The following is a 101,892-nucleotide window of genomic DNA, read 5'->3' on the forward strand; positions in this document are numbered from 1 at the left end:
GGTGATGCCCTCCGCCGGCTCGATGACGACCGGGTGCGAGAAGCCCAGGGCGAACTCGAGGTTCTGCCCCTTCAGCTGCACGCGGTAACCCACGCCGTGGATCTCCAGCTTCTTCTCGTAGCCGGCGCTGACGCCGACCACGATGTTGTTGACGAGGGAGCGGGTCAGGCCGTGGTAGGCCCGCACCTCACGCTCCTCGTTCGGGCGCTTCACCAGCACCGTGCCGTCGTCGTCACGCTCGATCGTGATCGGCTCGACAGCGGTGTGCGACAGGGTGCCCTTGGGGCCCTTCGCGGTGACCGTGCGGCCGTCGATGGTGATCTCCACGCCCGACGGGACGGTGATGGGCAGCTTTCCGATGCGCGACATCGTTCGTTACCCCTCTCTCACCAGACGTAGGCGAGGACTTCCCCGCCCACGCCGCTCCGGTAGGCCTGCTGGTCGGTCATCAGACCCTGAGAGGTCGAGATGATCGCGATGCCGAGGCCACCCAGGACCCGCGGCAGGTTCGTCGACTTCGCGTACACACGCAGACCGGGCTTGGACACCCGGCGCAGACCGGCGACGCTGCGCTCGCGGTTGCGGCCGTACTTCAGCTCGACGACCAGGGACTTGCCGACCTCGGCGTCCTCGGTGTGGTGTGCCGCGATGTAGCCCTCCTTCTGAAGGATCTCCGCAATGGCGACCTTCAGCTTCGAGTGGGGCATCGCGACGCGGTCGTGGTAGGCCGAGTTCGCGTTCCGCAGACGGGTCAACATGTCTGCGATCGGATCGGTCATCGTCATGGTGTCTGTCTCTTTCCCGCCGTGGTTCCTCGTACCGGCGCGGCGCCCCTGTGCGGGGCACCGCACCGGTGCGGGCCTGCGGCGATCGGATCCGCTGCCCCGCGGACGCGGGGCGGTCGGATCACCAGCTGGACTTGCTCACACCCGGCAGCTCGCCGGCGTGCGCCATGTCTCGCAGGCACACGCGGCAGAGGCCGAACTTGCGGAACACGGCACGCGGCCGGCCGCACTTGTTGCAGCGGGTGTAACCCCGCACGGCGAACTTCGGCTTCGCGTTCGCCTTGTTGATGAGCGCCTTCTTCGCCATTCGCTCAGCTCTCCTTGAACGGGAAGCCCAGGTGGCGCAGCAGCGCCCGGCCCTCGGCGTTCGTGGTCGCGGTGGTCACGACCGTGATGTCCATGCCCCGCGGCCGGTCGATGGAGTCCGGGTCGATCTCGTGGAACATCGACTGCTCGTTCAGGCCGAACGTGTAGTTGCCACGCCCGTCGAACTGGTTGCCCTCGAGGCCGCGGAAGTCGCGGATACGGGGCAGCGCGATGGTCAGGAGACGGTCGAGGAACTCCCACATCCGGTCGTTGCGGAGGGTCACCTTCGCACCGATCGGCATGCCCTCGCGCAGCTTGAACTGCGCGATGGACTTGGTGGCGCGACGCAGCTGCGGCTTCTGGCCGGTGATGGTGGCCAGGTCCCGCAGCGCACCGTCGATCAGCTTCGAGTCGCGGGCGGCGTCACCGACACCCATGTTCACCACGACCTTGGTCAGGCCGGGGATCTGCATGACGTTGGTGTAGCCGAACTCCTCGCGGAGCTTGTCGAGCATCTCGTCGCGGTACCGCTGCTTGAGCCTCGGCAGGGTCTTCTCAGCCGTGGTCATCTCAGATCTCCTTCCCGTTGCGCCTGGAGATCCGGACGCGGCGGGTGGTGCCGTCCTCGCCCTCGACGGCCTTCTTGCCGATACGGGTCGGCTTGCCGTCGGAGTCGCACACCATCACGTTCGAGACGTGGATGGCGGCCTCCTGGGTGACGATCCCGCCGCTCTCGGCCCCGCGCTGGTTCTGGCTGATCCGGGTGTGCTTCTTGATCCGGTTCACGCCCTCGACCAGCACGCGCTGGCGCTCCGGGTAGGCCGCGATGACCTTGCCCCGTGCACCCTTGTCCTTGCCGGCGATCACCAGAACGGTGTCGCCCTTCTTGACCTTCATCTTCGCCTTCATGTCAGAGCACCTCCGGGGCCAGGGAGATGATCCTCATGAACTTGCGGTCGCGCAGCTCGCGCCCGACCGGGCCGAAGATACGGGTCCCCCGAGGTCCGTTGTCCGCCTTGATCAGCACGGCGGCGTTCTCGTCGAAACGGATGTAGCTGCCGTCGGGACGGCGCTTCTCCTTCTTGGTGCGCACGATGACCGCCTTGACGACGTCACCACGCTTCACGCCGGCGCCGGGGATGGCCTCCTTGACCGTGGCGACGATGACGTCGCCGATCCCGGCGTAGCGCCGCGCGGAGCCGCCCAGCACCCGGATGCACAGGATCTCCTTGGCACCGGTGTTGTCGGCGACGCGCAGCCGCGACTCCTGCTGGATCACTTCGACTCCTACTTGGCCTTCTCGAGGATCTCCACCAGCCGCCAGCGCTTGGTCGCCGACAGCGGACGGGTCTCCATGAGGCGGACACGGTCGCCGATACCGGCGGTGTTCCCCTCGTCGTGCGCCTTGACCTTGCTGGTCCGGCGGATGACCTTGCCGTACAGGGGGTGCTTCACCCGGTCCTCGAGGGAGACGACGATCGTCTTCTCCATCTTGTCGGACACGACCAGGCCCTCGCGGACCTTGCGCTCCCCGCGCTCGTCGTTCTTCTGCTCGTCGCTCACGCCGCGCCCTCGCTCTCGGTCGGTGCGGCGGAAAGGCCGAGCTCACGCTCGCGCATCACGGTGTAGCACCGCGCGATGTCGTGACGGACGGCCCGCAGCCGCCGGTTGTTGTCCAGCTGCCCGGTGGCCATCTGGAAGCGGAGGTTGAACAGCTCCTCCTTGGCCTCCCGGACACGCACGACCAGCTCCTCGTCGGAGAGCTCGCGCAGCTCGGCGGCCTTCGTGTTGCCACTGCTCGCCATCAGATGTCACCACCCTCACGGGACACGATCCGGCACTTCATGGGCAGCTTGTGGATCGCACGGGTCAGGGCCTCGTGCGCCACCTCGCGGTTCGGGAAGCTCATCTCGAAGAGCACCCGGCCCGGCTTGACGTTCGTGACCCACTTCTCGGGCGAACCCTTACCGGAACCCATGCGGACCTCGGCCGGCTTCTTGGTCATCGGGATGTCCGGGAAGACGTTGATCCAGATCTTCCCGCCACGACGGATGTGCCGGTTGATCGCGATACGCGCCGACTCGATCTGCCGGTTGGACACGTAGGCCGGCTCCAGCGCCTGGATGCCCCAGTCGCCGAAGGTGACCGCGGTACCACCGCTGGCCATGCCCTTGCGCTTGGGACGGTGCTGCTTGCGGTGCTTGACCTTGCGTGGGATCAGCATCGGTCAGCTCTCCCCACCGTTGCTCTGGTTCTCACCGGAGGCCGGGGCCTCGGCGGTCGCCGTCGCGGCGCCGCCGGCCTGGCCCGCGCTCTGCGCGGCACGCCCGGCCTCGGTGCTGGTCGCAGTGGTGCCCGAGGCACCGGAACGGCGCCGGGCCGGACGCTCGCGGCGCGGGCCGCGGCCCGGGGCCTCGGCGGCGGCCGGGACGCCCTCGCGGCGGCCACCGACGACGTCGCCCTTGTAGATCCAGACCTTCACGCCGATGCGGCCGAAGGAGGTCCGGGCCTCGAACAGGCCGTAGTCGATGTCGGCACGCAGCGTGTGCAGCGGGACCCGACCCTCGCGGTAGAACTCCGACCGCGACATCTCGGCACCGCCGAGGCGGCCCGAGCACTGGACCCGGATGCCCTTGACCTGCGGGCTGCGCATGGCCGACTGGATGGCCTTGCGCATCGCACGCCGGAAGGCGACCCGGTTCGACAGCTGCTCGGCGACGCCCTGGGCGACGAGCTGCGCGTCGGACTCGGAGTTCTTGACCTCGAGGATGTTCAGCTGGACCTGCTTCTTGGTCAGCTTCTCGAGGTTGCCCCGGATCCGGTCGGCCTCCGCGCCACGACGGCCGATCACGATGCCCGGACGCGCGGTGTGGATGTCCACCCGCACGCGGTCCCGGGTGCGCTCGATCTCGACCTTGGAGATGCCGGCCCGCTCCATGCCCTTGGAGAGCATGCGGCGGATCTCGACGTCCTCCTTGACGTACTCGGAGTACTGCTTGTCGGCGTACCAGCGCGACTTCCAGTCCGTGGTGATGCCCAGGCGGAAGCCGTGCGGGTTGATCTTCTGCCCCATCAGCGGGCCCTCCCCTTCGCACCACGACGGCCGGCCTTCTGCGGAACCGACTCGACCTCGATGGTGATGTGGCTCGTCCGCTTGCGGATGCGGTACGCACGCCCCTGGGCGCGCGGCCGGATCCGCTTCAGCGTCGGGCCCTCGTCGACCATCGCCACGGCGACCACGAGGGTCTCCGGGTCCAGGTCCAGGTTGTTCTCGGCGTTGGCCGCGGCGCTCGCCACGACCTTCGCGACGGGCTCCGCCGCGGCCTGCGGCGAGAACCGCAGGATCGCCAGCGCCTCGTCGACCGGCAGGCCGCGGACCAGGTCCACGACACGACGGGTCTTCGTCGGCGAGCTGCGGACGAACCGCGCCACGGCGCGCGCACGAGTCGGCTCGAGCGCAGCGCCGGTGGTCTCGGCAGTGGTCTCTGCCATTTTCTCCACCTCTCCTAGTCGCTACTCGGGCCGGCTACTAGCGCCGACGCGCCTTGCGGTCGTCCTTGATGTGGCCCCGGAAGGTCCGGGTGGGGGCGAACTCGCCCAGCTTGTGACCGACCATCGAGTCGGACACGAACACCGGGACGTGCTTGCGGCCGTCGTGCACGGCGATGGTGTGACCGATCATGTCCGGGATGATCGTGGACCGACGGGACCACGTGCGGATGACGGTCTTCTTGCCGGACTCGTTGAGGACGTCCACCTTCTTGAGCAGGTGGTCGTCCACGAAGGGGCCCTTCTTCAGGCTGCGCGGCATGTCTTACCTCCCTGCTCAGCGCTTCTTGCCGGTACGACGCCGGCGGACGATCAACTTGTCGGACGGCTTGCTCTTGCGGGTACGGCCCTCGGGCTTGCCCGCCGGGTTCACCGGGTGGCGACCACCGGAGGTCTTGCCCTCACCACCACCGTGCGGGTGGTCCACCGGGTTCATGACGACACCACGGACGGTCGGGCGCTTGCCCTTCCACCGCATACGGCCGGCCTTACCCCAGTTGATGTTGGCGTGCTCCGAGTTGCCCACCTCGCCGACGGTGGCGCGGCAGCGCACGTCGACGTAGCGGATCTCGCCGGAGGGCATCCGCAGCTGCGCGTAGGGCCCGTCCTTGGCGACCAGCTGGACGCCGACACCGGCCGAGCGCGCGATCTTGGCGCCGCCACCGGGGCGGAGCTCGATCGCGTGCACCACGGTGCCCGTCGGGATGTTGCGCAGCGGCAGGTTGTTACCCACCTTGATGTCGGCCCGGGGACCGTTCTCGATCTTGTCGCCCTGCTTGAGCTTCGCCGGCGCGATGATGTAGCGCTTCTCGCCGTCGGCGTAGTGCAGCAGTGCGATCCGCGAGGTGCGGTTCGGGTCGTACTCGATGTGCGCGACCTTCGCCGGCACGCCGTCCTTGTCGTTACGACGGAAGTCGATCAGACGGTAGGCGCGCTTGTGTCCGCCACCCTGGTGACGGGTGGTGATCCGCCCGTGCGCGTTGCGGCCGCCCTTGTTGTGCAGCGGGCGCAGCAGCGACTTCTCGGGGGTGTCCCGGGTGATCTCGGCGAAGTCCGACACGCTCGAGCCACGACGGCCCGGGGTGGTCGGCTTGTACTTACGAATGGCCATGGGTCAGCTCGCTCCCTCAGCTCGCCGGGCCACCGAAGACGTCGATCGACTTGCTCTCCTCGGAGAGCGTGACGATCGCGCGCTTGGTGTCCTTGCGCTTGCCGTAGCCGGTGCGGGAGCGCTTGCGCTTGCCCGGGCGGTTCAGCGTGTTCACGCTGGTCACCTTGACCCCGAACACCTTCTCCACGGCGATCTTGATCTGGGTCTTGTTCGCGTCCGGTGCCACGACGAAGGTGTACTGGCGCTCGTCGAGCAGCCCGTAGCTCTTCTCCGAGACGACCGGCGCGAGCAGCACGTCCCGCGGGTCCGTGATCACTTGTCGGCCTCCTCAGCGCGGCGGCCAGCAGCCTTCGGCTTCGCGATCGGGCCGGCCAGGAACTCGTCCAGCGCCGCCTGCGTGAACAGCACGACGTCGTTGACGAGCACGTCGTGGGTGTTCAGCTGGTCGGGCGCGATCAGGTGGACCTGCGGCAGGTTGCGCAGGCTCAGCAGGGCGTTCTCCGCGGAACGCTCGACGACCGCGAGCACCCGGCGGGCGTCGGGCACGACGGCCTCGATCGCCTTGCGGGCGGCCTTGGTCGACGGCGCGTCACCCTCGGAGAAGGCGGACACGACGTGCACGGCGCCGGCGCGGGCCCGGTCGGAGAGGGCGCCACGCAGGGCGGCGGCCTTCATCTTCTTCGGGGTCCGCTGCGAGTAGTCGCGGGGCGTCGGGCCGTGGACGATGCCACCACCGGCGAACTGCGGCGCGCGGATCGAGCCCTGACGGGCGCGACCGGTGCCCTTCTGCCGGTACGGCTTCTTGCCACCGCCGCGGACCTCGCCGCGACCCTTCACGTCGTGCGTGCCCTGACGCGCGGCGTTGAGCTGCGCGGTCACCACCTGGTGCATGAGGGCGATGTTCGCCGTCACGTCGAACACGTGGTCCGGCAGCTCGACGCTGCCGCCGGCGGAACCCTCGGGGGTCTTGATCTGCACGGTGCTCACTTGCCATCACCCTTCGCGGGGGTCTTCACCACGACGAGGCCACCGCGCGGACCGGGGACGGCGCCCTTGACGAGCAGCAGCCCGCGCTCGGCGTCCACCCGGTGGACCTTCAGGTTCTGCGTGGTCTGGCGGTCGGAACCCATCCGGCCGGCCATCCGCACACCCTTGAACACGCGGCCCGGGGTGGCGCAGCCGCCGATGGAGCCCGGCGAACGGTGCTTGCGCTGCGTGCCGTGCGAGGCGCCCAGGCCCTTGAACCCGTGGCGCTTCATGACACCGGCGAAGCCCTTGCCCTTGGTCACGCCCACCACGTCGACCTCGGCCACCTCGGCGAACGCCTCGACGGTGACCTCCTGGCCGGTGGTGTACTCGGCGGCGTCGGAGGTGCGGAGCTCCAGGACGTGGCGACGGGGGGTGACGCCGGCCTTGGCGAAGTGGCCGGACTCCGGCTTGTTCACCTTGCGCGGGTCGATGGCCCCGTAGGCCAGCTGGACGGCGGTGTAGCCGTCGGTCTCCTGCGAGCGCACCTGCGTCACGACGTTCGGCCCGAGCTGGACCACGGTGACCGGCACGATGCGGTTGTTCTCGTCGAACAACTGGGTCATCCCGAGCTTGGTGCCCAGGAGGCCGGTGACCTTCTTCGTCTGCTTGGTGGCAGTCGTCTTCTTGAATGCAGCAGTCATCGTCTCCACCCCGCCGTCACTGAATGTTGACGTCGACGCTCGCCGGCAGGTCGATGCGCATGAGCGCGTCGACCGTCTTGGGCGTCGGGTCGAGGATGTCGATGAGTCGCTTGTGCGTGCGCATCTCGAAGTGCTCGCGCGAGTCCTTGTACTTGTGCGGCGAGCGGATGACGCAGTACACGTTCTTCTCGGTAGGCAGCGGCACGGGGCCGACGACCCGGGCACCGGTACGCGTCACGGTCTCCACGATCTTGCGAGCAGACGCGTCGATTGCCTCGTGGTCATAGGCCTTGAGCCTGATGCGGATCTTCTGTCCCGCCATGGTCGTCGGTCGTCCTCTTCTTCCTGCCGCGGGGGTGTCGCGGTTCGGCCCCGTAAGAACTCGCGCCGTGCTGCCACCGGATGTCCGGCGGGCCGGCTGCGGCCCGTGCTCTGTTCAGGTCTCTGTCGGCCCGGAGTCGCGCGTCCAGTTCCCTGGAGCACTCGTCCTGCCGGGGCTCTCCGGTCCACGAGGTCGGGCGTGTCGCGCCCTACCCGCATGGTTATGCCCGGGTCACCGCGTCCCACCCCCATCTGGGGCGGGCATGTCGCTCGGAATCTCCCCGGTGGCGCGGCGGACCGCGGAACCGGGGCTGACAACGAACATGGCGCGTGGTACGCGACCCCTGGACTACCGGAGACCGGGAACAGAGGCGGCGCTTCCACGCGCCATGCTCATCGTGCAACCCGTCAAGGATGACACACCGCTGTGCGGCACCCTCGACCGGGGGGTGGGTAACGGGGCCGCCCCCAGGGGGACGGCCCCGTCACGTCACGCGTTGATCTTGGTGACCTGGCCGGCGCCCACGGTGCGGCCACCCTCACGGATGGCGAACTGCAGGCCCTCCTCCATGGCGATCGGCTGGATCAGCTGAACGCTCATGGTGGTGTTGTCACCCGGCATGACCATCTCGGTGCCCTGCGGGAGGGTCACGACGCCGGTCACGTCGGTCGTCCGGAAGTAGAACTGCGGACGGTAGTTGTTGAAGAACGGGGTGTGACGGCCGCCCTCGTCCTTGCCCAGGATGTACACCTGGCCCTCGAACTCGGTGTGCGGGGTGATCGAACCCGGCTTCACGACGACCTGGCCGCGCTCCACGTCCTCACGCTTGATACCGCGCAGGAGCAGACCGACGTTCTCACCGGCGCGACCCTCGTCGAGGATCTTGCGGAACATCTCGACACCGGTGACGGTGGTCGAGGTCTTGTTCGGCCGGATGCCGACGATGTCGACGGTCTCGTTGACCTTGACGATGCCGCGCTCGATACGGCCGGTCACGACCGTGCCGCGACCGGTGATCGTGAAGACGTCCTCGACGGGCATGAGGAACGGCTTCTCGATGTCGCGCTCGGGCTCCGGGATGGCCTCGTCGACCGCGTCCATGAGCTCGACGATGGCCTCGGCCCACTTGTCGTCGCCCTCGAGCGCCTTCAGCGCCGAGACGCGCACGATCGGGAGGTCGTCGCCCGGGTAGTCCTGAGCCGACAGCAGCTCGCGGACCTCCATCTCGACGAGCTCCATGATCTCCTCGTCGTCGACCATGTCCGCCTTGTTCAGGGCGACGACGATGTACGGCACGCCGACCTGACGCGCGAGCAGCACGTGCTCACGGGTCTGGGGCATCGGGCCGTCGGTCGCGGCGACCACCAGGATCGCGCCGTCCATCTGGGCGGCACCGGTGATCATGTTCTTCACGTAGTCGGCGTGCCCGGGGCAGTCGACGTGCGCGTAGTGCCGCTTCTCGGTCTGGTACTCGACGTGCGCGATCGAGATGGTGATACCGCGCTGGCGCTCTTCCGGCGCCTTGTCGATCATGTCGAACGCCGAAGCCTCGTTGAGGTTCGGGAACTTGTCGTGCAGAACCTTGGTGATGGCCGCCGTCAGCGTGGTCTTGCCGTGGTCGATGTGACCGATGGTGCCGATGTTGACGTGCGGCTTGGTCCGCTCGAACTTCGCCTTCGCCACTGCTGGGTCCTCCTGGACTCGTGTCTGTACTCCGCCGTGCTGACGGCAGGTCTGTGGGTGTCGGGTGGTGCGGGCCGCGGACCTTACCGATCCGCGGACCGCACCCTCCGAGCAGGTCGGGCACTGGGGCCCGCCCCGGGGAGCTCTTACTCGCCCGTGGCCTTCGCGATGATCTCCTTCGCCACGTTCGCCGGAACCTCGGCGTAGGAGTCGAAGACCATCGTGTAGTTCGCCCGGCCCTGGGTCCGCGACCGCAGGTCGCCGACGTAGCCGAACATCTCGGACAGCGGCACGGTCGCCTTCACGACACGGGCACCAGCCCGCTCCTCCATGGCCTGGATCTGGCCGCGGCGGGAGTTCAGGTCGCCGATGACGTCACCCATGTAGTCCTCGGGCGTCATCACCTCGACGGCCATCATCGGCTCGAGGATGGCGGGGCTCGCCTTGCGGGCCGCCTCCTTGAACGCCATCGAACCGGCGACCTTGAAGGCCATCTCCGAGGAGTCGACCTCGTGGTACTGACCGTCCAGCAGCGTGAGCTTCACACCGACGACGGGGTAGCCGGCCTGGATGCCGTACTGCATGGCGTCCTGGGCACCGGCGTCGACCGACGGGATGTACTCCCGCGGGACACGGCCACCGGTGACCTTGTTCTCGAACTCGTACAGCGCACCGTCACCGCTGGTGAGCGGCTCGAGCTTGATGATGACGCGGGCGAACTGGCCCGAACCACCGGTCTGCTTCTTGTGCGTGTACTCGAACTTCTCGACGGCCTTCTTGATGGTCTCCCGGTAGGCCACCTGCGGCTTACCGATGTTGGCCTCGACCTTGTAGTCGGACTTCATCCGGTTGACCAGCACCTCGAGGTGCAGCTCGCCCATGCCGGCGATGATGGTCTGGCCGGTCTCGTCGTCCAGGGAGACCTGGAACGTCGGGTCCTCCTCCGCCAGCTTCTGGATCGCCAGCGAGAGCTTCTCCTGGTCCGCCTTCGACTTGGGCTCGACGGCGACCTGGATGACCGGGTCCGGGAAGGTCATCGACTCGAGGACGATCGGGTTCTGCGGGTCGCAGAGCGTGTCGCCGGTGGTCGTGTCCTTCAGACCGATGACCGCGTAGATGTGGCCGGCCACGGCCTCGTCGACCGGGTTCTCCTTGTTGGAGTGCATCTGGAAGAGCTTCCCGATGCGCTCCTTCCGGTCCTTGGTCGAGTTGATGACCTGGGCGCCGGCGGCGACCTGACCCGAGTACACCCGGATGTAGGTCAGCTTGCCGAAGAACGGGTGCGCGGCGATCTTGAAGGCGAGGGCCGAGAACGGCTCGTCCTTCGACGGCTTGCGGCTCGCCGGCGTCTCGCCGTCGGTGAGGAAACCCTCGACCGGCGGCACGTCGTACGGCGACGGCAGGTAGTCGATCACCGCGTCCAGCATCGGCTGGACGCCCTTGTTCTTGAAGGCCGAGCCGCAGAGGACCGGGTAGGCGGCGCGGTTGGTCACCAGCGCGCGGACACCGGTCTTGATCTGCTCGGTCGTCAGGTCCTCGCCACCGAGGTAGAGCTCCATGAGCTCGTCGTCGGTCTCGGCGACGGCCTCGACGAGCGCCGTGCGGTACTCCTCGGCCTTGGCCTGGAGGTCCGCCGGAATGGCCTCGACGGTGTAGTCCTCGCCCTTGGCGACCTCGCCGCGCCAGGTGAGCGCGCGCATCTCGACCAGGTCGACGACACCGATGAAGTCGTTCTCGGAGCCGATCGGGATCTGGAGCGGGAGCGGGGTCGCGTTCAGGCGATCCTTGATCGTCTGAACGGTGAAGTAGAAGTCCGCGCCCAGCTTGTCCATCTTGTTGACGAAGCAGATGCGGGGGACGTCGTACTTGGTGGCCTGCCGCCAGACCTGCTCGGACTGCGGCTCGACCCCCTCCTTGCCGTCGAAGACCGCGACCGCGCCGTCGAGCACCCGCAGGGACCGCTCCACCTCGACGGTGAAGTCGACGTGCCCGGGGGTGTCGATGATGTTGATCTGGTGGTTCTTCCAGAAGCAGGTCGTCGCGGCCGACGTGATCGTGATGCCGCGCTTCTGCTCCTCCTCCATCCAGTCCATGGTGGCGGCGCCGTCGTGCACCTCGCCGAGCTTGTAGTTGATCCCCGTGTAGTACAGGATCCGCTCGGTCGTGGTCGTCTTACCGGCGTCGATGTGGGCCATGATGCCGATGTTGCGGACCTTGGTGAGGTCCGTCAGCACGTCCTGTGCTGCCACTGCTCAGCTCTCCCTGGATCGCGAGTTGGCGCCCGACGGTCGGCCGGTCACCAGCGGTAGTGGGCGAAGGCGCGGTTCGACTCCGCCATCTTGTGCATGTCCTCGCGCCGCTTGACGCTGGCGCCGAGGCCGTTGCTGGCGTCGAGCAGCTCGTTCATGAGGCGCTCGACCATGGTCTTCTCACGGCGCTGGCCGGAGTAGGTGACCAGCCAACGCAGCCCCAGGGTGGTCTGCCGGACGGCACGGACCTCGACGGGGACCTGGTAGGTCGCGCCACCGACACGGCGGCTGCGGACCTCGAGGGCCGGCTTCACGTTGTCGAGAGCGCGCTTCAGCGTGACGACCGGGTCGGTGCCGGTCTTGTCACGGGTGCCCTCGAGGGCGGCGTAGACGATGCGCTCGGCGAGCGACCGCTTTCCGTCCTTCAGGACCTTGTTCACCAGCTGGGTGACCAGCGGCGAGCCGTAGACCGGGTCCGAGACCAGCGGACGCTTCGGGGCGGGGCCCTTGCGGGGCATCAGCTCTTCTCCTTCTTCGCGCCGTAGCGGCTGCGGGACTGCTTGCGGTTCTTCACGCCCTGGGTGTCCAGCGACCCACGGATGACCTTGTAACGCACGCCGGGGAGGTCCTTCACACGACCACCGCGCACGAGCACGATGCTGTGCTCCTGCAGGTTGTGGCCCTCACCGGGGATGTACGCGGTGACCTCGATGCCACTGGACAGGCGCACACGGGCGACCTTGCGCAGCGCCGAGTTCGGCTTCTTGGGCGTGGTGGTGTACACGCGGGTGCAGACCCCGCGGCGCTGGGGGCTTCCCTTCAGCGCGGCGGTCTTGGTCTTGGAGACCTTGTCCTCGCGGCCCTTGCGGACCAGCTGCTGGATCGTGGGCATGAACCGTCTACTTCTTCCCGTCGACGTGGCTCGACTGTCTCGCTCGCCGTGACACTGGTGATCTTGGTTCGGTGTCCCGGGCTCCGGGCGCCGGCGTGGCTGCCGGCTCTCGCCGGACTCCGCCACCGTCGCGCCGGACCCCGAGGTCGGGCGTGTCGTCCCGGGCACGCTCGGGGCCGGAAGGGCCCCGCGGAGGCTGTCGGGACGTCCGGCGTGCCCTGCTCCGGGGCGCAACCACAGATCTGAGGGTCGGAACCAACGGATCGGTGCACACCACGGGACACGCGGACCTGCCCGACCGGAGCCGAGCACAAGACATGAGAATACCCGGCCCTCTTCGACACGGTCAAAGCGGGTCCGTTCCGGGCGTTCGCCTCGGACCTGCCTTCGGGGCCATCGGGGGCTTCGATGGTCCTCGGATCCCCCGGGACGACGCCCCGGAGGAGACCTGTGGTGACCCGACGATGCCGCACGACGCCGTCACTGGCAAGCGGACTCACCCGCTCGTCGCAGATCGACGGCCGCTCGTCGCGGTCGGATCGGTGGTGGGCGATGACTGCGCCCCAGCGGGATCCCGCCGTGTCGATCACGGTGTGGATCACCCTGTGGACGGTGGCGACGGAGGGACGGTTACGGTCCGGTATGCACCTGCCGACGGCCGTCAACCGCCTCGCCACGCGCGCACTCATCGCGCCCTTGCTCGCCCCGACACTACCCGTCGCCCTGCGGCGGCGTGGACTCGACCTCGTCGGTGCGTCGCTCCCGCTCCCCCGCGGCACCCGTCGGGCCCGCGGGACGCTCGGCGGGGTGCCCACCGCGGTCGTCGCACCGCCCGGGCCGACGGCCCCGCACCGGGTGCTCTACCTGCACGGCGGCGGGTACCTCGTGGGGTCCTCGGCGTCGCACCGGCCGCTGCTCGCCGGGCTCGCGCACGCCACCGGCAGCGCGGTCCTCGCCCCGCACTACCGGCTCGCCCCGGAGCACCCGTTCCCGGCCGCCCTCGACGACGCGTACGCCGCCTGGACCGCCCTGCGGGCCGCGGGGATCCCGGCCCGGCACATCGCGGTCGCCGGCGACTCCGCGGGTGGCGGGCTGACCATGTCGCTGCTGCTGCGGCTGCGCGCGGCCGGCGAGGACCTGCCGGGCTCGATCGGGCTGATCTCGCCCTGGCTGGACCTGTCCTGCACCGCGGACGCGCTCACCCGCAACGTCGCCTCCGACGCGATGCTCGACCCGTCCTGGCTGCCCGACGCCGTCGCCGACTACGCGGGGCCGCACACCGGCGCCCCCGAGCTCCTGCCGCTCGACGCGGACCTGGCCGGGCTGCCGCCGCTGCACGTCGTCGCCGGTGCCGACGAGATCCTCGTCGACGACGCCGACACCCTCGTCGAGCGCGCCCGCGCGGCCGGGACACCGGTCACCTACGAGCGCGCGCCCGGCATGTGGCACGCCTTCCCGACGCTGGCCGGGCTGCTGGCGGAGGCCGACGCCTCGCTGCGCACCCTGGGCCTGGCCCTGCGGGCGGACTGCCTGCGCTGAGGCCCGCTCCCCCCGGGCGGCCCCGGAACGCACGAACGGGGCCGGGCACCGCCACGGGAGAGCGGTGTCCGGCCCCGTCCGGGACCTGTCCGGTCACGGTCCGGACCCACCGTCGTGGGTCCGGACCGGACGGCTACCTCAGCGGTAGTCGCGACCGAAGTCGTAGTCGTCCAGCGGCACCGCGGCACCGGTGCCCGTGCCGAAGACGTCCGGGCTGTAGTAGCCGTCGTCGTAGCTCGGCAGCGCGTAGGCGGCCGCGCGAGCCTCCTCGGTCGGCTGGACCTGGATGTTGCGGTACCGGTTGATGCCGGTACCGGCCGGGATCAGCTTACCGATGATCACGTTCTCCTTGAGCCCGACGAGCTTGTCGCGCTTTCCGTTGATCGCGGCATCGGTGAGGATGCGGGTGGTCTCCTGGAACGAGGCCGCGGACAGCCACGACTCCGTCGCCAGCGAGGCCTTGGTGATCCCCATCAGGACCGGACGGCCGGAGGCCGGCTCCAGACCCTCGGCGACGACCCGGCGGTTCTCGGACTCGAACTCGCCCCGCTCGGCCAGTGCGCCGGGCAGGAACTCGGTCGCACCCGAGTCGATGATCGTGACCCGGCGCAGCATCTGCCGGACGATGACCTCGATGTGCTTGTCGTGGATGTCCACGCTCTGCGTGCGGTACACCTTCTGCACCTCACGCACGAGGTGCAGCTGCACCTCACGCGGGCCCATGACACGCAGCACCTCGTGCGGGTCCGCCATGCCCTCGAGGAGCAGCTGGCCGACCGTCACGTGGTCGCCGTCCGCGAGCGGACGCTCGGTGCCGTCGACGGTGGTCATCCCGAGCCACTGCCGCTTGGACAGCTTCTCGTAGACGATCTCCTCGCCGCCGTCGTCCGGGATCAGCGTGATCTTCCAGAACCGGTCGCCGTCCTCGATGCGGATGCGGCCGTCGACGTCGGCGATCGGCGCCTTGCCGCGCGGGACCCGGGCCTCGAACAGCTCGGTGACACGCGGCAGACCGGTCGTGATGTCGTCACCCGCGACGCCACCCTGCTTGAACGTACGCATCGTCAGCTGGGTGCCGGGCTCACCGATGGACTGCGCGGCGACGATGCCGACGGCCTCGCCGACGTCCACCAGCTTGCCGGTGGCCATCGAGCGGCCGTAGCACATGCCGCAGATACCGGTGGCCGAGGCGCAGGTCAGCGCGGAGCGGACCCGGACCGTCTTGACGCCGGCCGCGACGAGCGCGTCGAGCACGGCGTCGCCGAGGTCGTCGCCCTTGCGGACCAGCACGGTGCCGTCCGCCGCGGTGATCTCCTCGCCGGAGGTACGGGCGTACACCGAGGTGCGCAGGTAACGGTGCGGGATGAACCGGCCGTCGCTCGTCTCCTCGGTGACCGCCATCGGGATGGCGCGCTCGGTGCCGCAGTCGACCTCGCGGACGATGACGTCCTGCGACACGTCGACCAGACGACGGGTCAGGTACCCGGAGTCCGCGGTCCGCAGCGCGGTGTCCGCCAGACCCTTACGGGTGCCGTGGGTGGAGATGAAGTACTCCAGCACCGACAGGCCCTCGCGGTAGGAGGCCTTGATCGGACGCGGGATGAACTCACCCTTGGGGTTCGCGACCAGACCCTTCATACCCGCCAGCTGGCGGATCTGGGTCATGTTGCCCGCGGCCCCGGACTGCACGATCGTCGGGATCGGGTTGTCCTCGGGGAAGTTCTGCTCCATCGCCTTGGCGACCTCCTCGGTCGCCCGGCTCCAGATCTTGACCATCTCGTCGTTGCGCTCCTGGTGCGACAGGGCACCACGCTGGTAGCGCTTGTTGATCTGGTCGGCCTTCGCCTCGTACTCCTCGAGGATGCCCGCCTTGGCCGGCGGGACCAGCACGTCCGCGATCGAGATCGTGACGCCGGAGCGCGTGGCCCAGTAGAAGCCCGCGTCCTTCAGCCGGTCCAGGACCTGCGCGACCTCGGTCATCGAGTAGCGCTCGGCCAGCTCGTTGACGATCGTGGCCTGGCGCTTCTTCGGCAGCGGCTCGTTGACGAACGGGTAGTCCGCCGGCAGGAGCTCGTTGAACAGCACCCGCCCGAGCGTGGTCTCCGCGGTCCAGACGCCGTCCTCGGTAATGGTCTCGGCCGCGGCACCGGGGGTCGGCGTGACCTGCGGGAGCCGGATCTTGATCGGCGCCTGCAGGTGGAGGACCTTGCGGTCGTAGGCCATGATCGCCTCGGCCGCGGAGCCGTAGTGGTTCCCGGCACCGAGGGCCTCGTCGCGCTGGCGGGTCAGGTGGAACAGACCCGTCACCATGTCCAGACGCGGCATCGCCAGCGGGCGACCCGACGCCGGGGACAGGATGTTGTTCGACGACAGCATCAGCACGCGCGCCTCGGACTGCGCCTCGGCCGACAGCGGCAGGTGCACCGCCATCTGGTCACCGTCGAAGTCCGCGTTGAACGCCTCGCAGACCAGCGGGTGCAGCTGGATGGCCTTGCCCTCCACCAGCTGCGGCTCGAAGGCCTGGATGCCGAGACGGTGCAGCGTGGGCGCACGGTTCAGCAGCACGGGGTGCTCGGAGATGACCTCCTCGAGCACGTCCCACACCTGCGAGCGGCCGCGCTCGACCATCCGCTTGGCCGACTTGATGTTCTGCGCGTGGTTGAGGTCCACCAGGCGCTTCATCACGAACGGCTTGAACAGCTCCAGCGCCATCTGCTTGGGCAGACCGCACTGGTGCAGCTTCAGCTGCGGGCCGACGACGATGACCGAACGGCCCGAGTAGTCGACGCGCTTGCCGAGCAGGTTCTGGCGGAACCGGCCCTGCTTGCCCTTGAGCAGGTCGGACAGCGACTTGAGCGGGCGGTTGCCCGGCCCGGTCACCGGCCGGCCGCGACGGCCGTTGTCGAACAGCGCGTCGACGGACTCCTGGAGCATCCGCTTCTCGTTGTTGACGATGATCTCGGGCGCGCCGAGGTCGATCAGTCGCTTGAGGCGGTTGTTCCGGTTGATGACCCGGCGGTACAGGTCGTTCAGGTCCGAGGTCGCGAAGCGGCCACCGTCGAGCTGCACCATCGGGCGCAGGTCCGGCGGGATGACCGGGACGCAGTCGAGCACCATGCCCATCGGCGAGTTGCCGGTGGTCTGGAACGCCGCGACGACCTTCAGCCGCTTGAGCGCGCGCAGCTTCTTCTGGCCCTTGCCGGACCGGATGATCTCGCGCAGCTTCTCGGCCTCGGCCGGGATGTCGAAGTTCTCCAGCAGCTTCTGGATCGCCTCGGCACCCATGGCGCCGGTGAAGTAGTCGCCGTAGCGGTCGTACAGCTCGCGGTAGATGGACTCGTCCGCGATGAGCTGCTGGACGTCGAGCTTGGTGAACGTCGTCCAGATCTCGTCGAGCCGGTCCAGCTCGCGCTGGGCGCGGTCGCGCAGCTGACGCATCTCGCGCTCGCCGCCGTCCTTCACCTTGCGGCGGACGTCGCCCTTGGCCCCCTCGGCCTCGAGCTCGGCGATGTCGGCCTCGAGCTTCTGGGCCCGGGCCTCCAGGTCGGCGTCGCGGGTCTGCTCGACCCGGCGGCGCTCCACGCTCATCTCGTTCTCGAGCGTGGACATGTCGTTGTGCCGCAGCTCGGTGTTCACCGAGGTGATCACGTACGCCGCGAAGTAGATGATCTTCTCGAGGTCCTTGGGAGCCAGGTCGAGCAGGTAGCCCAGCCGGCTCGGGACGCCCTTGAAGTACCAGATGTGCGTGACCGGGGCGGCCAGCTCGATGTGGCCCATCCGCTCACGACGCACCTTGGCGCGCGTGACCTCCACGCCGCAGCGCTCGCAGATGATGCCCTTGAACCGGACGCGCTTGTACTTGCCGCAGTAGCACTCCCAGTCCCGGGTCGGACCGAAGATCTTCTCGCAGAAGAGCCCGTCCTTCTCCGGCTTCAGGGTGCGGTAGTTGATGGTCTCGGGCTTCTTGACCTCACCGTGCGACCACTGGCGGATGCCCTCGGCGGTGGCCAGGCCGATGCGCAGTTCGTCGAAGAAGTTGACGTCGAGCACGTATGTCCTCTGTTTCTTCGTTTAAAGGGCGGCTGGTCGGACGGGGGTCAGTTGACGACGTCGTCGACGGTCATCGACTCCGAGCCCGGGCGGCTGGACAGGTTGATGCCCAGGTTCGCCGCGGCACGCTCGAGGTCCTCGTCGTCGGCGTCCCGCATCTCGATCGCCGCACCGTCGCTGGAGAGCACCTCGACGTTCAGGCAGAGCGACTGCAGCTCCTTGAGGAGCACCTTGAACGACTCGGGGATCCCCGGCTCCGGGATGTTCTCGCCCTTGACGATCGCCTCGTAGACCTTCACGCGGCCCACGACGTCGTCGGACTTGATCGTCAGCAGCTCCTGCAGGGTGTAGGCGGCGCCGTACGCCTGCATCGCCCAGCACTCCATCTCACCGAAGCGCTGGCCACCGAACTGCGCCTTACCGCCCAGCGGCTGCTGGGTGATCATCGAGTAGGGGCCGGTCGACCGGGCGTGGATCTTGTCGTCCACCAGGTGGGCCAGCTTCAGGATGTACATGTAGCCGACCGCGACCGGGAACGGGTACGGCTCACCGGAGCGGCCGTCGAGCAGCTGCGCCTTGCCGTCCGGACCGACCATCCGCTCGCCGTCCCGGTTGGGACGGGTCGAGCCCAGCAGACCCGTGATCTCGTGCTCGCGCGCACCGTCGAACACCGGCGTCGCGGTGTTCGTGTCGGCGGGCACCGAGTAGAGCTCCTCGGGCATCTGCGCCGCCCACTCGGGCGTGCCCTCGATCTCCCAGCCGGACTTGGCGATCCACCCGAGGTGGGTCTCCAGGATCTGGCCGATGTTCATACGACGCGGCACACCGTGGGTGTTCAGGATGATGTCGACCGGCGTGCCGTCCGGGAGGAACGGCATGTCCTCCTGCGGGAGGATCTTGCCGATGACGCCCTTGTTGCCGTGCCGGCCGGCGAGCTTGTCGCCGTCGGAGATCTTGCGCTTCTGGGCCACGTAGACGCGGACCAGCTCGTTGACGCCCGGGGCCAGCTCGTCGTCGTCGTCGCGGGAGAAGACCCGGATGCCGATGACCTTGCCGTTCTCGCCGTGCGGGACCTTCAGCGAGGTGTCGCGGACCTCGCGCGCCTTCTCACCGAAGATCGCGCGGAGCAGGCGCTCCTCCGGGGTCAGCTCGGTCTCGCCCTTGGGCGTGACCTTGCCGACCAGGATGTCGCCGGGCTGGACCTCGGCGCCGATCCGGATGATGCCGCGCTCGTCGAGGTCGGCCAGCACGTCCTCGGAGACGTTCGGGATGTCCCGGGTGATCTCCTCGGCGCCCAGCTTCGTGTCGCGCGCGTCGATCTCGTGCTCCTCGATGTGGATCGAGGTGAGCACGTCGTCCTGCACGAGGCGCTGCGACAGGATGATCGCATCCTCGTAGTTGTGGCCCTCCCACGGCATGATCGCCACGAGCAGGTTCTTGCCCAGCGCCATCTCACCGTTCTCGGTGCAGGGACCGTCGGCGAGCACCTGGCCCACCTCGACCCGCTGCCCCTCGTCCACGATGGGCTTCTGGTTGTTGCAGGTGCCCTGGTTGGAGCGGCGGAACTTGTTCAGACGGTAGGTCTGACGCTGCCCCTCGTCGTCCATGACGGTGATGTAGTCGGCACACAGCTCCTCGACGACACCGGCGGACTCGGCGGTGACGACGTCACCGGCGTCGACGGCGGCACGCAGCTCCATGCCGGTACCGACCAGCGGCGACTCCGAGCGCAGCAGCGGCACCGACTGGCGCTGCATGTTCGCGCCCATCAGCGCGCGGTTCGCGTCGTCGTGCTCGAGGAACGGGATCATCGCCGTCGCGACCGACACCATCTGGCGCGGCGAGACGTCGATGTACTCGACGCCCGAGGGCGAGATCAGGTCGACCTCGCCGCCCTTGCGGCGGACCAGGATCCGGTCCTCGGCGAACGAGCCGTCCTCGTTGAGGCGGGCGTTCGCCTGGGCGACGACGAAGCGGTCCTCCTCGTCGGCGGTCAGGTAGTCGATCTGGGAGGTGACGACACCCTCGACGACCTTGCGGTACGGCGTCTCGATGAAGCCGAACGGGTTGACCCGCGCGAAGGACGCCAGCGAGCCGATCAGACCGATGTTCGGACCCTCGGGGGTCTCGATCGGGCACATGCGGCCGTAGTGCGACGGGTGGACGTCGCGGACCTCCATGCCGGCACGCTCACGGGACAGACCGCCCGGGCCCAGCGCCGACAGGCGGCGCTTGTGGGTCAGTCCGGCCAGCGGGTTGTGCTGGTCCATGAACTGCGACAGCTGCGAGGTGCCGAAGAACTCCCGGATCGCGGCCGTGATCGGCCGGGTGTTGATCAGGGTCTGCGGCGTGATGGCCTCGACGTCCTGGGTGGTCATCCGCTCGCGGACGACCCGCTCGGTGCGGGACAGACCGACCCGGACCTGGTTCTGGATCAGCTCGCCGACGGTGCGCAGGCGCCGGTTGCCGAAGTGGTCGATGTCGTCGGTCTCGACCGGGATCTCCCGCGCGGAGTCACCGGAGCCCACGGCCATCGTGGTCTCGCCGGCGTGCAGCCGGACGAGGTACTCGATGGTGGTGGCGACATCCTCCTCGGTCAGCGTGCCGACCGAGTTCTCGATGTCGAGGCCGAGCTTCTTGTTGGCCTTGTAGCGACCGACCTTGGCCATGTCGTAGCGCTTGTCCTTGAAGAACAGGTTCTCCAGGAGCGCCTGGGCCGACTCGCGCGTCGGCGGCTCGCCGGGACGCAGCTTGCGGTAGATGTCGAGCAGCGCCTCGTCCTGGCCCGCGGTGTTGTCCTTCTCGAGCGTCGTCATGATCGTCTCGGAGAACCCGAAACGCTCACCGATCTGCTCGGCGGTCCACCCCAGGGCCTTCAGCAGCACGGTGACCGGCTGACGGCGCTTGCGGTCGATGCGGACACCGACGGTGTCGCGCTTGTCGACGTCGAACTCCAGCCACGCACCCCGACTCGGGATGATCTTGACCGAGTAGACGTCCTTCTCGGTCGTCTTGTCGATCGCGTGGTCGAAGTAGACACCCGGTGAACGGACGAGCTGCGACACGACGACGCGCTCGGTGCCGTTGATGATGAAGGTGCCCTTGTCGGTCATCACGGGGAACTCGCCCATGAAGACCGTCTGGGACTTGATCTCACCGGTGGTGTTGTTCGTGAACTCCGCCGTCACGAACAGCGGGGCACCGTAGGTCATGTCCTTGTCCCGGCACTCCTCGACGGAGGCCTTGACCTCGTCGAAGCGGGGGTCGGAGAAGGACAGCGACATCGAGCCCGAGAAGTCCTCGATCGGCGAGATCTCGGTGAGGATCTCCTCCAGACCGCTCACCGGGAGATCGTCACCGGCCTCGATCCGGCGCTGGAACCAGGCCTCGCTGCCGACCAGCCACTCGTACGACTGGATCTGCAGGTCGAGAAGGTCGGGGACCTCCAACGGCTGGGCGATCTTCGCGAAGGTGACCCGGGTGGGTGCGCCGGGGTAGTTCGGGTTCGCCGAAGCGGAGAGGGTCGAGGTGGTCGCGGCGGCGCGGGAGACAGCCAAGATGCGTCCTTCCGAGAACTGCGCTTCTCGTCTGGCGTGCGCCGGTGGCGGGCGCTACCGTCTCCCTCGATCCGATCGGGGTCCCCCCGGATCGAGAAGCCGGTAGCCGGCCACGTCGCACGCCGTCTGTTGTCGGGCGCTGACGGACGAACGAACCCCCGCACCCATGTCCGCCGAACCCTCTCCGGCGGCCGACGGATCGGTCCGGAAGTCTTCCCCGGTCATGAGCGCGTGAGCCTGGACGCAGACAGCGCAAAGAATGACTATAGACGCTGCGAGCGCAGCTGTCGAGACAGGTCGCCGATTCCAGCATCCAGGCAACCACCGTTGCCCAAGAGTGACCTGCACGCCGCACCGAGTCAAGTCCCACTTCGTCGACGAGCGGTCATCCTGCCGGGACGACCGGTCCGCCGACGCCCGTTCAGGTCGCTCCGCGTGACGGTTGACACGGTGTCGTCGGGGCGCCAACGATCGGTCACAGGTCGGTGACGGCCGGCGGCGACGAAAGGACGACGATGTCCGACAGCACTCCTCCCATGCGCGAGCTCCTCGGTGACGACGCCCCCAGCAACTGGGGCAAGTGGGGTCCCGACGACGAGCTCGGCTGCCTGAACTACCTGGACGCGGGCGAGGTCCTGCGCGGCGTGCAGCACGTCCGGTCCGGCGAGGTGTTCACCCTGCAGATCCACATGGGACGCACCGAGGCGCCGGGCGACCCGCTGTGGCCGGGCCGCGAGGGCATCAAGCGCCAGAACGTCATGGACGAGGGCACCTGGGACTCGGCCGACGCGCCGCAGTTCCCCGGCGGTCTGCACTACGCCGACGACACCGCCCTCATCTTCCTGCAGGGCTCCACGCAGTACGACGCGCTCGGCCACGTCTGGTACGACGGCAAGCTCTGGAACGGCTACGACGCGCGCTCCACCGTCGACGCGATGGACCGGGCCTCGGTGCTGCCGATCGCGGAGAAGGGCGTCGTCGGGCGGGGCGTGCTCATCGACATGGCCCGGCACCGCGGCAAGGAATGGCTCGACAAGGGCGAGACCTTCGACCACACCGACCTCGAGGCCGCCGCGCAGGCACAGGGCGTCACGATCGAGCCGCACGACGTGCTCGTCATCCGCACCGGATGGATGAAGTACTGGTACGAGCTCAACGACCCGGCCACCTTCTACACCGACTTCACCGAGCCCGGGCTCACCTACTCGCGCGAGCTCGTGGAGTGGTTCCAGCGCAAGGAGATCCCGAACCTCGTCACCGACACGATCGCCAACGAGGTGACCAGCGAGCCGCACACCGGCGTCGCGCTCCCGCTGCACTGCGCGCTGATGCGCAACCTCGGCGTCGCCCTCACCGAGATCGCCTGGCTCGACGACCTCGCCGACGCCTGCGCCGCCGACGGACGGTGGAGCTTCCTCTACGCCGCGGCCCCGCTGAAGGTCGTCAACGGCACGGGGGCACCGGTGAACCCGATCGTGATCCGCTGATGTCCTTCGCCGACCGCCCCTGGCTGGCCCGCTACGCCGAGGGCCAGCCGCACGACATCACCCCGGACTTCCCGGACGCGCTGTCGATGTTCCGCGCCGCGGTGGCGCGCAACCCCGACGGCGACGCGATCCGCTACTTCGACGGCGCGCTCACCTACCGCGAGCTCGACGAGCTCACCGACGCCTTCGCCGCCGGGCTGCTCGCCGGCGGTTTCACCGCGGGCGAGCGGGTCGCGATGTACCTGCAGAACGTGCCGCAGTTCGTCCTCGGCCTGATCGGCACCTGGAAGGCCGGCGGCGTCGCGGTGTCGATCAACCCGATGAACCGGGAGCGCGAGCTGGAGCTGCTGCTGCGCGACTCCGGGTCGTCGGTGCTGGTGTGCCTGGAGTCGCTCTACGACGGCGTCGCGCGGACCGTGCTGGCCGGGCAGCCGGGTGTGCGCACCGTGCTCACCACCTCCGAGCGCGAGTTCCAGACCCGCGACGACCCGCGTGCGCTGCCCGACTCCGCGCGGCCGGACCTGTCCGGCGACGACGTCACCGACCTCGGGGCGTTCCTGGAGACGCACCGGGGCAGCACTCCCCCGCCGGTGTCGTTCACCGCAGGCGACACCGCGTTCCTCACCTACACCTCGGGGACCACCGGGCCGCCCAAGGGCGCGATGAACACCCACGGCAACGTCGTCTTCACCAGCCAGGCCTACGCCACCTGGTGCGGCCTCGGCGACGACGAGGTCGTCCTCGGCATCGCCCCGCTGTTCCATATCACCGGGCTGATCGCGCACGTGACCCTCGCCCAGTACCTGGCCGCGCCGCTGGTGCTGTTCCACCGGTTCGAGCCGTCGCTGGGCGTCGACGTCATCCGGGAGCACCGGCCGACCCTGACCGTCGGGGCGATCACCGTGTTCATCGCGCTGATGAACGCCCCGAACGCCGACCGGGAGGCGTTCGCGTCGCTGCGCACGATCTGCTCGGGCGGGGCGCCGATCCCGCCGTCGACGGTCACCGCGTTCCACGAGGCGTTCGGGCTGTGGATCCACAACATCTACGGGCTGACCGAGACCACCTCGCCGTCGCACGCGACGCCGATCGGCACGCAGGGGCCGGTGGACTCCGCGTCCGGGGCGCTGTCGGTGGGCGTCCCGATCTACGGGACCGTCGTGCGCATCCTCGACGACGACGGCGCGGAGCTCCCGCCCGGCGAGATCGGGGAGATCTGCACGTCCGGGCCGCAGGTCGTCGCGGGCTACTGGGGCAAGCCCGAGGAGACGGCCCACGCGTTCCCCACCGGGGAGCTCGCGCAGCCCGAACTCAGAACGGGGGACGTCGGCTACATGGACGCCGACGGCTGGTTCTACATCGTCGACCGCAAGAAGGACCAGATCAACGCGGGCGGCTACAAGGTGTGGCCGCGCGAGGTGGAGGACGTGCTCTACGAGCACCCCGCGGTGCGGGAGGCCGCGGTGGTCGGCGTCGCCGACGAGTACCGGGGCGAGACGGTGAAGGCGTTCGTGTCGCTGCGGGCGGGCGCCTCGGCCACCCCGGAGGAGCTGATCGCGTTCACCAAGGAGCGGATGGCGGCCTACAAGTACCCGCGGCAGGTGGAGCTGCTCGACGAGGTCCCCAAGACCGTCACGGGCAAGGTGCTGCGCCGCGAGCTGCGGGCCCGCGAGCAGACCTGATCCCGGAGACGACGACGGGGCGCCGACCCGGTGGGTCGGCGCCCCGTCGTGCGAGCGGTGCTCAGGTCACTTGAGCGAGACCTTGGCGCCGGCCTCCTCGAGCTTCGTCTTGGCGGCCTCGGCGGCCTCCTTGGCGACACCCTCGAGCAGCGGCTTCGGCGCGGACTCGACGAGGTCCTTCGCCTCCTTCAGGCCCAGGCCCGAGACGACCTCACGGACGACCTTGATGACCTGGATCTTCTTGTCACCGGCGGCCTCGAGGACGACGTCGAACTCGTCCTTCTCCTCCTCGGCGGGGGCGGCACCGGCGGCGGGGGCACCCGCGGCGGCGACGGCGACCGGGGCGGCCGCGGTGACCTCGAAGGTCTCCTCGAACTTCTTCACGAAGTCCGAGAGCTCGAGCAGGGTGAGCTCCTTGAAGGCGTCGAGCAGCTCGTCGGTGGACAGCTTCGCCATGGTGGCGGTCCTTTCTCTACGAAAGACAGATGGGGGTGGTGATCAGCTCTCGGCGGAGTCGCCGTCGGCCTCGGCCGGAGCGGCGGACTCGCCGGACTCGGCCTTCTTGTCGGCCAGCGCCTGCGCGAGGCGGGCGACCTGCGAGGCCGGGGCGTTGAACAGCCCGGCGGCCTTGGACAGGTTCGCCTTCATCGCGCCGGCCAGCTTGGCCAGCAGGACCTCGCGGGTCTCGAGGTCCGCCAGCTGCTCGACCTCGGCGGTGGACAGGGCGCGCCCGTCCATGTACCCGCCCTTGATCGTCAGACCGGGGTTGTCCTTCGCGAACTGCTTGATCGCCTTCGCGGCCTCGACGGGCTCACCCTTGATGAAGGTGATGGCCGTCGGGCCGGCGAGCAGGTCGTCCAGGCCCTGGACCCCGGCCTCCGCCGCCGCGCGCTTGACCAGGGTGTTCTTCGCGACGCGGAAGTTCGCGCCCGCACCCAGGTCCCGGCGCAGCTGGGTCAGCTTGGCGACGCTGAGCCCGCGGTACTCGGTCACGACCGAGGCGTCCGACTCGCGGAAGCGGTTGGTGATCTCCTCGACCGCTGCGACCTTCTCAGGTGCTGCCATCGCTGCCCTCCTCTCGGGGGTCGGTCTCGTGCACGTGGGACGTGCTTGGGGGTGCCACCGACGCAGTTCCCACTCCGACCCCGGAGACGACGAACGCCCCGTGCGCAGCAGCACGGGGCGTCGGAAGTTCGTGGGGCGCTCGCGCGCCCGGTGTCGCCTCGTCCTCCTGCGCGGGCCGTCCGGACGTTCCCGGAACCTTCGTACGCCCTTCGGGAAGGACGCGGACCTGCGGTCTTCGGTGGATCGGGAGTAACCATACTCCTCGCCGTACCCCCGGTTCGCCCGGGGGTACGGCGAGGCGGGGCCTGCTCAGGCCGGCGTCATCGCCGAGATCTTCCAGCGACCGTCGACGAACTGGGCGTCGACCCGCAGCCGGGCCGCCGCGGCGCCCTCCTGCGGGGCGCCGCCGTCGGCCTGGCGGCGGATGACCTGGTTGACGAAGGCGTAGACGGTCGCGCGGTCGCCGTCGATGCTCGCCACGGCGAGCTTCGGGATCGTCGCGGTGACCACGGCCTTCTGCTGCGGGGCGAGGTCCTTCACGCTGCCGAAGATCTTGTCGAACTCCGGCTGGAAGCCCGGGGTGATGACGCCACGGGCGTCGTCCTCGGCCTGCTGGAGGCGGGCGTAGTCGAAGGAGTAGACCTTCGTGATCGCCTCACCGACCTGCTCGCTGACCTGCGCGGTGGTGCCGACGTCGGTGAGCGCGGTGTTGGACGCCGAGCCGGTGAAGGTCGTGCGGTACCACTCGGCGCCGAAGAACGCGGCGGCCGCGACGAGCAGCACCGTGACGGCGAGCAGCAGGCCGGTCGCGCGCCGGGTGGTCGGGGCGGACAGCACCGACCGGCGGCGCGGGGCGCCGTCGGCCTCGGCCGGGGCACCGTCGGCGTCGTGGGCGGCGTCGTCGTCGGCCGTACCGGGGGCGTCGGTGCGCCCGGCGTCGCCGGAGCGCACCGGTGCGGCGGACGGGACCGCGTCACCGGAGCGCTCGTCGAGGGCGACACCGCCGGTGCCGGTCTCCTCCTCGTCGGGCTCGTCGGCGCGGGTGCGCGGGCGGCCCGCGACCTGGGGCCTGCGGATGCCGCCCGCGGGGCGGCGGCGGGGGGTGGACATGCGGTGACCTCCTGGGGTGGTCGACCTGGGAGCGGGGCGGTGCGGGGCACCGCCGGGGGGCCGGGGGTCGGGCCGGAGGGTCAGCCCGTACCCGGGGTGACCAGCGGCTCCAGTGCGTCGACCTTCCAGCCGTCGTCGGTGCGGACCATGCCGAGCTCGATGCGCTGGCGGGTCACGGCGGGCTGACCGCCCTCGGGCGTGACGGTCACGTCGACGCCGGCGAGCACCCGGGCGGTCCCGGCGCGCGGGTCGACCTCGGTCACCGCGGCGTCGGTCACGGTCGCGGCGGTGGTGCGCTTCTGGTCGGTGACCAGCTTGGCGTAGGCGTCGCGGTTGGACACGAACTCGTCGCGGACCGACCCGGCCGAGGACTGGATCCACAGGTCCAGGCCCTTCTGGGCGTCCTTGTGGTCCAGGGTGTTCAGGTTGATCACGGCCTGGCGGGCGTCACGGAGCGCCTCGTCGCGGGCCTGGGCGACCTGGGTGGCGTCGCTGTTCAGCGCGAACAGCCACAGGCCGCCCAGCACGAGCGCGAGCACCGCCGCGACGACGGCGGCCACGGGCAGGGCCCTGGCGAGCGGTCCGGGCGGGGCCTGGCCGCCGTCCGGACCGGTGGCAGGCTCCACGGGCGCGGCACCGTCGGGGGTGTCGGCCGTCGGGTCGGCCTTCGTGTCGGCGTCGGAGCCGGCAACGTCGGTGTTCATCGGGGAGCGTTCCTCCTCCCGGCTGCGGGGGCACAGCCGCTCGGCGACCGCACCGGGCGGCCGTGGGCCGGCCGTGGGGGTCCGCGCCGTCCGGCGGACGGCGGTCCCCCGCGGTCGTCGTGCCGGCCGGGCCCGGGTGTGGCCCGGCCGTCGTGCCGGTCGCGCCCCGGACGGGGCGCGACCGTCGTGCTCAACCGCCCAGGATCTGGGCGAAGCTCGTCACCAGGCCCGGCGTCGCGACCCGCTCGGCACGGTCGTCGCCGAGCGACCCGGCGTTCGGCCGCGGGGCCGGTCCGTCGGCGGTGTCGCCGCCGTGGTGACCGTCACCGTGGCCGCCGAACCCCGAGTTGCCGGAGTAGTCCGGCACCTCGAGCGGCTGGGGCCTCGGCACATTCTGCATTCCGCGCACGTTGGTGGGGCTTCCGGGGGGCTCGGTGCAGCGGGCGTCCTCGTTCACCGGTCGCTCGGAGACGTCGAGGCCACCGCGGTTGGGCGTGCCCTCGTAGCCCCGGGTGCAGACCGGCGGGTCGGCGATGTTGACGACCAGGCCGAGGTGCGCGGTCCCGTCGCCGGGCACGACCTTCGGCGCGACGGCCACCAGGCCGGGGTAGGTCACGAGCAGCTGGCGCAGGCCCGCCTGGCGCGGGGCCAGCAGTTCGGTCACCGTCCGCAGGTTCGCGATCGACTCGCCGAGCCCGGGGCCGCTCTCCCGGAGCAGGCCGCTGACCTGGTCGCCCAGGCGCGGGCCGTCGTCGATGATCCGGCGCAGGTCCGGGTCGGACTGCTTGAGCTGCTCGGTGACCTCGCGCAGGCCGCGGCTGAACTCCTGGAACTGCGGGGCCACCTCGTTCTGCGTGGTGAGCACCGGCCGGGCGTCGCGGATCAGCGCGGTCGTCTGCGGCAGCGCGTCGGTGGCGGCCCGGGTGAACTCCCCGGTGGTGTCGAGCAGCTGCTGCAGCGGCTGCGCGGTGCCCTCGAAGCCCTGGCCGAGCTCGCGGACGACGGTCTGCAGCGAGTCCTTCGGCACCGTCGACACGAGCTGGTCCAGCTCGGTCAGGAAGGTGTTGATCTGGACCGGGGTCCGGGTGCGGTCCTGCGGGATGACCGAGCCGGAGGCGAGCGCCTCGCCGCCGTCGGCCACCGGCTGGAGGTCGACGTACTGCTCGCCGATCGGCGAGAGGTTCCCGACGACGGCCCGGGCGTCGGCCGGGATGGACGGCGCGGAGTTCTCGATGTCGAGCTGGACGTCGACGCCGCGGGAGGTCAGCGACAGCTGCCCGACCCGGCCGACGCTCACGCCGCGGTAGGTGACATCGGCGCCGCTGAAGATCCCGCCGGAGTCGGCGAGCTCCACCGTGACCGGGTAGGTCGTCGCGCCGAAGATGCGGTCGAGGCCCGCATAGCGGAAGCCCGCGTAGCCGACCGCCACGACGGTGACGAGCACCAGCGCGATCAGCTGCCAGCGGACGGTCTTGGTGATCACGATCCGCCTCCGAAGAGTCCGCCGAGCAGGCCGCCGCCACCGGAGCCCTGCTCCGGCGTCGGGCTCGGTGCCGGGGTCGCCGACGGTGCCGGGGTGGCCGTCGCGGTGCCCGAGGCGGGCGGCGCCGGCGCGGTGGTGGGCTGCTCGGTCCCGAGCAGCGGCAGCGCGGGCGCACCCGGGACCGCCGGGGCCGGCTGCCGCGGGGTCGCGCCGAGCAGCGGCGTCAGCAGCTGCGCGGTGGGCGGCAGCTGGGCCAGCTGCGTCGGGTCGAGCGGGAGCCCGAGCTGGTTGGAGTTGAGGATGTTGCGCAGGATCGAACCGAGGTCCAGGTCCAGCTTCACGTAGAGGTTGGCGTAGTCACCGGCGACGGCGTCGGTGGCCGCATCGGTGAACGGGATCGACAGCAGCAGCTGCAGCGAGTCCGGCAGGTTCTGGCCGGAGTCGGCCAGGTTCCGCAGCACCGGGCGCAGCGCCTCCAGGTCGGCGAGCAGGTCGTCGCGGGACCGGTTGACGACGTTCGTCGCGACACCGGACAGCCGGTCGAGCGCCTGCAGCATGCCGACCAGCTGCCTGCGCTGGGACTCGAGCTCGCGCAGGCCGGGGCTGATGTTCTGCAGGGCGTTCTCGATCTGCGGGCGACGCTCGGCGAGCGTGGCCGACAGGCGGTTGAGCCCGTCGAGCGCCCGGTTGATGTCGTCCTTGGAGCTGTCGAGCGAGCCGACGAGCCGGTCGAGGTTGTCCAGCAGCGCCCGCACCTGCGGCTCGCGCCCGGACAGCGCGTTGTTCAGCTCGGTGGAGATGGTCCGGATCTGGGCCACGCCGCCGCCGTTGAGCAGCAGCGACAGGGCCCCGAGGACCTCCTCGACCTCGGCCGCGCGCCCGCTGGCCTGCAGCCCGATCTTCCCGCTCCGCGCGAGGTCGCCCTCTGCGGGAACGGTCGGCTGGGACAGCTCGACGAACTTCTCACCGAGCAGCGAGGTCGTGCGGACCCGCGCGGTGGCGTTGGCCGGGAGCTTGACGTCGCGGTTCACCGCGACGGTGACCAGCGCGTTCCACGACCCCGGCTCGACGGCGACGGTCTCGACCGCGCCGACCGGCACGTCACCGACGCGCACGATCGACTGCGGGACGAGGTCGACGACGTCGGCGAACTCGATCTGCACCGAGTACGGGTCGTCGCCCAGGTTCGCGCCACCGGGCAGCGGGATGCCCCGGAGGCCGCCGTCCACCGCGCCGCAGCCGCCCGCGAACAGGGCCACGGCGGTCAGCAGCGCCGACACCCGGCCGACACGGCTGCTGGAGCCGATCACGATCCACCTCCGAACAGGCCGAACAGTCCGCCGCCCCCGCGCTCCTCGGTCTCGGGGACCGGGGTGGGAGTGGCCTGCGGGGCCGTCGTCGTCGACGGCGCCGGGGTGGCCGGGGCGCCGGTGGCACCCGGTGCGGGCTGCCCACCGGGGGCGGGAGCCTGCGGGTCGGCCGGGGCGCGCAGCTGCGAGCCCGGGTCGGTCAGCGACAGCGGCGAGCCCGGCATCAGCTGGGGCACCGCCGGGTTGACCCCGGAGCCGCCGGCCTGGAGCTGCTCGAGCACCTGCTGCGGGGTCGGCAGCGGCACGGCGCCGTCGAGGATCGGGGCCAGGCCGTCGCACAGCGCGGCGGTGGGCTGGTCCAGGCCACCCGGGATCGCACCCGCGCCGCGGCGGAGGATCTCGCAGATCGCGACCGGCAGCGGGTAGGCCAGCTCGTTGATGTTGGCCCGGGTGTCGAGGGTCTCGGAGGAGCCGTTGTAGATGTTGGTGAGGTTGTTCAGCGCGGCCGGGGCGACGTCGGCGATCTCGGACAGCGCCCGCTGGTGGTCGACGACCTCCTGCGAGACGCTCGCGAGCTTGTCCACGTTCGACCGCAGCGTCGACCGGTTGTCCCGCACGAAGTCCGCGACCTCGCCGAGTGCGTAGGACAGCTGGTTCAGCGCCCCGCCGAGCTCGCCGCGCTGGCTCGCGAGGAAGCCGGTCACGTCGGCCAGCTTCCCGTTGAGCTCGCGGATGCCGGGGTCGTTCTCCCGCAGCGTCCCGACGAACTTCTGCAGCTCGGTGATGGTGCCGAACAGGTCACCGCTGGACCCGTTCAGCGTCGCCGAGAGCCCACCCAGGTTGCGGATGGTGTCGTTGAGCGCGCGGCCGTTGCCGTCGAGGTTCTTCGCGGTGACGTCCAGGACGTCGTTGAGCGCGCCGTCCTTGTTCGCCCCCTGCGGGCCGAGCGCCCGGGAGAGCTCGGTCGCGGTCCGGGTGAGGTCGTCGACGCCGAGCGGGAACGCGGTGCGCTCCAGCGGGATCGGCTCGCCGTTCCACTCCGGGCCGCCGGTCCACACCGGGGTCAGCTGCACGTAGCGGCCGGTGACCAGGCTCGGCGAGACGACGGCGGCCTTGACGTCGGCGGGCAGGCGCACCTCGTCGTCGGTGATGGTCATGTCGACCCGCACCCGGTCGCCCTCCGGCGTGATCCGGTCGATCTTGCCGACCGGGACGCCGAGCACCCGCACGTCGTTGTCCTGGAACAGCGCGGCGGAGCTGGTGAAGTAGGCGGTGACCTGGCGGCCGCCGCCGGAGGTGATCAGCCAGATCGCGCTCGCCACCAGGACGGCGACGACGGCGATCAGGGCACCGAACTGGATCTGGCGCCGGTCGTTGGCCCAGGACCCCATCAGCAGTCACCCCCGAGCGGCACGACCGGCGGCAGCAGGCCGCACAGGTAGTTGTCGAACCAACGGCCGTTGCCGAGGGCGTTGCCGAACACGCGGACGAACACCGCTTCCTTGTCGAGGATCTCGCCGAGGTTGTCGCGGTTCTCCTCGAGCACCGCCAGCACGCGGTCGAGGGTCTCCAGGGCCGGGCGCAGCTGCGCCTGGTTGTCGGCGACGAGGCCGCGCAGCTGGATCGACAGGCGCTGCACGCCGTCGAGCAGGTTCGCGATCGCGTCCTTGCGGCGCTGCAGCTCACCGAGCAACAGATTGCCGTCGTTCACCAGCTTCACGACATCGCCGCGGCGGTCCGCCAGCGTGGTCGACAGCTGCCGGGTGTTGGCGAGCAGCTTCTTCAGCTCGCCGTCGCGGCTGGAGATCGTGTTCGACAGGCGGGACAGCCCGTCCAGGGCCCCGCGGATCTCCGGCGGGGTGTCGCGGAAGGTGTCCGAGAGCGTGGTGAGGCTCGACGCGAGCTGCGTGGTGTCGAGCTGGTCGATCGTGCCGGAGAGGCCGTTGAAGGCGTCGACGACGTCGAACGGGGACTTGGTCCGGTCCCGGCCGATCGGCTCGTCGGGGTTCTGCTCGCCGTCGCCGCGCGGGTCGAGGGCGAGGAACTTGGAGCCGAGCAGCGTCGCGATCTCGATCGACGCCGTGGTCCGGTTGCCGACCCAGGCGTCCTCGACGGTGAACTCGACCTTCACGTGGTCGCCGTCGAGGGAGACCTTCTGCACCCGGCCCGCCTCGACGCCGGCCACGGTGACGCGGTCGTTGGCCTGCAGGCCCGCCGCCTCGGGGAACTCCGCGGTGTAGCGGGTGGCCCCGGAGAAGATCGCCTCGTAGTTGAACGCGGCCAGTGTCAGCGCCGCGATCAGCACGAGTCCGATCACCGCCGTCAGGACGGGGCGCTTCTGCCCTGCCTGTGCCATCAGTTGCCTCCCGGCTGCAGCGCTGCGGTCGGGTCGCTGCTGGAGTCGACCGGGCCACGGCCGGCCGCCTGGTCCAGCAGGCCGCCGACCGACTCGGTGGTCGGCTCACGCATCAACGGGTTGTCCTGGGCGCGGTTGTCCGCGGGGTCGCCGGGCTGCGAGCCGTCGGTCGGGACGGTGTTGCCGGCCCCGATCCCGGACGGGTCCGCGCCGCAGCGCCGCTCGGGGTTGCGGATCGGGCCGATGCCCAGCTGCTCCAGCGAGGTCGGCGGCAGGATCGGCGAGATGCCGATCTGGCCGTCGAGGCCGCAGAGGTAGAAGTTGAACCAGCTGCCGTAGGAGCCGACGCGGGCGATCCGGTTCAGCTTGAACGGCGTGTACTGCAGGAACCGCTCGATCGCGGGGCGGCCCTGGTCGAGCTGGGTCGCGAGGTCCCCGAGGTTGCGGATGTCGTCGCGCAGCGGCGGGCGGGCGTCCTCCAGGAACGACCCGGTGACCTGGGTCAGCTCGCCGATGGACTGGATGGCGTTGCCGATGGGCTCGCGGTCCTGGGCCAGCCCGGACACCAGCGCCTGCAGCGAGCTGATCAGCTCGTTGAGGCCCTCGTCGTTGCGGTTGACGGTGTCGAGCGTCAGGTTCAGGTTGTCGATGACCTGGCCGATGACCTGGTCGCGGTCGGCGATCGAGTTGGTCAGCGACGACGTCGAGGCCAGCAGGCTCTGCACCGTGCCGCCCTCGCCCTGCAGGACCTGGACGATCTCCATCGACAGCTTGTTGATCTGGTCCGGGTCGAGGCCCTGGAACAGCGGCTGGAAGCCGTTGAACAGCACGGTCAGGTTGACCGCGGGGCGGGTCCGGTCGATCGGGATCTGGCCGCCGGCGGGGAGGTCCTGCCCGGTCGGGCCCGCGCCCTGGTCCAGCGCCATGTACCGCTGGCCGATGAGGTTCTTGTACTTCAGGGTCGCGCTGACCGTCGCCGGCAGCGGGGTGGACGAGTCGACGTCGAACGCCACCTCGGCGACCCGCTGGTCGACGATGCGGACGTCCTTGATCGACCCGACGACGACGCCGGCGATGCGGACGTCGTCGCCGGCCAGCAAGCCGGTCGCGTCGGTGAACCGGGCGGTGTACTCGGTGACCTGGCCGCCGCGGGCGTTCGCGATGGTCAGGCCGAGCAGCGTGGTGCCCATCGCCGTGATCAGCGCGAAGACCAGGAACTTGACCAGCGCCGAGATCGGGAGCCTGCTCACGTCAGCGTCACCTCCGTGCCGCGCAGGAGCGGGCCGACCATCGTGCTGCTCCAGGCCGGCACGGCCTGCGGGGAGCCGCCCTGGTGGGCGGCCAGCAGCTGCGCGACGACCTCCTGCTCACCGGCGGAGTTCGCGACGCCCATGTCGACCGAGCCGCTCTGGTGCGCCCCCTCGTAGGACGACGGCTGGATGCCCACCTGGCCGAGCGTGGTGGTCAGCGGGGGCAGCACGCCCGCGCCGTTCTGCGCGCTCTGGTCCTGGATCAGGCCGAAGCTGTTCGTGCCGTCGTAGGTGCCGAAGGTGTCGACCCCGAAGTCCTCGGGGTTGCCCATCGGCTGCCCGGCCGGGGCCGGGCCGGGGACGGAGCCGTCGCGGAACGGGCCGTCCGGCGGGTACTGGGTGCCGGTCGGCACCGGGATCGGGTAGCAGCGCGGGCCGCGGTCGTCGCCGTAGCGCGGCTCGTCCTGGTTGGGCAGGTACTTGCCCTTGCTCGCCACGATCTCGAGGGTGATGTTGACGCCCACCCGGTCGGTGCCCGGCCGGATCGCGTCGTTGATCTTCGGGATCAGCTCGACGAGCTGGCGGGTCAGGCAGGGGAACTCGGGCGAGTAGCGCGCGAGCGTCTCCAGCGTCGGCCGGCTGGCCGCCGACAGCCCGATGATGTTCTCGCCGTTCGCGTCGAGGAAGGCCCGCAGGTCGTCCGACGCGCCGGTGATGGAGCGGTAGAGGTTCCGCAGCCCCTCGCGCTTCTCGACGATCGTGCGGCTGGTGACCGTCAGGTTGTCGAGCGCGTCGAGCAGGTCCGGCGCCGCCTGGTTCAGGTTGTCGGAGAACGTCGCCAGCTGGCGGATGTCCTCCTGCAGGTCGGGCACGGCCGGGTTGAGGCCCTCGACCAGCGTGTTGAGCTGGGTGAGGGTCTCGCCGAGCTGGTTGCCGCGGCCCTGCAGGGCCTGGGAGAGCGAGCCGAGGGTGGTCGCGAGGTCCTGCGGGCGGACGGTCTGCAGCAGCGGCAGGAGCTCGTCGAGCACGCGCTCGACCTCCAGCGCGGCCTTGCTGCGGTCCTCGGGGATGACGTCGCCCGCGGCGAGCCGGGCCGTCGACGGCGCGGCCGGCGGGACGAGCGAGACGAACTTCTCGCCGAACAGCGTCTTGGGGAGCAGCTGCGCGGTGACGTTCTCGGGGATCTGGTCGAGGTACTGCGGGTCCATCGACATCTCGATGCTGGTGTCGGTGCCGTTCGAGACGACCTTGTCGACCTGCCCGACGATCAGGCCGTTGACCTTGACGTCGGAGCGCTCCTGCATCTGGGTGCCGACCCGGGCCACGTTCAGCGTGACCGGGACGCCGGAGGAGAACACCCCCGAGTACTGGGCGACGGCCAGGCCGAGCAGGACGACGATGACCGTGACGAAGGCCAGGCCCTGCAGCACACGCTTGGTGGACCTCATCCGGCCACCCGCACCGAGGTCGAGGTGCCGAACATGACGAGGGTGAGGAAGAAGTCGAGGACCGCGGTGCTGACGATCGACAGCCGCACCGCCCGCCCGACCGCGACGCCGACGCCGGCCGGTCCGCCCTTGGCGGAGTAGCCGTAGTGGCAGTGGATCAGGATGATCACCGTCGCGAACACGATCACTTTGAGATAGGACAGCAGTACGTCACTGACCGGCAGGAACAGGTCGAAGTAGTGGTCGTACGTGCCACCCGGCAGGCCGTTGATCAGCGTGACGTTGATCCGCGAGGCGGCGTAGCTGGCGAGCAGGCCGAGCGTGTAGATCGGGATGATCGCGACGATGCCGGCGACCACCCGGGTGGTGACCAGGTAGGGCACCGAGGGCACGGCCATGACCTCGAGGGCGTCGATCTCCTCGGAGATCCGCATCGCGCCGAGCTGGGCGGTGAACCCCGCGCCGAGGGTCGCGGTCAGCGCCGAGGCGGCGACCAGCGGGGCGATCGAGCGGGTGTTGAAGTAGGCGGTGATGAAGCCGGTCAGCGCCTCGACTCCCAGGGCGTCGAGGGCCCGGAAGCCCTGCAGGCCGACCAGCGAGCCGACGAACAGCGACAGCGACGCCATGACGCCGACGGTCCCGAGGATGACGATCAGCGCGCCGGACCCGAAGGACACCTCGGCGAGCAGCCGGGCGACCTCCTTCTTGTAGCGGGTCAGCGTCTTCGGGATCCAGAGGATCGACCGGATGTAGAGCGAGAGCTGGTCGCCCAGCTCCTCGAGCTGGTTCAGCGGCGCCTGCGCGGCCCGCCGGGCACGTGTTCCGAGTGGGGTTGCCATGGATCAGAAGCCCTTCGGCGGGACGAGCTCGAGGTACAAGGCGGTGAGCACGAGGTTGATCAGGAAGACCAGGACGAAGGAGATGACGACGGCCTGGTTCACCGCGTCGCCGACGCCCTTGGCGCCGGGGGGCGGGTTCAGCCCGCGGAAGGCGGCGACGACGCCCGCGACGATGCCGAACAGGAAGGCCTTCATCTCCGACACGACGATGTCGCTGACCTGCGCGATCGCCGAGAAGCTGGAGATGTAGGCGCCGGGCGAGCCGCCCTGGATGATCACGTTGAAGAAGTAGCCGCCGGCGACGCCGACGCAGGTGGCGAGGCCGTTCAGGACGACGGCGGTGATGCCCATCGCGAGCACCCGTGGGACGACGAGGCGCTGGATCGGCGAGATGCCGAGCACCTCCATCGCCGCGATCTCCTCGCGGATGGTCCGCGCGCCCAGGTCCGCACAGACGGCGCTCCCGCCCGCCCCGGAGATCAGCAGCGCGGTGACGATCGGCGCGGCCTGCTGGACGATCGCGAGGACCGCGCCGGCGCCGGTCTGGGACTGGGCGCCGAACTGGCGGGTCAGCTCACCGAGCAGCAGCGCGATCGTCGCACCGAAGGGGATGGTGAACAGTGCGGTCGGCAGCGCCGAGACCTTGGTGACGAACCAGGTCTGCTCGACGAGCTCGCGCCACTGGAACGGCCGGCGCAGTCCCTGGCGGCCGATCTCGGCGAACAGGCCGAAGAACTTGCCGACCGGGGTGAGCGCCCGCGTGACGGGGCTGGGGGTGCTCACCGCTCACCGCCGGAGAGCTGGTGACGGCCGCCCGGGTCGGGGGTGTCGTCGGTGATGCGCGGGTGGATGTCGGTGGGACGGTCATCGCTCACCGTCGCGCCGCTGCGGGCCATCTGACGGGTGGTGCCGTCCTGCGACGGGCCGCCCGCCTGCGCGTCGCTGTCGGCGTACTGCTCCCGGATCGCCTCCTGCGCCGACTCGGGAAGCTCGTGCATCATCTCCTGGACCCGCTCACGGCGGCGATGCACGGCCTGCCGGTCGGGCATCCCGGTCGAGGCGACGAGCTGGGGCTTCATCGGCGGGCGGCCCTCGAGCTCGCCGGCCTCCTCCATCTCGCGGGCGGCCTGGGCGGCGTCCTTCTCCTCCGACATCCCGATCGGCCCCTCGCGACGCCCGTTGAGGAACTGGGCGACGACGGGCTCGTCGGAGGTCAGCAGGACCTCGCGGGGGCCGAACATGGCCAGGTGCTTGCGGTAGAGCAGCCCGATGTTGTCCGGGACCGTCTGCGCCGAGTTGATGTCGTGGGTGACGATCAGGAACGTCGAGTCCGTCATCGCGTTCAGATCGATGATCAGCTGGTTCAGGTACGCCGTCCGCACCGGGTCCAGACCCGAGTCCGGCTCGTCGAACAGAATGATCTTCGGATCCAGCACCAACGCCCGCGCCAGCCCCGCCCGCTTACGCATACCGCCCGAGATCTCACCCGGCAGCTTGCCCTCGGCACCGACCAGACCGACCATGTCGATCTTCTCCATGACGATGTCGCGGATCGCCGACTCCGACTTGCGCGTGTGCTCCCGCAACGGGAACGCGATGTTGTCGAACAGGTTCATCGACCCGAACAACGCACCGTCCTGGAACAGCACCCCGAACAGCTTCCGGATCTCGTACAGCTCGGACTCCGAGCACTTGCACAGGTCGACGCCCTCGATCACGATCGACCCCCGCTCCGGCTTGAGCAGCCCGATCAGGGACTTCAGGAACACCGACTTACCGGTACCCGACGGCCCGAGCAGCACCGACACCTCGCCCGCGGGCAGCGTCAGGGTCACGTCCGACCAGATGTTGGCCCGACCGAAGGACTTCGTCAGTCCCTCGACCTTCACCTCGACACCGGTCACGTGTCGCCTCCTCGCGCAATAGACCGACGAACCGCACCGGGGCCCGGGAACGCTGGGGAGCGGGGGCCAGTCGTCGGTGCTGAACGGAACAACGAGTCTGCGCGTCAGGGGTTACTGGCGGGTCGGCGGGGTCGGCGATCGGCGACCATGCCGTAATCTACGTTATGGTTACCGTGGGTTACAGATCACCGCGCAATGTTGCGGACCGTGGGTAACAGTGCTCCCGGCCGGGTATCAGGGCTGGTCCGAACGGCCCGATTGCCGTTGTACGACCGAGTCGGCGACCACGCCCCCACCCGCCCGGAGGATCACCCGATCGGCGGCGTCACGTGCGGGGCGTGCGACAGGATGAGGCGCTGGTAGTCGTCGAACAGGGCACGCAGGAGATCGCGGTCGCGGGGGTCGCAGGTCTGCTGGTAGCCGGCCATCAGCGAGATGCCGAAGACGGCGAGCCTGCGGGCGTCGTCCGGGTCGGGCACGACGTCGGCCACCACCTGCTCCAGCGCGATCCGGCGCTGCACGTCCACCCGCGCCTGGGCGCGGCCGACCTCGGGGTCGATCTGGGCCCAGGCCCGGATAGCGGCCTCGGCGTCGTGCCGCAGGGCCACCGTGAGCTGCTTGACCACGTCGATGCGCTCGACCGGGTCCGCGGTCGCCCGGGCCAGCTCGACGATCCGGTCGGTCTGCTCGGCCTCCCAGTAGCGCAGCAGTCCGCGGACGAAGCCCGCCCAGCCGCCGAAGTGGTGGTAGAACGACCCGCTGGTCACGCCGAGCGACCGGCACAACGGACCGATCTTGAGCCCGGCCGCGCCCTCGCGCGCGAGGATCGACATCGCAGCGTCGTAGTACTGCTCGGCAGCGATCTGCCGACCCGCTCTCCTGGCCACCCCGCCCGCCCCCTCTCCACGACCCGTGCCGACCCACCAGGGTGCCACGCCGGACGCGTGTCCGATCAGAAGATCCTGCGCAGCAGGCGTTCGGTCCGCCCGTCGTAGGGCGGGTAGACGATGCCGGGGTCGGGCCGGGCAGGCTTGCGCAACACCGCCCGCCGGTGCGAGAAGGTCTCGAACCCGAACCGCCCGTGGTAGGCCCCGGAGCCGCTGCGCCCCACTCCCCCGAAGGGCAGCTGGGGCACCAGCACGTGGAACATCAGGTGGTTGACGACGGTCGCCCCGGCGGGGACCTCGCGGGTGACCCGCTCCGCGGTGCGCGACGAGCCGGTGAACACGTAGGCGGCCAGGGGCTTCGGACCGGCGTTGACATGCGCGATCGCGGCGTCGACACCGTCGACGGTCAGCACCGGCAGGATCGGGCCGAAGATCTCCTCGGTCATCAGCCGGGACCCCGGCCGCGGGTCGAGCACGACCGTCGGCTCCCCGGTGCGGGTCTCCGGGTCGATCGTCCCGCCGGCCACCACGGTGCCCCCGTGGTCGTCGGCGAGCAGACCCGCGAGCCGCGCCGCCTGCCGGGCGTCGACGATCCGCACGCCCCCGCCCGCGCCGCCGCGCATCCGCGCGGTCTCGGCGACCAGCCGCTCGACCAGCTCGTCGCGGACGGCGGAGTCGACGAGCAGGTAGTCCGGGGCGACGCAGGTCTGGCCGGAGTTCATGAGCTTGGTCCAGGCGATCCGGCGCGCGGCGACCTCGACGTCGGCATCCGCGGCGACGATCACCGGGCTCTTCCCGCCCAGCTCGAGCGTGACCGGGGTCAGGTGCGGCGCCGCGGCGGCCATCACCTTCGCCCCGACCTCCGGGCTGCCGGTGAAGAACGCGTGGTCCAGGCCCTGGGCGAGCAGCTCCTGGGTCTCCCCCGGCCCTCCGGTGACGACGGCGACGGCGTCCGGGTCGGTGTAGCGCGGCAGCAGCCGGGCGAGCACCTCCGCGGTCGCGGGCGCGTACTCCGAGGGCTTCACCACGGCGCAGTTCCCGGCCGCGAACGCGGCCACCAGCGGCGCGAGCGTGAGGTACGCCGGGTAGTTCCACGGCCCGATGACCAGCACGACCCCGAGCGGCTCGTGCACCCAGCGCGCCGACCCCGGCTGCACCGACAGCGGCAGGCCGACCCGGTGCGGGCGCATCCAGCGGCGCAGGCGCCTCCGGGCGTGGCGGGACTCCGCGACGGTCGGGGCCAGGTCGGCCATCCAGGCGTCGACGCGGGGACGGCCGAGGTCGGCGGCGAGGGCCGCGACGAACTCGTCCTCGGCCTCGGTGAGCATCCGCTCGAGACCGCTCAGCTGGCGCAGCCGCCAGCTCCGGTCGCGGGTACGGCCACCACGGAACGTGGTCCGCAGGCGGGCGACCTGCTCGCGGACGCTCGTGCCGTCGGAGGCGTCGTCGGTGGCCCCGGTGGGCTCCCCGGTCCTGGTCACGGTCATCGCCGGCACTCCACGTCGTCGGGGTCGGGTACTTCCGCAGTAACGTAATCTACGTTACGTTCGGGTGGCAAGGACGCGCACACACGACGACGTGGAGGAACCGTGCCCGGATTCGCCGACGAGGACGAGCTGTACCGCTACATCGGTGGCATCTTCGAGACCGCACTGGCCGACCCCGAGCTGGAGCCCAAGCTCCGCGGCACCGGCCTGGTCCTGCGCCAGCAGTGCACCGACCCCGACTCCGCGCTGATCATCGACCTGCCCGGGGCCAAGGTCTGGAAGGGCTCCGACGACGGCGCCCCCGAGCCGCAGGCCACGATGACCATGTCCACCGAGACCGCGAACGCCTACTGGCAGGGCACGGTCAACCTGACCTTCGCCATGGCCAAGGGCAAGGTGAAGGTCGACGGCACGGTCACCAAGCTCCTGCAGCTCGCGCCGCTGTCCAAGCGCCTGTTCCCGGCCTACGTCGAGCGTCTCAAGGCCGACGGCCGCGAGGACCTCCTGGTCACCAAGTGAGCCGCCGGGTACTGGTGACCGGTGCCGCGTCCGGGATCGGCGCCGAGGTCGCGCGCCGGTTCGTCGACGCCGGCGACGAGGTCGTCTCGCTGGACCTGAAGGACACCCCCGTCGGCGTCGCGCGGCACGTGCACTGCGACCTGTCCGACGTCGCGTCGATCGACGCCGCCGTCGCCGCCCTCGACGGGGAGTTCGACGCCCTCTGCAACGTGGCCGGGGTGCCCGGCACCGCGCCCGCGGAGCTCGTGCTGCGGGTGAACCTGCTCGGGCTCCGTCACCTGACCGAGTCGGTCGTCGAGCGGATCCGCCCCGGTGGCGCGATCGTGAACGTCGCCTCCATCGCCGGCTACGCCTGGGCGGGTCGGCTGGCGGCGCTGCGCGAGCTGCTCGCCACCGACACCGTCGACGAGGGGCTCGCCTGGTTCGCCGAGCACCCGCAGGCGGGCAACACCTACAACTTCTCGAAGGAGGCCCTGATCGTCTACACGATGCTCATGGCCCCCGTGTTCGGCGAGAACGGGGTGCGGATGAACGCCGTCTGCCCCGGGCCGGTCGAGACGCCCATCCTCGGCGACTTCGAGGAGTCGATGGGCAAGGAGAACCTCGACGCGCTCGCCGCGTTCCTCGGCAGGCACGCGGCCCCCGCCGACATCGCCGGACCGGTGCTGTTCCTGGCCGGCCCGGAGTCCGCCTGGATCAACGGGCACGCGCTCGTCGCCGACGGCGGCATCAGCGGTGCCGTGCTGACGGGCATGATCCCCCCACCCGAGATCTGATCCGGTTCCGACGACGCAACCGCGAGGAGGCAACCCCGTGACCACGACGGAGAAGCGCCCGTACGACCCGCTCGACATCTCCACCCAGGCGTTCTGGGCGCAGACCCCGGACGCCCGCGAGGAGCGGTTCGCCGAGCTGCGCCGCGAGCGACCGCTGTCCTGGCACCCGCCGGCCGAGACCGACCTGCTCCCCGACCCGGATGCCCCCGGGTTCTGGGCGCTGGTCACCCACGCCGACATCCAGGCCGTCAGCCGCGACGCCGAGACCTTCGCGTCCGGCCAGCAGTACGGCGGCGTGATGCTGGAGGACGTGCCCGAGGACATGCTGGAGGCCGCGCACTCCATCCTCGCGATGGACGCACCGCGACACCACCGCCAGCGCAAGGTCATCAGCTCGGTGTTCACCCCGCGTCGGGTCCGGCAGATCGAGGAGCAGATCGCCGAGCAGGCCCGGATCATCGTCGACGACCTGCTCGCGGGCGACGGCTCGGCGGACTTCGTGACCGCGGTCGCGGCGCGGCTGCCGATGTGGACGATCTCGCAGATGATCGGCATCCCGCCGGACAAGCGGCAGGAGGTCGCCGACGCCGCCAACGCCATGGTCGGCTGGAACGACCCGGACTACATCGGCGAGGGCGACCCGATGGCGGTGCTGCTCAACGGGCTGATGACGCTGCACACCGCGTCGTTCGAGCTGTCCGCGCTGCGCCGCGAGGAGCCCGCCGACGACCTGATGACCGCCCTGGTCCAGGCCGAGGTCGACGGCGACGCGCTCACCGACGAGGAGATCGCGGCGTTCTTCGTGCTGCTCTGCGTCGCGGGCAACGACACCACCCGGCAGACCTCCAGCCACGCGATCCTCGCGCTGGACCGCAACCCCGAGCAGAAGCGGCTGCTCACCGAAGAGTTCGACGACCGGATCAAGCCGGCCGTCGAGGAGTTCGTCCGCTGGGCCAGCCCGGTGCTGACCTTCCGGCGGACCGCGACCCGCGACACCGAGATCCGCGGGCAGAGGATCGCCGAGGGCGAGCGGGTCGTGATGTTCTACCACTCCGGTAACCGCGACGACGCCGCGTTCACCGACCCGCACGTCTTCGACATCACCCGCGCCGAGAACCCGCACGTCGGCTTCGGCGGCGGCGGCCCGCACTTCTGCCTGGGCCACCACCTCGCGAAGACGCAGCTGCGGGCCCTGTTCCACGAGCTGCTCACCCGGGTGCCGGACCTGTCGGTCGGCGAGCCGGAGTGGCTGACCGGCAACTTCATCAACGGCATCAAGCGGCTGCCGGTGACCTTCGGGACCGGCTCGTGAAGCTCGGTCTGGCGCTGGGCTACTGGGGTGCCGGGCCGCCGCCGGGGACCGTGGAGAAGGTCGACGCCGCCGAGGACCTCGGCTTCGACTCGATGTGGACGGCCGAGGCCTACGGCTCGGACGCGTTCACCCCGCTGTCCTGGCTCGGTTCCCGCACCACGCGGATGCGCCTGGGCACCTCGGTCGTACAGATCTCCGCGCGCACCCCGACGGCGACGGCGATGGCCGCCATGACCCTGGACCACCTGTCCGGCGGGCGGATGGTGCTGGGCATCGGCGCGTCCGGGCCGCAGGTCGTCGAGGGCTGGTACGGGCAGCCGTACCCGAAGCCGCTGGCCCGCACCCGGGAGTACGTGGCGGTCCTGCGGGACACGATCGCCCGGGAGAAGGTCGGCTCCGACGGGCCGCACTACCCGATCCCGTACCCGGGCGGCACCGGGCTGGGCAAGCCGCTGCGCTCGACGCTGCACCCGTACCGGACCGACCTGCCGATCCTGCTCGCGGCCGAGGGCCCGAAGAACGTCGCACTGGCCGCCGAGATCGCCGACGGCTGGCAGCCGCTGTTCTACGCGCCCCGGCACGACGCGCACTACCGCGAGTCCCTCGACGCCGGGTTCGCCGCCCGCGGCGGGCGCCCGGACGGCTTCGAGGTCGTCTGCATGGTGCAGGTCGTCGTCGACGACGACATCGAGGCCGCCGCGGACCGGATCCGCCCGTTCCTCGCGCTCTACATCGGCGGGATGGGCGCCAAGGGCGCTAACTTCCACTACGAGGTCTTCGCCCGCATGGGCTACGACGACGAGTGCGCCCGCATCCAGGAGCTCTACCTGGGCGGGGACAAGGACGCGGCCGCGAAGGCCATCCCGACCTCGATGGTCGAGCAGGTGGCCCTGATCGGCCCGAAGGCGAAGATCGCCGAGGAGCTGCCGGTGTTCCGCGACTCGCTGGTCACGACGATGGTCGTCGACGGCAGCCCGGAGCACCTGCGCACCGTGCGCGAGCTCGTCGACGGCTGACCCGCTCCCCCACGCCGACGGCCCCGGTCCCGCTCGTGCGGGCCGGGGCCGTCGGTGCGCGCCGGGGGCGGTCAGTAGCGGATCAGGCCGCGGATGTTGCGTCCGGAACGCATGTCCTCGTAGCCCTCGTTGACCTGGTCGAGGGTGTACTCCTTGGTGATCAGCTCACGGAGCTTGAGGTGGCCGAGGTTGTGCATCTCCAGCAGGCGCGGGATGTCGAACTGCGCCGCGGAGCTGCCGAACAGCGCACCGCGGATCTGCTTCTCGTAGAGCGTGAGGTCGAGCAGCGACAGCGACGCCGTCTCCTCCTCGGCGCGGGCCAGCGCGGTGACGACGACCCGGCCTCGCTTGCCGACCAGCTGCAGCGCGGGCTGCAGGTCGTCGCCCATCGCGACGCCGGTGCACAGGATCGCCGCCTCGGCCATCTGCCCGCGGGTCACCTCGCTGACGATCTCCCAGGCCTCGTCGATGCTCGCGGCGACGTGCGTGGCGCCCAGCTCGCGGGAGCGCTCCCGCTTGTGCCCGACCGGGTCGACGGCCACGACGTAGCGGCAGCCCGCCGCCCGGGCGCCCTGCACCGCGTTCGCACCGATGCCGCCGATCCCGATGACGACGGCGGTGTCCCCGGCCCGCAGGTCGGCGGTGCGCACCGAGGAGCCGAAGCCGGTGGTGACGCCGCAGCCGACCAGCGCGGCCAGGTCGAGCGGGAAGCCCTCGTCGATCTTCACGGCGGACTTCACCGGGACCACGGTGTGCCGGGCGAACGTGCCGAGCAGGCACATCTGGCCCAGGTCCTCGCCGCGGGCGTGGAACCGGTAGGTGCCGTCGAGCTGCGGGCCGAGGGTGGCTCCGGCGCCGTCGTTGCAGAGGTTCGGCTGGCCCTTGGAGCAGTACGGGCAGCGCCCGCAGGAGGGCAGGAAGGTCATCACGACCGGGTCGCCGATCTCGAGCTCGGTGACGCCCGGGCCGACCTCGATGACCCGGCCCGCGCCCTCGTGGCCGCCGACCATCGGCAGGACCGCGGGCAGGTCACCGGTCACGAGGTGCTCGTCGGAGTGGCACAGCCCCGACGCGGTCAGCTCGACCATCACCTCCCCGGCGTTCGGGGAGTCGAGCTCGACCTCCTCGATCTCCCACTTGCCACCGGGTTCCCACAGCACCGCTGCCGTCGTACGCATGGCGGTCGATCCTGGCCGGGCGGAGACCTCCGGCACAGCCGTCGCCCGCGCCAGCGCTGGCCCCCGGGTGCCAGACCGGTCCTCAGGCGCCGGCGAGCGGCAGGGTGAGCCGGGCGACGAGGCCGCCGCCCTCGCGCGGGAGCAGGCTCAGCTCACCGTCCATCGCGGACGCGAGCGCCTCGGCGATCCACAGGCCCAGCCCGGCCGTACCGCGGCGCTCCCCCAGCGCGACGCCCTTGGCCGTCACGACGCCCTCCTGACCCGCGGGCAGCCCGGGCCCGCGGTCGCGGACCTCGGCGGTGAGCACGGCGCCGTCGTGGGCCAGGTGCAGCTCCACGACCTCGTCGCCGGAGTGCCGGGCGGCGTTCTCGGCCAGGTTGGTGAGCATCCGGCGCAGCCGCTGCGGGTCGCAGTGGACCGCGGCCCCGGCCGGTTCGACGACCGGGTGCCGCCGGTGCGCGGCGATCCCGGCGGCGTCGAGCACGGCGTCGGCCAGCTCGGCGAGCGCCACGCGGCGGGGCCGGTCGCGCCCGAGCGGGCTGCCGTCGGCGACCGCCAGGTCGGCCAGCCCGTCGAGCATGTCCTGGAGGTGGGCGGCGTGGTCGGCGAGCAGCCGCGACGCCCGCCGGGCGGCGTCCCCGCCCAGCCTGCCCGCGGCGAGGTCGGCCGACAGCGCGGTCAGCGAGGCGACCGGGGTCCGGAACTCGTGCAGCACGACGCGGGCCCCGTCGAGCCGGGCCCGGCTCTGGGACACGATCCGGTCCCGCAGCGCGCGCTCGGACAGGTAGCGCTCGTGCTCGCTCTCGGCCCGGGCCCGGGTGGTGGCGATGTCGGCGAGCTGGCGTTCCAGCAGGCGCACGAGGACCCCGGTGAGCACCGCCGTCGCGAACAGGAAACCGGTCCACCACAGTCCCGCGACGACCGCGGCGCCGACCGTGACCCCCGGGGCGGAGCCGAGCAGCGCCGCCGCGGTGTAGCCGACGCCGAGACCGAGAGCGACGAGCTGCCCGAGCCGGTGCCCGCCGCGCAGCGCGATCGCGATGACGACCAGCGGGAGCGCGGCCACCATCGGGCTCGCCACCCCACCGGTGAGCCCGCAGGCGAGCAGGGCTAGCAGACCGTCGACCCCGGTCAGCACGGCCGGCGGGACGGGCAGCCGCCCGCGGAGCACCGAGACGACCCCGAGCGCGGCCGCGTAGACCGCGCTCAGCCCGATCAGGACGGCAGCCACGACCGGTCCGCCCCCGGTGAGGTCCGGCCGGGCCACCAGCAGGCCCACCGCGCCGAGCACGACACAGATCCTCAGGACGACGGCCTGGCGCTCCTCCCGGGTGCGTTCGGGCAGTTCACCGGCGGGCGCGGTCACGGTCGGGGCCTCTCGGGAGCGGACGGGGTCGGCGGCCACACTAGGCTCACCGACCATGCCGCCCGTGCCGACAGCGCCGCACGTGGTCGTCATCGTCGACGACCACGCCCTGTTCGCACAGGGCCTCGCCCTGCTGCTGGAGTCCCGCGCCGGGGACACCTTCCGGGTCGCGGACTCGACCACCGCCGGGGAGGACGCCGTCGCGCTGGTCGGGAAGCACCGGGCCGGGATCGCGATCGTCGACCTCGCACTCCCCCCGCTGGGCGGGGTGGAGACGATCCGCCGGGTCAAGGCCGCCTACCCCGCCACCCGGGTGCTGGCGCTGTCGGGCACCGAGGACCTGGACCTCGCCGCCGCCGCGATGCGCGCCGGCGCCGACGGCTACCTGGGCAAGTCCGCCGACCCGGAGGTGCTGGTCGCGCCACTGCTGTCGATCGCGGCCGGGGTGCGGGTGCTGCGCGCGGAGCTGCTCGACGCCCTGCTCGTCGCGGCCGACCGCACCGCCGACGGCCTGCTCGACCGGCTCGGTGAACGCGACATCGAGCTGTGGACGCTGCTGGCACGGGGTTTGGAGACCGCCGACATCGCCCGCCCGATGCTGGTCAGCGAGCGCACCGCCAAGCGCATGATCGCCTCGCTGCTGCACAAGCTGGGCGCGGCGAACCGGATCGAGGCGGCCGCGCTGGCGGGGCGCTGCGGGCTGCTCGACGAGCACCCGGCCGGTCGCTGAGATCCGCCCCGGCCCGCCGCACGGCCCGGACGGGCCAAGCCTGGCCCGGTGATCGGCTGCGCGCCCCGGACGGCGCGGGACAGACTCGCCGCGACGTGCCGGGCGGCATCCTGCCCGGCCACATCTCGCGAGGAGGCGCTGATGGCCGTGTTCGCCGACGAGGCCGAGGTCTACGAGTACCTGGGCGGGGTGTTCCGGATCGGGATGGCCGACCCGGACCTGGTGGCGAAGCTGCAGCCGTCCGGGGTCGTCCTGCGGATCACCTACACGAACCCGGACGCCGTCCTCACCGTGGACATGCCGAACTCGGAGATCCACACCGGCGCCGGGCAGGGCCCCGACCCGAACATCGAGCTGTTCATGTCCGCCGACACCGGCAACCGGTTCTGGCTGGGCAAGGTCATCCTCCCGGTCGCGCTGGCCAAGGGCGACGTCCGCGCCAAGGGCCCGGTCTCGAAGGTCCTCAAGCTGCTGCCGATCGCCAAGCAGCTCTTCGGCCCGTACAAGGCGAAGCTCGAGGCCGAGGGCCGCGAGGACCTGCTGAAGGCCTGACCACGATCGGGTGAAGACCCCCGGCCGTCCGGCCCGCCACGACGGCGCCCGGCGAGACTGGGGGTCGACCCCACCCGACGGAGGCGCCGGCGATGGACAACATCTGGCTGGACGTGCACGCCTGGCAGCCGCTGCGGGGCGTGCTGCACCGGATGACCGAGATCGAGTGCGACGCACCCGACCCGCTGCCCCGCGACTTCGACGAGTGGCACGGCTGGGCCGAGGCCTGCCTGCTGGAGGTCGCGACGCGCGACGGCTGGCAGCACGGCCGCTACGCCTACACGATCCAGGAACGGGACGAGACCGACCATCCCGTCCGTGAGATCGGCAAGGACATCTGGGACTACGAGGAGCCGGCTCGCGAGTCGACCGGCTGAGCACCGGCGCCGGGTCGCTACCGTCGCCGGGAACCATTCGCGCGACGAGGAGGTCCACGGTGACACGGGGCAAGGGTCCGCTGGCCGGACTGAAGGTGATCGAGCTGGCCGGGATCGGGCCGGGGCCGCACGCGGCGATGATCCTGGGCGATCTCGGGGCGGACGTCGTCCGCATCGACCGGCCGTCGGGCGGGCTGAAGCTCGGGTCCGACGCGGTGCCCGACCCGACGGCGCGCGGCCGTCGCTCGGTCACCGCGGACCTGAAGGACCCGGCGGGCCGGGAGACCGTGCTGCGGCTGGTCGAGTCCGCCGACGTCCTCCTGGAGGGCTACCGGCCGGGCGTCACCGAGCGCCTCGGCGTCGGCCCCGAGGACTGCCACGCCCGCAACCCGCGCCTGGTCTACGGGCGGATGACCGGCTGGGGCCAGGACGGCCCGATGGCGCCGCGCGCCGGGCACGACCTGAACTACATCTCGCTGACCGGTGCGCTGCACGCGATCGGCCGCGCCGGGGAGCGCCCGGTCCCGCCGCTGAACCTGGTCGGGGACTTCGGTGGCGGGTCGATGCTGCTCGTCGTCGGCGTGCTGGCCGCGATATGGGAGGCGAAGGCCTCCGGGCAGGGCCAGGTCGTCGACGCCGCCATGGTCGACGGCGTCAGCGTGCTGAACCAGATGTTCTGGGGCTTCCTGTCCCAGGACGCCTGGGTCGACGAGCGCGACTCCAACCTGCTCGACGGGCACGCCCCGTTCTACGACACCTACACCTGCGCCGACGGCGGGCACATGGCCGTCGGGGCGCTGGAGCCGCAGTTCTACGCCCAGCTCATCGCCGGCCTGGGGCTCACCGAGGACGAGCTCGGCCCGCAGTACGACCGCGGCGGCTGGCCGGCCATGCGGGCCCGGTTCACCGAGGTGTTCGCCTCCAAGCCCCGCGACGAGTGGGCCGCGGTCTTCGAGGGCACCGACGCCTGCACCACCCCGGTGCTGTCGTTCGCCGAGGCCCGCGAGAACGCGCACCTGACCGCGCGCGGCACCATCGTCACCTCCGACGGCGTGCCCCAGGCCGCGCCGGCTCCGCGCTTCTCCCGCACGGTCACCGAGACCGCCGGTCGCGGCACCGGACCGGAGAGCGTCGAGGACGTCCTGCGCGACTGGGCCTGACCCCGCACACGACGACGCCCCCGGTTCCGCAGGGAACCGGGGGCGTCGTCGTGTCAGGCGCTGATCAGCCGATCAGTCGGTCTCCTCGTCCGCGACCAGCAGGTTGCGGGTGCGGTTCGGGTCCACCGGGATGCCCGGCCCGGTGGTGGTGGAGACGGTGATCTTCTTGACGTAGCGGCCCTTGGCGGCCGACGGCTTGAGCCGCAGGATCTCGTCGTAGGCGGCGCCGTAGTTCTCCACCAGCTTCTCGGTGTCGAACGAGGCCTTGCCGATGACGAGGTGCAGGTTGGCCTGCTTGTCGACCCGGAAGTTGACCTTGCCGCCCTTGATCTCGTTGATGGCCTTCGTGACGTCCGGCGTCACGGTGCCCGTCTTCGGGTTCGGCATCAGGCCACGCGGGCCGAGGATGCGGGCGATGCGGCCAACCTTGGCCATCTGGTCAGGGGTCGCGATGGCGGCGTCGAAGTCGAGCCACCCGCCCTGGATCCGCTCGATGAGGTCCTCGGCGCCCACGGCGTCGGCGCCGGCGGCCTCGGCCTCGGTGGCCTTGTCGCCGGTGGCGAACACGATGACCCGGGCGGTCTTACCGGTACCGTGCGGCAGGTTCACGGTGCCGCGGACCATCTGGTCCGCCTTGCGGGGGTCGACGCCCAGCCGCATCGCGACCTCGACGGTCGCGTCGGTGTTCTTGCTGGCCGTGTCCTGGGCCAGCTTCGCCGCGCTGAGCGGCGAGTAGAGGCGGTCCGCGTCGATCTTCGCGGAGGCCTCACGGTAGGCCTTGCTGCGCTGTGCCATCTGTCCTCGTCTCCTTCAGAGGTCAGGTCGTGGTAGGAGCCGCGCCCGGCTCTCCCACGCGTACGGGTGGTGTGGGGGGCTCGCTCAGCCGTCGACCGTGATGCCCATCGACCGGGCGGTGCCGGCGATGATCTTGGCGGCCTGGTCGAGGTCGTTCGCGTTCAGGTCGTTCATCTTGACCTGGGCGATCTCCCGGACCTGGGCCATGGTCACGCTGGCGACCTTGGTCTTGTGCGGCTCGCCGGAGCCCTTCTCGACACCGGCCGCCTTGAGCAGGAGCCGCGCCGCGGGCGGGGTCTTCAGCTCGAAGGAGAACGACCGGTCCTCGAAGACCGAGATCTCGACCGGCACGATGTTGCCGCGCTGGGCCTCGGTCGCCGCGTTGTAGGCCTTGCAGAACTCCATGATGTTGACGCCGTGCTGGCCCAGTGCGGGGCCGACCGGCGGGGCCGGCGTCGCTGCGCCTGCCTGGATCTGGAGCTTGATGATCGCGGAGAGCTTCCGCTTCTTGGGGGGCATGTCCGTTCCTCAGTGATCGATGTGCACGCCACGCGGCCCTGCCATGCCGCGGACGTTCCTCACGGGTGCGATCAGATCTTGGAGACCTGGTTGAACCCGAGCTCGACCGGGGTCTCCCGGCCGAAGATCGAGACCAGCACCTTGAGCTTCTGGGCGTCGACGTTGACCTCGGAGATGCTCGCGGGGAGCGTGGCGAACGGGCCGTCCATGACGGTGACCGACTCGCCGACCTCGAAGTCGACCTCGATGGTGGGGGCGCCGCCGGACGAGCCGGAGCCGCCGCCGGACGCGCGGCTGCCGGCCTCGGCCTCCTTCTTGGGGGCCTCGACCTTCGGCAGCAGGAACTTCACGACCTCGTTGATCGTCAGCGGCGAGGGCTTGGACGTCGCGCCGACGAACCCGGTGACGCCCGGCGTGTTCCGCACCGCGCCCCAGGACTGGTCGTTGAGCTCCATCCGCACCAGGATGTAGCCGGGCAGCACCTTGCGCTGGACCTTCTTGCGCTGCCCGTTCTTGATCTCGGTGACCTCTTCGGTGGGCACCTCGACCTGGAAGATGTAGTCCTCGACGTCCAGGGTCTGCGCCCGGGTCTCGAGGTTCGACTTCACCTTGTTCTCGTAGCCCGCGTAGGAGTGGACGACGTACCAGTCGCCGGGCGCGCGACGCAGTGCGGCGCGCAGCTCCTCCTCCGGGTCCACGTCCTCGGCCGGCTCCTCCGCGACGGCGTCCGCCTCGTCGGCGTCGGTCGCGCCCGCCTCGGCGGTGTCGTCCTCGGCGGTCGGGGCGTCCTCACCCTCGAGCGTCTCGGCCACGGCGCCGGGGGTGGAGTCGTCGTCGGCCTCGGTGTAGTCGCCGGAGACGACGTCCTCACCGTGCGCCGCCTCGACGTCGGCGTCCTGGACGGACTGCTCGGGCAGCGTCTCGTCGGCCGCGTTCTCGGCGACGGCGTCGATCGCGGCCTCGTCGGCCGCCTCGTCGTACGCCTTGCTGTCGGAGGTCACGTCCTACTCGCTTCCATTGTTCGGTGTCGGTCGGAGCCGGTCGGCGTTCGTACTCGCGTCAGTTGCCGAACAGCAGGGCGACGCCCTCGGCGAACGCCGAGTCCAGCACGAACACCAGCGCCACCATGATCGACACGAAGATCAGGACCGCGATGGTGTACTTCACCATCTGGCCGCGGTCGGGCCAGATGACCTTGCGGAGCTCGGCGACGACCTCGCGCAGGAACCGGGCGAGCCGGGCGAAGAGCGACGGCTTCTTCTCCTTCGTCGCCGCAGTGGCGCGGGTCGGGGTGGCACGGCCCTTGCCGGGGGTGCTCGCGGAGCCGGAGGCCCGCCGCCCACGACGGTCGGCGGCGTTGCTCGGGCGCTCCCGCCCGGGCCGCTCCGACTCGTGCTCGTCGCTCACGCGTGTCGCCCTCCGCACGTGGCGGGCGTCCGCCCGCCCTCGGTCACGTCCTCCGCTTCGGGAGAACCCTCGTCGCTTCGCCGTCCGTGCCGTCGGCCGCGCCGCCGTGATCTCCGGCGGCCTGCGGCGTCGTGGCAGGGGTGACAGGACTTGAACCTGCAACCTGCGGTTTTGGAGACCGCTGCTCTGCCAATTGAGCTACACCCCTTTGCCCCGATCCGCCACGTGGCGGCGGGGCGGACGCAACGGATCATCCGGTGCGTCCGGCTGGAACGAGTGTACGCACCCGCTTCCGCGGGCCCGTACCCCGGGTCGCCTCACCCCGGGAGGACGACCTCGGCGCGGGCCCGGCCGAGCACCGTCTTCCCCTCGAAGGCCGCCTTGAGATCGACGACGGCGATCCGCTCCCCGCCCTCCTCGCGCACCTCGGCGACGGTGCCGGAGAGCTCGACGGTGGCGCCGGTGTCGTCGTCCGGGACGACGACGGGCCGGGTGAAGCGGGTGCCGTAGCTGCGGATCGCGGCCGGGTCCCCGGTCCACGCGGTCAGCACGCGGCCGGCGAGGGCCATCGAGAGCATCCCGTGCGCGATCACACCGGGCAGTCCGGCGACCGAGGCGACGCGGTCGCTCCAGTGGATCGGGTTGAGGTCGCCGGAGGCACCGGCGTAGCGCACCAGGTCGGCGCGGGTGACCTGCACGGTCAGCGACGGCAGCACGTCGCCCTTGGCGCAGGCGGCGGCGGTCTGCGGGGTCAGCGGTGCACTCACGCGTCCCCCTCGCTGCCCGCGTCCTCACCGGCGGGACTGACCAGCATCGAGTGCGTGGTCGCCACCGGCTCGCCCGCCGCGTCGGTGACCTCGCAGCGCAGCGTCAGCATGTGGTTGCCGGCCCGGGTGCGCAGCTCGTCGACGTGCAGCACCGTGGTGAGCTCGTCGCCGGCGACGACCGGCCTGCGGAACGTGATCCGCTGGTCGCCGTGGACCATGCGGGTGTAGTCCCACCCGAACGCGGGTTCCCGGAGGAAGCCCTCGATGACCGGCATCGTGAAGCAGGTCGGGAACGTCGGCGGGGCCACCAGGTCGGCGTGACCCGCGGCACGTGCCGCGTCCACGTCGCGGAAGAGCGGATCGCCGTCACCGATGGCGACGGCGAACTCGCGGATCTTCTCGCGACCGACCTGGTACGGCCCGACCGGGTCCGAGCTGTGCCCGACCCAGGACTGGTCGACCACTGTCAGCTCCGGGAGTCGCTACGCACTCAGCGGGTCTCGCGGTGCGCCCGGTGGGTGCCGCAGTTCGGGCAGAACTTCTTGATCTCGAGCCGGTCGGGGTCGTTCCGCCGGTTCTTCTTGGTGATGTAGTTGCGGTGCTTGCACTCCTCGCAGGCCAGAGTGATCTTCGGCCGCACGTCCGTGGCCTTGGCCATCGCGGGTGCCTCCCAGCATGTCTCGTGAATGATGCGCCAACGTGGTGACGATGGCCGGACTTGAACCGGCGACACAGCGATTATGAGCCGCTTGCTCTACCAACTGAGCTACACCGTCATGCAAGAAGCCCCGCCGCATGCGGCGAGGCCCCTTGTAGAGCCCCCTTACGGAATCGAACCGTAGACCTTCTCCTTACCATGGAGACGCTCTGCCGACTGAGCTAAGGGGGCGGCAGCACCGGTGTCCCGCGGGCCCGAGGGCCTCGCTCTCACCGACGGGAAGAACTTTACACCGGGGTTCCGGGCCCCCGAACGGGGGGTCCCGGAACCCGGTTCCTGCAGGTCAACCGCTGTTCGTCACCAGCTCGACTTGCGGACACCCGGCAGTGCGCCGTCGTGTGCGAGCTCGCGCAGCCGGACCCGCGACACCCCGAACTTGCGGAGGTGCCCGCGGGGGCGTCCGTCGACCGAGTCGCGGTTGCGGACCCGGGTCGCGCTGGCGTCGCGCGGCTGGCGGCGCAGCTCGGCGACCGCGGCGGCCCGCTCCGGCTCCGGCGTCGACGGGCGGGCGACGATCGCCTTGAGCTCGGCCCGCCGCTCGGCGTAGCGGGCGACGATCTGCTTCCGCCGCTCGTTCTTCGCGATCTGCCCGGTCGTGGCCATCAGACCTTCACCCCGTTCGCCCGGATCTTCGCCACCGCTGCGGAGACACCGATCCGGTCCACCGTCCTGATGCCCTTCACCGAGAGCGTGAGCCGCACCCAGCGGTTCTCCTCGGCCAGCCAGTAGCGGCGGGTCTGCACGTTGGGGTCCCAGCGCCGGCTGGTGCGCCGGTGGGAGTGCGAGACCGACTTGCCGAAGCCCGGCTCGCGGCCGGTCAGGTCACAGCGCTTCGCCATCGCTCACCGTCCCGCGTGCGGGTAGGGCAGCAGGGCCATCTCCCGCGCGTTGCGGATCGCGGTGGCCACCTGCCGCTGCTGCTGGCCGGTGAGTCCGGTCACCCGGCGGGCGCGGATCTTGCCGCGGTCGGAGATGAACGTGCGCAGCAGCGCGGCGTCCTTCCAGTCCACGTGCTCGATCCCCCGCTGCTTCAGCGGGTTGGGCTTGCGGCGCGGCGCGCGCACCGGCTTGGCACGTGCGGGCATCAGCGCTCCTCCTTGAACTCGACGTGCCTGCGCACCTTCGGGTCGTACTTGCGCAGGACCAGGCGGTCCGGGTCGTTGCGGCGGTTCTTGCGGGTCACGTAGGTCGTGCCCGTCCCCGCCGTCGAGCGCAGCTTCACGATCGGCCGGACGTCGGTCGACTTGGCCATCGCGCCCCTCCTCTCAACATGGGAATCGTTTTCGTTTACGCTACACCGGACCGTGACCACGTCCGACTCCGGGAGGAAGACATGACCGAGCTGGTGGTCCTGTGCGGGACCGAGCCCGACGGGGTGGAGCGGACGATCACGCGGATGCGCGAGCTGGACCCGGGTGTCGTCGTGCTCCACCACGACCTGCGTGACCTGGGCCGCGGTGTGGTGCACCGGCGGCTGCGCGACGCGGGCCGCGACGAGCGCACCGTGCTGGAGCTCGCCCACGGCTGTGTGAGCTGCACCATCCGCGAGGACGTGCTGCCGACCCTGGCCGCGCTGGCCGGGACGGTGGACCGGGTGGTACTGCACCTGGACCCGCGCCTGGAGCCGGAGCCGGTGTGCTGGGCGCTGGGGGCGGTGGTGTTCGAGCCGCCGGGTGGCGGCGAGGCCTGCACCGCGACCGACCTCGTCGACCTGCGCGGGGTGGTGGCCGTGCTCGACCCGGACCGCTGGTTGGACGACGCCACCGGGGACGCGACCCTGCCCGAGCGCGGGCTGTCCACGCTGCCCGACGACGAGCGGACCGTCGCCCAGCTCGCCGTCGGGCAGGCCGAGTTCGCCGACGTCCTGGTCCTGACCCGCGCGGTCGGGCCCGGGGGCGCGGACCGGACCGCCGCCGTCCTGGACCGGCTGTGCCCCACCGCACCCCGGCTGCTCGCCGGGCGTGCCGACCACCGGGTCTTCTGCGACGGGCTCGGGCCCGAGGCCCGCCGGGGCGTCCCGGGCGGGGTGCACGACCCGCTGCTGCGCGGGGCACCCCCGCTGGACGCCGACAGCGGCGTCCGCACCCTGCTGTTCTCCGCGCGTCGCCCGTTCCACCCGGACCGGCTGCACGAGGCGATCGACAGCCTGCTCGACGGCGTCGTGCGCGCCCGGGGCCGCGTCTGGCTCGCCACCCGTCCCGACGCGGTGCTGTGGGTGGAGAGCGCGGGCGGCGGCATGCGGATCGGCCACGCCGGTGACTGGCTGGCCGGCGCCGACGAGCAGGCGTGGACCGAGGCCGGTGACCAGCGCCGGGCGATGGCCGCGCTGGCCTGGCACCCGCGCTGGGGCGACCGCGCCCAGGACCTCGTCGCGATCTGCCACGACGCCGACCCCGACGAGATCGACGCCGCCCTGCGCTCCGCGCTGCTCACCGACGCCGAGATCGCCGCGGGCGAGGACGCCTGGGCCGCCCTGCCCGACCCGTTCGGCTGGGCCCACGACGAGCCCTGCGCCGAGTCCGAGCCCGTGGGGCCCGCCGCCCTGGACGACCCCACCGTCCGTTCCGACCGAGAAGGAGACCTCTGATGGCCGTTCCCAAGCGACGGATGTCGCGATCGAACACCCGGCACCGCCGGTCGCAGTGGAAGGCGACCACGCCCGACCTGGTGCCGGTCACCCTGGAGGGACGCCGGCACCTGGTGCCGCGCGCCCTCGTCCCGGCCTACCGCCGGGGCCTGCTGCCCCCGCCCGCCGGGCGGGACTGAGGGGACCCCTTACCCGCGGGCCCCGGGCGGCCCGCGGGACGGCGTGATCGCCCGATGCCCGGGCGACCCCCTCAGCCGCAGTGTCGTCACCATGCTGATGACACACATCCCGATGGACCATCTCGTCGCCCTCGCCGAGCAGCGGCAGGCCCGGCTGCGGGAGGAGGCGGACCGGTACCGCACGGAGCGGCTGCTGCGCGGCGCGGCCGGCCCGTCGGCGGTGGGACGGCTGTGGCTGCGGCTGCGTGCCCGGCTCACCGCCGCCCGGCCGCCGGTCCCCCGCGGGACCGCCGTCGCCGGACCGGCACCGGACCGGACACCCCACCCGCCCCGGGCCGCGCGGCACCCGTCGGCGCCCCGCGGCCCGGTCCCCCCGGTACGGACCGGGCGGGACCCGGTGGCACCGGGCGGGCGGGTCCCGGCCGGGCCGCGTGCCTGAGCCGCGCCGACGGGCGGGTACCGCCGTCGCGGCCCCGGGAGTGTCGGTGTCCCGTGCCACGATTCGCTCCATGACGGCGGGAGGGACCCACGGGGGCGGCGCGACCGGCCCGGACCCGGACGATCTGGTGGGCCGCGCGGACGAGCTCGCCGGCCTGCTCCGCGACCTCGACGCGGCCCGGGCCGGTCGGGCCCGCGCCGTGCTGCTCGCCGGGGAGGCGGGGATCGGCAAGTCCCGGCTCGCCACCGCACTCGGCCGGGCCGCCGCGGGGGCGGGCGCGCAGGTCGTCGTCGGGCGGTGTCTCGACGCGGGCGGCGCCGCACTCCCCTACCTGCCCTTCTCCGAGGTGCTCGACGCGCTGGCCCGGGCGGGCACCGCGCTGCGGCCGGTGCTCCACGGGCTGCTGCCCGGCGCGGCGGAGGCACCCCGTCCCGCGGCGGGCGACGGGGACTCCGGGCGCCTGCAGGTGTTCGACGCGGTGGCCGGTGCCGTGCGCGACGCGGCCGCGGCGGCGCCGCTGCTGGTCGTGCTGGAGGACCTGCACTGGGCGGACCGCTCCACCCGCGAGCTGCTCGCGTTCCTGCTCGCCCGGCTGGGCTCGCAGCGGCTGCTGGTGCTGGGCACCTACCGCTCCGACGACCTGCACCGCAGGCACCCGCTGCGCGCGTCGCTGGCCGAGCTCGTCCGGCTGCCCGCCGTCCGCCGGGTCGAGCTCGGCCCGCTCACGCCCGACGCCGTGCTGGCCCTGGTCCGGGCCCGGGCGGCCACCGGGGGTGTCGACGAGGCCACCCTGCGCCGGATCGCCGCCCGCAGCGAGGGCAACGCCTTCTACGCCGAGGAGCTGGTCGCGGCGGGGTCCGACGGTCTGCCGGGCGGCCTGGCCGACGTGCTGCTCACCCGGCTCGACCGGCTCGGCGGACCGGCGCGCGAGGTGCTGCGGGTGGCCTCGCTGGCCGAGCGGAGCATCCCCCACGACCTGCTGCGCGACGCGTCCGAGCTGTCCGCGGCCGAGCTGGAGGCGGGGCTGCGGGAGGCGGTGTCGCACCACCTGCTCGTCCCGGACCCGGCGCCCGGTGCGGAGTCCTACGCCTTCCGGCACGCCCTGCTCCGCGAGGCCGTGCACGACGACCTGCTCCCGGGCGAGCGGGTACGGCTGCACGCGCGGCTCACCGCGCTGCTCGCCCGCCGGGACGACGCCCCCGGGGTGGCCGCCGCGCTCGCCCGGCACGCGCTGGCCGCCCACGACCTGCCGCGGGCGCTCGCCGCGTCGGTGCGCGCCGCCGAGGAGGCCCACCGGCGGCACGGCCCGGCCGAGATGCTGGCCCACGCCGAGCGGGCACTGGAGCTGTGGTCGGCCGTCGAGGACCCCGAGCGGCTCACCGGTGTCACCGAGAGCGCGCTGACCCGGGAGGCGGCCTGGGCGGCGAGCGCCTCGGGCGACCCGGAACGGGGCATCGCCCTCGGGGCCCGTGCGGTCCGGGTCGCCGACCTCGGCGAGGATCCGCACGCCAGGGCCGTGGCGCGCCGGCACTACGCGATGCGGCTGCTCGACAGCGGGGCCCGGCTGGACGCGGCGGTGGCCGCGGCCACCGAGGCCGTCGAGCTGCAGGCCGGAGGCCCACCCGGCACGGAGCTGGCCTGGGCGCACGCCGTGCTCGCGCGGACACACCTCAGCGCCGACCACGCCGAGCCCGCCTGGTCGCACGCCCGCGCGTCGCTGGCGGTGGCCCGTGCCGTCCACGACACCGCGCCGCCCGCGGAGGGGTCGGCCGCGTACCGCGACCTCAGCGCGGTCTGCGCGGACGCCCTCATCACCCTGGCCTTCTGCGCCCGGATGGAGGGGGACCCGCAGGCGGCCCGGGACCGGCTCGCCGGGGCGGCCTCGCTGGCCGCCGCGTCCGGGAACCGGGTCGTCGAGCTGCGGACGGTGTGGAACCGCGGGGTGTCGTTCATCGAGGACGGCCTGCTCGACGCCGCCGCGGACGAGCTCGCCGAGGGGGCCCGCCGGGCCGCCGCGTACGGCCTGGTCTGGGGCGGGTACGGCCTGGAGTTCCGGATCGCGCAGGTCCGCGTCGACGTCCAGCGCGGGGAGTGGGACGCCGCCGTCCGGACCGCCGCGGACGTCGACCCCACGCTGCCGCTGCGCGTCACCGGCCTGCTGGCGGTGGCGGGGGCGCTGGTCGGCGTGGCCCGCGGCGACCTCGACGGCGCCGAGGAGCTGCTCTCCGCGCTGGCCACCGAGCCACCGGTGCACGACCAGGCCGCGCTGCTGCAGGGCGTCGTCGGGGCCGAGTCGGCGCGCTGGCGCGGCGACCCGGCCCTGGCCGTGGACCGGGTCGCCACCGCGCTCGGGGTGCTGCGGGCGGAGTACCCGCACCACCTCGGCGAGCTGGCGCTGTGCGCACTGGGCGCGGCGGCCCGTGCCGATCTCGCGGAGGCCGCCCGCACCGCGGGCGACCCGGCGGGGGCGCAGGCGCACGCCGGGGCGGCGGCCGTCCTCGCCGACGAGGCCGCGCGCACCGCCGAGCGCGGCCTGCCCCGCGGGACCGCGGTCGGGCCGGAGGGCCGGGCGTGGCTGGCCCGGGCCCGCGCCGAGGCCGCCCGGGCCCACGGCGGGGCGGCACCGCAGGTCTGGGACGCCGTCGTGGAGACCTTCGCCGGGTACGGCGACGGCTACCGCGCCGCGGAGGCCCGGTGGCGGCGGGCCGAGGCTCTGCTCGGACGGGCGCATCGCGGTGGGCCCGGCACCGACGGCGAGGCCGACCGCCGCGCCGCCGCCGAGGACCTGGCCGTCGCCGCGACCGGGGCCGACCGGCTCGGGGCGCGCCCGCTCGCCGAGGCCGTCGCCGCGCTGCGGCTGCGGGCAGGCGACGGCGGTCCCCGGCCCGCGCCGCCGTCCGGTGACGGCGGTTCCCCGCTCACCCCGCGCGAGCACGCGGTGCTGGAGCTGGTCGCGCACGGGCTGACCAACCGGGCCGTCGGCGAGCGGCTGTTCATCTCCGAGAAGACCGTGAGCGTGCACCTGTCCCGGGCGATGGCGAAGCTCGGCGCCTCCGGCCGCGCCGAGGCGGTCGCCCTCGCGCACTCCCGGGGGCTGCTCACCCCCCGCGACTGAGATCCGGGGCCCGCCGGTCTGTCCCCTCCGGACCGGACCGGGCCCGTGCGGGCCGTGACGTGTGCCACCCGCCGTGCCTAGGGTCGGTCGTGCCGCACGTCATCGGCAGACCGATGGAGGTCGCATGGTCGTCCACGGGGTCGTCCCGTCGTCCCGGACCGGTAGCGGGGCGGGGGTGACCGCATGATCGCCCGCTCGCCCGCCCCGGCCCTGGACGTGCCCGCCCTGCCCGCCTCCGCGACGCTCCGCGGCGCGGCCGACCGGTTCGGCGACGCGACGGTCCTGCACCAGGCCGGGCACGAGGTCTCCTTCCGCGGGCTGCTGGCCCGCGCCTCGGCGTTCGCGCACGCGCTGCACGCCGACGGGGTCGGCCGCGGCGACGTCGTCGCGCTGCACCTGCCGAACTGCCCGCAGTACGCGATCGGCTACTGGGGCACGCTGCTGGCCGGGGCGACCGTCACCCCGGCGAACCCGCTGCTCGCACCGGACGACCTGGGCGCGCAGCTCGCGGACGCGGGGGCGGCCGTCGTCGTCAGCTGGGAGGCGGCGCTGCCCGCGGTGCTCGCCGCGCGGCCGGCGACGTCGCTGAAGCGCGTGCTCGTCACCGGTGCCCACGGCGACCCGGAGCAGCTGCCCCCGGAGGTGACCGGGCTCTCCGCGCACCTCGACGGCAGGCCGGCCACCCCGCCGGGCACCGACCTGGAGGTGGACCCGGACCGCGACCTCGCCCACCTGGCCTACACCGGTGGCACCACCGGCCGGTCCAAGGGCGTGCGGGTCACCCACCGGCACGTGCTCACCAACGCGCTGCAGGCCGCCTGCTGGGGCACCGGCGCCCGGCCGGACGTGACCGCCACCGCGCACGGGCCCGGCGTCGTCCTGGCCGACCCCGGCCCGGCGTCGGAGTTCCCGACCCCGCTCGGCACGGGGCGGGCGATCGGGATCGCCCCCTGGTTCCACGCGATGGGCACGATCGGCGGGCTCAACGTCCCGCTGCTCACCGGGACGACGACGATCGTGCACGCCCGCTTCGACCCGCGCGCCTACCTGGCCGACGCCACCCGGTTCGCCGTCACCTCACTGTCCGGCGCGCCGCCGGTGTACGCGGCGCTGCTCGCCCACCGCGAGGCCGCCGGGGACCTGTCCTCGGTGCGGTCGCTGACCTCGGGCGCGGCACCGCTGCCGGTCGAGATCATCCGGGCGCTGCGCGACTGGTTCGGCGAGGACCTGGTCATCTCCGAGGGCTACGGCCTGACCGAGGTCACGATGGCCGCCACCCTCGGCCCCGCCGCCCGGTCCGCGGACCGGCGCCCGGGCACCGTCGGGCAGCCGATCGCGGGCACCGAGATCCGCATCTCCGGACCGGACGGCGAGGAGCTCGACGCCGGCGCCGAGGGCGAGGTGTGGATCCGCGGGCCGCAGGTCACCGGTGGCTACCACCGGCGCCCGGCCGAGACCGCGGCCGCCTTCGACGGCGACGGGTGGCTGCACACCGGCGACGTCGGCGTCCTCGACGACGACGGCTACCTGCGCATCGTGGACCGGCTCAAGGACATGCTGCTCCACAAGGGCTACAACGTGTACCCGCGCGACCTGGAGGAGCGGCTGCTGGCGCTGCCGGGCGTGACCGGTGCCGCCGTCGTCGGGCGCCCGGTGGGGGTCGACGGCGAGCACCCGGTCGCGTTCCTGACCACCGCGCCCGGCGCCGACGGGGCCGCGGTCCGCGCCGCCGTCGACGGGCTGAACGAGCGCCTGCTGCCCTACCAGCGGCTGCGGGAGGTGCACCTGGTCGGGGCGATCCCGGTCTCGGCGGCGGGGAAGGTGCTCAAGCGGGACCTCCGCGAGCAGCTGCCGGACCTGTCCCCGGACGTGGCGAAGGAGTGACGGACAGCCACCCTGCGTGAGGGAACGGGCGCTGCGCGGGTGGCCCTGTACGTCCGATGGGTGGAGTAGTCACTCCGACGGTTGGCGTAGGGGATGACCGGATAACAGGCTGGTCGTACGACACGACAGACGGGTGGAAGCAGGAGCCGGCGGCGCGCACCGGATCCCGAAGAACCCCGTATCGACTCCCCCGAGATCGTGGTGATCGTCATGTCCGCGCCCGCCGTCCACATCCCCAGCCCGCGCCGCCCCCTGGGCGCCGCCCCCGCCACCCCGTCGGTCCCCGCACCGCGGGCCGGTGGGACCGGGCGTGCGGACCGGGTCGAGGGGCGGCACCGCCGTCGCGAGGGCCACGTCGACCTGCCGGCGCCGCGCCGGGAGCGTCCGCGGTCGACCTCGCCGCAGGCACCGGGCATCCCCGCACCGCGGCCGGCGTCGCCGGGTTCGTCGGCGGGCCGTCCGGGCCCGGCGGCGCAGCACCCCGCCGTCCCCGCACCGCGTCCGGCCGGTGGCCCCGTCCCGGCGCCCCGCCGAACCGGCACCACCGCCCGCCCGCTCGGAGACACCCCGGCACGCGGTCCCGTCGCCGTCCCGGCCCAGGCGGGCCCGGCCGGTGTCGCGCAGCCCGCGGCCGCCGCCGGAGCGCGGCGACGCACCACCGACACCCCGGCGCCGGTCACCGGCACGGTCCCCCACGGGGTCCGGCCCGGGTCCGGGCAGCTGCACGCCGTCGGCGCGGACCGGGACGGCGCCGGGCGCACCGGCGGGCCGTCGGCCGTCGCACGCACCCTGGACGTCCTGGGCCGGGTCGGCAGCATCACCACGATCGCGGCCATGCTGGTCCTGTCCGCCGCGCTGGCCGGGCTCGCCGACGGCACCCCGCCGAGCGGCGCGGCCGCCGAGGTCGCCGTGACGACCCTGCGCTGAGCGGAGTCAGGCCGCGTCGGAGCGCGCCGCCCGGTCCGGCGGCACCGCCTTCATGACGTGGTCGACCAGGTCCAGGACCATCCGGTTCCCGCCGAGGCGGTACCCGAAGTCCTCCCAGCCGAGCAGCTCGCGCGAGATCAGCTCGCCGACCGGGCCGGGGTAGATCCGGGTCGCGCGGAACGCGGCCGCGCGGATCCGCATCTTCTCGTGGTGATCCATGGGTTGGGGGTCAGTCATACCCTCACCTCCACGTCAGGGGGACTGGACGTGGCGCGTCCTCCACACTGAGTGGCTCGCCTGCGTTCCATGGTGACACCCCCACGCCGGAGCACCAGACGACGTGCGCAGGATCTCAGGCGCCGTGTCACCGGGGTGTTCCCCGCCGGTCACGCCGGCGTTGCGCGGGCGATCACACGACCGGCCGGGCCCCGGTGGATACCGTGGCCGCATGGCCGACCGCACCCGGGACCTGCTCTGGTCCGACGTCGACACCCTGTACGGGGCGATCCTCGCCCACCCGTTCGTCACCGGGCTGACCGACGGCTCGCTGCCGCACGAGACGTTCCGGCACTACATCGTCCAGGACGCGCACTACCTGCGCGGCTACGCCACAGCGCTCGCCGTGTGCGCGGCGAAGGCCCCGACCGACGACGACACCCTCATGTTCGCCGAGCACGCCGCCGGCGCGATCGCCGCCGAGCGGGAGCTGCACGCCGACCTGCTCGGCGCGCTCGGCCTCACCTCGGAGCAGGCCCGCGAGCTGCCGGTCGCCCCGGCCACCCGCGCCTACGTCAGCTACCTGCTCGCGGCCGCCTACGGTGGGTCCTACGCCGAGGGCGTCGCCGCGGTGCTGCCCTGCTACTGGATCTACGGCCGGGTCGGCGAGCACCTGGTCGGCGCAGGCTCCCCCGACCCGGTCTACCAGCGCTGGATCGACATGTACGCGGGCGAGGAGTACCACGCCGTCGTCGAGGCCGTGCTGGACGCGACCGACCGGGTCGGCGCCGCCACGTCGCCGGCGGAGCTCGCCCGCATGCGCGAGCACTTCACGACGACCTCGCGCTACGAGTGGATGTTCTGGGACGGCGCGTACCGCCGGGAGACCTGGCCGGTCTGAGCCCGGCCGGGTCACCTCAGCGGTTGTCGAGCCGGTCCGGGATCACCAGGTGCAGGAAGAACGACACGATCCCGACGACGATCGCGCCCCAGAACGCCGCCCAGAACCCGTCGACGGTGAACGGCAGGTTCAGCACCGACGAGAGCCAGCCCGTCAGCAGGAACATGAGCGCGTTCACCACGAGTGCGAACAGGCCCAGCGTGAGGATGTAGAGCGGGCAGCCCAGCGTCGCCACGATCGGCTTGACCACGGCGTTGACCAGGCCGAACACCAGGGCCACGCCGATCAGCGTGAGGATCGAGGTGGAGGTGCCTGCGCTCTCCAGCCGGATGCCGCCGACCAGCACCGTCGCCACCCACAGCGAGGCGGCGACGACGAGCGTGCGGATGGTGAAGGTGAGCACGGGGCTCGGTGGAGTCATCGGTCGGTCACCGCCTGCTGGACCAGCGTCTGGAGCTGGGATCGGATCGGGTAGGTGCTGGAGGGGACGAGCTGGGTCATGAAGACGACCACCAGGTCGTCGACGGGGTCCACCCAGAACGCGGTGGAGGCCAGCCCGCCCCAGGCGAAGGTGCCCTCGTTGGCGAAGCCCTTCGTCGCCGCCCCGTCGACGACGACGGAGAAGCCGAGGCCGAACCCGACACCGGCGAACGCCGACTCGGAGAAGATGGGCCGGCCGACGGTGTCGAGGTCGGCGCCGCCGGGGAGGTGGTTGCGGGTGGCCCGGGCCAGGGTGCGCGGGCCGAGGATGCGGGCGCCGTCGAGCTCGCCGCCGCGGGCGAGCATCCGGGCGAACCGCAGGTAGTCGCCGGTGGTGGACAGCAGTCCGCCGCCGCCGGAGAGGAAGGTGGGCTCGCGGGTCGCGGACCGGGCGAGCGCCTTGTTCTCGACCAGGCCGCCGCCGGGGCGGGCGTTGTAGAGCGTCGCGAGCCTGCCGGCCTGCGCGGACCCCTCCGGCACCCAGAACGCGGTGTCGGTCATCCCGAGCGGGCCGGTGATCTCCTCGCGGAGGAACTCGTCGAGCCGGCGCCCGGACGCGACCTCGACGACCCGGCCGAGCACGTCGGTGGCCACCGAGTAGTTCCACTCCGTGCCCGGCTGGAACAGCAGCGGGAACGACGCGAAGTGCTCGCTCGCGGCCGCGAGGTCCATCCCGGACGGAGCGCCGAACTCGAAGCCCTTGGAGCGGTACATCTCGTCGACGGGGTGGGCGTGGTGGAAGCCGTAGGTCAGGCCCGCGGTGTGGGTCAGCAGGTGGTGCACCCGCATCGGCTCGACGGCCGCGTCGGTCCCCGGGTTGAGCGCCGAGCCGCCGCGGTAGACGCGCTGCTCGGCGAACGCCGGGATGTAGCGCGACACCGGGTCGGTGAGCTCCAGGGCGCCCCGCTCGGCGAGCATCAGGACCGCGACCGAGGTGATCGGCTTGGTCATCGAGTAGATGCGCCAGAGCGTGTCGTCGGTCACGGGGGCGGCGGAGTCGAGGTCGCGGACGCCGAGGTGGGTCAGGTGCGCGAGCCGGTCGTGCCGGGCGACGGCGATCGTCGCGCCGGCGAGGCGGCCGTCGTCGACGTAGCGGCGGAAGTGGCTGTCGATCCGGGCCAGCCGGGCGGGGTCGAGGCCGACCTCCGCCGGGTCCGCCTCGAGCGTGCCGAAGGTCGGGGAGGTCACGATCACGACCCTACCCGCGGGCCGCGTCCACAGTTCTGACGATCCTGCGGCCCGGCGCGTCACGCGGCGGGCGCCCGCTCGTACTACCGGGAGTGCCCCGCGGGGCACGCGGACGCCGGCGGGGGCCGGTGCCCGCCCACGCGTCGTGGCCGGTCCGAACGGGGAGCCCGGGCGGGCCACGGCGCGGCCGGACCGGAGCGGCCCGGCTCAGACCGGCACGATCTCGTAGCGGGCCAGGCGCTCGCCGCGCAGCGCGGTCGCCCGCAGCGCCGCCGCCAGTGCCCGCGACGCCCGCGGCAGCCGGGCCGCGACCTCGGCGGGTGGGGACGCGGCGTCGCAGGAGGCCGCCAGGCGCAGCCCCCACGGCTCCAGCTCGCGCGGGTCCTCGCAGGTCCAGTCGACCTCCAGCTCGCGCAGCGGGCCCGCGGCGAGCCGCCCGGCCGCGCCCCGGGACAGCAGGTCGGTGACGAGCTCGGCGCCCGGGAGCATCCGCGCGGCGGTGAACACGATCCGCTGTACTCCCTGCTCGGGCAGCAGCGTCAGCACCCGGTCGGAGACGACCAGGTGCGGGCCGGGCAGGTCGCGGGCCAGCTCCAGCCAGTCCTCGTCGAGCGCGGACCCGGCCACCAGGTGCGCCGGGCCCGCCAGCAGCTCGCGGCGCAGCTCGGCCACCCCGGGTAGCTCGACGTCGACCCAGTGCGCCGGGCCGTCGTCGCCGAGCCGTCCCGCGCGGTCGCCCAGCCCCGGCCCCAGCTCGACGACGGTCCCGCCCGGGTGCCGCCGTGCGAACCCGCGCACCCACTCGTCGAGGACGGCGACCCGCAGCAGTGTGGAGAGCGTGTCGGCCCGCCCGGGCGCCGAGCCCAGGTCGAGGTCGTCCGCGACGACGGCGGCGGCGTGGTCCCCGACCACCGGATGGCGGCGACGGGCGTCGCGGGCCCTGGCGTGTGCCGCGGGCAGTGACGTCGCCTCGAGCGCCTGCAACCGCGGACGGCGTCGTTGCGTCACGGTGTCCTTCCCCCCTCCAGCGGGCCTCCGCGAGGGCGTCGGCGCTGGTCGCGCGAACGTACTAGTTGCGCGGCGAGGTACCCGAGCCGGGAGGCGCCGGGCGGTGGACGGCCCGCGGTCGGTGGCTCGTGAGCGGTCCCCGGACACCGGGGCGTCGCCGCCGCGGCGGCGCGGACCTCCATGATGGGGGCGTGCCCCCCGCCCTCCTCACCTCCGCCGCGCACGGCGACGCCGAGGTCCTGCGCCTGCTCGAGCGCCGCCGCGACACCGGGCGCCGCCCCGGCCGGCACGCCGACGGGGCACGGATCGCGCTGGTCGTCGGCGGGGGCGGGATGCGCGGCTCCTACGCGGCCGGGATGGTGCACGCGCTGTCCGACCTCGGGCTCGCCGCCGGCGTCGACGAGGTGTGGGGCAGCTCGGCCGGGGCCTTCGTCGGGACGGCATTGGTCATGGGGCACGGAGCCGAGGTGTCCCGGGTGTTCGTACGGGACATGGCCTGCCGCGAGTTCATCGACCCGCGCCGGTTCGGCACCCGTCGCCCGATGGTGTCGCTGGACCACCTGTTCGACCGGATCCTCGTCGGCTCCCTCCCCACCGACTGGTCGCGGCTGGTGGACCCGCCGGTCCCGCTGAACGTCGTGGTCACCGGGGCGGCCGACCTGCGCCCGCGGGTGCTGACCGCGCTGCCCGACGGCGCCACGTGGAGGGCCGCGATGCGGGCGACGGCGGCGATCCCGCTGCTGGCGGGCCCCCCGGTACGGGTCGGCACGGGCGAGGACGCCGAGGACTTCATCGACGGCTCGGTCGGCGACCCGCTCCCGGTGGCACGGGCCCTGCGCGACGGCGCCACGCACGTCCTGGCCCTGCTCACGCGCACCGCCGACGACCTCACCGGCACCCCGCCGGACGCCCGCACCCCGCTGTGGGCCCGCTCGCTGGACCGGCTCGCACCGGGCCTGGGCCGGATGGCGCAGGACGCCGCCCGACACGGCGAGTGCCTGCCGCTGCTCGCCGACGCCGCGCACCCGGACCGGGCCGGGGCGCACCTGCTGACGCTGAGCCCGCACTCCCCCGCCGGCGTCCACGGCCTGTCCACCGACCCCGGGCGGGTCGCCGCCGCGGCCCGGATCGGCTACGAGACGGTGCTGTCCGCGACGGCCCCGGCCGCCGCGGCCTGAGCCCTCTCCCACGCGTGCGCCGATGACTTCGGCGCGCCCGGGCGGTCGGAGCTGGTGTGGGCACCGTGCCCCGCACCGGACCCGGGGGGTGGCCCATGCGCGACGACGCGCCGTCGCGGGCGCGGACCCGCACCGTCGTGCTCGCCCCCGGCGAGGTCCGCCCGCACGTCGAGGACGAGTGGCGGGGCGCCGTCGTCGTGGTCGACGCCGGGCAGATCGAGCTGTGCTGCGCCGCGGGCGGGAGCCGGACCTTCGGTACCGGGTCGGTGCTGTGGTTCACCGGGCTGAACCTGGTCCGGGTCCGCAACCCCGGCCGGGACGAGGCGGTGTTCCGCGGCATCACCCGCGGGCCGCCCTGATCCCCGGTCCCTCCCCGGCCCGCCGTGTCGAGCCGGTCGGCCGCGTCGAGCCGGTCCGCCGCGTCGAGCGCCCGGTGCGTCGGGTCAGCCCGCCGCGTCGAGCGCCCGCTGCCAGATCCCGTTGCGCGTGGCGACGAGACCGAGCTCGCGCGGGTCGGTCACGCACACCCCACGGGGGCGGTGGGTGTCCCACAGCTGCGCGTCGTCGAAGACGGCCCCGCAGCCCCCGAACCGGCGGCAGCAGTGCGCCCGGTCCGGTCCCACCCACTCGAGACCGCAACAGGACATCCGCATGATCCGCACGGCGGGCAGGCTACGGGGCACCCCCGACAGTTCCGGTGGGAGCCGGGAGCGGGTCGGTGGCGAGCAGGTCGTACCAGACGCCGTCGTCGACGATCTCGTTCTCCGTGCCGTGCACGCCGTCGGCCCGCGCGCGGCCCCAGAGCCGGAACCCGGCGCGCTCGGCGACCCGGCGGCTGGCGGTGTTGTCCACCGACGCCCCGAGCTGCAGCCGGTGCCGGCCCATGCCGCCGTCGGCGACCGGGGTGAACGCGTGCCGCACGACCCGGCGGACCGCGGCGGACACCGCGCCGCGGCCGCGGGCGTCGGGGTGGGCGCGGTAGCCGACCTCGCCACCGGTCGGGGTGTAGGGGCGGTCGGTGCCGAACACCGAGACGGTGCCGAGGTAGCGGTCGTCGTCCGGGTCGGCGATCACCCAGCCGACGCCGGAGCCCAGGGAGCACTCCAGCGGGTGGTCGCGCAGCCAGCGCCGGGCGTCGTCATCGGTGTAGGGCACCGGGAGGGTGGCGCTCCACCAGCGGGCGAGGGGGTCGTTGCACGCCTCGACGTGCCGGGCGAGGTCGGCCCCGGTGGGCGGGCGGAGCCGGACGCCGTCGCCGTCGAGCACCGGGTGCGGCCACCACGTCGTCGCCGGGGGCCGGTCGGCGACGGGTGTGCCGGGCAGCAGCACGGCGGTCCAGGCGTCGACGAGGTCGTCACCGGCCCGCAGCGCGCGGGTGCGGACACCCTCGAACCGGAACCCGCAGGCGTGTGCCACCCGCCAGGACGCGACGTGCCCGGCACGGCAGTCCCAGTGCAGCGCGGCGAACCCGGCGACGTCGAAGCCCCAGTCGGCGGCCAGCCGCAGCGCACGGCTCGCGAACCCCCGTCCGCGCGCCCACGGCGCGAGCAGGTAGCCGGCCGACGGCAGCGGGTCGCGGCGCAGGTCGATCGAGCCCGCGTAGCGCGGGCGGCCGTCGCACGCGGCCTCCACCGCCCACACGTACTGACGGCCGGTGGCCCACCGACGCCGGGCGAGGTCGATCCACTCCCGGGCCCGGCCTTCCCCGGAGGTCGGGTCGAGTGATGTCCAGCGGTGCACGACGGGATCGCGGTACACCTCGAGCATCCCGGGGACGTCGGATCCGGTGTGCGCGCGCAGGGTCACGACCCCGTCGGTGAGTACGGGAGGGACGGTCACGGCGACACCGTCACCGGCCACGCCCGGTCGGGGCAACCGGGTTCTCCTACGATCGGACCTGTCCGCAGGGGGCGGGCGAGGGGGAGGTGTCATGGCCGCGCTCACGGAGCGACTGGTCGACCGCAGGCTGGGCTTCGGTGCCGACGAGCCGTACGTGCGCGAGCGTGACCTGCGGGTCCCGCTCTCCGACGGTGTCGTCCTGCTCGCCGACCTCTACCGGGCCCCCGGCCCGCTCCGGCCGCGTCCGACGGTGATGATGCGCACCCCCTACGGCCGCGACGGCCTCGGGTCGATCATCGGTTCGCTGCTGGCGCGCCGCGGGTTCCAGGTGCTGGTGCAGTCCACCCGGGGCACCTTCGGCTCGGGCGGGCAGTTCCGCCCGTTCCTGCACGAGAGCTCCGACGGTCTGGACACGCTCGCCTGGGTGCGCGGGCAGACCTGGTGCGACGGCCGCGTCTCGATGGTCGGCCCCAGCTACGTCGGGCACACCCAGTGGGCGGTCGCCCCCTACGCCGACCCGGGTCTGTGCTCGATGAACGCCGACATCACCGCGTCGGAGTTCACCAGCACCTTCTACCCGGGCGGCGCTCCCGGCCTGCTCAACCTCGCGACCTGGGTGAACCAGATCGGCCGCCAGGAGCGCATCGGCGCGGTCACCGGCTTCCTCGCGACGCCGGTGTTCAGCCGTCGCAAGCGCCGCGCGGTGACCTCCCAGCCGCTGCAGGCCGCGGACGTCGCGCTGACCGGGGCGCCGGTGGTGTTCTGGCGGGACTTCGTCGAGCACGCCGAGCAGCCGCGCGAGTTCTGGGCGCCCGCCGAGCACGACGGTTTCGACGCCGCCGCGATGCCGCCGGTCTGCATGGTGACCGGCTGGTGGGACCTGTTCCTGGACCGTCAGCTGGTGGACTTCACCGCGCTGCAGCGCGGCGGGGCGACGGCACGGATCACGATCGGCCCGTGGACCCACGGCGACCGCGGCTCGCTGTCGACCATCGCCCACGAGATGGTCCACTGGCTGGGCGTGCACCTGCACGGCGGCGAGCACGACGAGCGTGCGCCGGTCCGGGTGTTCGTGCAGCACGCCGACCGCTGGACCGACCTGCCGTGCTGGCCGCCGCCGGAGGCCCGCCCGACCGAGTGGTACCTCGACGCCGACGGCGGGCTGGGCCCGGACCGGCCGGCCGGGACACCCCCGCCGTCACGGTTCGTCTACGACCCCGCCGACCCGACACCGACGGTCGGGGGCCCGATGCTCCAGCCACCGTCCAAGCAGCTGGACAACCGCGCCGTCGAGGCCCGCGACGACGTGCGCGTCTGGACCGGCCCGCCGCTGGAGTCCGACCTGGACCTGCTCGGTCCGGTGTCGGCCGTGGTCTACGTGCGGACCGGGACGGGGATCGGCGACGTGTTCGTACGCCTGTGCGACGTCGGCCCCGACGGGACCTCGATGAACATCACCGACGCGATGCACCGGCTGGTGCCCGACCGCGAGGCCACCGCCCCGGACGGCACGACGGTCGTCCGGATGACGCTGAGCCCGACCGGGTACCGCGTGCGGGCCGGGCACCGGCTCCGGGTGCAGGTCGCCGGCGCGGCGTTCCCGCGCTTCGCCCGCAACCCGGGAACCGGTGAGCGGACGGCGACCGCGGTCGACGGGGAACGGATCTCCTACGAGATCCTGCACGATTCCGAGCACCCCTCGCACGTGGTGTTGCCGCACCACCCCTGAATTCCGGGTCCACCGTTCACCTTTCCGGCCGTCCCCGGAAATGCGGATATCCCCCGCTCCGGTCGGAAGAGCGGGGGATCTCCGGAAGTGCAGGGTCACGGATGACGGGAAGACGGTCCCGTCATCGTGCCCGGTGGTGCAGGTGCACTCAGTCCTGGACGTTGGTCTGGTTGTCACCCTGCGAGCAGTCGCTGAAGCTCGGGGCGTCCTCACCGTTGGTGGCCTGGCCACCCAGGATGCCGAGGACGCTGGCGGCGACGTCGGCGCTGTTCAGCGAGCAGCTGAGCACGTTGGCGTTGTTGAGGGCGTTGATGTCGCCCACGTTGACCAGGCCGGACTGGACGCTGTTGCGGTCCTTCTCCAGGTTGTTGATCTGGTCGGCGTTGATGCGGTCGCCGCCGTGGCCGTGCCCGTGGTGGCCCTTGTCCCAGCCGCCGTCACCCGCGAAGGCGAGCGGGGAGATGGCGAGCAGACCAGCGGTGACGCCGGCGGTCAGGATTCCAGCCTTCTTCAGCACAGTTATTTCTCCGTTGTGTACGGGGTCCGATGTCGGACCGGCGTGTTCGGCGTGGGTTCGGGAGCCCCGCCGATGCACAGAACGGTATCCGGTCCATCCCCGATCCAACGAACTTTCTACCACTATCGGACGATGGACATTACTGACCGCGAGGTTATTGCTCTCTTCCGGCAGCCGGGAATCCGTGTGGACGTCGCTTCCGGACGCCGTCCGCGACGGATCGTCACCACAGTGGACCCGAACGGACGCGTACCCTTTTTTCGGAACACGCTCCGTGATGCACCCTCCGCACGGCCGTGTCAGCGCGTCACCCTGTCGTATTGACCTCGGGGGTCTCGCGACACCGGATCGCACCCTCCGACGGACGGATCCACCCCGGAAGAGTGGGCCGGAACCGGCTCGAGCGACGGCGTGCCGCCGTCTACTTTCGACGCCGATGACACGCACCGCCCGGACCGCCACGACCTCCGACGTCCCCGCGGCCGCGGAACTGCTCACCGCGGCGTTCCTCGACTACCCGTTCACCCGTCACACGATCGATGCGGACGAGCACCCGCGCCGCCTGGGCGCGAGCCAGGCGCTGCTGCTGCGCGAGGTCGGCATCCCGCACGGCCTGGTGCACGTCGTCGACGCGGCCGGGAGCGGGCTCGACGCCGTCGCCGTGTGGATGCCGCCGGAGGCCACCGGTCTCGACGACGCGTTCGCCCGCGTCGCGCCGCGGCTGGCCGAGCTCGCCGGGGACCGCGCCGGTGCCGCCGCCGACGCCGACACGGCCCTCGCCCCGCACCGGCCCGCCGGTCCGGCGTGGTTCCTGGCCACCGTCGCCGTACGCCCCGGTCTGCAGGGACAGGGTCTCGGCACGGCGGTGCTCACGGCCGGGCTGGACCGGGTGGACCGCGACGGACGGCCGGCCCACCTGGAGACCTCGCTCGCGGCGAACGTGCGGCTCTACACCCGCCTCGGCTTCCGGGTCACCGCCGAGGTCGACCTGCCGCACGGCGGGCCCAGCACCTGGTCGATGCTGCGGCCGGCGACGACGAGTGGCCCCTGAGAACGGCCCGGGAACGGCCGTCCGGGAAAGCCGTTGCGCCGGGCACCCTGCAGGGAGCCCGACCGCGCCCGGAGGAGAGGACCCGCCGTGTACGTCCCCGCCCACTTCGCCCCCACCGACGAGGACGTCCGGCAGCTCCTCGCCCGCCCCGGCGCCGCGGACCTGGTGACAGCTGGCCCGGAGGGACTCGACGCGACGCTGCTGCCGTTCGTCCACGACCCCGACCGCGGTGCGCTGCTCGGTCACCTCGCCCGGAACAACGACCACTGGACCCGCGCCGACGGCAGGCAGGGGCTCGTCATCGTCCGCGGGCCGGACTCCTACGTCAGCCCGTCCTGGTACGCGTCGAAGGCCGAGCACGGCCGGGTCGTGCCCACCTGGAACTACGTGACCGCCCACGTCCGCGGCACCGTGGTCGTCCACGACGACGTCGACTGGCTCGACGACGTCGTGCGGCGCCTGACCGACCTGCACGAGGCCGGCCGGCCCGCGCCCTGGAGCGTCGACGACGCCCCGGAGGCGTTCGTGCGGGGGCAGCTGCGCGCGATCGTGGGCGTCGAGCTGCGGATCGAGAGCATCGAGGCGAAGCTCAAGCTGAGCCAGAACCGGCCGGCCGCCGACGTCGACGGCGTGGTGGACGGGCTCGAGGCCGCCGGGGACCACGCGGGAGCCCGGGCCGTGGCGGCACACCGCCGGTGACGGACGACGGACAGGACACCGGGGCCCGCCCGCCGCGACGGGTTCGCGGTGTTCTTTCATCGCACGTTCTGACTAACATCGCTCCATGGCGATGAGTTGTTGCCCTGACGTCGGCCCGGCGGTGGCGCTGTTCCGGTCGCTGGCCGACCCGGCACGGCTGGCCATCGTGCTGCGACTCGGCCGGGGCGAGGCCCGCGTGGTCGACCTGACCCGCCACCTGGGTCTCGCCCAGTCGACGGTGTCGAAACACCTGGCCTGTCTGCGGGACTGCCGTCTGGTCGACTCCCGGGCCGAGGGACGCCAGTCCTACTACCGCCTCATGCGCCCGGAGCTGCTCGACCTCCTGCGCAGCGCCGAGACGGTGCTGGCCGAGACCGGCGACGCGGTCGCGCTGTGCCCGACCTACGGCGCACCGGGACACACCGGGGAACAGGCGTCGTGACCCTGTCCCTCTCCGAGGACCGTCGCGCCGTCCTCGTCCGCCGCATCCGCCTGCTCGTCGCGATCACCATCGGCTACAACGTCGTCGAGGCCGTGGTCGCCATCGCCGCAGGTCGTGCCGCGTCCTCGATCGCCCTGATCGGGTTCGGACTGGACTCGGTCATCGAGGTCAGCTCGGCCGCCGCCGTGGCGTGGCAGTTCGCCGGCCGCGACCCGGCCCGCCGCGAGCACATCGCCCTGCGGGTCATCGCGTGCTCGTTCTTCGCCCTCGCCCTCTACGTGACCGTCGAGGCACTGCGGGGCCTGTCCGGGGCGGCGGAGGCGGACCGTTCGACGGTGGGCATCGTGCTGGTCGCGGCCAGTGTCGCGATCATGCCGTTCCTGTCGTGGGCGCAGCGACGCGCGGGGCGTGAGCTCGGCTCGGCGAGCGCCGTGGCCGACTCCCGCCAGACGCTGCTCTGCACCTACCTGTCGGCCGCGGTGCTCGTCGGGCTCGTTCTCCACGCCACCCTCGGCTGGTGGTGGGCCGACCCCGTCGCCGCGCTGGTGCTGGCGGTCCTGGCCGTGCGCGAGGGCAGGAACGCGTGGCGGGGAGAGAGCTGCTGCGCTCCGCGGCCCGGCGCCGCCGCGACGTCCGACGCGTGCGCCGACGGCTGCTGCCGCTGACGGTCCGGAGTACCTCGCGGTCCGACGGGTGCGCCGCGAGGAGATCATCGGCCCGTGCCGACTCCGGCTTGCGCCTCCACCCGCTGGAAGCGTGACGATCGCGCCATGACCTTCACCGTGCTGGACACCGGGCCCGCGATGCGACACGTCCTGCATGCGGCCGAACAGAACCGGGCCGAGCTGCTGCGGACGATGCTGGAACCGGCGAGCGGCATGTACCGCTTCTTCCCCGGCGAGCCGGACCTGGTCCACATGCACGAGCTGGCCTCGGGTTTCCCCCTCGACCGTGACCTCGAGCTGTCGACGGACGGTCTCCGGCGCCTGGAGGACGCCCACGCGTGGGAGCGGATCGGCAGAGCCCTGCACGGGGCGGCCGAGCACCTGGAGCGGGTCCACCCCGGCCTGCGGGTACCCGACGCCACGGTGCTCCTGGTCCTGGGCGATCCGACCGACGGGTTCTTCCAGGACACCGGCTTCGGGATGAACGCCAACGGCTCGGTGCCCGGGTACATCTCTCTCACCATCTGGCCGTCACCGGAGAACCTGGACCGGCTGGAGGCGACCGCGGTGCACGAACTGCTCCACAACGTCCGGTACGCGCCCGGCAATGTCCTGTGGGACCCGGCCACCGTCACCGTCGGCGAGTACGTGGTCTCCGAAGGGTTGGCCGATGCCTTCGCCCGCGAGCTGTACGGCGAGGAACGCGGGCGTGCCCGGATCGGCGCCGGCGCGGTGGGCGACGACGAGGCGTTCGCCCGGGTCCTCACCGGGCTCGACGTGACCGGGATGCAGAACTTCACCGCCTGGGTGCTCGGGGACGCGCACGCCGCGAGGTTCGGCGGTGAGCCGGTCGGTCTCCCGACGGGTGCCGGGTACGCGGCCGGGAACCGACTCGTGGACGCATACCTCGCCGCGACCGGGCGGACCGCTTCGGAATGCCTCCTGGCGCCGGCGGACGATGTGATCGCCACGTCGGTGTAGGCGTTCGACGTCCTCCGGGCGAGCGCTCTCCGCGGAGCGGGACGGACGCCGCCGGGTCGAGCAGGCTCTCCGCGACGGCCGCTCATGATCTCGTCCGTGATGCGTCCGTGAACACCCGTGGAAGCCACGGTCACAGCCGGACGGACCCGGACGACGAAAGAGACCCCCGGCTCCAGCGTTTCCGCTGGTCGGGGGTCTCTTTCACTTGCTGTGGCTGGTCCAGGATTCGAACCTGGGAAGGCTACGCCGACGGATTTACAGAGAGCTGCCATACCGGCTCTGACCTGCGGCGCAAGCGCGGACTACCCGTCTGCGTCCGCGTATCGTCCGTGAGCCGTACCGCGGGGGTTGTGCCCGCTCCTCCCCCGGCCCCTCGTACAGGCCGATCTGCTCGTCGTGGGGTCGGGGGCAAGGGTGGCGCAGCCATCGCGGAGCGACGCCGTAGGCGCCCTTGCGGCCGGCCCCGCGGCGTGGACAATGAAGGCCGAGGGGCAACAACGTCAGCTTGGTCTGGTGGGGCCTGCTGCTCATGTCAAGGCGCGTCCGCTCTATTGTGTGACGGTGTTCGACGATGAGCTTGGGTCCGTGCTACACGTGGCGGTACGGGCTACGGGCGTTGAGTTGCTGGTGTCGGTCACCGGTGAGCTGGATGGTTCGACCGAGCATCAGCTGCGATCGGTACTCGACGAAGCGTGGAGCGGTCCTTCTCGGGGGCCTGTGATCGTCGATCTGACTGGGCTGTCGTTCTTCGGTTCCGGTGGCATCTCGGACATGCTGGTGGCAACGGAGCGAGCGGCGAGCCAGACCCGGTTTCTCGGTTATGTGGTGGGCAACAACCGGTCGGTTGTCCGGCCGCTGAGCGTGATCGGGCTCCTGGATCGCCTACCGGTTTATGCGACCGTCCAGCAGGCGAGAGCGGCTGCGACCCCTGACGACCTCTCAGGCGTCGGAGTCTCGTCCCTGTGACGCAGGCGTCCATTGGGCGTGGCCGAGGTCGTTGACGGTCTGGCATCGGCCGCATCGCAGAAGCACGTCACGATGCTCCTCGCCGGGGCTGAAGCCGTCTACGAGGACGAACCCGCAACCCCCGCAGGCGAACGCCTGGCCGCTCCGGCCGCGCGGCAAAGATGATCTCAATACGCGGTCCGCATCTTCGTCTACGACTGTGCCGGCGTAGTAGCCCCCGGCGTGGCGGTGGTTGCGCACAAGTAAGTAGAGCACCGGCCTGGAGTCGGCGCGCGTCATAGATTCGGCTCGCCGGGTCATCGCGTAGGCATCGGAGACCGCTTGTGCTGGCTCCGGGTCTGGGACAGGCGCTACCCCGGGGGGCGGGGCCGGGTAGACGGTCCACGGCGCCGCGAACGGGCCGGAGGTGTAGTGAGCGAGCGACGGGGGCCGGCGTGGCCGGCCCCGCGCCGCCGGAGGCGGCGCCTTGTTCGACCTTCTACCAGTGGCGCCAGCTCGGGAGGGGTCCGCGCTGCGTCCGGCTCCCGAACGGTGCAATCCGGGTCCGCCGGGCCGACCTGGATTCCTGGCTCGCTGCTCTGGCGGACGCGGCATGAGCGACGAGGAGCCGACAACGTTCGACGTCCGGGTCTGGTCGGTGACGAAGCGGGTGCGCCGGGACGGGCCCCGATACCGGGTGCGGTGGATCGTCGCGGGTAAGGAGTGGCACGACACGTTCCCGACCCGGGCTCTCGCCGACAGCTTCCGCTCGGAGCTGGTGAGCACCACCCGTCGTGGGGAGGCGTTCGTCACCGCTACGGGACGGCCGGTGTCGTGGCAGCGCCCCGAGGAGCAGGTGACGAGCTGGTACGAGCACGCCCTGGCCTATGTGGACATGAAGTGGCCGCACGCCGCCGGCAAGAGCCGTCAGGGCATCGCCGAGTCCCTCGCGACGGTCACTCCGGCCCTGTTCACCGACACCCGGAGCAGACCCGCCGCCGCGACCGTTCGGCAACTGCTCTACGGCTGGTCGTTCAACGCCCGCACCCGGGCCGCCGGTCCTCCTCCGGACGAGCTGGTCCGGGTCGAGCGCTGGGTCTCCGCGCACACCGTCCCTGTGACCGCCCTCGCGGATCCGACCGTGCTCCGGCCCGCTCTGGATGCCCTCGCGCTGCGCATGGACGGCAAGCCCGCCGCTGCGTCGACGGTGAGCCGCAAGCGGGCGATCTTCTACAACGCCGTGGAGTACGTGGTGGAGCTCGGCCACCTGCCCGGCAACCCGATCACCTCGCTCCGCTGGCGCGCCCCGAAGATCACCGAGGCGGTGAACCCGCGGGTCGTGATCAACCACCGGCAGGCCCGTGCGCTCCTCGACGCTGTCCGTGGCCAGCGGTCCGGACCGCCACTCGTCGCGTTCTTCGGTGTCATGTACTACGCCGCCCTGCGTCCGGGTGAGGCCGTCGAGCTGCGCAAGGAGGCCCTGTCGCTGCCCGAACGCGGGTGGGGTGAGCTGTACCTGAACACCTCCGCCCCGTCGGCCGGCCGGGCATGGAGCGAGTCCGGCACCCGCCGGGAGCCGCGCCAGCTCAAGCACCGGGGAGCGGAGGAGGTCCGGGTGGTCCCGTCCCCGCCGGCGCTGACCGCCCTGCTCCGGCGGCACCTCGACGAGCACGGCACCACCACGGAAGGCCGGCTGTTCCGCGGTGCCCGGGGTGGCCCGCTCTCGGAGAGCCTGTACGGCCGTCTGTGGGCCCTCGCCCGTGCCGAGGCACTGACCGCGGAGGAGGCCGCGTCACCGCTCGCACGGCGCCCCTACGACCTCCGGCACGCCGCGGTGTCCACCTGGCTCAACAGCGGTGTCCCCGCCCCGCAGGTCGCGTCCTGGGCCGGACACAGCGTGGACGTCCTGCTGCGGGTCTACGCCAAGTGCATCGCCGGTCAGGACGACGCGGTCCGCCGTCGCGTGGAGGACGCGCTCCGCGACCAAGATCAGTCCGTGCATGGTCCGTGAACACCCGTCACGAGCCGTCCGGAGCCGGACACACCCGGACAACGAAAGAGACCCCCGGTTCCAGCGTTTCCGCTGGTCGGGGGTCTCTTTCACCTGCTGTGGCTGGTCCAGGATTCGAACCTGGGAAGGCTACGCCGACGGATTTACAGTCCGCTCCCTTTGGCCGCTCGGGCAACCAGCCGGGGTGCACGTCGCTCTCGCTGAGTGCGTGAACGAGGATACGACACGACCGACGGCCCCCGACGAGGGGGCCCCGACCGACCCCGAGGGAGTGACCGATGGCCGACCCGTCGTTCGACGTCGTGAGCAAGGTGGAGCGCCAGGAGGTGGACAACGCGCTGAACCAGGCCGCCAAGGAGCTGTCGCAGCGCTTCGACTTCCGCGGTACCAACACGACGGTCGCGTGGGCCGGCGAGGAGGCCGTGGCCTTCGAGTCCGACACCGAGGAGCGGCTGCTCGCCGGGATCGAGGTGTTCAAGGAGAAGCTGATCAAGCGCTCGATCAGCCTGAAGGCCCTCGAGGTGGACGAGCCCCAGCTGTCGGGCAAGGCCTACAAGGCCGGCGGCAAGATCCTGCAGGGCATCGCGCAGGACAAGGCCAAGGAGATCAGCAAGGCCATCCGCGACGAGAAGCTCAAGGGCGTCCAGGCCCAGATCCAGGGCGACCAGCTGCGCGTCTCGGGCAAGAAGAAGGACGACCTGCAGGCCGTCATCGCGCTGCTCAAGTCCAAGGACTTCGGCATCGCGTTGCAGTTCACGAACTACCGGTAGCCGGGCCGGCCCCGGCACTGCCGGACACCTCCCGCCCGCCCCGCCACACGCCCACGATCGACGGACTGTCGCCGATCGTGGTGGTCGGGTCGCGGGCGGGCGGACGGGCCGGAGCGGGCCTGGTGCGGGATCCTCGGCGCCCGTTGTGTCAGCTGTCACCGGGGCCGTTCACAGCCCCGAGGCGAGGCCCAGGATCACCGTCCCGTGCGTGAGGGTCGCGGCCAGCACTCCGTGCCCGTGGCGCACCCACGCGCACACCAGTCCCTCCGCGGCGGTGAACACCAGGATCGGCCATCCGAGGTCGGTCACGGTCGTGGCGAGTACGACGTGCCCCACCGCGAAGAGCAGCCCCGACGCGACGACGGCGCGCACCGCGCCGAACGCCCGTGGCCCCGCGAGGTGTCCCTGCAGGAGCCCGCGGAAGAGGACCTCCTCCAGGAGGTTGCCCCCGAACGCGAGCACGGCCAGCGCCGGCAGCAGCCCGACCGCCACCGCGCCTCCGCGCTGCTCGACGGGGACCGTCCACAGCACGGCGGTCAGCGGCACCAGCAGAACCGCGGCGCCACCGAGCGCGGCGAGCAGCGACCGCGGCCCGAGCCGGCCCCACACGACCAGCCCGCGCAGGTCGCGGGGGCCGTAGGCGACGGCGAGCGACGCCGCGACCCCCACCGTCCCCATGCCGAGCAGCACCACCGGGTCCGGGGACAGCCGCAGCCACAGGAGGCCGTGGGGCGCCGGGCCGATCGACCACAGGCCGAGCGGTGTCATCGCGTCCCGCACCAGCACGAACCCGGTCACGAGCAGGACGATCCGCAGCAGCGGGGACGACCGTCCGATCAGGACGAAGGTCGCCCCGACCACGATCAGGCCGGGCAGCAGCCGCAGCGGGTAGTCCACGAGGAAGGTGCTGGTCACCGCTCCAGCGTTCGTGCTGCGATGGGCCGCGACAACTCGCGTTCGCGGGTGGCACACAGGGGGCGGGACGTGCGGAGAACACCAGGTCAGGAGCGGTCGCGGGCGACCGTGGAGTTCGTCCTGACCGCCGCTGCTCAGGTCTTCGCGCGGGAGGGGCTCGCCGCGACGACCAACCGCATCGCGGCGCGGGCCGGCGTCGCCGTCGGGTCGCTGTACCAGTACTTCCCGGACAAGCAGGCCCTGCTCGACGAGCTGGTCGCCCGGCACGTCCGGGAGGCCCGGTCCACTCTGGACACGGTCTGTGCCGAGCTGCGGGCGGACCCGCCGGAGCCGCGCACCGCGCTGCTGCGGATCGCCGATACCGCGGTGGCCCTGCACACCGACCACCCGCGTCTGCACGCGTTGTTCGCCGCGTTCGCGACCCGCACCCCGCACGGCGTCGCGGCCGTCGAGGCGCTGCGCGAGGACTGCGTCCGGGAGGTCGCGTTCCACCTGTCACGGCGGCCCGGCACGGCGGATCCGGACGGGCTCGCGCGCACCCTGGTGCACGCCGTCGACGGTCTGCTGCACCACGCCCCGGCCGCGGCCGGGGTGCAGCGGGAACGGGTGCGGGAGCTCGCGCGGCTCGTCGGCCCCTAGACCGCGGGCCGCAGGTGCGCCCACGGCCGCGCCCGCTCCAGCTGGGCCGCCAGGGCGAGCAGCAGCGGCTCTGACCCCGGCCGCCCGACGAACTGCACGCCCAGCGGCAGCCCGGACGCCGCCCGGTACAGCGGCACCGACGACGCGGGCCGCCCGGTCAGGTTCGCCAGCTGGGTGTAGGGCACCGGGGCGAAGTTGGCGTCGACCAGGCTCTCGACCAGGCCGAGCCGTCCGAACAGGCCGGACGCGCCGGCCCGCAGCAGCGCCTGCGCGCCGATCCGGGCCGGGGCGGGCAGCGCCAGCTCCCCGATCGGCCACGGCGGCCGGGCCAGGGTCGGGGTGAGGAGCAGGTCGTAGCGCTCGTGGAACGCGGCCAGCGCTCGGGTGTAGTCCTGGCGGCGGGCGAGCGCGGCGAGGTAGTCCGGCGCGGGGGTGGCGCGGCCGATCGCGGCCATCACCCGGGTCTCGATCTCGAAGGCGTCGTCGCCGCAGCCGGTCAGTGCCCGCGCCGAGGCCACCTGGGCCGAGATCGTGGAGAACCAGGTGGTGAGGAAGTCGGTGGCCAGCGCCCGGCCGTCGAGGGCGGGGGCGGACTCCTCCACGACGTGCCCGAGCGAGGTCAGCAGCTCGGCGGCGTCGGTGGCCGCGGCGACCGCCTCGGGGTCGACGTCGGTGCCCAGCGGCGACGCGGTGGCCAGCCCGATCCGCAGCGGCGCCGGGTCGTCCCGGACGGCGTCGGCGTAGGGGCGCTCCGGCGGACGCACGACGTAGGGGCCCTCCGGTTCCGGCCCGGCCGTCACGTCGAGCAGGGCGGCCGAGTCCCGCACGGTCCGCGACAGCACGCCCTGCACCGCCGCACCGTGGAAGCCCTCGGCGACGTCCGGCCCGGACGGCGTCACGCCGCGGCCGGGCTTGAGCCCGAACAGCCCGCAGGCGGCGGCCGGGATGCGGATGGAGCCGCCGCCGTCGCTCGCGCCGGCCGCGGGGACGATCCCGGCGGCGACGGCCGCGGCGGACCCGCCGGAGCTGCCGCCGGGGGTGCGGCCGGGGTCCCACGGGTTGCGGGTCGGGCCGCCGAGCGCGGGCTCGGTGACGGCGCGGGCACCGAACTCGGGGGTGGCGGTCCGTCCGAACACGACGAGACCGGCCTCGGTCCAGCGCCGGACCACCGTCGACGTCTCGGGGCGCGGGTGGTCGGCGAGCGGACGGGAGCCGGACGCCGTCGGGACCCCGGCGATGTGCTGGGCGAGGTCCTTCACCAGGAACGGGACGCCCGCGAACGGCCCGGTCAGCGGGCCGCGTGCACGGGAGCGGGCGGCGTCGTCGAGCCGCAGCCGGATGGCGTTGAGGCCCGGCTCGACGGCGTCGGCGCGGGCGACGGCGGCCTCCAGCAGGTCGGCCGCGCTCACCTCACCCGCGGCGACGAGTGCGGCCAGCCCGACGGCGTCGTGGCTGCGGTAGTCGTCCCAGGAGATCCCCACGGCGGGGATACAAGCAGATCGGTCAGGGAGTGGACACCGGGGCGGGCGCGGGCGCTGGCGACGCGTCGGACGTACCGGTGACCCCGGCGACGACACCGAGGGCCAGGACGACCGCGGCCGCCGCGCCCAGGACGGCGGGCAGCACCGGTCGGGTGCGGGCCGGGAAGTCGGGCAGCCGGAAGCCACCGGAGGTCCGGGTGCCGCCGCCCTCGGGCAGCGGCGCCGCGCGGAACGGCTCGGGGAGCCGCTGGACGGCCGGGGCCTGCGCTGCGGGGCCCGACGGGAACCTCGCGGGCGGGCGCTGCATCGCCGGGGGCCGGCCCGCCACGGGGTGCCGGGGCGCCGTCGGCCGGGACGGGTGTCGCGGGGCCGCCGCGGCGTACTGCCCGGGGACGTAGGCGCCCGGGGCCTGCCGGGGCGGGACGCCGACCGGCCGCTGCCGGCCGGGACCGGCCGCGTCGCGGGGACGCGGGACGACGGGCAGTGCGGTGGTGGGTGCGTCGTCGGAGGACCCGCCGCCGGGCGCCGTGTCCGGCGCGGCCGCACGGGGGGCACGGGGCTCCGGCGTCTCCGGCTCCGCGTCCGGGGTGGGCGCGGCCGCGGTGTCCGTGTCGGTGTCCGGGGCGGAGGAGGCCGAGACGTCGGCGGCGACCGGCGCGTCGGCGTCCGAGGACGACCGGGCCGACGGCAGCGCGACCTGCTCCCCCGGGCCGGTCCCGGTGACCACGTCGTCCCCCGGGCGAGCCGGTGACGGCACCTCGACCGGGCCGCCCTGGAGCGGCACCGACGGCGTCCCACCGGTGTCGGTGAGCGCGTGGCGGGGCTTCTGGGACGGGGTCTCGCTCATGGGTCCTCTTCCGCAGGGGGAGCTCTGCTCTGAGAGTTCCATCGCTCGCGGTACCCCGAACCGTTACGGAACAGCGACCTGGGGACACGCAACCACCTCGAACGGTCCCGTCAGCGGCGGGCCATCTGCTGGAGCCGCGCGATCCGGTCCTCGATCGGCGGGTGCGTGGAGAACCACTTCGCCATCTTCTCGCCGGGCCGGAACGGGTTGGCGATCATCAGGTGCGACTGCGCGGTGAGACGCGGGTCCGGGGGCAGCGGGGCGGCCGCGGTGCCGTACTTGAGCTTGTGCAGCGCCGAGGCCAGGCCCAGCGGGTCCCCGGTGAGCTCGGCGCCCGACGCGTCGGCCTGGTACTCACGGGACCGGCTGACGGCCATCTGCACGACGCCGGCCGCGATCGGCCCCAGCATCGCGACCAGGATGATCGCGATCGGGTTCGGGCGGTCCTCGTCGCCGCCGCCGAAGATCGAGGCGAACATCGCGAAGTTCGCGAGGAACGACACCGCCGAGGCGAGCGCACCGGCGATCGAGGAGATCAGGATGTCGCGGTTGTAGACGTGGCTGAGCTCGTGGCCGATGACGGCGCGCAGCTCGCGCTCGTCGAGCAGGTGCAGCAGACCGGTGGTCACGCAGACCGCGGCGTGCCGCGGGTTGCGGCCCGTGGCGAACGCGTTCGGCGCGTCGGTCGGGCTGATGTGCAGCGACGGCATGGGCTGGCGGGCCCGCTGGCTCAGCTCGCGGACGATCCGGAACAGCTGCGGGTACTCGGCCTCGGTGATCGGCTGGGCGTGCATCGACCGCAGCGCCGTCTTAGCCGAGTTGAAGTAGGCCCACCCGTTCACCGCGAACGCGATGACGAGCGCGATGACCAGTCCGCCGCGCCCGCCCAGGACCCCGCCGATCGCGAGGATCAGGGCGCTCATCGCGCCGAGGAGGACGGCCGTCTTCAGACCGTTCATGTGGCTGTGCACGCCGGGGTCACCTTTCCGTGCGGTCCTGCGGGGGTCACCCGGATCAACGGACGAACCGGGCGGTGCGTTCCCGGGTGTGACCCGCCCCGACCGCGGCTCAGCGCGCGTGTCGCTCCCGGAAGCGGGTGCCCTCGGGGGCGTACCGGCGGAAGTGGTCGAGCGTGACGCCGAGGAAGAGTGCCGTCGCCGACACCGCGACGGTGCCGTCCGGGGCGTCGAGCCTGCCCGTACCGCGGACCCGCAGCTTGCGCCCGTCGACCGACTCGATCACCGCGTCGAGGTGCAGCGTCGTGCCGAGCGGCACCGGGGCCCGGTAGCGGGTGGTCAGCTCCGCGGTCACGTAGTAGCCGTCGAGGTGGTGCTGGAGCGCGCCGAACAGCTCGTCCATCGCCGTGGCCAGCACGCCGCCGTGCACCAGGCCGGGCGCGCCCTCGTGCGCGTCGGCGACGACGACCGTCCCGGTCACCCGGGCCCGCCCGTCGGAGTCGGGGCCCGGATCGGCGAAGCGCATCCGCAGCCCGCCGGGACCGTCACCGCAGGCGAAGCAGCCGGCGTGGTGGCGGGGCAGCTCGGCCCGCCCGGTCACCTGTGCACCCGTCACGTGCGGGAGGCTAACCCGGCGTGGAAGAGTCGGGCCCATGAGCGACGGCGATGTCACGACAGAGGTCCGCACCGAGGTCACCGACGGTGTCGCGGTGCTCACCGTGTCCAACCCGGCACGACGCAACGCGCTGAACCTGGACCTCTCGCAGAAGCTCGTCGCCGCCGTCGAGGCCGCGAACGCCGACGACTCGGTCGGCGCGATCGTCGTCACCGGGCAGGCACCCGCCTTCTGCGCGGGCGGTGACCTCGCGGAGCTGCAGGAGGCCGACCCGGCGACGCTCAAGCGCGTCTACTCCGGATTCCTCGCCATCGCCTCGTCCCCGCTGCCGACCCTGGCCGCGGTCAACGGCGCCGCCGTCGGCGCCGGGATCAACCTGGCCCTGGCCTGCGACGTCCGGCTGGCCGGCCCGACCGCGAGGTTCGACGTCCGCTTCATGCAGCTGGGCCTGCACCCCGGCGGCGGCTACACGTGGATGGCCCAGCGCGCCCTCGGCGCCCAGGGCACCGCGGCGATGACCCTGTTCGGCGACGTCCTCGACGCCCGCGAGGCCGAGCGCGTCGGCCTGGCCTGGCGCGCCTACGACAGCGACGAGGACCTGATGGCCGGCGCCCGCGAGCTCGCGGGCCGGGCCGCCGCCGCACCGCGGGACCTGATCGTCACCACCAAGGCGACGATGCGGATCACCTCCCGGCTCACCGCGCACGCCGACGCCACCGACGTCGAGGTCCGCGCGCAGGCCGAGACGGTGCACTCCGAGGCGTTCGCGGAGCGCGTCGCGGCGCTGCAGAAGAAGATCAGCAAGAAGTGACACGAGACACGAACGTAATCCGGGTTATGTGACGTGATCCCGGGTCTCCGGACAGGGGGCCGAACCGGGAGTTAACCTCGATGTATCGAGGGACAATTCGACGCCGAACTGGGGACCATCAGCCCATGACGACCAGCGACACTCCCGTCGAGGCACGCGACTCCGAGGTCGTGCAGCGCGACCGGGTGGTCATCCGGTTCGCCGGCGACTCCGGTGACGGTATGCAGCTGACGGGTGACCGTTTCACCTCCGAGACCGCGAACTTCGGCAACGACCTGTCGACGTTGCCGAACTTCCCCGCTGAGATCCGGGCGCCTGCCGGGACGTTGCCGGGGGTGTCGTCGTTCCAGCTGCACTTCGCGAACTACGACATCCTGACCCCCGGTGACCGCCCGGACGTGCTGGTCGCGATGAACCCGGCGGCGCTCAAGGCGAACATCGCCGACCTGCCCCAGGGCGGGGTGTTGATCGTGAACACCGACGAGTTCACCAAGCGGAACCTGACCAAGGTCGGCTACGCGGCGAACCCCCTCGAGGACGGCTCCCTGGAGCCCTATGCGGTGCACGGGGTCGCGATGGCGACCCTGACCCGCGGTGCCCTGGAGGAGACGGGGCTGTCGAAGAAGGACGCCGAGCGGGCGAAGAACATGTTCGCCCTCGGGCTCCTGTCGTGGATGTACCACCGCCCCTCGGAGTCGACCGAGCGGTTCCTGCGGGAGAAGTTCGCGAAGAAGCCCGACATCGCCGAGGCCAACATCCTGGCCTTCCGCGCCGGGCACGCCTACGGCGAGACGACCGAGGCGTTCGCGGTCACCTACGAGGTCGCCCCCGCCCGCCTCGCCCCGGGGACCTACCGGCAGATCACCGGGAACGTCGCCCTGGCCTACGGGCTCATCGCCGCCGGACAGACGACGAGCCTGCCCGTGTTCCTGGGCACCTACCCGATCACCCCGGCCTCGGACATCCTCCACGAGCTGTCCAAGCACAAGGCCTTCGGCGTGACCACCTTCCAGGCCGAGGACGAGATCTCCGGAGTCGGCGCCGCCCTGGGCGCAGCCTTCGGCGGGGCACTCGGTGTCACCACCACAAGCGGGCCGGGGATCGCGCTCAAGGCCGAGACCGTCGGCCTGGCCGTCGCGCTGGAGCTGCCGCTGCTGGTCATCGACGTCCAGCGCGGTGGGCCCTCGACCGGTCTGCCGACCAAGACCGAGCAGGCCGACCTGCTCCAGGCCCTGCACGGGCGCAACGGGGAGGCGCCGCTGCCGGTGATCGCCCCCTGCACCCCGGGGGACTGCTTCCTCGCCGCGGTCGAGGCCGCCGCGATCGCGGTGAAGTACCGGACCCCGGTCATGCTGCTCTCGGACGGGGCGCTGGCCAACGGTTCCGAGCCGTGGAAGATCCCCGACGTCGAGACCCTGCCGACGGTGGATCCGGGGTTCGCGACCGAACCCAACGCCCCCGACGGGTCGGGCGAGTTCTGGCCCTACCTGCGTGACCCCGAGACCCTGGCGCGGCCGTGGGCGATCCCGGGCACCGCCGGGTTGGAGCACCGGGTCGGTGGGCTGGAGAAGGCCGACGGACGCGGCTCGATCTCCTACGACCCCGACAACCACGACCGCATGGTCCGCCTGCGCCAGGCCAAGATCGACGGCATCACCGTCCCCGACCTGGTCGTCGACGACCCCGACGGCGACGCGGACTTCCTCGTCATCGGCTGGGGCTCGACCTACGGCCCGATCAACGCCGCGGCGCGGCGCGTGCGCAAGCTGGGCCACTCGGTCGCCACGGTGCACCTGCGCAACCTCAACCCGATGCCGGCCAACCTCGGCGAGATCCTGGGCGGCTACCGCACGGTGCTCTGCCCCGAGATGAACCTCGGCCAGCTCGCCATGCTGCTGCGCGCCGAGCACCTGGTCGACGTCAAGAGCTACACCAAGGTCGCCGGGCTCCCCTTCGGCGCCGAGGAGCTCCAGGACGTGTTCCTGGACTACCTCACCGGCAAGCACCCGGAGTCGGCGTCCGACATCGCCAACGAGACCACTGGAGCGCAGGCATGACCGCCACCGACCTGGGCCTGCCGTCCATCGGCGGCCTCGACGGCGTCCCGACGACGGACGCGAAGCAGACCGCGAAGGACTACACCTCCGACCAGGAGGTCCGCTGGTGCCCCGGCTGCGGCGACTACGCCGTCCTCGCCGCCGTCCGCCAGTTCCTCCCCACCCTGGGCATCCGCCGCGAGAACACCGTCTTCGTGTCCGGCATCGGCTGCTCGAGCCGCTTCCCGTACTACCTCAACACCTACGGGATGCACTCCATCCACGGCCGCGCCCCCACCATCGCCACCGGCCTGGCGACCTCCCGTGAGGACCTGTCGGTGTGGGTCGTGACCGGTGACGGCGACGCCCTGTCCATCGGTGGCAACCACCTGATCCACGCGCTGCGCCGCAACGTCAACATCAAGATCCTGCTGTTCAACAACCGCATCTACGGGCTGACCAAGGGCCAGTACTCCCCGACCTCCGAGGTCGGGAAGGTCACCAAGTCCACCCCCATGGGATCGCTGGACCACCCGTTCAACCCGATCTCCCTGGCCCTCGGTGCCGAAGCATCCTTCGTCGGACGCGCCCTGGACTCCGACCGCAAGAGCCTCACCGCGGTCCTGCAGGCCGCCGCCGAGCACCGCGGCTCCGCCCTGGTCGAGATCTTCCAGGACTGCCCCATCTTCAACGACGGCAGCTTCGACGTGCTCCGCAAGGGCGACACCGAGAACCGGCTGATCCCCGTCGTCCACGGCGAGCCGATCACCTTCGGTACCCCGGGCGAGGACGGCCGCGGCTCCCACGCCGTCGTCCAGGACGGGTTCAAGCTCAAGGTCGTCGAGACCGCCACGGTCGACGCGGCGCAGATCGTGGTCCACGACCAGGCCGACCACGAGCTCGCCTTCGCCCTGTCCCGGCTCTCGGACCAGGACCTCACCCACACCGTCACCGGGGTGTTCCGCAACACCGACCGCCCCACCTACGACGACGCCGCCCGCGCCCAGGTCCAGGCCGCCAAGGACGCCAAGCCCGACGCGGACCTGCAGGCCCTGCTCAACGGCCGCGACACCTGGACCATCGTCTAGATCCGGCCCGCGACGGACGACGGCCCCGGTACTCCTCGGAGTACCGGGGCCGTCGTGTGTCCGGGGGTGGCGGCCTCAGCGGGCCCCGGGACGTTCGTGCCACGCGATGAACCCGGCCGCCCGTGCGGCGCCCTCCGCGGTGAAGTACAGGTCCGCGCGGGTGCGGACGTAGTACGGCGACTCCGGCGGGTGGAACCGCCGCGACCCGCTGTGCACCTTCACCCGGTGCGTCTCGGGCGGGTCGCCGCCGTCGGTGGGTGCGAGCACCGAGTCCGGGTACGGGCCGGGACGCACGCCCGGGGGCAGCGGCGCGGACGCCGCGGACGGGCCGATGATCCGGGAGTCGAGCGCCGCCAGCGCCGAGCCACCGGCGCCCTGTCGCGGCCGCGACGGGATCGGCAGCGGTGCGGGCGGGCCGTCGTCGGCCGGCGCGGGGCCCGGCTCGGGCAGCGGGGCCGGTTCGACGTCGTCGCGCAGGGCGTGGCGGCCGGCCGGCTCCTCGTCCTCGGCCGGTCCGTCCTGCGGCGCGAGGTCGCTCTCGGGGCGCGGGAGGGGGACCGCGGGGGCCGTGGCGGCGTCCGCGGTCGCGGCGGCGCCACCCGGCCCGCCCGGAGCCGGGACGGGGTCGGCCGCGCCCTCGTCAGCCGGACCGTCGTGGGCCGCGCCGACCTGGGCCGCGCTGTCGTGGGCCGCGCTGTCGTGGGCCGCACCGTCCGGGGCTGTGCCGTCCGAGGCTGTGCCGTCCGAGGCTGTGCCGTCCGGAGCTGTGCCGTCGTGGACCGCACCGTCCGAGGCTGTGCCGTCGTGGACCGCACCGTCCGGGGCCGCGCCGTCGTGAGCCGCACCGTCCTGGGACAGGGCAACGGCACCGCCGGTCGTGGGCCTGTCGGCGCCGCCCGGACCGGTCCCGCCCGCGGTGACGCCGTCCCCGTCGGCTCCGTCTCCGTCGGCACCGCGACCCGACACCTCCGGACCGGACCCGTCCGGGGCCGTCGCCGTGGCTCCGGGCGCGACGTCCGCCGGCCGGGTCCCGGGCGCCGGGTCGGCCCCCGTCCCGCCGGCCGGCCCGTGCCCGCCCGGTGCATCGCCGGTCCCGGTGGGCCCGCCCGCGGTCGCCCCGGGGCCGGACCACTCCCCCGCACCGTCCGCCGGGGAGGGCGGCGCTGCGACGTCCGGCGACGGCGTGTGCGCCCCGGCCGCCGCAGCGGAGGGGTCGACCACCCCCGCGGTGTCGAACAGCCCCACGGTCCCGGGGTCGCGCCCCGGGCCCGGCCCGCCGGGCACCTCCGCCGTGTCGGGCGTCCCCGTGGCCTCCGGACCGCCCTCGACGGTCCCCCCGCGGCGACGGGACACCAGTACCCCCGCCGCCACCAGAACCACGAGCACCGCCAGCAGTACCCACATCCAGCCCATGCCGGACCTCCGTCCGCCCGGGACCGTCCCGGACCGCTGTCGCCGTGCTTGGTATCACGGATCGTGCCCGCCCCGCCGTCGTCTCGCGCGGGAGCACACCCGTACCGGATCATCGTGCCCGTGACCGACCACCCGAAGCGACCATGACCGCCGCCCGTTCCCCCGAACGAACCACACCCGAACGGAGTGAGCGGAATCCCGCCGGGCTCACCGCGGGCGTCGGCGCGTACGTCCTGTGGGGCCTGTTCCCGGCGTTCTGGCCGCTGCTGGACCCCGCGGCGCCGCTGGAGGTGCTCGCCCACCGCGTGCTGTGGACCGCGGTGCTGATGTCGCTGGTACTGACCGTGCTGCGCGGCTGGGGCGACGTGCGCGGGCTCGGTGTCCGCGGATGGCTCGCGACGGCCGCCGCCGCAGTGTTCATCGCGGTGAACTGGGGCCTGTTCATCTGGGGCGTGTCGGTGGGGCTGGTCGTCGAGTCCGCGCTCGGCTACTACATGACCCCGCTGGTCGGGGTGCTGTTCGGCGTCCTCGTCCTGCGGGAGCGGCTGCGGCCCGCGCAGTGGGTGGCGCTGGGGCTGGCGGCGACGGCCGTCGTCGTCATCGCCGTCGGGAACGGCACGGTGCCGTGGCTGTCGATGGCACTGGCCTGCTCGTTCGGGATCTACGGGCTGTTCAAGGCGACCGCGCCGCTGCCCGCCGCGGCCGGGCTGACCGCGGAGGGCCTCGTGCTCGTCGTGCCGGCCGCGGTGTTCCTGCTCGTCCTGCAGCTCTCCGGCGGCGGCACGTTCACCGGGCACGGCCCGTGGCACCTGCTGCTCATGCTGTCCGCGGGCCCGGCGACGGCGCTGCCGCTGCTGCTCTACGGCTCCGCGGCGCGACGGCTGCCGCTCACGACCCTCGGGGTGCTGCTCTACATCAACCCCACGCTGCAGTTCCTGTGGGGCGTGCTGGTGGTCGGGCAGACGATGTCCCCGGCCCGCTGGGCCGGGTTCGCCCTCGTGTGGCTGGCGCTGGTGGTGTTCACCGTCGACCTGCTGCGACGGCGACGCCCTCCGGCGCCTCAGCCCACCCGCTCCACCGTGTAGTCGGTCAGCGTCCGCAGCGCCTCGATCGCCGGGCACGGCGGCAGCACCGCCAGCTCGGCGCGCGCCCGGTCGGCGTACCCGGCGACGGTCTCGCGGGCCTTGACCAGCGCGTCACCGGAGCGGAGCAGCTCCAGCGCCTCGGCCACCTCGTCGTCGTCGCTGATCGGGGCGGCCAGCAGCTGCCGCAGCCTGCGCGCGTCGGCGGAGTCGTCGCCGTCGCGCAGGGCGTAGAGCATCGGAAGGGTGTGCACGCCCTCGCGCAGGTCGGTGCCGGGCGTCTTGCCCGAGTCGTCCGACGGCGACGCGATGTCGATGATGTCGTCGGAGATCTGGAAGGCCGCCCCGATGACCTCGCCGAAGGTCCGCAGCGCCTCGACGTGCTCGGCCGGTGCGCCGGAGAACATGCCGCCGTAGCGGCCCGAGGTCGCGATGAGCGACCCGGTCTTCTCCGCGACCACCCGCAGGTAGTGCTGCACCGGGTCGTCGGACGCCTTGGGGCCGCGGGTCTCGCGCATCTGACCGGTCACGAGCAGTGCGAACGTCTCGGCGATGATCCGCACCGCGTCCGGGCCCAGGTCGGCGACCAGCCGCGACGCGTGCGCGAACAGGAAGTCCCCGGTCAGGATCGCGATCGAGTTGTCCCAGCGCGAGTTCGCGGACTCCGCACCCCGCCGCATGGACGCCTCGTCCATCACGTCGTCGTGGTACAGCGTCGCCAGGTGGATCAGCTCCACCACGGCGGCCGCCGTGATCACCTCGTCGCGTTCGGGATGCGGTCCCACCTGCGCCGCGAGCAGCGTGAACAGCGGACGGAACCGCTTGCCCCCCGCGTCGATCAGGTGCAACGAGGTCTCGGTGACGAACTCGTAGTCGCTGTGCACCTCGCGGTGCAGCAGGTCCTCGACCCGCTTGAGCCCGTCAGCGGTGGCCTCGGCCAGGACCGGATCGGCCATCCGGATCCCGGCCACACTCTGTGTCTCCACCCCCACAGCCTACGAACGTCAGCCCGAGAACGCGCCGCTGGCGGCCCATTCGAGGACGGGTGTGGGAAGAATCCCGAGAACGAGGGTCGCCAGCGTGCCCAGAGTGATGGCCACGGTGGTGAACGCCCCGGGCACGACGACGGCCGGACCGTCCTCGGCGGGCTCCCGGAAGTACATGAGCACCACGATGCGCAGGTAGAAGAACGCGGCCACCGCGGACGCGACCAGCGCGATCACCACCAGCGGCACCATGCCGTCCGCCGACGCCGCCGAGAACACCGCGAACTTGGCGGTGAACCCGCTGGTCAGCGGGATGCCGGCGAGCGCGAGCAGCAGGAACGTCATGATCCCGGCGACGAGCGGCGACCGCTTCGCCAGGCCCGCCCAGGCCGCCAGGTCCGAGGCCTCGCCGTCGCCGGTGCGGACCAGCGAGATGATCCCGAAGACCGCGACCGTCGTGAAGCCGTAGGCCAGCAGGTAGAACAGCAGCCCGGACGTGCCCTGCGGGGTCAGCGCCATCGCGCCGAGCAGGATGAACCCGGCGTGGGCGATCGAGGAGTAGGCGATCATGCGCTTCACGTCGGTCTGGGTGAGCCCCAGCACCGCGCCGACGACCATCGAGACGACCGCGACGACCCACAGCACGCCGCGCCACTCCCAGACGGTGCTGCCGAAGCCGACGTAGAGCACCCGGGCGATCGCGCCGAACGCGGCGACCTTCGTGCAGGCCGCCATGAACGCCGTGACCGGCGTCGGGGCGCCCTGGTAGACGTCCGGGGTCCAGGTGTGGAACGGGGCGACCGAGCCCTTGAACAGCAGCCCCACCAGCAGCAGCGCCAAGCCCGCGAACAGCAGCGTGTCCGACGCCAGGGTGCCCGCGGCGGCCTGGGAGATCGCCGAGAGCCGCACCGAGCCCGCGTAGCCGTAGAGCAGCGCGATGCCGTAGAGGAAGAACGCCGAGCCGAACGCGCCGAGCAGGAAGTACTTGACCGCGGACTCCTGCGACAGCAGCCGACGGCGCCGCGCCAGCCCGCACATCAGGTACAGCGGCAGCGACAGGACCTCGAGCGCGATGAACATCGTCAGCAGGTCGTTCGCCGCGACGAACGCCATCATGCCGCCGAGCGCGAACAGCACGAACGGGAACGGCTCGGTCTGCATCGTCGGCGTCTCGTCGGGCGCCCCGTAGGAGCGGTCGACGTGCTCGCCGCCGGCTGGGGTGGCCGGGCCGCCGCCGGAGCGGACCGCGGCCCGCTCGGCGGCCGAGGCGACGAACACCCCGCCCGGCTCCACCGACCGGTCCGCGATCAGCAGCAGGCTGGGGATCGCGAGGACGATCAGCGTGCCCCACAGGAACAGCGAGGGCGCGTCCACCGACAGCGCAGTGCCGAAGGTCAGCACCGCCGCCGGGGACCCGAGCGCGTACCCGGCCAGCGCGACGAGCGCCGCGACCAGGGTCAGCCCGGTCAGCACGACCTGGACGGGCCAGCGCTGGTGCCGCGGGAGGAACGCCTCCAGCAGCACCGACACGCAGGCACCCGCGAACACGATCCACAGCGGCGCGGTGGCCGCCCAGTCGACCGCGGGCATCTCGATCGGAGCCACCTGGGCGGGGAGAACCAACGAGCTCATCGAGCGATCCCTCCAGCGACGACCGGGTCGGGCAGGCCGAGCTCGGTCATCGTCGCCGTCACCGACGGGTTGATCAGGTCGAGCACCGGGCCCGGGTAGAAGCCGAGCACCACGATCGCGACGATCAGCGGCACGAGCACGCCGATCTCACGACCCGTGAGGTCGGGGAAGCCGGAGCCCTTGCGCTGCGCGGCGACCGCCGGGTCGATCATCGACCCCGGGCCGCCCGCGCCACCGCGCTCCAGCGCCGCCATGACCGCGGTGCCGCGCACCGGGCCCTGCATCGTGCGCTGGTAGAACCACAGCACGTAGAGCGCGGCGAAGATGATGCCGATCGTCGCGATCACGGTGAACACCGGCCGGTTCGGGAACGAGCCGACCAGCACCAGGAACTCCGAGACGAACGAGTTCGTGCCGGGCAGCGCCAGCGAGCTCATCCCGGCCAGCAGCAGGCAGCCCGCCATCACCGGGGCGAGCTTCGCGACGCCGCCGTAGTCGGCGATCCGGCGCGAGCCGCCGCGGCTGATCAGCACGCCGACCATGACGAACAGCATGCCGGTCGAGAGACCGTGGTTGACCATGTAGAGCGTCGCGCCGGCGAAGGCCTGCGAGGAGAACGCGAACACCCCGAGCGCGATGAAGCCGAAGTGCGCCACCGAGGTGTAGGCGACGAACCGGCCCATGTCGGTCTGGGCGACCGCGAGCAGCGCGGCGTAGACGATCCCGGCGACGGCGAGCACCAGCACCAGCGGCGCCAGGGTCTGCGACGCCTGCGGGAACAGCGGCAGCAGGTACCGCAGGAAGCCGTAGGTGCCGACCTTGTCCAGCACGCCGACCAGCAGCACCGCGCCGACGATCGGGGCCTCGGCACCGGCGTCGGGCAGCCAGGTGTGGAACGGCACCAGCGGCGCCTTGATCGCGAACGCGACGAAGAAGCCGAGGAACAGCCAGATCTGGGTCGACTCCGGCACGCTCGACGCCATCGCCTGCAGGTCGGCCCAGGTGAACGTGCCCTGGCCCAGCTGCTGCTCGCTGACCACGAACAGCCCGATCAGCGACGCCAGCATGATGAGGCCGCCGAGCAGCGAGTACAGGAAGAACTTGACCGCCGCGTACTGCCGGCGCGGCCCGCCGAAGCGGCCGATCAGGAAGTACATCGGGACCAGCATGGCCTCGAAGAAGACGTAGAACAGGAAGACGTCGGTGGCGGCGAAGACGCCGACCAGCGTCGCCTGGGTCGCCAGCAGCAGCGCGAAGTACCCGGCGGCCGAGCGGCCCTCGGGCAGCTTCTCCGCCCACGCGAACAGCATCAGGCCGGGTACCAGGAACGCGGTGAGCCCGATCAGCGCCAGCGCGATGCCGTCGACGCCGAACGCGATGTGCGTGCCGAACGCGGGGATCCAGGACATCGAGAACTCGAGCTGGAACCGGGCGCCGGCCTGCGCCGCGGGGATGGAGTAGAGCGCCCACGCGACGACGACGAGCACCAGCTCCAGCAGCGCCGTCGCCATCGCGACCGCCTTCGCGAGCCCGGTGTTGGCGCGCAGCGGGTACATGACCAGCGCGCCGACGACCGGCACCAGCAGCAGGACGATCAGGAACGGGTTGCCCCCGGAGCCGGGGACGATGGGAGCCGTGTCCAGGGGGGTCATGAGACGAACCTCACCGCCAGCATCGCGGCGACGACGATGACCGCCCCGCCGAGCATCGAGAGTGCGTAGGACCGGACGAAGCCGGTCTGGAGCCGGCGCAGGCGGCTGGAACCGCCGCCGAACGCCGACGCGGTGCCGTTGACGGCCCCGTCGATCCCGCGGTCGTCGAACCAGGCGAGCGCCCGCGTGAGGACGATGCCGGGCCGCTCGATGAACGCCTCGTTGAAGGCGTTCGCGCCGAGGTCGGCACGGGCCGCGGCGACGACCGGCGACACCCGCTGCGGGCGCTCCACCGGCACCGGGGAGCGGCCGACGAACAGGTAGCCCGCCAGCACGCCGAGCAGCGAGACCCCGACCACCAGCCACGGGATCACCGCGTGCGGCAGGGCGCCGCCCTCGAGCTCGAGGCGCTCCCCCACGACCGGGGCGAGCCACTCCGGGATCATCCCGTAGAGCACGCCGCCGCCGAAGACGGAGCCGACCGCCAGCACGATCATCGGGACGGTCATCGTCGCCGGGGACTCGTGCGGGTGGTAGTCGCGGCCGTCGGTGGACTGCACCGTCCGCCAGCGCTCCGCACCGAAGAACGTCATGATCATCAGGCGGGTCATGTAGAAGGCGGTCAGACCGGCCGCGAGCGTCGCGAGCCCGCCGAACACCCAGCCCTGCCAGCCCTCCTGGGCGAACGCGGCCTCGATGATCGCGTCCTTGGAGAAGTAGCCGGACAGGAACGGGAAGCCGATCAGCGCGAGGTAGCCGAGGCCGAAGGTCACGAAGGTGACCGGCATCTTCCGCCACAGGCCGCCGAAGCGGCGCATGTCGACGTCGTCGTTCATGGCGTGCATGACCGAACCGGCGCCGAGGAAGAGCCCGGCCTTGAAGAAGCCGTGCGTCAGCAGGTGCAGGATGCCCAGCGCGTAGCCGGCCGGCCCGAGCCCGACGGCGAGGATCATGTAGCCGATCTGGCTGACCGTCGAGTAGGCCAGGACCTTCTTGATGTCGTCGTAGGCGCAGCCGATGATCGCGCCGATCATCAGCGTGATGACACCGATGAGCGCGACGACCAGCCGTCCGGTCTCGGACAGGTTGTAGATCGGCGAGGCCCGGGCGATGAGGTAGACGCCCGCGGTGACCATCGTGGCCGCGTGGATCAGGGCCGAGACCGGGGTCGGGCCCTCCATCGCGTCCGGGAGCCAGGACTGCAGCGGGAACTGGCCGGACTTGCCGCAGGCACCGAGCAGGAGCAGCAGCGTGATCGCGAGGACCGTGCCGCCGCCGACCTCGCCGATGCGGGCGAAGACCTCGGTGTACTGCAGGGTCCCGAGCTCCAGCCAGAGCAGGAAGATCGCGATCGCCAGGCCGACGTCGCCGACCCGGTTCATCAGGAACGCCTTCTTCGCCGCCGTCGCCGCGGAGGGCCGGTCCTGGTAGAAGCCGATCAGCAGGTACGACGCCAGGCCGACGCCCTCCCAGCCGAGGTAGAGCATCACGAAGTTGTTGCCGAGGACCAGCACCAGCATCGCGGCGACGAACAGGTTCAGCTGCGCGAAGAACCGCCGCCGGTTCGGGTCGTGGCTCATGTAGCCCACCGAGTAGAGGTGGATGAGCGCGCCGACCCCGGTGATCAGCAGGACGAACGTCAGCGACAGCGTGTCGATCCGGAGCCCGAAGTCGACCTCCAGCGCACCGGAGGACATCCAGGACCACAGCGACTGCTCGCGCAGCCGCTCGTCGGCGGGCAGGCCGAGGGTCTGCAGGAATATCGTCACACCGACGACGAACGCGCCGACGACGGTCGCGACGCCGAGCCAGTGGCCCCAGGCGTCGGCCCGCCGTCCGGCGAGGAAGAGCACGAGTGCACCGGCCGCGGGGAGCGCGATCAGCAACCAGGCCAGCGAGGCGGCGCCGGTCGCCTGCGGGGCGGCCTGTGCGAGAAGGACGGTCACCAGCGCGCTCCTAGTACTTCAAGAGGTTCGCGTCGTCCACCGACGACGACTGGCGGGTGCGGAAGATGGCCGTGATGATCGCGAGCCCGACGACGACCTCGCAGGCCGCGACGACCATCACGAACAGGGCCATCACCTGGCCGTCGAGGTTGCCGTTGATGCGCGAGAACGTGACCAGGGTCAGGTTCACCGCGTTCAGCATGAGCTCGATGCACATGAACACGACCACGGCGTTGCGCCGCACCAGGACGCCGACGGCGCCGATGGTGAACAGCAGCGCCGAGAGCAGCAGGTAGTACTCGGGCCTCATCGGTGCTCCCCGGTGTCGGCGGCCTCACCGGAGGCGGCGGTCCGGTCGGGTGCGGGGCGGCCGGTCAGCGCGTGCGCGTCCGGCGTCGTCGTGTCCGGCACGTCGACCGCGACCGACTCGATGATCTCCGACAGCGACTCCGGGGCGATCGAGCCGTCGGGCAGGATCGCCGGGACCGCGACCGAGTTCGCCGTCGCGTAGACGCCGGGGCCGGGCAGCGGGGAGATGCGGGCGTGCTCGCCGCGCAGCCGCTTCAGCACCGTCGCGCGCTGGCCGATCTTGGTGTGCTGGCTGCTCTGCGAGCCGGACAGCACCATCGCGCCGAGCGCGGCGACCATCAGCAGGGCCGCGGTCAGCTCGAACGCCAGCAGGTAGTCGGTGAAGATCAGCCGGCCGAGGCCGGGGACGTTGCCGTTCCACCCGAGCCCGCCCTGCGCCAGCCCCGCGGGGGTGACGCTGGTCAGGCCGCGGGCGAGCCCGCCGACCAGCAGCGCGGCCAGCGCGACGCCGAACACCAGCGCCGCGGCCCGCTGCCCGCGCAGCACCTCGATCACCGAGTCCTTGGAGTCCCGTCCGACCAGCATGAGGACGAACAGGAACAGCATCATCACGGCGCCGGTGTAGACGATGATCTGCACGAACCCGAGGAACGGGGCGGACTGCACGATGTACAGCACCGCGATCGAGAACATCGTCAGGACCAGCAGCAGCGCGGCGTGCACCGCGTGCCGGGCGAAGACCAGGCCGAGCGCGCCGGCCAGCGCCACCGGTCCGAGGATCCAGAACGCGACCGCCTCGCCGGTGCTCACCTCGCCCGCGGCCTGGGCGAGCACCGCGGTGGTGCTCATCGCGCCTGCTCCTTGGTCTGGTCCTGCGCGCTGACCTTCGCGAGCGTCGGGCCGGAGACGTAGTAGTCCTGCTCGTCCTCCCCGAGGCGCATCGGGTGCGGCGGCTGCTCCATGCCCGGCAGCAGCGGGGCCATCAGCTGCTCCTTGGTGTAGATGAGGTCCTGCCGGTTGTCGTCGGCCAGCTCGTAGAAGTTCGTCATCGTGAGCGAGCGCGTCGGGCAGGCCTCGATGCACAGGCCGCAGCCGATGCACCGCAGGTAGTTGATCTGGTAGATCGCGCCGTAGCGCTCACCGGGCGAGTACCGCGCCTCCTCGGTGTTGTCCCCGCCCTCGACGTAGATGGCGTCGGCCGGGCAGGCCCAGGCGCACAGCTCGCAGCCGACGCACTTCTCCAGCCCGTCCGGGTGCCGGTTGAGCTGGTGGCGCCCGTGGTAGCGCGGCGCGGCGGGCGGGAAGTCCTCGGGGTACTCCTCGGTGACGACCTTCTTGAACATCGTCGAGAAGGTGACGCCGAATCCCTTGAAGAAGTCGAACATCTAGCGCGCGTCCTTTCCGGCCGTGACGGCCTTCCGACGCTTCGGGGGTGAGTCGGGGACCACCAGGTCCAGCGGCGGGACGGGGTAGTCCGACGCCGGTTCGACCGGTGGCGCCTCGGTCTGCCGGTCGGGCAGCAGGAACGCCACCGCCAGGACGACGGCGAGCGCGAACCCGATCAGCGACAGCAGCAGCACGTAGTTGTCCGAGCCGGTGTTGACGAAGGCCCGGATGCCGAAGATCGCGACGATCCAGACCAGCATGACCGGGACCAGGACCTTCCAGCCCAGCTTCATGAACTGGTCGTAGCGGAACCGCGGCAGCGTCCCGCGCAGCCAGATGAACACGAACAGGAACAGCAGCACCTTGATGATGAAGGCGAGGAACTGCATCCAGCCGTACTCGTTGAGGAAGCTCAGCGGCCACGGCCACATGCCGCCGCCGAGGAACAGCGTCACCGCCATCGCCGAGACGGTCACCATGTTCACGTACTCGGCGAGGAAGAACAGCGCGAACTTCAGCGACGAGTACTCGGTGTGGAACCCGCCGACCAGCTCCGACTCGGCCTCGGGGAGGTCGAACGGGGCCCGGTTGGTCTCGCCGACCATCGCGATCACGAAGACCACGAAGCTCGGCAGCAGGAGCCAGAAGTACCAGCCCGACGCCTGCGCCCCGACGATCGTCGCGGTGGACAGCGAGCCGGAGTAGAGGACGACGCCGACGACGGCCAGACCCAGCGCGATCTCGTAGGAGATGACCTGGGCGGCCGAGCGCAGCGCGCCGAGCAGCGAGTACGGCGAGCCCGAGGCCCAGCCGCCGAGCACGATGCCGTAGACGCCGATCGAGGAGCAGGCCAGCACGACGAGCACGCCGACCGGGACGTCGACGAGCTGGAGCACCGTCTGCTCGCCGAAGATCGTGACCTCGCCGCCGAACGGGATGACGGAGAAGGCGACGAACGCCGGGATCGTCGAGATGACCGGGGCGATGAAGTAGACCTTCTTGTCGGCCATCGCCGGCATGATGTCTTCCTTGAACGCCAGCTTCAGACCGTCGGCGAGGCTCTGGAGCCAGCCGCCGGGGCCGGTCCGGTTCGGGCCCGGACGGTGCTGCATCCGGCCGACGACCTTGCGCTCCCAGTTGATCATGAACAGGGTCAGCACGACGCCGAGCGCGAACAGCCCGACGACCTTGATCAGGATCAGCCAGATCGGGTCGTCGGCGAGCAGCGCCTGGGTGTGCGTCAGCTGGTCCACCGGGGTGGGCGGGACCTGGGACAGGTTCACGACGCGCTTCCGTTCCCGGCCGGACCGACCGTCACGAGGTCACCGTGGCCCACCCCGAGCGTGGGGCGGACGTGCGAGCCGGGCGAGCAGGTCGGCAGCCAGACGACGCCGTCGGGCAGGTCGGTCAGCGCGACCGGCAGGGTGATCGCCCCGCGGTCGGTGCGGACCGTCGCCTCGGCGCCCTCGACCAGCGCGAGCCGCTCCGCGGTGGCCGCGTTGACCTTGACGTAGGGCCGCCGTGCCGTGCCGGCGAGCGTGGGCTCGTCGATCTGGAGGCTGCCGTCGTCGATCATCTGGCGCGAGGTGGCGAGGACCGCCTGGCCGTAGCCGGGACGCCGGGCCTGGCCCGCCGTGTGGTCCGGTGCGACGCCGCCGGCGCGGCGCGAGCCGAGCCGCTCCAGCTCCCCGGCCGCGGCGGCCGGGGTCTGGGTGAACAGGTCCGCGTCCATCTCGACGCCGAGGGTGTCGAGCACCCGGCAGTCCGGGAGCACGCCGGTCGCGTCGAGTGCGACGCCGAACTCGCGGCGGCGGCCCTCCCAGTTGACGTAGGCACCGGAGCGCTGGGCGTCCGGGGCGACCGGGAGGACGACGTCGGCGAGCTCGGTGACCGCCGAGGTGTGGATCTCCAGGCTGACCAGGAAGCCGACCTCGCGCAGCGCGGTGATCGCGGCCGTCGGGTCGGCCATGTCCTGCGGGTCGACCCCGCCGACCACGAGCGCGGCCAGCTCACCGGACGCGGCGGCGGCGAGGATCGCGTCGCCGTCGCGGCCCGGGGCGGACGGGACGGGGGCGCCCCAGACCTGCTCCAGCTCGGCGCGGGCGGCGGCGTCGGTGACGAGCCGGCCGCCGGGCAGCAGGGTGGGCAGCGCGCCCGCCTCGACCGCACCGCGGTCCCCGGCCCGGCGCGGCAGCCAGCCGATCGCCGCACCGGTGCGGGCGGCGAGCGCGGACACCGCCGAGTACAGGCCCGGCGACTCCGCGGCCCGGTCCCCGACCAGGATCACCGCGCCCGGCTGCTCCAGCGCGGCGACGACGTCGGCGCCCGGGTCGGCGACGACCGCGGCCTCCGCGCCGGGCACCGCGTGCAGCACGGTGGCGCCGGTCTTCTCGGCGCCGTAGCTGGTGAACGGGCCGACCTGGAAATGG

General features: G+C 72.3%; 107 protein-coding genes, 4 tRNA genes and 1 pseudogene (1 of these 112 running past the window's edge). 35 read left to right on the forward strand and 77 right to left on the reverse strand.

The genetic code is table 11. From position 1 onward, the window contains the following. The 21 genes from rplF to rpsL all read right to left on the reverse strand — a co-directional run. Positions 1-369, reverse strand: partial view of a 50S ribosomal protein L6 gene (rplF, locus tag KPL57_RS28370; protein WP_226353825.1) — the 5' portion only. The gene continues 171 nt to the left of window position 1, outside the view; the window shows 369 of its 540 coding nt (coding positions 1-369); it begins with the start codon at positions 367-369; its stop codon lies off the left edge, out of view. 17 nt (positions 370-386) lie between these two features. Then, positions 387-785, reverse strand: a complete 399-nt coding sequence (rpsH, locus tag KPL57_RS28375; RefSeq protein WP_226353826.1) for a 30S ribosomal protein S8 — start codon at positions 783-785, stop codon at positions 387-389. Between the two features lie 121 nt (positions 786-906). After that, positions 907-1,092: a type Z 30S ribosomal protein S14 gene (locus KPL57_RS28380; protein WP_020622927.1), complete on the reverse strand. Its 186-nt coding sequence runs from the start codon at positions 1,090-1,092 to the stop codon at positions 907-909. Between the two features lie 4 nt (positions 1,093-1,096). Continuing rightward, positions 1,097-1,660 (reverse strand): 50S ribosomal protein L5, encoded by a 564-nt coding sequence (gene rplE, locus KPL57_RS28385; RefSeq protein WP_226353827.1) that lies wholly within the window; start codon positions 1,658-1,660, stop codon positions 1,097-1,099. Position 1,661: 1 nt separating this feature from the next. Continuing rightward, on the reverse strand, positions 1,662-1,988 hold the full coding sequence (gene rplX / locus KPL57_RS28390) for a 50S ribosomal protein L24 (protein ID WP_062403788.1): 327 nt from the start codon (positions 1,986-1,988) through the stop codon (positions 1,662-1,664). Between the two features lie 13 nt (positions 1,989-2,001). Continuing rightward, positions 2,002-2,370 (reverse strand): 50S ribosomal protein L14, encoded by a 369-nt coding sequence (gene rplN / locus KPL57_RS28395; RefSeq protein WP_010228481.1) that lies wholly within the window; start codon positions 2,368-2,370, stop codon positions 2,002-2,004. A gap of 8 nt (positions 2,371-2,378) precedes the next feature. Continuing rightward, entirely contained in the window at positions 2,379-2,654 is a 276-nt protein-coding gene (rpsQ, locus tag KPL57_RS28400; RefSeq protein WP_062397834.1) for a 30S ribosomal protein S17, read from the reverse strand. Further along, positions 2,651-2,896, reverse strand: coding sequence for a 50S ribosomal protein L29 (rpmC, locus tag KPL57_RS28405; protein ID WP_020622931.1), 246 nt, complete (start codon positions 2,894-2,896; stop codon positions 2,651-2,653). Before rpmC ends, rpsQ begins: the two co-directional genes overlap by 4 nt. After that, complete coding sequence (rplP, locus tag KPL57_RS28410) at positions 2,896-3,315, reverse strand: 50S ribosomal protein L16 (protein WP_020622932.1); 420 nt, start codon at positions 3,313-3,315, stop codon at positions 2,896-2,898. Before rplP ends, rpmC begins: the two co-directional genes overlap by 1 nt. Positions 3,316-3,318: 3 nt before the next feature. Next, the gene (rpsC, locus tag KPL57_RS28415; protein ID WP_020622933.1) at positions 3,319-4,164 is read right to left on the reverse strand and encodes a 30S ribosomal protein S3; all 846 of its coding nucleotides are present in this window, start codon (positions 4,162-4,164) and stop codon (positions 3,319-3,321) included. After that, positions 4,164-4,583, reverse strand: a complete 420-nt coding sequence (gene rplV, locus KPL57_RS28420) for a 50S ribosomal protein L22 (RefSeq protein ID WP_062397838.1) — start codon at positions 4,581-4,583, stop codon at positions 4,164-4,166. Before rplV ends, rpsC begins: the two co-directional genes overlap by 1 nt. A gap of 37 nt (positions 4,584-4,620) precedes the next feature. After that, a complete protein-coding gene (gene rpsS / locus KPL57_RS28425) occupies positions 4,621-4,902 on the reverse strand; it encodes a 30S ribosomal protein S19 (RefSeq protein ID WP_062397841.1) in 282 nt (93 codons plus the stop codon). Between the two features lie 15 nt (positions 4,903-4,917). Continuing rightward, positions 4,918-5,751: a 50S ribosomal protein L2 gene (gene rplB, locus KPL57_RS28430; RefSeq protein ID WP_062397843.1), complete on the reverse strand. Its 834-nt coding sequence runs from the start codon at positions 5,749-5,751 to the stop codon at positions 4,918-4,920. A 16-nt stretch (positions 5,752-5,767) separates the two neighbouring features. Continuing rightward, positions 5,768-6,067 carry a 50S ribosomal protein L23 gene (rplW, locus tag KPL57_RS28435; protein ID WP_062397845.1) on the reverse strand — a complete coding sequence of 100 codons (300 nt, stop codon included), beginning with the start codon at positions 6,065-6,067 and terminating at the stop codon, positions 5,768-5,770. Continuing rightward, positions 6,064-6,738 (reverse strand): 50S ribosomal protein L4, encoded by a 675-nt coding sequence (rplD, locus tag KPL57_RS28440; RefSeq protein ID WP_226353828.1) that lies wholly within the window; start codon positions 6,736-6,738, stop codon positions 6,064-6,066. Before rplD ends, rplW begins: the two co-directional genes overlap by 4 nt. Further along, a complete protein-coding gene (rplC, locus tag KPL57_RS28445) occupies positions 6,735-7,421 on the reverse strand; it encodes a 50S ribosomal protein L3 (protein ID WP_051050086.1) in 687 nt (228 codons plus the stop codon). Before rplC ends, rplD begins: the two co-directional genes overlap by 4 nt. Positions 7,422-7,437: 16 nt before the next feature. Further along, a complete protein-coding gene (gene rpsJ / locus KPL57_RS28450) occupies positions 7,438-7,743 on the reverse strand; it encodes a 30S ribosomal protein S10 (RefSeq protein WP_003938093.1) in 306 nt (101 codons plus the stop codon). A 489-nt stretch (positions 7,744-8,232) separates the two neighbouring features. Further along, on the reverse strand, positions 8,233-9,426 hold the full coding sequence (tuf, locus tag KPL57_RS28455; protein ID WP_062397848.1) for an elongation factor Tu: 1,194 nt from the start codon (positions 9,424-9,426) through the stop codon (positions 8,233-8,235). A 146-nt stretch (positions 9,427-9,572) separates the two neighbouring features. Then, positions 9,573-11,675, reverse strand: coding sequence for an elongation factor G (fusA, locus tag KPL57_RS28460; RefSeq protein ID WP_308253048.1), 2,103 nt, complete (start codon positions 11,673-11,675; stop codon positions 9,573-9,575). A 47-nt stretch (positions 11,676-11,722) separates the two neighbouring features. Continuing rightward, on the reverse strand, positions 11,723-12,193 hold the full coding sequence (rpsG, locus tag KPL57_RS28465) for a 30S ribosomal protein S7 (protein ID WP_020622942.1): 471 nt from the start codon (positions 12,191-12,193) through the stop codon (positions 11,723-11,725). After that, the gene (gene rpsL / locus KPL57_RS28470) at positions 12,193-12,567 is read right to left on the reverse strand and encodes a 30S ribosomal protein S12 (protein WP_020622943.1); all 375 of its coding nucleotides are present in this window, start codon (positions 12,565-12,567) and stop codon (positions 12,193-12,195) included. The genes rpsG and rpsL overlap by 1 nt, the downstream gene beginning before the upstream one ends. A gap of 642 nt (positions 12,568-13,209) precedes the next feature. Between rpsL and KPL57_RS28475 the strand changes: the two genes are divergently transcribed. Continuing rightward, complete coding sequence (locus KPL57_RS28475) at positions 13,210-14,106, forward strand: alpha/beta hydrolase (RefSeq protein ID WP_226353829.1); 897 nt, start codon at positions 13,210-13,212, stop codon at positions 14,104-14,106. A gap of 138 nt (positions 14,107-14,244) precedes the next feature. On the opposite strand, the gene KPL57_RS28480 is transcribed toward KPL57_RS28475, so the two are convergent. Both KPL57_RS28480 and KPL57_RS28485 read right to left on the reverse strand, forming a co-directional pair. Beyond that, a complete protein-coding gene (locus KPL57_RS28480; protein ID WP_226353830.1) occupies positions 14,245-18,156 on the reverse strand; it encodes a DNA-directed RNA polymerase subunit beta' in 3,912 nt (1,303 codons plus the stop codon). Positions 18,157-18,203: 47 nt separating this feature from the next. Continuing rightward, the gene (locus KPL57_RS28485) at positions 18,204-21,713 is read right to left on the reverse strand and encodes a DNA-directed RNA polymerase subunit beta (RefSeq protein WP_226353831.1); all 3,510 of its coding nucleotides are present in this window, start codon (positions 21,711-21,713) and stop codon (positions 18,204-18,206) included. Between the two features lie 515 nt (positions 21,714-22,228). Between KPL57_RS28485 and KPL57_RS28490 the strand changes: the two genes are divergently transcribed. Together KPL57_RS28490 and KPL57_RS28495 are read left to right on the forward strand one after the other, a co-directional pair. Further along, positions 22,229-23,200, forward strand: coding sequence for a cyclase family protein (locus tag KPL57_RS28490; protein ID WP_062397852.1), 972 nt, complete (start codon positions 22,229-22,231; stop codon positions 23,198-23,200). Next, positions 23,200-24,882 carry an AMP-binding protein gene (locus KPL57_RS28495; protein ID WP_226353832.1) on the forward strand — a complete coding sequence of 561 codons (1,683 nt, stop codon included), beginning with the start codon at positions 23,200-23,202 and terminating at the stop codon, positions 24,880-24,882. Before KPL57_RS28490 ends, KPL57_RS28495 begins: the two co-directional genes overlap by 1 nt. Positions 24,883-24,948: 66 nt before the next feature. Here KPL57_RS28495 and rplL read toward each other — a convergent pair whose 3' ends face one another. From rplL to KPL57_RS28570, 15 genes and pseudogenes are all read right to left on the reverse strand, one after another. Then, complete coding sequence (gene rplL / locus KPL57_RS28500; protein ID WP_062397856.1) at positions 24,949-25,338, reverse strand: 50S ribosomal protein L7/L12; 390 nt, start codon at positions 25,336-25,338, stop codon at positions 24,949-24,951. A 42-nt stretch (positions 25,339-25,380) separates the two neighbouring features. Continuing rightward, on the reverse strand, positions 25,381-25,947 hold the full coding sequence (gene rplJ / locus KPL57_RS28505) for a 50S ribosomal protein L10 (RefSeq protein WP_226353833.1): 567 nt from the start codon (positions 25,945-25,947) through the stop codon (positions 25,381-25,383). Between the two features lie 309 nt (positions 25,948-26,256). Then, entirely contained in the window at positions 26,257-27,057 is an 801-nt protein-coding gene (locus KPL57_RS28510) for a nuclear transport factor 2 family protein (protein WP_226353834.1), read from the reverse strand. Positions 27,058-27,137: 80 nt separating this feature from the next. Further along, positions 27,138-27,761, reverse strand: a complete 624-nt coding sequence (locus tag KPL57_RS28515) for a hypothetical protein (protein WP_178375981.1) — start codon at positions 27,759-27,761, stop codon at positions 27,138-27,140. 190 nt (positions 27,762-27,951) lie between these two features. Continuing rightward, the gene (locus tag KPL57_RS28520) at positions 27,952-29,244 is read right to left on the reverse strand and encodes an MCE family protein (protein ID WP_226353835.1); all 1,293 of its coding nucleotides are present in this window, start codon (positions 29,242-29,244) and stop codon (positions 27,952-27,954) included. Beyond that, positions 29,241-30,554 carry an MCE family protein gene (locus KPL57_RS28525; RefSeq protein ID WP_226353836.1) on the reverse strand — a complete coding sequence of 438 codons (1,314 nt, stop codon included), beginning with the start codon at positions 30,552-30,554 and terminating at the stop codon, positions 29,241-29,243. Before KPL57_RS28525 ends, KPL57_RS28520 begins: the two co-directional genes overlap by 4 nt. Then, positions 30,551-31,945: an MCE family protein gene (locus tag KPL57_RS28530; RefSeq protein ID WP_226353837.1), complete on the reverse strand. Its 1,395-nt coding sequence runs from the start codon at positions 31,943-31,945 to the stop codon at positions 30,551-30,553. The genes KPL57_RS28525 and KPL57_RS28530 overlap by 4 nt, the downstream gene beginning before the upstream one ends. Next, the gene (locus KPL57_RS28535; RefSeq protein ID WP_226353838.1) at positions 31,945-32,910 is read right to left on the reverse strand and encodes an MCE family protein; all 966 of its coding nucleotides are present in this window, start codon (positions 32,908-32,910) and stop codon (positions 31,945-31,947) included. The genes KPL57_RS28530 and KPL57_RS28535 overlap by 1 nt, the downstream gene beginning before the upstream one ends. Before the next feature lie 248 nt (positions 32,911-33,158). After that, positions 33,159-34,145, reverse strand: a pseudogene (locus KPL57_RS28540) (MCE family protein); the annotation flags it as partial. An 11-nt stretch (positions 34,146-34,156) separates the two neighbouring features. After that, complete coding sequence (locus KPL57_RS28545) at positions 34,157-35,608, reverse strand: MCE family protein (RefSeq protein ID WP_226353839.1); 1,452 nt, start codon at positions 35,606-35,608, stop codon at positions 34,157-34,159. Further along, positions 35,605-36,447, reverse strand: a complete 843-nt coding sequence (locus KPL57_RS28550) for an ABC transporter permease (RefSeq protein ID WP_226353840.1) — start codon at positions 36,445-36,447, stop codon at positions 35,605-35,607. Before KPL57_RS28550 ends, KPL57_RS28545 begins: the two co-directional genes overlap by 4 nt. 3 nt (positions 36,448-36,450) lie before the next feature. After that, a complete protein-coding gene (locus tag KPL57_RS28555) occupies positions 36,451-37,230 on the reverse strand; it encodes an ABC transporter permease (protein ID WP_226353841.1) in 780 nt (259 codons plus the stop codon). Continuing rightward, on the reverse strand, positions 37,227-38,351 hold the full coding sequence (locus KPL57_RS28560; RefSeq protein WP_226353842.1) for an ABC transporter ATP-binding protein: 1,125 nt from the start codon (positions 38,349-38,351) through the stop codon (positions 37,227-37,229). The genes KPL57_RS28555 and KPL57_RS28560 overlap by 4 nt, the downstream gene beginning before the upstream one ends. A 308-nt stretch (positions 38,352-38,659) precedes the next feature. Then, positions 38,660-39,184 carry a TetR/AcrR family transcriptional regulator gene (locus KPL57_RS28565; protein WP_226353843.1) on the reverse strand — a complete coding sequence of 175 codons (525 nt, stop codon included), beginning with the start codon at positions 39,182-39,184 and terminating at the stop codon, positions 38,660-38,662. Between the two features lie 119 nt (positions 39,185-39,303). Then, complete coding sequence (locus KPL57_RS28570) at positions 39,304-40,725, reverse strand: aldehyde dehydrogenase family protein (protein WP_226353844.1); 1,422 nt, start codon at positions 40,723-40,725, stop codon at positions 39,304-39,306. A gap of 102 nt (positions 40,726-40,827) precedes the next feature. Here KPL57_RS28570 and KPL57_RS28575 point away from each other — a divergent pair, with 102 nt between their 5' ends. The 4 genes from KPL57_RS28575 to KPL57_RS28590 are packed head-to-tail and all read left to right on the forward strand — an operon-like array spanning position 40,828 to position 44,348. Further along, positions 40,828-41,244, forward strand: a complete 417-nt coding sequence (locus tag KPL57_RS28575) for an SCP2 sterol-binding domain-containing protein (RefSeq protein ID WP_226353845.1) — start codon at positions 40,828-40,830, stop codon at positions 41,242-41,244. Continuing rightward, the gene (locus KPL57_RS28580; protein ID WP_226353846.1) at positions 41,241-42,020 is read left to right on the forward strand and encodes a coniferyl-alcohol dehydrogenase; all 780 of its coding nucleotides are present in this window, start codon (positions 41,241-41,243) and stop codon (positions 42,018-42,020) included. Before KPL57_RS28575 ends, KPL57_RS28580 begins: the two co-directional genes overlap by 4 nt. 37 nt (positions 42,021-42,057) lie before the next feature. Further along, a complete protein-coding gene (locus KPL57_RS70430; RefSeq protein ID WP_226353847.1) occupies positions 42,058-43,332 on the forward strand; it encodes a cytochrome P450 in 1,275 nt (424 codons plus the stop codon). Next, a complete protein-coding gene (locus KPL57_RS28590; RefSeq protein WP_226353848.1) occupies positions 43,329-44,348 on the forward strand; it encodes an LLM class F420-dependent oxidoreductase in 1,020 nt (339 codons plus the stop codon). The genes KPL57_RS70430 and KPL57_RS28590 overlap by 4 nt, the downstream gene beginning before the upstream one ends. Positions 44,349-44,419: 71 nt before the next feature. Here KPL57_RS28590 and KPL57_RS28595 read toward each other — a convergent pair whose 3' ends face one another. Both KPL57_RS28595 and KPL57_RS28600 read right to left on the reverse strand, forming a co-directional pair. Next, a complete protein-coding gene (locus KPL57_RS28595; RefSeq protein ID WP_226353849.1) occupies positions 44,420-45,526 on the reverse strand; it encodes an NDMA-dependent alcohol dehydrogenase in 1,107 nt (368 codons plus the stop codon). Positions 45,527-45,608: 82 nt separating this feature from the next. Beyond that, on the reverse strand, positions 45,609-46,931 hold the full coding sequence (locus KPL57_RS28600) for a sensor histidine kinase KdpD (RefSeq protein WP_226353850.1): 1,323 nt from the start codon (positions 46,929-46,931) through the stop codon (positions 45,609-45,611). Positions 46,932-46,956: 25 nt separating this feature from the next. Between KPL57_RS28600 and KPL57_RS28605 the strand changes: the two genes are divergently transcribed. From KPL57_RS28605 to KPL57_RS28620, 4 genes are all read left to right on the forward strand, one after another. Beyond that, positions 46,957-47,622: a response regulator transcription factor gene (locus tag KPL57_RS28605; RefSeq protein WP_226353851.1), complete on the forward strand. Its 666-nt coding sequence runs from the start codon at positions 46,957-46,959 to the stop codon at positions 47,620-47,622. A 141-nt stretch (positions 47,623-47,763) separates the two neighbouring features. Then, complete coding sequence (locus KPL57_RS28610; protein WP_226353852.1) at positions 47,764-48,174, forward strand: sterol carrier protein; 411 nt, start codon at positions 47,764-47,766, stop codon at positions 48,172-48,174. Positions 48,175-48,266: 92 nt separating this feature from the next. Further along, positions 48,267-48,551, forward strand: a complete 285-nt coding sequence (locus KPL57_RS28615) for a hypothetical protein (RefSeq protein ID WP_226353853.1) — start codon at positions 48,267-48,269, stop codon at positions 48,549-48,551. Between the two features lie 59 nt (positions 48,552-48,610). Further along, positions 48,611-49,711 carry a CaiB/BaiF CoA-transferase family protein gene (locus KPL57_RS28620; RefSeq protein ID WP_226353854.1) on the forward strand — a complete coding sequence of 367 codons (1,101 nt, stop codon included), beginning with the start codon at positions 48,611-48,613 and terminating at the stop codon, positions 49,709-49,711. A 72-nt stretch (positions 49,712-49,783) separates the two neighbouring features. On the opposite strand, the gene rplA is transcribed toward KPL57_RS28620, so the two are convergent. The 14 genes from rplA to rpmG (KPL57_RS28690) form a co-directional block, all read right to left on the reverse strand. Next, positions 49,784-50,506: a 50S ribosomal protein L1 gene (gene rplA, locus KPL57_RS28625; RefSeq protein ID WP_226353855.1), complete on the reverse strand. Its 723-nt coding sequence runs from the start codon at positions 50,504-50,506 to the stop codon at positions 49,784-49,786. A gap of 84 nt (positions 50,507-50,590) precedes the next feature. Further along, positions 50,591-51,025, reverse strand: a complete 435-nt coding sequence (rplK, locus tag KPL57_RS28630) for a 50S ribosomal protein L11 (protein WP_073576496.1) — start codon at positions 51,023-51,025, stop codon at positions 50,591-50,593. A gap of 71 nt (positions 51,026-51,096) precedes the next feature. Continuing rightward, positions 51,097-52,026: a transcription termination/antitermination protein NusG gene (nusG, locus tag KPL57_RS28635; protein WP_226353856.1), complete on the reverse strand. Its 930-nt coding sequence runs from the start codon at positions 52,024-52,026 to the stop codon at positions 51,097-51,099. A 58-nt stretch (positions 52,027-52,084) separates the two neighbouring features. After that, positions 52,085-52,432: a preprotein translocase subunit SecE gene (gene secE / locus KPL57_RS28640; RefSeq protein ID WP_062397901.1), complete on the reverse strand. Its 348-nt coding sequence runs from the start codon at positions 52,430-52,432 to the stop codon at positions 52,085-52,087. Positions 52,433-52,564: 132 nt separating this feature from the next. Next, a tRNA-Trp gene (locus KPL57_RS28645) sits at positions 52,565-52,640 on the reverse strand. A 109-nt stretch (positions 52,641-52,749) separates the two neighbouring features. Continuing rightward, a complete protein-coding gene (locus KPL57_RS28650; protein ID WP_226353857.1) occupies positions 52,750-53,199 on the reverse strand; it encodes a MaoC family dehydratase in 450 nt (149 codons plus the stop codon). After that, positions 53,196-53,663, reverse strand: coding sequence for a MaoC family dehydratase N-terminal domain-containing protein (locus KPL57_RS28655; protein WP_100878745.1), 468 nt, complete (start codon positions 53,661-53,663; stop codon positions 53,196-53,198). The genes KPL57_RS28650 and KPL57_RS28655 overlap by 4 nt, the downstream gene beginning before the upstream one ends. Before the next feature lie 26 nt (positions 53,664-53,689). Then, positions 53,690-53,857 (reverse strand): 50S ribosomal protein L33, encoded by a 168-nt coding sequence (gene rpmG / locus KPL57_RS28660; RefSeq protein ID WP_020623293.1) that lies wholly within the window; start codon positions 53,855-53,857, stop codon positions 53,690-53,692. Positions 53,858-53,899: 42 nt separating this feature from the next. Further along, positions 53,900-53,975, reverse strand: a tRNA-Met gene (locus tag KPL57_RS28665). 40 nt (positions 53,976-54,015) lie between these two features. After that, positions 54,016-54,088: transfer RNA gene (locus tag KPL57_RS28670), tRNA-Thr, on the reverse strand. A gap of 126 nt (positions 54,089-54,214) precedes the next feature. Then, a complete protein-coding gene (gene rpsN / locus KPL57_RS28675; protein ID WP_226353858.1) occupies positions 54,215-54,520 on the reverse strand; it encodes a 30S ribosomal protein S14 in 306 nt (101 codons plus the stop codon). Beyond that, the gene (gene rpmB, locus KPL57_RS28680; protein WP_179761792.1) at positions 54,520-54,756 is read right to left on the reverse strand and encodes a 50S ribosomal protein L28; all 237 of its coding nucleotides are present in this window, start codon (positions 54,754-54,756) and stop codon (positions 54,520-54,522) included. The genes rpsN and rpmB overlap by 1 nt, the downstream gene beginning before the upstream one ends. Positions 54,757-54,759: 3 nt before the next feature. Next, positions 54,760-55,002, reverse strand: coding sequence for a 30S ribosomal protein S18 (gene rpsR / locus KPL57_RS28685; RefSeq protein WP_226353859.1), 243 nt, complete (start codon positions 55,000-55,002; stop codon positions 54,760-54,762). Continuing rightward, positions 55,002-55,169, reverse strand: coding sequence for a 50S ribosomal protein L33 (rpmG, locus tag KPL57_RS28690; RefSeq protein WP_020623297.1), 168 nt, complete (start codon positions 55,167-55,169; stop codon positions 55,002-55,004). Before rpmG (KPL57_RS28690) ends, rpsR begins: the two co-directional genes overlap by 1 nt. An 81-nt stretch (positions 55,170-55,250) precedes the next feature. Here rpmG (KPL57_RS28690) and mrf point away from each other — a divergent pair, with 81 nt between their 5' ends. The 6 genes from mrf to KPL57_RS28720 all read left to right on the forward strand — a co-directional run bounded on the left by mrf (position 55,251) and on the right by KPL57_RS28720 (position 63,048). Further along, the gene (mrf, locus tag KPL57_RS28695) at positions 55,251-56,504 is read left to right on the forward strand and encodes a ribosome hibernation factor-recruiting GTPase MRF (RefSeq protein WP_226353860.1); all 1,254 of its coding nucleotides are present in this window, start codon (positions 55,251-55,253) and stop codon (positions 56,502-56,504) included. Continuing rightward, positions 56,504-56,683 (forward strand): 50S ribosomal protein L32, encoded by a 180-nt coding sequence (rpmF, locus tag KPL57_RS28700; RefSeq protein ID WP_226353861.1) that lies wholly within the window; start codon positions 56,504-56,506, stop codon positions 56,681-56,683. Before mrf ends, rpmF begins: the two co-directional genes overlap by 1 nt. 91 nt (positions 56,684-56,774) lie before the next feature. Continuing rightward, positions 56,775-57,122: a hypothetical protein gene (locus KPL57_RS28705; protein ID WP_226353862.1), complete on the forward strand. Its 348-nt coding sequence runs from the start codon at positions 56,775-56,777 to the stop codon at positions 57,120-57,122. A 70-nt stretch (positions 57,123-57,192) separates the two neighbouring features. Further along, a complete protein-coding gene (locus tag KPL57_RS28710) occupies positions 57,193-60,237 on the forward strand; it encodes a LuxR family transcriptional regulator (RefSeq protein WP_226353863.1) in 3,045 nt (1,014 codons plus the stop codon). A gap of 183 nt (positions 60,238-60,420) precedes the next feature. Next, positions 60,421-62,121 (forward strand): class I adenylate-forming enzyme family protein, encoded by a 1,701-nt coding sequence (locus tag KPL57_RS28715; protein ID WP_226353864.1) that lies wholly within the window; start codon positions 60,421-60,423, stop codon positions 62,119-62,121. 210 nt (positions 62,122-62,331) lie between these two features. Beyond that, a complete protein-coding gene (locus tag KPL57_RS28720; protein ID WP_226353865.1) occupies positions 62,332-63,048 on the forward strand; it encodes a hypothetical protein in 717 nt (238 codons plus the stop codon). A 6-nt stretch (positions 63,049-63,054) separates the two neighbouring features. Here the strand turns inward: KPL57_RS28720 and KPL57_RS28725 are convergent, their stop codons facing one another. Next, positions 63,055-63,285 carry a hypothetical protein gene (locus tag KPL57_RS28725; RefSeq protein ID WP_224392286.1) on the reverse strand — a complete coding sequence of 77 codons (231 nt, stop codon included), beginning with the start codon at positions 63,283-63,285 and terminating at the stop codon, positions 63,055-63,057. A gap of 211 nt (positions 63,286-63,496) precedes the next feature. On the opposite strand from KPL57_RS28725, the gene tenA reads away from it, so the two are divergent. Next, complete coding sequence (gene tenA, locus KPL57_RS28730) at positions 63,497-64,165, forward strand: thiaminase II (protein WP_226353866.1); 669 nt, start codon at positions 63,497-63,499, stop codon at positions 64,163-64,165. 16 nt (positions 64,166-64,181) lie between these two features. Here the strand turns inward: tenA and KPL57_RS28735 are convergent, their stop codons facing one another. From KPL57_RS28735 to KPL57_RS28745, 3 genes are all read right to left on the reverse strand, one after another. Then, positions 64,182-64,586 carry a phage holin family protein gene (locus KPL57_RS28735; RefSeq protein ID WP_226353867.1) on the reverse strand — a complete coding sequence of 135 codons (405 nt, stop codon included), beginning with the start codon at positions 64,584-64,586 and terminating at the stop codon, positions 64,182-64,184. Continuing rightward, a complete protein-coding gene (locus KPL57_RS28740) occupies positions 64,583-65,833 on the reverse strand; it encodes a serine hydrolase domain-containing protein (RefSeq protein ID WP_226353868.1) in 1,251 nt (416 codons plus the stop codon). The genes KPL57_RS28735 and KPL57_RS28740 overlap by 4 nt, the downstream gene beginning before the upstream one ends. Before the next feature lie 207 nt (positions 65,834-66,040). Beyond that, positions 66,041-66,841, reverse strand: coding sequence for a hypothetical protein (locus KPL57_RS28745; protein ID WP_179761784.1), 801 nt, complete (start codon positions 66,839-66,841; stop codon positions 66,041-66,043). Positions 66,842-67,032: 191 nt separating this feature from the next. Between KPL57_RS28745 and KPL57_RS28750 the strand changes: the two genes are divergently transcribed. Together KPL57_RS28750 and KPL57_RS28755 are read left to right on the forward strand one after the other, a co-directional pair. Beyond that, positions 67,033-68,019: a patatin-like phospholipase family protein gene (locus KPL57_RS28750; protein WP_226353869.1), complete on the forward strand. Its 987-nt coding sequence runs from the start codon at positions 67,033-67,035 to the stop codon at positions 68,017-68,019. A gap of 95 nt (positions 68,020-68,114) precedes the next feature. After that, positions 68,115-68,378 (forward strand): hypothetical protein, encoded by a 264-nt coding sequence (locus KPL57_RS28755; protein WP_226353870.1) that lies wholly within the window; start codon positions 68,115-68,117, stop codon positions 68,376-68,378. Between the two features lie 84 nt (positions 68,379-68,462). Here KPL57_RS28755 and KPL57_RS28760 read toward each other — a convergent pair whose 3' ends face one another. Both KPL57_RS28760 and KPL57_RS28765 read right to left on the reverse strand, forming a co-directional pair. Next, on the reverse strand, positions 68,463-68,672 hold the full coding sequence (locus KPL57_RS28760; protein WP_226353901.1) for a hypothetical protein: 210 nt from the start codon (positions 68,670-68,672) through the stop codon (positions 68,463-68,465). Positions 68,673-68,691: 19 nt separating this feature from the next. Next, on the reverse strand, positions 68,692-69,858 hold the full coding sequence (locus tag KPL57_RS28765) for a GNAT family N-acetyltransferase (protein WP_226353871.1): 1,167 nt from the start codon (positions 69,856-69,858) through the stop codon (positions 68,692-68,694). Positions 69,859-69,949: 91 nt separating this feature from the next. Between KPL57_RS28765 and KPL57_RS28770 the strand changes: the two genes are divergently transcribed. Further along, positions 69,950-71,587, forward strand: a complete 1,638-nt coding sequence (locus tag KPL57_RS28770) for a CocE/NonD family hydrolase (protein ID WP_226353872.1) — start codon at positions 69,950-69,952, stop codon at positions 71,585-71,587. 148 nt (positions 71,588-71,735) lie between these two features. Here the strand turns inward: KPL57_RS28770 and KPL57_RS28775 are convergent, their stop codons facing one another. Continuing rightward, the gene (locus KPL57_RS28775; protein WP_226353873.1) at positions 71,736-72,104 is read right to left on the reverse strand and encodes a hypothetical protein; all 369 of its coding nucleotides are present in this window, start codon (positions 72,102-72,104) and stop codon (positions 71,736-71,738) included. Between the two features lie 436 nt (positions 72,105-72,540). On the opposite strand from KPL57_RS28775, the gene KPL57_RS28780 reads away from it, so the two are divergent. The 8 genes from KPL57_RS28780 (at position 72,541) to KPL57_RS28815 (ending at position 78,898) form a co-directional block, all read left to right on the forward strand. Then, a complete protein-coding gene (locus tag KPL57_RS28780; RefSeq protein ID WP_226353874.1) occupies positions 72,541-73,155 on the forward strand; it encodes an N-acetyltransferase in 615 nt (204 codons plus the stop codon). A gap of 87 nt (positions 73,156-73,242) precedes the next feature. Further along, a complete protein-coding gene (locus tag KPL57_RS28785; RefSeq protein WP_226353875.1) occupies positions 73,243-73,854 on the forward strand; it encodes an FMN-binding negative transcriptional regulator in 612 nt (203 codons plus the stop codon). Positions 73,855-73,939: 85 nt separating this feature from the next. Beyond that, positions 73,940-74,296: a metalloregulator ArsR/SmtB family transcription factor gene (locus KPL57_RS28790; RefSeq protein WP_226353876.1), complete on the forward strand. Its 357-nt coding sequence runs from the start codon at positions 73,940-73,942 to the stop codon at positions 74,294-74,296. Further along, complete coding sequence (locus KPL57_RS28795; RefSeq protein ID WP_226353877.1) at positions 74,293-74,961, forward strand: cation transporter; 669 nt, start codon at positions 74,293-74,295, stop codon at positions 74,959-74,961. Before KPL57_RS28790 ends, KPL57_RS28795 begins: the two co-directional genes overlap by 4 nt. A gap of 105 nt (positions 74,962-75,066) precedes the next feature. Next, positions 75,067-75,942 (forward strand): DUF2268 domain-containing protein, encoded by an 876-nt coding sequence (locus KPL57_RS28800; RefSeq protein WP_226353878.1) that lies wholly within the window; start codon positions 75,067-75,069, stop codon positions 75,940-75,942. 555 nt (positions 75,943-76,497) lie between these two features. Continuing rightward, the gene (locus KPL57_RS28805) at positions 76,498-76,908 is read left to right on the forward strand and encodes an anti-sigma factor antagonist (RefSeq protein ID WP_226353879.1); all 411 of its coding nucleotides are present in this window, start codon (positions 76,498-76,500) and stop codon (positions 76,906-76,908) included. Positions 76,909-76,926: 18 nt separating this feature from the next. Continuing rightward, on the forward strand, positions 76,927-77,073 hold the full coding sequence (locus KPL57_RS28810; protein ID WP_226353880.1) for a hypothetical protein: 147 nt from the start codon (positions 76,927-76,929) through the stop codon (positions 77,071-77,073). A gap of 427 nt (positions 77,074-77,500) precedes the next feature. Next, positions 77,501-78,898: a tyrosine-type recombinase/integrase gene (locus KPL57_RS28815; protein ID WP_226353881.1), complete on the forward strand. Its 1,398-nt coding sequence runs from the start codon at positions 77,501-77,503 to the stop codon at positions 78,896-78,898. A gap of 99 nt (positions 78,899-78,997) precedes the next feature. Here KPL57_RS28815 and KPL57_RS28820 read toward each other — a convergent pair. Continuing rightward, a tRNA-Tyr gene (locus KPL57_RS28820) sits at positions 78,998-79,079 on the reverse strand. A 97-nt stretch (positions 79,080-79,176) separates the two neighbouring features. Here KPL57_RS28820 and KPL57_RS28825 point away from each other — a divergent pair. Further along, complete coding sequence (locus tag KPL57_RS28825) at positions 79,177-79,668, forward strand: YajQ family cyclic di-GMP-binding protein (RefSeq protein ID WP_226353882.1); 492 nt, start codon at positions 79,177-79,179, stop codon at positions 79,666-79,668. A 168-nt stretch (positions 79,669-79,836) separates the two neighbouring features. On the opposite strand, the gene KPL57_RS28830 is transcribed toward KPL57_RS28825, so the two are convergent. Further along, a complete protein-coding gene (locus tag KPL57_RS28830; RefSeq protein WP_226353883.1) occupies positions 79,837-80,583 on the reverse strand; it encodes a CPBP family intramembrane glutamic endopeptidase in 747 nt (248 codons plus the stop codon). Positions 80,584-80,631: 48 nt separating this feature from the next. Here KPL57_RS28830 and KPL57_RS28835 point away from each other — a divergent pair, with 48 nt between their 5' ends. Continuing rightward, a complete protein-coding gene (locus KPL57_RS28835; RefSeq protein WP_226353884.1) occupies positions 80,632-81,222 on the forward strand; it encodes a TetR/AcrR family transcriptional regulator in 591 nt (196 codons plus the stop codon). On the opposite strand, the gene KPL57_RS28840 is transcribed toward KPL57_RS28835, so the two are convergent. The 4 genes from KPL57_RS28840 to KPL57_RS28855 all read right to left on the reverse strand — a co-directional run bounded on the left by KPL57_RS28840 (position 81,219) and on the right by KPL57_RS28855 (position 85,122). Next, positions 81,219-82,697 (reverse strand): amidase, encoded by a 1,479-nt coding sequence (locus KPL57_RS28840; protein WP_226353902.1) that lies wholly within the window; start codon positions 82,695-82,697, stop codon positions 81,219-81,221. The genes KPL57_RS28835 and KPL57_RS28840 overlap by 4 nt on opposite strands. A gap of 28 nt (positions 82,698-82,725) precedes the next feature. After that, positions 82,726-83,550 carry a hypothetical protein gene (locus KPL57_RS28845; RefSeq protein ID WP_226353885.1) on the reverse strand — a complete coding sequence of 275 codons (825 nt, stop codon included), beginning with the start codon at positions 83,548-83,550 and terminating at the stop codon, positions 82,726-82,728. 110 nt (positions 83,551-83,660) lie between these two features. Next, a complete protein-coding gene (htpX, locus tag KPL57_RS28850; protein WP_226353886.1) occupies positions 83,661-84,521 on the reverse strand; it encodes a zinc metalloprotease HtpX in 861 nt (286 codons plus the stop codon). A gap of 97 nt (positions 84,522-84,618) precedes the next feature. Continuing rightward, the gene (locus tag KPL57_RS28855) at positions 84,619-85,122 is read right to left on the reverse strand and encodes a PaaI family thioesterase (RefSeq protein ID WP_226353887.1); all 504 of its coding nucleotides are present in this window, start codon (positions 85,120-85,122) and stop codon (positions 84,619-84,621) included. Between the two features lie 37 nt (positions 85,123-85,159). Here KPL57_RS28855 and KPL57_RS28860 point away from each other — a divergent pair, with 37 nt between their 5' ends. From KPL57_RS28860 to KPL57_RS28870, 3 genes are all read left to right on the forward strand, one after another. Beyond that, the gene (locus KPL57_RS28860; protein WP_226353888.1) at positions 85,160-85,933 is read left to right on the forward strand and encodes an enoyl-CoA hydratase; all 774 of its coding nucleotides are present in this window, start codon (positions 85,160-85,162) and stop codon (positions 85,931-85,933) included. A 125-nt stretch (positions 85,934-86,058) separates the two neighbouring features. Further along, entirely contained in the window at positions 86,059-87,990 is a 1,932-nt protein-coding gene (locus KPL57_RS28865; RefSeq protein WP_226353889.1) for a 2-oxoacid:acceptor oxidoreductase subunit alpha, read from the forward strand. Further along, on the forward strand, positions 87,987-89,057 hold the full coding sequence (locus tag KPL57_RS28870) for a 2-oxoacid:ferredoxin oxidoreductase subunit beta (RefSeq protein WP_226353890.1): 1,071 nt from the start codon (positions 87,987-87,989) through the stop codon (positions 89,055-89,057). Before KPL57_RS28865 ends, KPL57_RS28870 begins: the two co-directional genes overlap by 4 nt. 75 nt (positions 89,058-89,132) lie before the next feature. Here the strand turns inward: KPL57_RS28870 and KPL57_RS28875 are convergent, their stop codons facing one another. Continuing rightward, positions 89,133-90,470 carry a hypothetical protein gene (locus KPL57_RS28875; protein ID WP_226353891.1) on the reverse strand — a complete coding sequence of 446 codons (1,338 nt, stop codon included), beginning with the start codon at positions 90,468-90,470 and terminating at the stop codon, positions 89,133-89,135. Between the two features lie 143 nt (positions 90,471-90,613). Here KPL57_RS28875 and rarD point away from each other — a divergent pair, with 143 nt between their 5' ends. Continuing rightward, positions 90,614-91,555, forward strand: coding sequence for an EamA family transporter RarD (gene rarD, locus KPL57_RS28880; RefSeq protein ID WP_226353892.1), 942 nt, complete (start codon positions 90,614-90,616; stop codon positions 91,553-91,555). Here rarD and KPL57_RS28885 read toward each other — a convergent pair. The 9 genes from KPL57_RS28885 to KPL57_RS28925 form a co-directional block, all read right to left on the reverse strand. Then, positions 91,531-92,508 carry a polyprenyl synthetase family protein gene (locus tag KPL57_RS28885; protein WP_062403804.1) on the reverse strand — a complete coding sequence of 326 codons (978 nt, stop codon included), beginning with the start codon at positions 92,506-92,508 and terminating at the stop codon, positions 91,531-91,533. The two genes, rarD and KPL57_RS28885, sit on opposite strands and share 25 nt — an antisense overlap. A 48-nt stretch (positions 92,509-92,556) precedes the next feature. Beyond that, on the reverse strand, positions 92,557-94,170 hold the full coding sequence (gene nuoN, locus KPL57_RS28890) for an NADH-quinone oxidoreductase subunit NuoN (RefSeq protein WP_226353893.1): 1,614 nt from the start codon (positions 94,168-94,170) through the stop codon (positions 92,557-92,559). Next, a complete protein-coding gene (locus KPL57_RS28895) occupies positions 94,167-95,822 on the reverse strand; it encodes an NADH-quinone oxidoreductase subunit M (protein ID WP_226353894.1) in 1,656 nt (551 codons plus the stop codon). The genes nuoN and KPL57_RS28895 overlap by 4 nt, the downstream gene beginning before the upstream one ends. Beyond that, the gene (nuoL, locus tag KPL57_RS28900; RefSeq protein WP_374203806.1) at positions 95,819-97,771 is read right to left on the reverse strand and encodes an NADH-quinone oxidoreductase subunit L; all 1,953 of its coding nucleotides are present in this window, start codon (positions 97,769-97,771) and stop codon (positions 95,819-95,821) included. Before nuoL ends, KPL57_RS28895 begins: the two co-directional genes overlap by 4 nt. 7 nt (positions 97,772-97,778) lie before the next feature. Further along, positions 97,779-98,078 (reverse strand): NADH-quinone oxidoreductase subunit NuoK, encoded by a 300-nt coding sequence (gene nuoK, locus KPL57_RS28905; RefSeq protein ID WP_060710483.1) that lies wholly within the window; start codon positions 98,076-98,078, stop codon positions 97,779-97,781. Further along, positions 98,075-98,926 carry an NADH-quinone oxidoreductase subunit J gene (locus KPL57_RS28910; protein WP_226353896.1) on the reverse strand — a complete coding sequence of 284 codons (852 nt, stop codon included), beginning with the start codon at positions 98,924-98,926 and terminating at the stop codon, positions 98,075-98,077. Before KPL57_RS28910 ends, nuoK begins: the two co-directional genes overlap by 4 nt. After that, a complete protein-coding gene (nuoI, locus tag KPL57_RS28915) occupies positions 98,923-99,462 on the reverse strand; it encodes an NADH-quinone oxidoreductase subunit NuoI (RefSeq protein ID WP_020623091.1) in 540 nt (179 codons plus the stop codon). The genes KPL57_RS28910 and nuoI overlap by 4 nt, the downstream gene beginning before the upstream one ends. Then, the gene (nuoH, locus tag KPL57_RS28920) at positions 99,463-100,707 is read right to left on the reverse strand and encodes an NADH-quinone oxidoreductase subunit NuoH (RefSeq protein WP_226353903.1); all 1,245 of its coding nucleotides are present in this window, start codon (positions 100,705-100,707) and stop codon (positions 99,463-99,465) included. Between the two features lie 35 nt (positions 100,708-100,742). Then, on the reverse strand, positions 100,743-101,892 hold a 1,150-nt coding region (locus KPL57_RS28925), incomplete at its 5' end, for a molybdopterin dinucleotide binding domain-containing protein (protein WP_226353897.1).

It is taken from the genome of Pseudonocardia sp. ICBG601, assembly GCF_020496245.1.

Bases quoted from the DNA above. Each gene is read 5' to 3' on its own strand.
- rpsH (WP_226353826.1), bottom strand. From the start codon at position 785: ATGACGATGACCGATCCGATCGCAGACATGTTGACCCGTCTGCGGAAC.
- KPL57_RS28380 (WP_020622927.1), bottom strand. From the start codon at position 1,092: ATGGCGAAGAAGGCGCTCATCAACAAGGCGAACGCGAAGCCGAAGTTC.
- rplE (WP_226353827.1), bottom strand. From the start codon at position 1,660: ATGACCACGGCTGAGAAGACCCTGCCGAGGCTCAAGCAGCGGTACCGC.
- rplX (WP_062403788.1), bottom strand. From the start codon at position 1,988: ATGAAGGTCAAGAAGGGCGACACCGTTCTGGTGATCGCCGGCAAGGAC.
- rpmC (WP_020622931.1), bottom strand. From the start codon at position 2,896: ATGGCGAGCAGTGGCAACACGAAGGCCGCCGAGCTGCGCGAGCTCTCC.
- rplP (WP_020622932.1), bottom strand. From the start codon at position 3,315: ATGCTGATCCCACGCAAGGTCAAGCACCGCAAGCAGCACCGTCCCAAG.
- rpsC (WP_020622933.1), bottom strand. From the start codon at position 4,164: ATGGGGCAGAAGATCAACCCGCACGGCTTCCGCCTGGGCATCACCACG.
- rplV (WP_062397838.1), bottom strand. From the start codon at position 4,583: ATGGCAGAGACCACTGCCGAGACCACCGGCGCTGCGCTCGAGCCGACT.
- rpsS (WP_062397841.1), bottom strand. From the start codon at position 4,902: ATGCCGCGCAGCCTGAAGAAGGGCCCCTTCGTGGACGACCACCTGCTC.
- rplB (WP_062397843.1), bottom strand. From the start codon at position 5,751: ATGGCCATTCGTAAGTACAAGCCGACCACCCCGGGCCGTCGTGGCTCG.
- rplC (WP_051050086.1), bottom strand. From the start codon at position 7,421: ATGACTGCTGCATTCAAGAAGACGACTGCCACCAAGCAGACGAAGAAG.
- rpsJ (WP_003938093.1), bottom strand. From the start codon at position 7,743: ATGGCGGGACAGAAGATCCGCATCAGGCTCAAGGCCTATGACCACGAG.
- rpsG (WP_020622942.1), bottom strand. From the start codon at position 12,193: ATGCCCCGCAAGGGCCCCGCCCCGAAGCGTCCGCTGGTCTCGGACCCG.
- rpsL (WP_020622943.1), bottom strand. From the start codon at position 12,567: ATGCCCACGATCCAGCAGCTGGTCCGCAAGGGCCGCGAGGACAAGGTC.
- KPL57_RS28475 (WP_226353829.1), top strand. From the start codon at position 13,210: ATGCACCTGCCGACGGCCGTCAACCGCCTCGCCACGCGCGCACTCATC.
- KPL57_RS28490 (WP_062397852.1), top strand. From the start codon at position 22,229: ATGTCCGACAGCACTCCTCCCATGCGCGAGCTCCTCGGTGACGACGCC.
- KPL57_RS28495 (WP_226353832.1), top strand. From the start codon at position 23,200: ATGTCCTTCGCCGACCGCCCCTGGCTGGCCCGCTACGCCGAGGGCCAG.
- rplL (WP_062397856.1), bottom strand. From the start codon at position 25,338: ATGGCGAAGCTGTCCACCGACGAGCTGCTCGACGCCTTCAAGGAGCTC.
- rplJ (WP_226353833.1), bottom strand. From the start codon at position 25,947: ATGGCAGCACCTGAGAAGGTCGCAGCGGTCGAGGAGATCACCAACCGC.
- KPL57_RS28510 (WP_226353834.1), bottom strand. From the start codon at position 27,057: ATGTCCACCCCCCGCCGCCGCCCCGCGGGCGGCATCCGCAGGCCCCAG.
- KPL57_RS28515 (WP_178375981.1), bottom strand. From the start codon at position 27,761: ATGAACACCGACGTTGCCGGCTCCGACGCCGACACGAAGGCCGACCCG.
- KPL57_RS28530 (WP_226353837.1), bottom strand. From the start codon at position 31,945: ATGGGGTCCTGGGCCAACGACCGGCGCCAGATCCAGTTCGGTGCCCTG.
- KPL57_RS28535 (WP_226353838.1), bottom strand. From the start codon at position 32,910: ATGGCACAGGCAGGGCAGAAGCGCCCCGTCCTGACGGCGGTGATCGGA.
- KPL57_RS28545 (WP_226353839.1), bottom strand. From the start codon at position 35,608: ATGAGGTCCACCAAGCGTGTGCTGCAGGGCCTGGCCTTCGTCACGGTC.
- KPL57_RS28550 (WP_226353840.1), bottom strand. From the start codon at position 36,447: ATGGCAACCCCACTCGGAACACGTGCCCGGCGGGCCGCGCAGGCGCCG.
- KPL57_RS28565 (WP_226353843.1), bottom strand. From the start codon at position 39,184: ATGTCGATCCTCGCGCGCGAGGGCGCGGCCGGGCTCAAGATCGGTCCG.
- KPL57_RS28570 (WP_226353844.1), bottom strand. From the start codon at position 40,725: ATGACCGTGACCAGGACCGGGGAGCCCACCGGGGCCACCGACGACGCC.
- KPL57_RS28595 (WP_226353849.1), bottom strand. From the start codon at position 45,526: ATGCGTACGACGGCAGCGGTGCTGTGGGAACCCGGTGGCAAGTGGGAG.
- KPL57_RS28610 (WP_226353852.1), top strand. From the start codon at position 47,764: ATGGCCGTGTTCGCCGACGAGGCCGAGGTCTACGAGTACCTGGGCGGG.
- KPL57_RS28615 (WP_226353853.1), top strand. From the start codon at position 48,267: ATGGACAACATCTGGCTGGACGTGCACGCCTGGCAGCCGCTGCGGGGC.
- rplA (WP_226353855.1), bottom strand. From the start codon at position 50,506: ATGGCACAGCGCAGCAAGGCCTACCGTGAGGCCTCCGCGAAGATCGAC.
- rplK (WP_073576496.1), bottom strand. From the start codon at position 51,025: ATGCCCCCCAAGAAGCGGAAGCTCTCCGCGATCATCAAGCTCCAGATC.
- rpmG (WP_020623293.1), bottom strand. From the start codon at position 53,857: ATGGCCAAGGCCACGGACGTGCGGCCGAAGATCACTCTGGCCTGCGAG.
- rpsN (WP_226353858.1), bottom strand. From the start codon at position 54,520: ATGGCCACGACCGGGCAGATCGCGAAGAACGAGCGGCGGAAGCAGATC.
- rpmB (WP_179761792.1), bottom strand. From the start codon at position 54,756: ATGGCGAAGCGCTGTGACCTGACCGGCCGCGAGCCGGGCTTCGGCAAG.
- rpsR (WP_226353859.1), bottom strand. From the start codon at position 55,002: ATGCCCGCACGTGCCAAGCCGGTGCGCGCGCCGCGCCGCAAGCCCAAC.
- rpmG (WP_020623297.1), bottom strand. From the start codon at position 55,169: ATGGCCAAGTCGACCGACGTCCGGCCGATCGTGAAGCTGCGCTCGACG.
- mrf (WP_226353860.1), top strand. From the start codon at position 55,251: ATGACCGAGCTGGTGGTCCTGTGCGGGACCGAGCCCGACGGGGTGGAG.
- rpmF (WP_226353861.1), top strand. From the start codon at position 56,504: ATGGCCGTTCCCAAGCGACGGATGTCGCGATCGAACACCCGGCACCGC.
- KPL57_RS28705 (WP_226353862.1), top strand. From the start codon at position 56,775: ATGCTGATGACACACATCCCGATGGACCATCTCGTCGCCCTCGCCGAG.
- KPL57_RS28710 (WP_226353863.1), top strand. From the start codon at position 57,193: ATGACGGCGGGAGGGACCCACGGGGGCGGCGCGACCGGCCCGGACCCG.
- KPL57_RS28715 (WP_226353864.1), top strand. From the start codon at position 60,421: ATGATCGCCCGCTCGCCCGCCCCGGCCCTGGACGTGCCCGCCCTGCCC.
- KPL57_RS28720 (WP_226353865.1), top strand. From the start codon at position 62,332: ATGTCCGCGCCCGCCGTCCACATCCCCAGCCCGCGCCGCCCCCTGGGC.
- KPL57_RS28725 (WP_224392286.1), bottom strand. From the start codon at position 63,285: ATGACTGACCCCCAACCCATGGATCACCACGAGAAGATGCGGATCCGC.
- tenA (WP_226353866.1), top strand. From the start codon at position 63,497: ATGGCCGACCGCACCCGGGACCTGCTCTGGTCCGACGTCGACACCCTG.
- KPL57_RS28735 (WP_226353867.1), bottom strand. From the start codon at position 64,586: ATGACTCCACCGAGCCCCGTGCTCACCTTCACCATCCGCACGCTCGTC.
- KPL57_RS28755 (WP_226353870.1), top strand. From the start codon at position 68,115: ATGCGCGACGACGCGCCGTCGCGGGCGCGGACCCGCACCGTCGTGCTC.
- KPL57_RS28760 (WP_226353901.1), bottom strand. From the start codon at position 68,672: ATGCGGATGTCCTGTTGCGGTCTCGAGTGGGTGGGACCGGACCGGGCG.
- KPL57_RS28770 (WP_226353872.1), top strand. From the start codon at position 69,950: ATGGCCGCGCTCACGGAGCGACTGGTCGACCGCAGGCTGGGCTTCGGT.
- KPL57_RS28780 (WP_226353874.1), top strand. From the start codon at position 72,541: ATGACACGCACCGCCCGGACCGCCACGACCTCCGACGTCCCCGCGGCC.
- KPL57_RS28790 (WP_226353876.1), top strand. From the start codon at position 73,940: ATGGCGATGAGTTGTTGCCCTGACGTCGGCCCGGCGGTGGCGCTGTTC.
- KPL57_RS28800 (WP_226353878.1), top strand. From the start codon at position 75,067: ATGACCTTCACCGTGCTGGACACCGGGCCCGCGATGCGACACGTCCTG.
- KPL57_RS28815 (WP_226353881.1), top strand. From the start codon at position 77,501: ATGAGCGACGAGGAGCCGACAACGTTCGACGTCCGGGTCTGGTCGGTG.
- KPL57_RS28825 (WP_226353882.1), top strand. From the start codon at position 79,177: ATGGCCGACCCGTCGTTCGACGTCGTGAGCAAGGTGGAGCGCCAGGAG.
- KPL57_RS28845 (WP_226353885.1), bottom strand. From the start codon at position 83,550: ATGAGCGAGACCCCGTCCCAGAAGCCCCGCCACGCGCTCACCGACACC.
- KPL57_RS28860 (WP_226353888.1), top strand. From the start codon at position 85,160: ATGAGCGACGGCGATGTCACGACAGAGGTCCGCACCGAGGTCACCGAC.
- KPL57_RS28865 (WP_226353889.1), top strand. From the start codon at position 86,059: ATGACGACCAGCGACACTCCCGTCGAGGCACGCGACTCCGAGGTCGTG.
- KPL57_RS28870 (WP_226353890.1), top strand. From the start codon at position 87,987: ATGACCGCCACCGACCTGGGCCTGCCGTCCATCGGCGGCCTCGACGGC.
- KPL57_RS28875 (WP_226353891.1), bottom strand. From the start codon at position 90,470: ATGGGCTGGATGTGGGTACTGCTGGCGGTGCTCGTGGTTCTGGTGGCG.
- rarD (WP_226353892.1), top strand. From the start codon at position 90,614: ATGACCGCCGCCCGTTCCCCCGAACGAACCACACCCGAACGGAGTGAG.
- KPL57_RS28885 (WP_062403804.1), bottom strand. From the start codon at position 92,508: ATGGCCGATCCGGTCCTGGCCGAGGCCACCGCTGACGGGCTCAAGCGG.
- nuoN (WP_226353893.1), bottom strand. From the start codon at position 94,170: ATGAGCTCGTTGGTTCTCCCCGCCCAGGTGGCTCCGATCGAGATGCCC.
- KPL57_RS28895 (WP_226353894.1), bottom strand. From the start codon at position 95,822: ATGACCCCCCTGGACACGGCTCCCATCGTCCCCGGCTCCGGGGGCAAC.
- nuoK (WP_060710483.1), bottom strand. From the start codon at position 98,078: ATGAGGCCCGAGTACTACCTGCTGCTCTCGGCGCTGCTGTTCACCATC.
- KPL57_RS28910 (WP_226353896.1), bottom strand. From the start codon at position 98,926: ATGAGCACCACCGCGGTGCTCGCCCAGGCCGCGGGCGAGGTGAGCACC.
- nuoI (WP_020623091.1), bottom strand. From the start codon at position 99,462: ATGTTCGACTTCTTCAAGGGATTCGGCGTCACCTTCTCGACGATGTTC.